Raw genomic sequence first — 86,149 nt, forward strand, 5'->3', positions numbered from 1 at the left:
CATCAATGCCTCCTTTTTCACGGGCAATGTACCCATCTTTTGATTTGTAAAAAGTAATATCCCCGATAGTACCTTTCAATTTAATTATGCCTTTTTGTTTTGCCATAATAGTTTAAAATTTAAGTTTAAGTTTAAAAATGATTGATCTACTCTTTCGTCCTGAATATTCGTTGCAACTAAATCGGGATTGATCTGGGCAAATATTTCATCATTTAAATCAAATTTCAAAAGGTAATGGTCAAAAACGGTAGTAAAAAGCCTATAATAACCTATTTAAGTTATTCAAAAGAGAAGTAATTTTCTTAAATTTGTTCCAGTTAGGGAAAGGGAGTCAAAGCCCTACCCTAAGTATGGATAATGTATTAAAAGTAAGAGTGTGATAGCAGCAAACATCAGGGTATGTATTTATCCAAAAGATGTACAACGTATTACTGGTAAAACATACAGACAGGCGAGGTTGTATTTAAACAAAATTAAAGACAACTTGAATAAAGAACCACATCAGTTAATTTCTATAGAGGAATTTTGTTCGTATTCAGGTCTTCAGCTGGAACATGTTTTGCGTTGTATAATCGGATAGAATTTCAAGAATTAAAAAGTCTATCACACCTCTATAATGTAGCTATACCAGTTCAAAAAGCTGACTAAATAATAGCGAAACTATTGCATAATTAACCCCTAAAAACTGCAATTAACATCCTAAATTTAATTATTAAGTGGGTTTTAAAGAGTACACTGTACTTGTCCTTCAGATTATCCACTGACCTCTCAAATACTAACAAACGATAGCACACAGAATGTTGAATAGGCGATAAAAAAGGGCCAATTCATTTAATCAATATAATTAACGTTCTGTAATATATAGAATAAAAAAATCCTTCGAAATTACTTTCCGAAGGATTCATCTAATCAGTCTAAACCAATTACTAAGAATTATAAAAATTAATACGATACATAATCTTTAATCTCCAAACCGTATCCTATCATACCAACACGTTTGGTTTGCTGTGTATTCGACAATAATCGAATTTTGGAAATGTCGATATCGTGCAATATTTGAGCACCAATACCAAAATCTTTATTGTCCATTTTTACTTGTGGCGCTTTAAATTCGCCTTTAGCCTGCAAAACCTTCAATTCCGAAATGCGGTTCAATAAATCTATCGATGCTACTTCTTGGTTGATGAACAAAACAGCCCCCTTTCCCTCTTGATTAATCAATTGGAACATATCATCCAGTTTCTTATTGGCATCATTGGTCAACGTCCCTAATATATCATTATTCACCGAAGTAGAATTGATACGGGTTAGAATTGGTTCACCGATGTTCCAAGTTCCCTTGGTCAAAGCAATATGTATTTGCTTGTTGGTTGTTTGTTGGTACGCTCTAAGTCTAAAAGTCCCAAAACGGGTTTCGATATCAAAATCTTCTTTCTTTACGATCAAACTATCGTGCTGCATTCTATAGGCAACCAATGCTTCGATAGAAACCAATTTTAAGTCAAATTTCTTGGCAACTTTCACTAATTGTGGAAGTCTGGCCATAGAACCATCTTCATTCATGATTTCGACAATTACTCCAGCCGATTTAAATCCTGCCAAACGGGCAAAATCAATAGCAGCTTCGGTATGTCCCGTTCTTCTCAAAACCCCTCCTTGTTTGGCAATCAATGGAAATATATGCCCAGGACGTGCTAAATCATGTGGTTTTGTATCTGAATTCACTAAGGAAAGTATTGTTTTTGCTCTATCTGATGCAGATATTCCTGTAGTTACTCCATTGCCTCTTAAATCCACCGAAACCGTAAAAGCAGTTTCCATAGGGTCGGTATTATTGGTAACCATAACGTGTAATCCTAGCTCTTTACAACGGCTTTCCGTTAATGGTGCACATATTAAACCGCGACCATGGGTAGCCATAAAGTTGATCATTTCTGGTGTTACTTTTTCGGCTGCGGCTAGAAAATCACCTTCATTTTCACGGTCTTCATCATCAACTACAATAATTACTTTGCCTTGACGAATATCTTCAATAGCCTCTTCTATTGTGTTGAGTTGTATTTTTGTGGTAGACATCTTATTCTTTATTTTGAGATGGAATTATTTTTTGAAACAATTTTTGAAATGCTTTTTGTATAGGTGTTAATAGTACATCCATATTAATCAAACCAATATCATTAGTAGCACGATAAGTCAATAAAACAGCCAACGGCGTCAGAATCATAGACGACATCCAAGCTCCAAGAAAAGGGGTTAAACCATCCTCTTGCGAGATTCTTTTCCCAAACGTATTGATAAAGTGGAAGGATATAAAAATTAAAACCGCAAATACAATGGGTAAACCAAGACCTCCTTTTCTAATAATCGCTCCTAATGGCGCTCCTATAAAAAACATTAAAAAGCAGGCATAAACAATGACAAATTTATCATTTAAGGATAAAATATGGCTGTTTATATTTTTCTTTTTACTGTCTAGTTCGCTTCTTGTGGCATCAATAGTATACAATGTACTTTGAGCATTACTAGTGGCGGCTTTTAAAATTTCAGCTTTTTGCTTGTTGTCATAGATTGACAACAAATTTTTAATCAAAGGCTTTTTCTTTGCAGGTTGAGGGGCTTTATTATCGGTTAGAGTACCTATTCTTGCTCCACTGTTTTCAGAGAATGAAACAATTTCAGTATTCCTGTTCTTAGTCAGGGAATCCAATGTGTATCGCAAATCACTTACATTCAACATCGAGTTGGTAGCAGATACTGTTTCGTCTTTAGTATCCACTTTATTCAATTGGGACAGATCTATATTGATTCGGTATTTCTTAAAGGAACTTTTAGCAAAAGGCAATTTATCGCGATCCTCATATTTTTTAGGTACAATATCCTGATAATAATTACCGTCATTCAAAACCAATTGCAAAATACTTGTTTTATCGCTACTGATCAATTCTCCGTCCGTTGCGCGAATTACCGTTTTGCTACCATCACCATTTTGGGATTTTTGATGAATGGTAATCCCTGTAAGATGATTTCCATTTTCTCCCGATTTTTTATTCACTTTTATATTATACATACCAACGTCGCTAAATTGACCTTCGGTAATAGCAAGTGCAGGTTTAGCTTGGGCGATGTTTTTTCTGAAATTGACAAACCTAAATTCGGCATACGGAATAACATTATTGGCAAATAAAAAGGCCACAATACTCAATATCGCAATAGCAATAGTCAAACTTCTCATGGCTCTTTGCAATGAGATACCCGAAGATTTCATTGCTGCAAATTCGTAATGCTCAGATAAATTCCCAAAAGACATTATCGAAGCCAATAAAATAGATAGAGGTAAAACCAAAGGCACAATTCGAGGCATCGAAAAAGCCAAAAACTTGATAACCATTACAAAATCCAAATCTTTACCGGCCAATTCGGCAATAAATAACCAGACCGTTTGCAGGATGAACACAAAAAAAAGGATAACAAATACCGTAGCAAATGTACCTAGAAATGTTTTTAATAAGTATCTGTCTAGAATCTTCACCTAAATAATTAGTCTAATTTATTGATGTAATAATTGGGATATTTGCTTGCAACAAAGGTAAACTGATTTTTCGGCAATGTCTGATTTGTTTTAAAAGAATTAACCGTCAATGTAGTTTTGGTGCCTTTTTTCGCAATTTCTATGACATTATAGATATTGTTGGTTTTGGAATCGATTCCTACCAAAATCTCTTTTCTTTGATCTTTGGCACTTGTAGGTGTCAATTTAACGTACTGTATTTTTTTACCACCTACATTTTGAACAATATCCATTGAGAATTTATATCCAGTATTAAAGAAAGTCAGCATTTTAGAAGGTGTGATAGCCGCATCGTCTTTCTCATCTACTTTCGAAATAGTGATTTCCTCATCCTCAGGAACAATAGTATAATTCTTTTTACCGTCAAAAATCTTGGTGATTCCCATAAAATTCAACACATACTGATTGCCTTTCATCACTACAGTTCCTTTACTGTCCTGATTGATGTTCTCCTTGGCATTATTCAAAGAATATTTAAAATCGATCGTAATATTATCGTAGCTTTTTACTTTGGCAGTTACTTTATCCAGTAAATCTTTTGCTTTTTTATCTTGTGCCTGAGTCGAAAATCCAATAAAAAAGGCAACCAAAAGTCCCATCACCATTTTCACTCCCATATTGTTTTGTAATCTCATTTGTTCTGTGTTTTGTTGTATGCTTATTAATGATTTTTTGTATGTAATTGAATATTATAATCACTTGGGCGTGACCCCGTTGAGAAAAGGGGCTTACTGATAGCACCGCTTACAAAGCCCCTTTCCTCAACGGCGTCGGGCTATCCGCGCTACTTCGGTAGCTAGCTATTATCCCTCACGCATTCGTGTAATATCATATTTGGTGCAAATGTAAAGACCTAAAAAATGAAAAGCATCTAAAAAAAAGCTAAATTTCTATTATTATGTGCTATTCTAAGTCTAAAAATCTAATAATCGAACTATCCAATAATCCAAAAGTCCAATAACCTAGCTTTCATTATTAAAAAACTGATCCAGTCCTGTCATATCTTGTATGTTCACACTTCTGGCTTTACTTCCTTCAAAAGGACCTACAATCCCGGCAGCTTCCAGTTGGTCAATCAATCGACCGGCTCTGTTGTAGCCCAGTTTCAGTTTGCGTTGCAATAACGAAGCAGATCCTTGTTGCGCATTTACAATTACTTCAGCAGCTTCTCTAAACAAAGTGTCTCTTTCAGAAATATCCATTTCCAAATTAATTCCACCATCTTCTCCTATGAATTCAGGAAGCAAATAAGCCGTAGCATACGCTTTTTGCGAACCAATGAAATCAGTGATTTTTTCAACTTCTGGTGTATCAATAAAGGCACATTGTACACGAACTACGTCATTTCCGTTGGTATACAACATATCCCCGCGTCCTATTAATTGGTCAGCTCCTGCAGTGTCTAAAATTGTTCTTGAATCTATTTTAGAGGTTACCCTAAAAGCGATTCTCGCAGGGAAGTTGGCTTTGATCAAACCTGTAATTACATTCACAGATGGTCTTTGTGTCGCAATAATCAAGTGAATACCGATAGCACGAGCCAATTGTGCCAAACGGGCAATCGGTACTTCAACCTCTTTACCGGCGGTCATAATTAAATCGGCAAACTCATCCACTACCAATACAATATAAGGCAAAAAGCGATGTCCATTCTCTGGATTCAATTTTCTGTTTTTGAATTTTTCGTTGTACTCTTTTATATTTCTTACCATCGCATCTTTCAATAGCGAATAACGGTTGTCCATTTCCGTACAAAGAGAATTCAATGTAGCAACTACCTTTGCATTATCGGTAATAATCGCATCTTCAGTATCAGGTAGTTTCGCTAGATAATGTCTTTCTATTTTATTGAAAAGCGTAAGTTCTACTTTTTTCGGATCCACCAATACAAATTTAACCTCAGCAGGGTGTTTCTTGTATAAAAGCGATGTCAAAACTGCATTCAATCCCACCGATTTTCCTTGCCCTGTAGCACCCGCCATTAATAAGTGGGGCATTTTGGCCAAATCGACCACAAAAGTTTCATTCGAAATAGTTTTTCCAAGGGCAATAGGTAATTCCATTTCCGCTTCTTGGAATTTAGCAGAACCAATCACACTTTTCATCGAAACCATTGTTGGATTCTTGTTCGGAACCTCTATACCGATTGTCCCTTTCCCTGGAATAGGCGCAATAATACGAATCCCTAATGCCGAAAGTGACAAAGCAATATCATCTTCCAAACTCTTAATCTTGGAAATACGAATTCCTGCTTCTGGTACAATTTCATATAAAGTTACCGATGGTCCAACAGTCGCCTTGATTTGCGCTATTTCTATCTTGTAATTACGAAGGGTGTCAACAATTTTATTCTTGTTCTCTTCCAGTTCTTCCTGGTTAATGGTAATTCCTCCTGTCGAATATTCTTTTAATAAATCGATGGTTGGGTATTTGTAATTGGATAAATCCAAAGTAGGATCAAACAAACCAAAATCAGATACTAAGCGTGAAGCCAAATTATCTTCAATAATATCTTCTTCGACTGCTTTTTCAATTACAAAAGCTTCTTCTTTAACAGGTTCTACCGTAGGTAAAATCTCCATCGGAAGCGGTTTGAGAGTAGGTTCCAAATTGATTTCGGAAGCATTTGAAATTGTTGGTTTCAAAGCTTCTTTGTTGATTTCAAATTGAGATCCTGTTGTTTTCAAATGGATATCATCCAATTCTTCTTCTTCAGCTTCTTCAACTGCAAATTCCTCAAGATTATAAGCACTTTCAGTAGAAGCCAATACAGGACCTGAAGCCAAGTCCTCTTTAATTTCTTTTTTGGTACTTTCAAAAAAGGATTGCACTTTTTCTGGTGATACCTGCAGTTTGAAGATCAAATAAATAATCAATCCAAAAACTAAAACCAAAAGTGTTCCTGTTTTGCCAATGTAATCTTGTGAAAATAAATTCAATTCATATCCAATTGTTCCGCCCAATTCAGGCATTGAAGTGGCAAAAAAACCAAATAAAACAGATAAAACAATAACAGCAAATAAATCCCAAAACCAAACTCCTTTTAGTTTTTTAATCGATAGACTCAAAACCAAATACATTCCGGTCAGGAAAAATAAACGCACAAATAAAAAGGAAGCAATACCAAAACCTCTGTATACAAACAAATCAGCCAGATAGGCTCCAAATTTACCAAGCCAGTTTTGAACTTCTTCTTTACGGTCTGTTAATTCGGAAACAGCGCTTTGGTCGATTTTTCCATAGATAAAAAAGGAAACAAATGCGACTAATAAAGCGATTGAAAATAATACCAAAAGAGATCCCAAAACAATTTTGTGCTGTTTGGTGAATTCCCATGATCTTATGCCTTTAGATTCCGATTCCTTTTTTGTATCTAAAGATTCTTTTTTTGTAGATTTTGCCATTCTTGAATTTAATTGAACCTATAAAAATTTTGGGATATAAATAATTAGACCAATTGCGATTGCTGTTAATGCAGCAAAAAATACTGCTCCAGCAGCAATATCTTTTATGAAACCAATTCTTTCATGATAATTTGGGTGGATAAAATCGGCTATTTTTTCGACAGCAGTATTCAACCCTTCAATGCTCATAACTAATCCAATAGCCAAAGTCTGAAAAAGCCATTCGGTACTAGAAATATGAAAATAAAAACCGGCAATACTCATTAAGATTCCAATTGAAAATTGAACCATAATACTGTGCTCGGTAGTAATTAATTTTACGGCGCCTAGAAAAGCGAATTTCACGCTTTTCAATCGGCCCGTAAGTAATGTATTGTCTTTTTGAAATTCCATTATAGACTATTAAAGTGCTGCTAAAGCGGCTTCGTAATTTGGTTCGTTTGCAATTTCACCTACTTGTTCCGTGTGAGTTACCACACCGTTCTCATCAACGACAATAATAACTCTTGAGTGCAATCCAGCCAAAGGCCCGTCAACAATGTCTAAACCATTATTTTTCCCAAAAGCACCTTCTTGAAAATCAGATAGATTTACTACATTTTCAAGACCTTCAGCACCACAAAAACGTTTTTGGGCAAAAGGTAAATCTCTTGAAATACATAAAACAGTAGTGTTTGCCAAGTTACTTGCACTTTCGTTGAATTTTCTAACTGATGTTGCACAAGTTCCTGTATCGATACTAGGAAAAATATTTAAAACTAATTTTTTACCTGCAAAAGTGCTTAAATCAGCAACAGATAAATCGTTTTTAACTAATTTAAAATCAGCTAGTTTTGAACCAACTTTTGGTAATTCACCTGAAGTGTGTATTGGGTTTCCTCCTAATGTTATAGACGCCATATTGTTTGTTTTTTTAATGAGGTTCAAAAGTAAGGATTAATATTTGAATCTAAAAGGATTTGTTTTTTGAGTTGTGGCTTGAACGTTATGAGATATTGTTACATTGTTTTGTGTCAAAATAATATTTTCTATTATAATAATTCTGTTTCGATTTCAATAGTACCGGACAGTATCTTATGAACAGGGCAAGCATTTGCTACTAAAATCAAACGCTTTTTCTGATCTTCATCAACTGTGGTCGCAAACTCAAGTTTTCTGGTAAAAAGAGTTTTACCTTCCATTTCGATTAGTTCTGTTTCTACTTTTATTTCAGGTATGTCCCAGCCTTTCTTATTAATATACATCCGCAGTGTTGCCGATGTACAGGCACTTAATGATGCCGTAAGTAATTCTTTGGGTGAAAACCCTGTGTCCTTCCCTCCTTTCTCTACAGGTTCGTCAGCAATAATGGTATTTCCTGTAGGAGACTTAATTTCGATTTGAAAAAGAACTTCTTTGATATGAGCGATCACTTTTGCCATGATAATTATCTGAATTTAGGTTGTGGTAAGGGTACAAACTCGGTTTCATTTGGTACTTTCGGAAACTTTTGATCAATCCAATCCTGCTTGGCTTTTTCAATTACCGCTTTATCGGAATGCACAAAATTCCAATAAATGAAATGCTCTTCCGGAAAAGGTTCGCCTCCAAAAATATAAACCGTACAATTTTCGCTCATCTCAAACTGGCAAAGACTACTTTCCTTGGCTACCAAAATTTGTTTTGAGGTGTAGGTATTACCATCATTTTTAACTTCACCTTCCAAAATATACAAAGCGCTTTCTCCGAAAAGGTCTTTGCCTATATCCAGAGTGGCTGTACTAGTACTTTTAATTTCGATTAAGTACAAAGGACTGTAAACAGGAACAGGAGATTCTTTTCCAAAAGCTTTTCCGGCAATAAGTTTTATGGTGACGTTATCTTGCTGCCATTCGGGTATGTCTTTGGCTTCTATATGAAAGAAAGAAGGTTCTATGTCTTCCATTTTTTTGGGTAAAGCCACCCAAATTTGCAAACCATGCAGACTTTTATCGGTAGCTCTCAAACGCTCTGGTGTTCGCTCCGAATGGACCACTCCTTTTCCGGCAGTCATCCAATTGACGGCACCAGGCGTTATTTCCATTTCGGTGCCAATACTGTCCCGATGCAGTATTGCACCCTCAAACAAATACGTGAGTGTCGATAATCCAATATGTGGATGGGGTCCAACATCTAAGTTTTGGTATTCTTTTAGTTTTGCCGGTCCCATATGATCCAAAAACACAAAGGGCCCTACGGCTCGCTTTTCGCGAAAGGGTAACAATCTACCCACAAGAAAGTTCCCTATATCGGCTGCTCTTTCTTCTATTATTAATCCAATGTTTGACATAACAGTACAGTTTGAGAATTTAAATCTTAAGAAATCAAAAGACAATCTAAATTAATTAAAAAAACAAAGTGATTGGGAATGAAACCAAAAATCTTGTTATGCAAACGGATTTGCATGAGGGATCGAAACGGCATCTCCCGATTTAGAAAAACAAGGCTTTTTTTGCCGTAGTTTTTGTTAATCGGGAATACAGTGTAGAGCCCGCCCTCGTTACCTAAATTGTTGTTATGAAATTCAAATTTTGTAACGAGGTCATGCCCAAATTGAAACGTTCCAAAGTCTTGCAACTCTTTTACAAAAACCTGTAACTTATTAGGAGATTATCTGCTGAACTTTGTATTGTAAACTTAAAACCATACAAAAATGGCAACTCCTATAAATAACACATTTTATATTCCGCTGGAAGATGTTGAGAGCGAACATTGTGCACTTATCGTTGATAATGGCCTCTCCAAAATAAAAAATATCGATTCTCATAAAGTGGAACTCAACAATAACAGAGCTGTGATTACGGCTTCAAAACCGGAAGCATTACCGGAAGCAATAAGTGTTATTCGGGATTTGGGTTATGGCGTGACCACCGTAAAGAAAAGCTTCCCTGTTCTGGATATGAGCTGTGCTTCATGCGCTGTCGGAGTGGAAACGGCCATACAAATACAACCTGGAATCGTTAACGCATCGGTTAATTTTGCAACAGCTACAGTAGCCCTAGAATATCTACCGAACATGATTACCCTTGGCGAAATCAAGAATGCTGTTCAAATAGCCGGTTATGATTTGCTCATCGATAAGGACAGTAAACAAACCGAAACGCTCGAAGAAATACACGGAAAAAAATTCAGTCAACTGAAATTGAAAACGCTTTGGGCTGGATTGCTTACACTACCAGTCGTTGTTATTGGGATGTTTTTTATGGATATTCCCTATGCCAACGAAATCATGTGGCTTTTATCGACTCCTGTAATCGTTTGGTTTGGCAAAAATTTCTACATCAATGCTTGGAAACAAGCCAAACATCGTTCAGCCAACATGGACACGCTGGTGGCATTGGGAACAGGAGTGGCGTATACTTTTAGTGTATTCAATACTTTATTTCCCCATTTTTGGCATGAGAGAGGTTTACACGCCCATGTCTATTTTGAAGCGGCAGCGGTAATCATCACTTTTATTTTACTGGGAAGATTACTGGAAGAAAAAGCCAAAGGAAATACTTCTTCGGCCATTAAAAAACTGATGGGATTACAGCCCAAAACCGTAACCATTATTACCAGTGACGAACAACAAACTATAATTCCAATCGACAAAGTAAACCACGGCAACATTATTCTTGTAAAACCAGGAGAGCAAATTGCAGTGGACGGAGTCGTGACCAAAGGAAATTCATACGTTGACGAAAGCATGCTGAGTGGCGAACCTGTTCCGCTCCTGAAAAAAGAAAACGAAAAGGTCTATGCCGGAACCATTAACCAAAAAGGAAGTTTCCAATTCCGAGCCGAGAAAATAGGCTCCGAAACGATGCTAGCCAATATCATCAAAATGGTACAGGAAGCACAAGGAAGCAAAGCCCCTGTCCAAAAGCTGGTGGACAAAATAGCGGGGATTTTTGTTCCCATAGTAATTCTAATTGCCTTTATTGCCTTTGCTTCTTGGGTCATTTTAGGAGGCGAAAATGGATTTTCACAAGGATTGATAGCTTTTGCTACCGTTTTGATCATTGCCTGTCCATGTGCCTTGGGCTTGGCCACTCCTACCGCGATTATGGTCGGAATAGGTAAAGGTGCCGAAAAAGGGATATTGATTAAAGATGCGATAAGTCTAGAACTATCCAAAAAAGTGAATGCAGTTGTTCTCGACAAAACAGGAACCATCACCGAAGGCAAACCCGTTGTAACCGATTCACATTGGATTGACGAAAGTGAAATTCTAAAACAAATCTTGGTCAGTATCGAAAAGCAATCCGAACATCCTTTGGCAGAAGCCGTAATCAAACATTTTGATGACAATAACAGTATTGCATTGGAGCATTTTGAAAGCATAACAGGAAAAGGAATTATGGCAACCGTGGCAGGCAAAATGTATTTTGTTGGAAACAAAAAACTGTTACTCGAAAAAAATCTAACTCTTTCGGAAACGCTTATTGAAAAAGCCAATCAATGGAGCACCGAATCAAAAACGGTAATTTGGTTTTCAGACGATAGCCAAGCGATAGCAGTAATTGCCATTGCAGATAAAATTAAAGAAACATCCATTGAGGCAATTCAGCAATTACAAGAATCCGGAATTGCCATTTATATGCTTACCGGTGACAATGAAGCTACGGCTGCGTCTATTGCCCAAAAAACCGGAATCACCAATTATAAAGCCGAAGTCTTACCCGAGCAAAAAGCGACTTTCATCAAACAACTGCAAAGCGAAGGAAAAATTGTGGCGATGGTTGGCGACGGAATTAATGACAGTACAGCTTTGGCGCAAGCCGATGTGAGCATTGCAATGGGAAAAGGAAGTGACATTGCTATGGATGTGGCAAAAATGACTATAATCTCGTCCGATCTTAACAAAATTCCAGAAGCCATAAAGCTATCCAAACAAACCGTTGCAACCATCAAACAAAACCTATTTTGGGCCTTGCTGTATAATGTCATCGGTATTCCGATAGCAGCGGGAGTTTTGTATCCTATCAACGGATTCCTTTTGAATCCCATGCTTGCCGGAGCGGCGATGGCTTTAAGTAGTGTAAGTGTAGTGAGTAATAGTCTTAGATTAAAATGGAAAAAATAATAAATAAATTAAACCAACAATGAACTCTAAATCAAACGAAAAAGAAACTTTTGTTTTTAAAACAAATATAAACTGTGGTGGCTGTGTAGCCAAAGTAACTCCTGTTCTTGATATTACCGATGGGATTGAAAAATGGGTTGTTGATACAACAAATAAAGATAAAATCCTGTCGGTTATAGCTAATGGAATTTCCAAAAGCGAAATTATCGAAACAGTTCAAAAAGCTGGATTTAAAATTGAAGTTTTTGATTAAATAACACTCTTTCTATTATCAAAAAAGTGAATTGGTTTTCTGCTCATTGGATTGAAAATGATGGCTTTTAGCACTTCATTTGTAGTGAATTCAATTTTGGGAGTTACGCGCAATTTAGCTCTAAAATGATCTTTTAATTCCTGCAGAAAAATTGGTGTTGGGTCTTTTACCGCAATCTTGATCAGAATCTCATCGGTTCCCAAATCATTGGTTGTAATTTCAATGATGTAACTTTCTATAGTATCAAAATCATTCAAAACATCATGCATTGCGGGTGGGTACAAAGTCGTTCCCTTGTATTTTATCATGTGCTGTTTTCTTCCGATAACAGGTCCTACCCGCAATGTATTTCGTCCACATTGGCAAGGATCAGTGTGAAGTTGAACAATATCACCCGTTTTAAAACGAACCAAAGGCATAGCTTCAATCCCCAAAGTGGTAAAGGTTAATTCCCCTGATTCTCCATTTTTTACGGGATTATTATTTTCATCCAATACTTCCACAATAATCAATTCTGGATGATGATGACCACCTACTCCATGTTCACATTCGGTAAAGGCTGTACTCATCTCAGTGGAAGCGTAAGTGGAGAACAACTTAATTTTCCATTTGTCCGATATTTTTTTGGACAGCGCATTCATCGTGAAATCCTGATTTCTAAGTGATTCGCCAATACAAATAGCTCCCTTTACACTGGAATTATTTAAATCAATATTATGCTTTTCGGCATATTCAATCATTTTCAGCAAAAAGGAAGGAACCGTGATTAAATAAGTTGGTTTGTATTTTAAAATAGAATCCCATTGCAATTCCGGAATTCCGGCACCAACACGAATGACTCCTACTTTCATTTTTCGAAGACCCAAAAAATAAGCCAATCCTGCCATAAAACGACGGTCAATTGTCGTCATCAACTGCACAATATCACCTTCTTTTATTCCTGCACAATCAAACGAAATAGCTTCATTATAAGCCAATCTGTCCAAATCACTGTCGGTTAACCCAAAAGTTACAGGATCTCCCAAAGTACCAGATGTAGTGGCATAATCAATGATTTTATTTGCTGGAACACATAAAAAATTGTCATTGTGCTTTTGCAGATCTTCTTTGGTGGTAACGGGCAACTGAGTCAGATCCTCAATTGTTTTTATATTCGAAATATCAATATTGTTTTTAGAAAAAAGCGAACTGTAAAAAGGAGAATTGGCGTTCACGTAGCTTAAAAGTTTTGCTAATTTTTGCTCTTGAAACGATTTTATTTCGGCTGTAGTTGCTATTTCTATCTTTGGAATCATTATCGTTTTCGTTTAATTTTCTTTAAATAATTGGCAATCTCGTCTTTTTCAGGCAAGGTGCTGATTTCTTTGGTCAATGCTCTTTCAAATTGCTCTTGAGCCAAAGCATATTTTTTATTTTGATAAAAGTACAATCCTACTTTATAATAAACAACCCAATAATCAGGATTTAAAGATTGATAATATCTAATAAAATCGGATGGAAAATCTTCTTTATTTTTTAAAAAGAGGTCCATTTTTTTATCCTCTACTCTAAACTGCTCATAGTTTTGATAGGCAACCGTTTCCAGAAATGGATCCTTGGCAATATTTCTAGTTTCATCTTCTAATGAAACTATACTGTCATTTACTTTTCTGTTTTTAAAAATGGCAGACAAATCATAACAGACAAATTCACCCAATTGATAGGGACTTGCCGATACCCAAACCAATCGTTTCGAGGGTTGAAACACAATTCCGTGATGTGCCAATAAGTGGTTTAATGCTTTATCGTTCCCGTATCCCAAAGGCTGATTATTTATCCCTTCTTTGTTTCGGAGTATGTCAACGGCAATTTGAGGAGTAATTTTTGGATTTTCATTCAATAATTGAGTCATTCGATCAAAACGGTATTGGGAATGGCTATTTTTTATTTGCTCAACATTTCGTTTGTTTCCTTTTAAAGCATCACTCTGAAAATGATTGGAACAAACCAACTGATTGCCATTCGAAACCTCAAAAACACCTAAATTATTTGGCGCAATTTCAATCAAAACGGCTTTATTATCATTGGCACTTCCCACCATAATCGATTCGGATACAAATACTTTTTTCTTTTTGGCAATTGCAATTGCTTCATCAATGGTTCTGGCATATTGCAATATTTCCCGTGTCACTATAGAAATGGGCGTTTTGGCACTCAAAGGAATTTTAGATTTTGCAGCATTGATTGTCAGTATCAATCCCTCTGCATTCATCCCCGAACAAACTCCTATCATCCCCGGCCAAGTTACCATCATAAATGGATATCCTTCTTTTGGATGAACAAAAGCAACTATTTTATCTTTTGCGAAAGCATCACCTGCGTAAAAATCGAAATTTCGACCGAGCAGTAAACTTCCGTCGTCCGTTTTGTCACCCCAAACGGCAAAAGAAGTACAACCTACGATACCCAAATCTTGAACGGCATGACCAATATCATGAGCACCATGCAAATACATATCCCTTAAAAAATTGGGAGCCACATAGTCTAAATCCTTTGGTGAATATCGGGAAAGTCCATAAATCTCTGTTTGATACTCATTCTCCACATTCAAATACAATTTCCGATTGTACCAATCTACAAAGTCCATCACTATACTTCTTTTAAAACGGGATGGAATCAAAATATTAACTCTATCAAAAAAAACATGCTCTTGTTTTTTTAATAAAGAATCTGTCAAACTACCTATTGCCAAACCTCGTTCCAATGGATCGCCTTCAACATAGAGTTCCCAAAGGTTTTGTTTATTTTTAAGTAAAAAATTATTTCCAGTGTAAAAAGTAGTGCTGGATTGTTTTGTGACTGCGGGAATGGTGTTGTTAAAACTTGTTATTTCTGGCGTATGGTGCATTGATTTTGAGGTGCCACAAGACGTGACTGCAAAAGCTAAAACGATGAAAGCAATATGGTCAATATATTTCTTCATACACCTCAATTTATCATCAATCCGTATTTTGATTAATTTTATTGACTAAATATTCTCTGCCTATAATCTCCGAGCAGGTTACAACCGCACCAATCGTTACTCCTAAAACACCATGCATATTAATACTTTGTCCTGTTAGATAAAGATTATCTAATTTAGTTTTCGAAGGAATAAAAGTTTTCATTGGGTTATTGGAATCTTTCTCATAACCATACATATTCCCGTTATGGCCACCAATATAATCCCTGTAAGACAATGGCGTAGAGGTATGCACAGATTTTATACATTTTTTGATTCCAGGGAACTTCTTCTCTATTGCTTCTAGAAAACGCTCGGTTTTACGCGTTTTGAAAGCTTCATAACTCTCGCCTCTTTCGTTCTCTTCAGCAATTGTGTTGAAGGTATTTTTCCAAACTTCCACATCCGAAAATTTCATGTAGGCAATAAAAGTCATTCCTTCGGCCCAACCATCATCCTTTTTAGGAGCATTAGCCGAAGCCAGAAACGCTTTTGGCCAAGTTTCGTCAGTATAATCCTGAGCAGTCCAAACATCACCACTATTCTTGAAGTGGTAATAATTTCGATTAAGGTATTTAAAAGTCTTTGGTTTAAAGACGATATACAAACTAAATGCCGAAACACCACCCTCTAAACTGGAAACTCTATTGATAAAAGCTTTTCTAAAATGATCTTCTCCTGCCATTTTCAAAGTGGTTTTTGGCTCAATATTCGATATGAAATATTGGGCAGAAACACTTAGACCGTCTTTCATTTTCGCTTTTGCGACAGCGTTATCTTCAACACTTAACTCAAAAACTTCTTTATATTTAAAAGCAACACCACCGTATTTTTTCAGCTCTTTAATTAACTGTTTTGTTATTTGACTACCTCCATTAACGCATCGCCAAGCACTTTGCATATACGTATTCACCGTCAATGCATGGACATAAAAAGGGGATTTGTCTCCCATTCCTGCATATAAAAAATTGCTGCCCGCAAAAACAGCCCGCAATATTTTATTTTCGGTCAATCCATCAATGAATTCTTTTGCATTTATTGCCAAAATATCATTGTCATATTTCCCTTCCGATCTTAAATTATAAAGCGGAAATCGATCACAAGTTTTTATTATTGCTTCGCAATATTTCTCAATTGCTTCTTTTTCTTCTGGAAAAAATTGAATCAATTGTTTTTTAAAATTATCATATCCCTGAGCATGTGGAAATTCTTGTTCATGATCCTCGAAAGAAATCATGTCATATCCATCCTCATCCATTTTTTTGAGATTCAAGCCATCCATAATTCCGATATACTTGAAATATTGATGTAGATTCTCGCCTTCAGCCAATCCTCCGATGTAATGAATTCCAGTATCAAAAATCGTTTTGTCGCGCACAAAGGTTTGCAGATTCCCTCCGTATTGATTGTTTTTTTCCAACACGCAAACACTATAGCCTTCTTTGGCCAATATGACAGCCGAAACAAGTCCGCCCAAACCGCTTCCTATTACAACTACGTCATAGCGTTTTTTCATTTTCATTGATGGGAAATTTATTTATCAGTAGTTATTATGTTATTACTTCTTTTCTATTTGTATCTGCTTTCGCAAATATCACTATACTGCAACTGATTTTGCGCATTTTTATTTGTTTAAATATCTTTCTTTAATAATATTCACATGATGTTTTGTATGTCCTAAAGAAATGTAACCTAATGCTCTTGCTGAAATTTTATGCTTAACTCCGTTCCCTAAGAATGCTACTTGTTCCTCTGTACAATTTTCAAATAAAAACCTAAATCCCCTTCTAACAATTTTAAATTCTTCAATCATACTTTCAATATCTCTATTTGTCACATTTACGTTTTTTGCGTAATGTTCATCATTCATTCCATATAATAACGTTTTATCGTCATTTCTTATACATACAATTGCTCCATAAGAAAATCCTCTTTCAGTATCAATAATATGCATAAACAAGTCCTTTATTGTCCACTTGTCTTCTGCATACCTATAATTTAATTTGTCTTTACTAATTGATTTGAATAATTCAACCGTTTCATTTGTGATACTGTCAAACTGTTCAAAAAAATTTCCATTGTCTATTAGGTCAATATATTTTTGGAAACTTGGCTTGTATTCTGATATTTCAGGGAATTCCATACTAATTATTTATTTTCAATGTCTTTAATATTCAAAAAAAAACTTACTGAACTTCTAAACTTAATGCTAATGATGATTTCATTATATATTCCTATTTAGAACAATCAAGTTTTCAATATCAATGGTAATTTCAAATCCAAAATTCAAAACTAACTCTTTTAAACCATTGCATTTCAACAAAATAACGATTGTAGCCAAATTACAAATTGTTTCCAGACTAACAAAAGCATTTTCATCAGAAATAAGGACAACATTATAATTCTTCGAAACAATCGGCTCCGTTGGATTCAAATACTGAATCTTTCTTTTCCTTACGATATAATTTGATTGGGCAACCGCTCTATTTTCATCCAAAATAATTATAGAATCAATTTTTCGTTGTGATTCCTGCAAAGCCATAAGCATATCCAATTGTCCATAATCATTGACAAAATGCAAGATTCTAGCTTTGGCATCAATCCATTTGTTCAAGCTGTAATATAACTCCAAATGTTGCTGTAAATCTTCTTTTATCGCCTGTATAACCTGTGGTTCCTTGAAAGCATAACTATTCATCAGCTTTGTTTTGAAGTAATTAGGCCCTTCAGAATCCAAACGTAACATTCTATATTGTTCTTTGAAGAAAGCGCTTATTTTTTTGGTACGCTCAGCCACATTATTCCCAAAACCCGGATTATTAGGTGAAATTCGGTCCAAAATAATCGTGGTGGTAATCCCTCCATTGAGAATAAAATCCCCTTTTGGACAAACCTCCGAATAGCCATGAATAACAATTGGAACAATATCCAAATGCAATTGCTCAGCCAAATAAAAAGCACCTTTATGAAAACGTTTTATCGAATTATCTTCAGATCGGGTTCCTTCAGGAAAAACCATAATAGAAAATCCTTCTACCACTTTGGTTCGCAAATGTTCTACTCCATTATCCATACCGCTGGAAACGGGATAAAAACCTGCCAAACGAACTACTTTTCCAAAAACAGGTGAATTATAAACCCAATCACTTACCAAAAAAATGATTTTGGGACTCAACAATCCTACTGCCAAAATATCCAGAAAAGAACTATGATTGGCTATAATTACGGCTGGTTTATCAAATTTTTCATTGGAGTTATTTATAATTTTTCTCCTTATCGATGGATAGCTCGTCAAAACCGATTTCATAAACTTAGATAAGATATAATGAAAAACTCTCAGTTTTGATTTTTTTGAAAAAGGCATGATTTTCATTAGAATCCCACTCACTAGCGAATATAAAAAGCCTCCCAAACCAAAATAGGCAAACGAAAAAGTTGAATGCAATAATCGTCTGATTCCGTATGGTGCTTTTCCTTTTTTTACCCGATTGGTAACAAAGAAGTGAAACACTAAAGGCTGCAAAATAAAGGTGATCAGCAGTGCCGAGAATATCCCAATAATCGCAATTAAAGCTATTGATTTCAAGGCTGGATGTTTCGCAAAAATAAGCACTCCAATTCCTAAAATTGTGGTTGCAACCGATAATAAAATGGAGGTTCTGTAACTTGGCAATTCGATTTTTCCAAAAGTATATTCCTTTTGCAATGCCGATGTCATAAAGATGCTGTAGTCCACTCCTATTCCAAAGATCAAAGTACAGACAATGATGTTAAATACATTAAATTGCAATCCAAACATTCCCATAAGACCAGTGGTAAAAATCCAACTTATGAGTATCGGGATAATGCTGATAATGGCCAATTCTATTTTTCTAAAAGCAAATAACAACACAAAAAATACGGCTATAAAAGAATAATTGACAAGATCTTCAAAACTTGTTTTTAGTGTTCCAAGAAAAGTTTCATTCGTTTGTTGCCTATCGATAACAACCAAATTGGGCTGTTTTTTGATTTGGTTTACGAAAGCATCCCTTTTTACTTTAGGTACCTTTACTAAGGTAGAAATGGTATAAAATCCGTCTTTTTGGGCGATAAACTCATCCAAGAAAAAGGATTTCACCTTGAGGAATTCCTGAATCGATATTGAACCAAAGTTTTTATCCAACAATTCATAAAAGCTATCAAAAGTAGTCGTTTTAAAACCATATTGATTTCCTTCACTGATTAAGGCTTGCGTCAGATTTGATTTTTTTTGGGAACTCCAAAATGTATTCCATTCCGCTATCTTTTGCTTTTGAACTTCTGTCGAAAAAACAATACCCCCAATCGAACTGAAATTCAAGATTTCTTTGTCGTTCTTGTCCTTTTGCAGTGTCTTGAAAAGTTGATTATTATTGGCAACAACTTCATCATAACTCTTCCCATAAGTGGCCAGATAAATAGATTTTGACGAATCACTATTAGCAATATGCTCCAACTGTTTCTCGGCCATTTTTAATTTGGGAGTCATGAAATTTAAATCCGAAAGATCATTATTGAAAGTAACCTTAGAATAGGTAAAAAGAGAAACAACCAACAATAATAACATTGACCCAACCAAAAATTTATTTTTATGATAGGAATAAGTGCCAAGCTTGTCAATAACATTAGGCTTTGGAACGAATAATTTACCATTTGACTTATACAAAACTGGTATTAAAACTAAAGAAAAAATGGATGTTGAAACCACGCTCAAACCCGCAAAAATTCCTAAATCCTGCAAAGCTTCAGATTTGATAAAAAACAGACACAAAAAAGTGATCGATGTTGTCACACCGCAAAGCAACAAGGGTTTGGTAATGTCTCTGTAGAGTAATTTCACATCTTTATTATTTCTCAAATGTGTTAAAACATAAATAGAATAATCAGTAGTTTCTCCCAACAAAATAGAACTAATACCCAAAGAAATAGCCGAAATACTCCCTTTACAGAAATACAAAACTGCTAAAGCAAAAAGAGCTCCAAACAAAGACGGAATAAAAATGATTATCGGGGTTGTGAGGTTTCTATAGAAAAAAGCCAAAATTAAAACCAACGTAACTCCCGCAAAAATAGAAGTATTTTTCACATCGGATTTGATTTGGGTCGCGTTGGCAACCGCAACTGGTGTCGCCCCAAAATAAGTCATTTCCACTTTTCCTTTGAACTGTACATTCAAATCTACTCTGATTTTCTCCAAATTATGAATAAAAGTGGTATTCTTGTCCGTTTCATTGGTTTGCAATTTAGGCGTCACAAAAAGCAATAAATTCTTCTTGTCTTTGCTTAATATGAATCCATTTTGAATCGCAAAATCATCTCCAACACTCAATTGTTGCAATTTCTTCAAGGCAATAAATGAAATTCCAAGCGGATCCCGAAGAATAAAATCTTTGGAAACCAATCCCGCAGGAGAAATTATGGATTTATAATCGGAGGCAACGCTATAGGCGATACTGTCTTTCTGTAATTTATTCTGAATTTGCTCATAATCCTTTTGATCCAAAAAAAGTGGCAGATTGGCATACACAAAATCAAAGGTCTCCTGAATATTTTCTTCTTCAATCTTGCCCTGTACTTTGGACACAAACGGTTTGCATTTAGCATCCAAACTATCGATAAAGGCATTGGCATATTCCGTCAGATTCTCTGGGGAACCATTGCCTTTGGTCGAAACAATGATGGTGATTTTATCGGCAAAATTAACCTGATCCAATACTTTTGAAGTCACTCCCGATTTATCATTGGAAGGAATCAATTGATTTATATTTTCCTGAAACGTTATTTTGGAAGCAAAGAAACCCAAAAACAAAGCCATAGCAATTACTATACCTGTCGAAAGGAATTTTCGTTTAGCCATGAAAGCATATAAATCGTACAGATAATTCTGCATAGGCTATTTTTTGTTTTTATAATTATCAACTAAAGATAATAGCAAATAACTCGTAAAACCAAATAGAACAGCCATAAAAGTTGCCAAAATAAAACTTCCGACAACATATTGAGCAATATTTTTCTGAATATCGGCAAGGGTCATATCCATATTCAGAATCAACGATTTATCACTTGTGATGAAATAACTGCCAATTTTTAGCGAACCATAAATAATAAACGGAATGAAAGGCGGAAAACTTACATTAGAAAAGGCAAAAGCAATGGCTTTATTCAGCTTTAGCAAAACCGCTAAAAACAGGACAAGAATAGTTTGAAACCCCCAAAAAGGAGAAATCCCAATGAAAACCCCCAATGCGATCGAAAAAGCTTTTCGCCCATTCGAATCATTGCTTTCTAATATATTTTCAAGGAAAAATTTCTTAAGTCCTTTTTTTTTTAGCTTTCGAAAAAAATCTCTCGGTTTTATATAAATCAGGGCAATGGTGACCAAAAAGGTATTGAGAATGCTAATTCTGGTAAAATCTTTGAATGGCCTAAAATGGGAAACCCTTTCCTGTGGATCATACAAAACTTGAACAGGAATGTTCCTGACCGGAATACCTTTCCAAGCCGACCGAACAATAACTTCAATTTCAAACTCAAATTTATTGGTAAAATAACGCCTCGGGATTTTTCTTAAAGGGTACATTCTAAAGCCCGACTGAGTGTCTTCTAACCTATTTCCGGTTTCAAACCAAAACCAAAAATTAGAAAATTTATTTCCGAAACTGCTTTTTTTAGGGATATTCTCCCCCGTCATATTTCGGCAACCGATTAGTAATTCATCAGAATTTGTTTCCAAAGTCTCAATAAAACTAGGAATATCCGAAGCAAAATGCTGCCCGTCTGAATCTATGGTAATTGCATAATTGTAATTTAAATCTAATGCCTTTTTGAAACCGTTGCGTATCGCCATTCCTTTTCCGCTGTTTTTGGAATGGTGAATTTGTACCAAATTGGGATAGGATTCCAAAATTTGGACGGTGGTGTCCGTAGAACCGTCATTGACCACAATTACATTGGAAGTATATTGCAAAACCGAATCCAAAACCCGCTTTAAAGTCTTGTGATTATTGTACGTAGGCACAATAACACAAACTTTATATTGTTCAAAACCTGTTATTTCGGGAAAACTAGTGTGCATTTACTCAATTCTTTTTAACTATTTGATTGACTGTTTTTCGGTTGCCGTAAAACTTTTTGATTGTGTAATAAAATCACCTATATAAGTCCTCAAAGTCCCAGTTTGCTCCTTATAATGTTCCAATAAAAACTTTTTGTCTTCTTTTTTGTTCCCTCTGTAATTAACAATTTTTGGAACATTTTCCTGAATACTCAACCGAATCATTCGTATTTCTATAGCGTTGGGTTCATTTGCGACAGCAAACTCAATTAAATTGGAACCTTCTTTAAATTTTTTAGACTTATCTGAACCTTTTTTTTCCAGTTTTGAAAGAATTGCCAGTGAAGCGCCTTTGTAGGCTACCAAAGTTTTATTATCCTCTTTGCTGACCTCATTCAATTTTGCAGCAAACTCTTTGGCATTATTTTCTGAGTTATTAGCAGTAGCATACAATTTCCTTATTTCAGTAATGGAAGGACTACTGAAAAGAAATAAAAAAAAAGCCAAAAAGATAGTTTTCATCTGACTAAAATTAAAAATTGATACATTAATTAATTTAAACTTTTCTATAAACACAGCTCAATTTTAAAGCGATAGTTTCATCAAAATAGCTTACATTTTTAACCTTAACCAAATTGTCCTCTGTTGTGGTAACATCCAACTCCAAAAGTAATTCTGGGGTTTGAAAAGGATTAATCAATGCCATAAATTTCACATTGGATAATGATTGCATAAACAAAGAACTGTCAGTAATTTGCTCAGTCAGCTCTTTTATGATTTGCATCATACAAACACCTGGCATTATTGGGTTTCCGGGAAAATGTCCTTTAAAAACATCGTGCTCCTCGTTTATTAGAATCATTACCTTATATTTGGAAACGGCAATATTTTCCAATGAAATTATTTTATAAAAATCTTTTAATAACATAGCTTTATTTTACATCAAAAGTATAAGTTCCTCCTATCGAAAATACGACGTTGGTATGGTTATCACTAAAATCGAACACCGGAATGATTCCTTTTTTTACTCTCCCCTCAATTCCGAAATTTGGTGTGAAATTGAAACCTAATCCCAAAACAAAAGCCATATCCACATTGGCATCCGTGTTGAAGTTTTTATTGGTTACAAAATCAAGTGTTGGTCCAAAATGAACATTAATTCTATCGGCAAAAGTAAATTTATTCAAAACTTCAAAAGACAAATAATCCACATCCAAGTCAGCACTATTGGTAGATGATCTATAATTTGAACCTTGACCCGAATAATCAATCTCAGGTTGAAGCGTATAAAATTTAGACAATTTTATTGCTCCATAAAAACCAATATAAAAATCCGTTTTGGATTCATAGTGAACATTTGGGAGGCTAGGATTGGGATCAAAAGGATCTGCATAATAACTATTCCCTTTAGTAAAATGACTGAAATTGGCACCTCCCCTAAATCCCGGTTTAAAACTCACCTGAGCAACTGCTTGTACAATTCCAAAAAAAACAAAAAATAAAATCAGTATTCCTTTAGTTATTTTATTAGTCCAGCTCATAATAGTTAATTGACTTGTTGGTTAAAATAATTCAGTTCTATTTTTAATTTTATGTTTTGATGCTGAATAACAATCTTTTCTGCAAAAATATCTTTTTCCGAAGTATAAAAGAGGTTTATTATTTCTTTTCTTTTTGAAGCATTTACAATTTTACTCAATTTATTTGTTGTTTTTGAAACGAATAGATAATTCATTTTGTTTTTATCTAATGCCTTATAAACATTATTCTCGTTATTCTTAAACTGTTCACTTATGGCATAATGACTTCGCAAAAGCAATCTAAAATCATTAGTCAATGTGTTAATCACTATTTTCCTGTCCAGTTCCTCCTGAATGAAATTGACTTTAAAATCAGTTTCAGAAATTTCAAAATCCATCAGTTTATTACCAAATTCAGTTGTAAAAACAACTCTATGTGTGGTATCATTTATTTTCTTAGCTATAAAAATACCCGTTAACTCATTTCCATAAACCGTAATATTTGCTTTGTAAACATAATCCATTGTGGGATTGGCAAAATAAGGCACTTCCAAAGACTTTTTTTCCAGAGGTACAGTTGTATAATCTTGCACCACTTTATTTGTTGAACAAGATGATAAAACAAGAACTAGAAAACAACTAATTCGTAAAAGAAGCTTCATCGACTTTGGCATTGATTACTTTGTTTTTGAATACAATTCGGGTAAAATCTGAAGATGATTCCAATAATTTGACCTGAACAACAGTAGCATCTTCTTTATCAAAAGTCAATTCAATTTGCTTAATGTATTTTTTTAGAGTTGCATCTTTTGGAATAAACTTAGTAATATTTTGATCTTTATTTTTAAAATAGAAAATAGAAAATTCCTTATCATCAAATAAATCGCCACTCACACTTCCAACAATCAGTTTATTGATTTTTCCAAATAATTTGCTGTTCCCAATATCTACAGCGCTTTTCTTTCCTTCGTCATTAATCAATATTTTTCCGTTTTTAAAAACTATTGAATAGTTATATGGCTTTTTGTATTGCCAAAGTAATAAATTGGGTTCCTTGAAAATCATTTTCCCAGAGGTTTCAATATCTTTTGACAGGAAATCAAGATGCTTGTATTGCACAAAATCAGTGCTCAGCGTTTTGATTTTTTTGGATACTACCGCAACAGATTGTTTGAAAACTGTACTTTCATTTTCGCTCATTTTTTGTTCTTGAGCAAAAGATTTGAAAACAGAAACATTCAAAAAGATCAGTAATAGAAAACTTTTAATTCTCATAAGCTTTTATATTTAGAAGTTCTTCTAAAGGAACAACAGTATAATTATTTTTTTTTAAAAACGATAGCAATTGATCTAATACGTTTACTGTTTCAATTGATGTATCGTGTAAAAGTACGATTCCTCCAGGTTTAATTCTTTTTATAATTCTATTAAAAAGAAAATTTTCCTTTTTAATAACACCATCCAAAGAACGAATATTCCAACCAATCGTTTTGTGTTTCGTTACTACTAATGCTTTTCGAATTGAAGGATTTGTAACCCCATAAGGAGGCCTAAACAAGCTTGTCTTTTTCCCTAAAACAGATTCAATCAAAGCATCTGTTTGTTTGATTTCGGCAATCACTTGATCTTTCCTGTAAAAATCAAAAAATGAAGAATGACTATATGAATGATTCCCAACTGTATGTCCTTCCGCTATTGTTCGTTTTAAAATATCAGGATGTGCTTCTATATTTTTTCCAATGCAAAAAAAAGTTGCTTTGGCATTGTATTTTCTCAAAACATCCAAAACCAAAACAGTCATTTCATGCGGTCCATCATCAAAAGTTATGGCGATTTTTTTTTCGGTTTCTAATGCATTATTACAATATGTTTTGACATGATAATTTGATGCAATAAACGTAGAGCCCAAAAATACAATCAACAACCAAAGAAAACCAACAAACACAAAATACTTGATTTCTATTACAGCAGAAAAGCTTAAGAAAGCCATCAGTATTAGAACTAAAATAAAAAAAACTGTTACGATTTTATGTTTCAACAGCTCGAAATTAAAGTGAAACTATGGTCAATTCCATTGCGTTGATTGTACAAAAGAATAGTTTTATAGGATTGTTTGTCCAACGCATTTAGCTTTACAATATCAGGAATATTTTGAGTTTGGATAATTTTGGTTCCAACCCATAATCCAAATGCCGAAGCAGTATCGTACTCCCCACTCAAATGCTTGTAATATACTTGTGGAGTGTTTGCAAAAGTAGTATTCGACAGATTTTTATAATATAAGTCAGAGTCAACATCACCGTTATATCCAAGCAATACAGCATCGACATCAGTGATTTCTAAACTATTGGAAGCCAGAAAAGAAAGGATTTTATTTTCAACTTCCGACACATTTAATTTATTAAGGATTTCTACATCCAAGACTTCAGCAATTGTATTTTCTTTAGTTTCGTTTTCTAAAACAAAAAAAGTAGCGCCTTCACCAAAAACTACTCCTTTTGTTGTTGATTCTAAAATCGAATACGGACCTTCATTCTCTTTCTTTATAAAACCCGCCAATCTAAACAGTGACATGGTATAATCGGCAGTTTCATCAATTCCGCCAACCAATATGCTTGAAGCATCCTCTTCTTCGATCATCATTTTGGCATCAAAAAGAGCCGATTCAAAAGAAACCGAGCCATTTACATATGTCAAATTATAAGCTTTACAATGCATTCCTAAAGCAATTTGGCCTCCAACCGTATTATGTGTCGATTGAATAAAAGAAGTAGGCGTCAAGAATTGCTCACCATTATCCAATATGTTTTTCAAAAACTTTTCAGAGTCTTCGATACATCCCATTCCCGTTCCTGTAATAATTGCATCAACGGTTTCTAATTGTGCTTCTCCCAAGGCAAGCGTTGAAGCCACAATTCCATTTTTAACTCCTTTTGCCATTCTTCTAATAGCTACAGGCGATATAAAATCTTTGTAAACGGGAGTTTTTAGTGGCAAAATAGTATCATTTTCGTTTAATTCTGCTTCTTCAAAAAAAACAGTGTCAAACGTTTTTTGAGCCGAAATACAACCTAATCCATTGATATATGTCTTTTTCATACGTTGTTCTTATTCGCTTTTAGAAAATATAAGAGTTGAACAATTTCCTCCAAATCCAAAAGAATTAGAAAGTACGTGTTCAATGTTTTTATGTTTTAAAGTAGTTTGTGGCAGAAGATTAAATTCTTCCATTGGTGTTTTAAAATTAAGATTCGGGAAAACCACATTATTCTGAATGGCCAATACACTGTAAACTGCTTCAATAGCAGCCGCAGCCGCCAAAGTATGCCCAGTAAACGGTTTGGTTGAACTAAAATCCGGAACTTTACTTTCTCCAAACAATCGGGCTATCGCTCTACCTTCGGACAAATCATTATTGGGAGTTGCTGTACCGTGAACATTGATATAATTGATTTGTTCTGGTTGTAATTGGGCTATTTTAAAAGCTTTTTCCATAGCCAAGAAAGCACCATCACCATTTTCTGAAGAGGCAGTCTGATGAAAAGCATCATTTGCATTTCCATAACCAGAAACTCGTGCTAATACTTTTTTATTTTCCTTTTTCACCAATTCCTCTGATTCCAAAACCAAATAAGCAGCGGCTTCACCAAGATTCAAACCGTTTCTGTCATTATCAAATGGCTTATTGTAACCATCAGACAAAATCATAAGCGTTTTAAAACCATTAATAGTAAATTTGGACAAAGCATCGGTTCCTCCTACAATAACGCGATCCAATTTACCTGATTTTATCAATCGTGCCCCTAACATAATAGCATTTGCAGCAGAAGAACAGGCCGTACTAATCGTAGTGACCATACCTTTTAGTCCTAATTCACTGGCGATTTTATCGGTATTATCACCCGCATTATGACTACTAATGTATTTTACAACTTCAGGATTATCAAAATATTCGTGGTAATAGCGTTCCGTCATATCCATCCCACCCACACTCGTAGCCGAAATTAAGCCAGTCCTGTACTCATTAATCGAAGTTATTCCTGCATTTTTCACAGCTTGTTTGGCTGCAATTGTTCCCAGCATAGCCGTTCTGGAAAAATTATTATCATTTCCTAATCGCAATTCTTCAACTAAATCTTGATTGGTTTTCTTTATTTCGCCAACCTTTATTACATCAACATGTACCGTCGCTATATTTTCGATACTTGTAATTCCTGCTTGACTATTCAACAATGCATTGTAATTCTCCTCAACCGAATTCCCGATTGAAGAAATAATACCCATTCCTGTTATGGCGATACCTTTATGCATTTTAAATTTCTTAGATTATTGGACTTTTGGACTATTAGATTACTCACTCTTCTTTTTTAGAAACCGATTAAAGTCTAAAAATCAAAGAAGTCTAAAACCTAAACTTACTTAACTCTATTTTCAGCGATATATCCAGCCATTGTTTCTATAGATTTAAAAATAGTTTTTCCCTCTTTCGGGTCAACTAATTTAATTCCATAATCTTTATCCAGCATTACAATAAGTTCCAATGCATCAATAGAATCAAGTCCCAATCCGTCGCCAAATAAGGCATCATCATCGTTTATATCTGCTATTGCTATATCTTCTAAGTTTAAAACTTCAATGATTTTACTTTTTAATTCTTGCTTTAATGCTTCCATAATTATTGATTGTATAGTTTTTTTAATATTTCTTGATTGTGTTCTATTTCGCCTTTCTTATCCACTAAATATAGAAAGGCTTTGTAATCTTCATTATAATATTCAACCCAGCCACATAATACTTTATCCGCTTTTTTGGTTTCTAAAAGTATGGCACTGTATTTCTCCATAAATTCAGGGTTGTAATCCACAAATATAAAGAAAGAATTTTCGCTTTTCAATTGATGCTTGATACTAATTTCTCCCAAACATATATTAGGCAAGGTATAAACAAAAACGGCTGGACTTGGATAATAATTTTCCGGATCTGAAATTGAATTTTGGTATTTTACATCAGTATCTAAACTTGATGACTTGTTAGCAAATACCAATGCCGTATTATTTTCTGTTGAGGAATCACCTTCAGTTTTCAGAAGTAATTCTGCCCCCAAAAAAGCCAATTTACTCAAATTATCCATTTTAAAAAACTTAGGATAATTCATTTCCAAATACTGATACGTTTTCTTTGAAAAATCAGAAAATGAGTTTGGTTCCCTGCTAAAAACAACTTCCCCATTCAGCAAAATTTGATTATTCTGAATGGTACAAAAAGATTTTATATAGGCTTTATTTGCTGTCATTAGTTTACTTTTTCGAATAAAACTGCCGTATTACAGCCACCAAATCCTGATGCTGTTTTTAGAAAATAACGAATATTTTTATCTTCATTTTTTTCTATGACATTAATTGGCTGACTCACTCCAATGGTATCAAATCCCAATGAAACAAACAATTTATTTTCTAGTACCGATTGAATTCCAATTACGGTCTCCAACAATCCTGAAGCCCCTAGTGTATGCCCATAAAACCCTTTAAGGCTATTCAGCGGAACATTCTCAAGTCCTAATCTATTCAATGCTATGGCTTCCATTTCGTCATTAAAAGGAGTTGCTGTACCGTGTGCCGAAATATAATCTATTTGATCACTGTTTATTTTGGCTTCCGCCAAAGCACTTTGAATGCTTCTATAAAGCCCTTCACCTGTTCTTGATGGTCCAGAAATATGATTTGCATCATTGATAGAACCATCTCCTAAAATCTTTATTTTGGCATTATCTTTATTTGAAGAAATCAAAACTGCAACAGCAGCTTCTCCCAATGTTACTCCTGCTCTATTTATTGAATACGGTTTGCATGGCAAATCACTCATCGCCTGAAACGAATTGAATCCTGACAAAACAAACTTCGAAACTTCATCGCCAGCCACCACAAATATGTTGTCATACATCTCGGCTTGAATCAATCTTTTGGCAACTGAAACAGCTAATATTCCAGAAACGCACGCATTTGAAACTACAATAGGTTCCGTTTTAAATTCGAAAAAATCAGCAACAGTTTTTGCTAATTGATCCAAATACGCAGGTTCTATATTTTGATTTTCTAATGCAGTAACATTCCCCTTTGTTGTAGAAAGTATAAATGCAGTTCGTTCATTCAAAACAACTTTTGATTTTTTGATGATTGGTTCCAAAGCCAAAATCATCATTTTCTCCAATCTGGAAAAATTCTTGTCCAAAGTCAGTTTGGCGAAAGCCAAATCCAAATCGGCATCATTAATTATGGAAGCATAAAATGGGACATTAAACAACTTAGGCTTCTCATGCAATTGAATACCTGAAACAGCATCCGCAATGTTTTTTGTATTGGAAGCCACATCAAACCCAATGGGTGTAATGCAATTTGTTTCGGTTATATATACTTCTTTTATCATTCTTTTATCAAACCCACTTTCCTTTTCCATTCTTCAAAAAATGGAGGATTCGTCAACATTAATTCGCCTTGATTATCCAAAAAAACCTGAATAGTTTCTCCTGTACAGGCAATTTCATTTTTGGCATCAAATATCTTGTATCTAAAAATCATTTTTGCCGCTGGCGAATCAACAATAGTGGTTTCTATACGAATCACGTCGCCATAACGCAGTGATAATTTATGTTCACAAGTCGATTTTACAATTGGAGTAGTATAACCCCTATCAGCAATATCCAAATAGGAAATCCCATGATGACGGCCAAAAGCTTCTCTTCCATCTTCAAAATAAGTAATATAGTAACCGTGCCACACTATTCCTAGCGGGTCAGTTTCGTTGAATCGTACCCGAATCTCTTCTGAAACGGTCAAATCGGTTGCCTCTTTATACAGCTCTTTTCTTCTTATCATACAGCAATGCTAATGTTGTGGTAACTACGAAAAATAAAAATAATAAAAATAATTCTGGAACCAAATCCCAAAGTGATGCGTTTCGCAAAAGTACATCATAAAATGCTTCAAGTCCCCAGTTCATCGGTGAGGATTGTGCAATGATTTGCATTATTTTAGGCATAGCAAATACAGGAACCCAAACTCCACCAATTGCCGCCAAAATAATCACAGAAGTAGCACCAAAAGGAGCCGATTGTTCTTGCGTTTTGGCAATTGTTCCCAATAAAATTCCAAAACCAATCGCAGCTAAACCTGAAAACAAAGCAACAACACTCATCAAAATAAGATGCCCTTCCACGTTAAGTGCCGGTAAACCTAAATGCGGAAATAAAAATATGGCAACAGCAACCATCATATAAAATTGAATCAAACAAATGATTAAATACATAACTGTTTTACCTGCCAAAACAATATAATTGGAAACTGGATTTGTTCGTAATCGAATAAAAGTCCCTTGTGTTTTTTCCTTTACCATGTTTATAGACAAAGGAATTACGATAAAAAATATAGCAAAAAGCGTCCAAGCGGGAACATTATGCTGAACCGAATTTGGAGTAATATCTTTATTATTGATTTTAGGGACAATCTCTTTGAAGGTAATAAAACTTTTTTGTTCAAATTTGGCATCTTCTTCCCCTAGTTGCTGTTGAAAAGTAGTATAGATTGATTTGGTCTCTATTTGAGAAATCATTTTGTCAATCCCATTCATTACGCCACTTTTAAAACTCAGCTGCACAGCAGGGTCAAAATAAAGTTTGACTTCTTTTTGATTAACTAATTTAGCCTTTGATTTTGTTGCCAAAGAATCAGCAAAGCCCAAACTACTAACAATTTTTTGGACATTCTGATCAATCTTAGCTTGCAAATCGGTACTTAAATGAGATGGTATAACAATAGCCAACTGGTATTTGCCCTTAAAAACGGCTTCTTTGGCGACAGCCTCCGTAATTGCTCTATTATCTATAGTTGTAACAACACTAAAAGCATTGCTTTTTTGTAAATTATCAAAAATCGTTTTTGAGACATTTCCTTTGTCATAATCAACCAAAAGGATTGGAATTTTGGCATCATTAACCATTTTAAAAGTACTATCCTGAATGAGCGTAACCGTTATGATTAATACCAACGGCATCAAAAAAAGAGTCACTACCCCACCCATATCCCGTTTCAACAACAAGAATTCTTTATAAACAGACATCCAAAGTTTATATAACATCTCTCAGCTCTTTTCCGGTTAATGAAATAAAAACATCTTCCAGATTTCTGGCATTTGCAGTAGCGGAAATTAAATCCTTTGGTGTTCCTTCAGCATGAATAATTCCTCCATCTATGATAGCAATATTGGTACAAAAATCCTGTGCCTCCGATAAATGATGCGAAGTATAAATAATGGTAGTTCCAGTTTTGTTGAGTTCCTTAAGATAACCAATAATAACATTTTTTGAATGCACATCTACACCTACGGTTGGTTCATCAAGGAAAAGAATTTTAGGATTATGCAGAATTCCTGCAATCAAATTCACACGTCGTTTCATACCTCCCGAAAAAGTCTCAATACGCTTGTCAGCAAATTTCAATAGTCCCAAAAAATCTAGACTATCAATAACTTTTTCTTTAAGGTCATTCCCTTTTAAACCATACATACTCCCAAAATACAGTAGATTTTCCCTAGCCGTCAAGGTTGGATACAAAGCGTATTCCTGAGGAACGACACCAATGATTTTTTTGATTTCATTTGCATTTTTAGCGTAAACCAAATTATCAATTGTAAAAGAACCTGAAGTAGGTTTTATCAACCCGCAAAGTATCGATATCAAAGTAGTTTTTCCGGCACCGTTTGGCCCGAGTAAACCAAAAATTTGTCCTTTTTTTATATCCAAAGAAAAATCATTCAAAGAATACATTTCGGCATCTTTGTATATTTTAGACAAATTTGATATTTGGATAATGGATTTCAAAATGGTAGTATTTTTTTTAACTTATTGCTTTTTTCAACTTCTTAAAAAACACTTCTTCTCTATCGGCAATAGCCAAAAGCTCATCAGAAAGTGTATTGTAAACATCTACTTTGGTACTTCTATTTTTATAAACACGAGAAGCTTCTACAGCAAAATCTCTCCATAAATCACCAATTTCGGTCATTTCCAATGATAAAGTTTGTAGTTCATCATTTCCTAGTATAACGGCTGCTTCCTGTAAAAATGCAGCATATATAAATCGGAAACCACCACCACCTGTACCAATTTCTTCTTGCATTCTAACTATTTGAGCCAAATAATGATTGGCTTTCTTAGTTCCTTCTTTTATAGGCCATTTCTTAATCAGCTTGGCTACAAGTCGTATTCCCCGAACACCGATAATTGGTATTGGAGCCAACATATTACTGCAAGTGTCTTTAATTCCCTTAATAATCGCTCCTTTCAAATCGACATGAGCAGGAACCTGAATTGGATAATATATTTGACCTCTTGGAGCAAAGGCACCTTTGGCAAAGCGCACTTTTCTCAACTCCTCATGTGTCAAGGTAGTCACGTTTTCCATAATAGGATCGCTGATTAAATAATCAGTATCCGTTTTTCCATAGACCACCAAATTGTGAGCGTTAAAATGAAAACGATACTCATCTGGAAAATACGTTAAATTGTATACTCCAACCTGTAATCCAGAAGGAATATTATTTTTTAAATTTTCGTCTAATGCTTTAATGGCATTAGCTTCGCTAGAAAATTTTTGTCTTTTTATTTTTAATCCCAAACGTTTGGCCGCCTTATTAAAAATAGATCCTGGCATGGGTCTATAACTAATCGCAGGCGCATAATTCACTCTCAAAATAGGCAAATAAACAAAGAACAGTCCTGAACCAATCCCGAAAACCATAGGTTCACTAATGTTCAATCCGTTATGTTTTAACAAATTGGAAGCAACTCCATTCTCACAATGGGCCGATTGATGATGTGCAAAATTTGTTTCCATTAATTTGTTTTAAAATTTTTCAATTCTTCGATAGTAATATTGAATGAGTCTGCATATTTTTTCAGAATGGAATCGCTTAATCTTTCAAAAACTCTAGGCTTAAAGTGTCTTTTAACACGCCATTGCCACATACCAACATAACTGGAAAGTACTCCAATATCCATTCTGCAGAATTCCATATAATAACAAATGGGACTCACCTCATTATTCTCTACCTGTGCTTTTGCAATAGCAATTCGTTCACTTATTTCTTCAATAGAATTTGATAATGCAATAGCTTTGGGCTCCCAACCTGTGCTCAATGTGGTCATATAATTTCCCTTTTCATCAGTAGCATAAACCAATTCCGTAAGTTTTCCTTTGTCCTGTGGTACTTCGTCTTTTTTCATAATATTACTATGATTTATTTTCTTGAATAAATAGTGTAATCTCACCTTCCAAGAGCAATTCATCGGCTCTAAAAGTTCGACATTTCATGGTACACAAACTATAGGATTCTGTAATAAATTTAGATGCTAACAAAGCTTTTGTATTAATAACATTCCCAACTTGTGGCAAGGCATGAATTTTTAACGTTTTGATGCCGCTAATAAAACCAACTACATTCACATCCTCCTTATCATTATAATTTTCATCAATAAAATAATCTTTGGCGACTACGGATGAACAGGTTTGAGCCATATTTTCAACTAATCCTGATTCTGTAAAAAAACCATTCTCCAGAAATATATTGTCTGTTTTAATTTCAAACACGGTCTCCACTTTTTCATCATCCATTTCCAAAATCAAATCCACCATCAACATCGGAGCTCTATGTGGCAGATACTTTTTAATATTAACTGGATCTGAAGTTTGTTTGTTTTTCACGCTGTCCTCAATTATTTAGCCAAAACAGTCTTCATTTGACCTTTTGCTATTTCAACATCGTTCAATTTGGTCACAACATCAACCAAAGTAATTCCTCCAAATTCCTGTAATATCGAAACTGTTGTTCTTATTTCGTCATGAAGTTGGGGCAATTTATTTATTACAATATCTTTTACGGAACCAATATAACCTGTAGGTGCTTGTTCGTTTCTTAAATAAAACTGATATCCTGTATGTAATGCTACTGATTGCGCCATATGTTCTATTATTCCTGACTCAAGAAAATTATTCTTTTCTAGAAAAATGGCGTCATTTTGAATTGTAAACCCCGAAACCAATGATGTTTCCGTATAATCATACATTTTGTCCACCATTACAAAAGGAAACTTTTGTGGCAATAATTTTTCTACAAAATCCTTCTCGAATATTTTACTAGACTCTTTCACAGTCTTTAACAAACTTTTAAATAGGCTAATGCATACGAAAATCTACCGCTTTCTGGAATAGCAAGCAAAATTGTATCACCTTTTTTCAAACGGCCTGAATTCATTAATTCTTCCACCATTAAAAAAGCAGAAGCAGCACCAACATTACCTACATCTTTCAAGTTTATAAACCATTTTTCTTTTGGTAAATCAATACCTATTTCTGTTAGTCTATTTAACAGTCTATCTTCAAAATAATAGGAAGAAATATGAGGCATCAAATAAGTAACCTCTTCCGGTTTAACATTATTCTTTTCTAATGCCATTTTTATACAATCAGCTCCCTTTACAATTATATTTACATCTAAAAGTTTAACATCTTGTTTTATTGAAAAAACAGATTGTTCTAACCATTCATCCGACTTATAATCACTCCAAGGTTTAATATCCCCATTTTCTAATTTATCTCCGCCAGCATACATGCAAGTTTCTAATTCGTGTGCAAAAGAATAAGCTTCCATCCACTCAATTTTTAATGGATTTTCTCCTTTTGGTTCATTTTCCAATAAAAAAGCAGATGCTCCATCAGACAACATAAAACGTAAAAAATCCTTTTTAAAAGCTAGTATAGGCTGCTCTTCTAGTGTTTTTAAATTGACTACCTCATATTCGAATCTGTCTGCAAGCAACATGGATGAAAATCGCTCTGAACCTGTGCAAACTGCATTTTTAGAATTTCCGGATCGTACCGACAAAAAACCAAACTTTAGGGCATTCATGCCGGCATTACAAACACCTGCAGACGAATTTAATTCTACCGATTTGTTTTTAAAAAATCCATGAACCATTGAGGCATGAGAAGGCAACAAGTAATCCGGTGATGAAGTTCCGCAAGACAACACTTCCATGTCGTCTTTTGTGAATTCATCGTCAAACAAAGCCTCAATTGCTTTGAATGTTAATTCTGCATTGGTGTGTGTCGCCTTTCCATTTTTATCTAAGGCATAATAGCGGGAAGTAATCTTGTTATTTCTTAGAATCAAATTTTTAACTTTTGATATGGTATTATTGATCAAGCCCAAATAAGATTCCATTTCATCATTAGAAATTACTTTATTAGGCAAAAACTTACTTGTCTTTGTTATATAAACATCAAACATATTTTAAAATTTAAATTACTATTCCTTTATAATACGACTTTTCTTTCTTTATTTTATTTACCATCAATGGATAAAAAATAAGGTAAAATATAAACACTATTGGCGAGATTACCCATATTGCAACAAATAAATATATTTTGAAAACCTTAAGCCATGTTTTTCTTGATGCTCCTTTTTTAATGATAAAATTGGACCACATAGTAAAAATCTTGTTCCCTGTTCTATCTACAGTAATTAGAAATGGTTTCACTTTCACGGCATCAAGTTCTACTAATTTAAATTGCAAATTCTCTAAATTATTGTCATTTAAACAAGAAAGAATAGCTTTTCCAAATATTGATGATTCTTTAATGTCTTTATCCGAAACTCCCGGCAATGGAAAAATTCCCAAGTATTTTCTTTTAATTCCTGAAAGCATCCAGTCAAATATTGTAACAACACTAATTAAATTTCCAGCTCGGTCAACTAAAGCAATATTTCCTTTGAGGTGGGCATTGTTATCCTTTAATAATTTTTTTATTTTTTCCTGGGCAATTATCCACATATTTCTGGATCCGCTGATGGTTATTACAGGGGTATTATTAAAAAGAGTTTTTGCTTCTGGACTTTTCAAAAAAGAATTTACAGGAATAGAAGGAGACAAATACCAAACCTGATAATTCAACAGAATTAAATCAAATTTTGTATTCAAAATCTCAGGAGAAATTGGCTTTAAAGGCGTTGGAATCTGCAAAAAAGATTCTGGAAAAGCATCAAAAAAAGCTTCGCTATTCCAAGGAAAAGGAAATGGTTTTTCCAACTTAATTTCATGAAATATAACATTAATCTCATCTGAATCCAAAAGGGGCTTTGCAATGTTTCTTGCAATAGATTCCAATTGTCCGCTTTGGGAATAATAGACAACAAGGATATTTTTCATTTTTTTGCAATTTATAAAAGCTAATCTAAATAAAAAATATAATTTATCCTAATGGTCGTTTATTTGTTTAAAACGAAATACAGTCTTGCAATTAGGCAAACTATTCCACACAAAAACCAAACCTTTAATAATAAGAATGTTAGATCCGTAACTTCAAAAAAAAATAAAAAAATAATTGCAATTCTTTTTTCTTAGTCAATTCGCTGTTAAAGAGACAAAAACTCATAACTACAAAAACATTTTGCCTTTGAAACTATGAAGCATGAGATAAAAACAGAATAACAGTTTAAATAATTGTTATTATTTATCGATTTTATTCCAAAAATCAAAATAATTAAACCATTGCAAAGGGTATTTTTTAACCATTGATTCAACACTTTGGGTATATTCTTTCAACAATCCTTTTTCGTCACGATGCTTTACTTTCGCTTCTCTGGTATAAAGATGATAATGTAAATTGGGTTCTTTCATTACATAAACAAAAACAACCGGAACTTTTAAGCGGGAAGATATGAGAAACGGTCCTGCCGGAAAAAGAGCTTCTTCGCCCAATAATTCTTCACTCAGCGATTTTACTCCTTCTAAATACCTATCCCCTGTAAAACAAACGAGTTCATTTCTTTCTAAAGCCGAATTGATCTCAAATATATGTGACAAATCGTCTCCTATCAATATGAAGTTTATGGTCGGTTTTTCGGTTACACTTTCAAGATATTTTTTGATGGCGGTATGTTCCAGATCGGTAGCGACAAGGTTTATTTGAAAATCAACATCAACTTCGCTAAAAAAATGTTTTGCAATTTCAAAATTTCCAATATGGGCACTAATGAGCACTCCTCCTTTTTTTTCCTTCAAAAGTTTAATAATGATTTCTCCCCCATCATGTTCATAGGTGAACTTATCTTTCATTCCGGCACCAATGGCAATTTTATCTATAATAGTCTGTCCAAAAGTATAATAACTTTTGAAAACCATTCTTTTTGATTTTAAATAGGAATACCCCAATCTTTTTCTAAAATAATAAAAGATTGAGGTATTACTTTTTTTTAGGAAAAGAAAATAATAAGTTGCTACAAAATAAAGGATAAGATAAGCCGCTTTAATTCCTACTTTTTTAATAAAAAAAACAAAAATTTTGTATCCTAAAACAGTCCCTTTAGATTTTCCATCCCATTGACTCATTTTAAATTATGGATTTAGATTGTAGATTTTAGAATGCTTGTTACATCTAAAAAATATAAATTACGCTTTACTTTTAAGCTTATTTTCTATTAAATCATAAAAATCTTGGAATGTGTCTATTCCCACAAAATCTGCTTCAACTAGTTTTACACCAAAGTTTGATTCAATAGAGACAACTAAATCTACATAGTCTAAACTATCTAATCCCAAAGTGACTTTCAAATTTGCATCTGCCTGAATATCATCTCCATCTACCTCAAATTCATCAATTAAAAAATCATTAATCTTCTCTATGATTGCTTCTTTATTCATTATTTTTTTTATACTTTTTAACTACTAATGCTGAATTCGTACCTCCAAAACCGAAGGAATTCGACAAAAATATGTCAAATTTTTTATTTAAAGTGGTTTTAACCAAATTTAATTTTGCAGCATCCTCATCTGGCGTTTCCAAATTAATGTTTGGCGCAATGAAATCGTTTTGCATCATTAATATCGAATAAATGACCTCGCTGGCACCAGCCATCCAGCATTCATGCCCGGTCATTGACTTTGTCGAACTCACATAAGGATTGCTTTCACCAAAGACTTTAAAAATTGCTTTTGCCTCATTGTCATCGCCCACTGGTGTTGATGTAGCATGGGCATTAATGTAATCCACTTCGCTTGCTTTTATTCCTGCTTCGTCCAACGCTCTTTGCATAGCTGTAGATGGTCCTTCCACATTTGGTGTCGAAATATGGCCGCCATTGGACGAAAAACCATAACCTACAACTTCTGCCAAAATAGGAGCGCCTCTTTTGATAGCTGATTCATAAGATTCTAAAACTAAAGTAGCTCCACCACCACTAGGAATTAAACCATCTCGATTGATATCAAAAGGCCTTGAGGCTTTCGTAGGTTCGTCTTCCCTTGGAGAAAAAACACCCAAACCGTCAAAACTGCACATGGCATATTTGTTAATTTCTTGTGCTCCACCACAAATAATTACGTCCTGAAAACCACTTTTTATTAAAAAATAGGCCAATCCAATAGAATGTGACCCGCTTGCACAGGCCGCACTGACCGTTAAATTAATTCCTCTCATTTTAAAAATAGTCGAAAGATTCATCGTAACCGTTGAATTCATCGATTTAAAAATAGCTCCTGAACCAATTAACGCAGAATCTTTTTTATCTCTAATAATGTCGGTTGCTTCGATAACAGATTTCGAAGCACTATCATTGCCATACATTATCCCAACTTCATTTTCATCAAAGAAAGCATCATCAATATTGGCATTTCTTAAGGCTTCAACTGTCGCCATATAAGCATATTCGGTTTCTTCCCCAAGACTTATTCTTTGCCTTCTAGTAAGCAAATTTTTCAAATCTGGTCTAGGAACCATTCCGGTTAAGGCTGATTGAAAACCAAATTCTTTTCGTTCTTGATCAAACGAAATACCAGATTTCCCTTGATATAATGAATCTTTTACCTCGTCTAACGATGTTCCGATACAGGAATAAATCCCCATTCCAGTAATGACAACTCTTTTATTCATTTTCTTTTGTATTATTTATGAATAAATTCCACCATTTATATTGATAACCTCACCAGTAATATAGCTTGATTTCTTTGAAACCAAAAAGCTAACTAGATCAGCAACTTCTTCGGCTTCGCCAAAACGATTCACTGGAATCATTTTAATTAATTCTTTTTCATCAAGATGGCTGGTCATATTTGTTCTTATAAAACCTGGAGCTACAGCATTCACAGTGATATTTCTTTTGGCAACTTCTTGTGCCAAAGCCTTAGTTGCTCCTACCAACGCACCTTTTGCCGCTGAATAATTTGTCTGCCCCGCCGTTCCTTTTACTCCCGAAAGTGAAACGATATTCACAATTCGGCCGTATTTATTTCGCAACATTTTTTGCATAAAAAAGTTAGTCACATTAAAAAAACCATTTAAACTGGTGTTGATAACACTTGACCAATCTTCCAAACTCATCCACATGAATAAACCGTCTTTAGTAATTCCTGCGTTATTTATAATTGCTTCTACAATTGCTTCTGGATTTGCCTCTTGCCATTGTGTCAATACTGATTGCACTTCATCAAAATTGGCAACATCAAATTTTAAAATTTCTCCTGTAGCCCCGTTTCCAATTACTTTTTCTAGTGTATTTTCCGCTTCTTCTTTATTGGAATAATAATTAATCAGAATATGATAACTGCTGTCTTGTGACAGTTTTTCACAAATAGCGTTACCAATTCCTCTAGAACCTCCTGTTACCAATGCACATTTCATATAAAGCTATTTCAATATTAGTTATTAATCAAATAATCTTTCACTTTTTGTACAAAAGGATACATTACCTGATCTTTTTCGAATCTTGGAATAATGACACGAATATCATCATATATTTTTCTGGTTACAGATGAAATTTGGTCTTTTTGTTCCAAATAATCAATTGCCTGAACAATGGTGATTAATTCGATAGCGAGTACTTCAAATGCATTTTCAATAACTTTTGATGTAATTACGGCAGCATTAGTTCCCATACTTACAATATCTTGATTGTCATTATTATTTGGAATACTATGAACATACATCGGATTCGACAACATCTGATTTTCGGCAGTTGTTGAAGTCGCCGTAAACTGTACTCCCTGCATACCAAAATTGAATCCCAAAGTCCCCAAATTCACAAATGGAGGAAGAATTTCGTTTATTTTTGAATTCAATAAATAATTCAATTGACGTTCTGCAAGCATCGTTAATTTGGTAATTACGATTTTCAATTTATCCATTTCTAACGAAATATAATCTCCATGGAAATTACCACCATGATATACATGCTGGTTTTTCACGTCTATAATTGGATTATCATTTGCTGAGTTAAATTCTTCTTCCAAAATAGAAGAAACATTACTTATAGTTTCAAGTATTGGCCCAAGAATTTGAGGAACACAACGTAAAGAATAATATTCCTGAACTTTTTCTTTGAAAACATCTTCAGTATTTTCTCCAGAATATAAATGATCTTCTCTTTTTCTGATTAAAGTACTATCCTCAAGATTTGTTCTCATTCTCGAAGCTACCTCTCTCTGTCCTTTATGACGCTTTGTACTGTTTAACTCTTCCGAAAAATGATCGTCGTATGCTTGTACAAGTTCATTGATAGCACAAGAAAATTTAATAGACCAATCCAATAATTTATTAGCATAATGAACGTTAACAACACCAATTCCAGTCATTACTGACGTTCCATTCATCAAAGCCAATCCTTCTCTAATTTCTACTTGGATAGGTTCCAGTTTTTCTATGACAAAAACCTCTTGTGTAGGTCTTCTTTCTCCTTTGTAAAAAACCTCTCCTTCACCAATAAGAACCAAAGCCAAATGTGCCAATTGCACTAAATCACCACTGGCTCCAACACCACCATGTTCAAAAATTAAAGGAGTAATATCTCTATTAATTAATTCTTTCATCAAATGAATCACTGAAGAATGAACTCCAGAATTCCCCAAGGAAAGTGTATTTAGCCTAGCCAAAATTGCTGCTTTAACACAGATTGCATTCAGCGGTTTTCCTGTACCAGAAGCATGACTTCGTATTAAATTATATTGCAATTGTATACGATCTTCATCTTTAATACGATATTGAGCCATTGGCCCAAATCCCGTATTTACACCGTAAATAATTTTATTAACTGAGAATTCTTTTAGAAAATCAAAACTTTCATTAACTCTATCTAAAACAACTTGGCTAATATTTATTTTGTCATTATTAAAGATTACAGACTCAAACTCTTCTAGACTTAAAAATTCCTTTATAGTATTCATTCAATTTGTATTATTTTTTCAACTAAATATATCAAAAATTAATTTTTATTTAGAATTTAATGTGGTTAATTTGGATAAACAAATGTAGCACAATATCGCTAAAATTAGTAAACCTATGTTTTTTTTGTTCTACAAATCAAAAAAACAAACATAACTAATATATTAACAAGCACTTACTATTCCATCATAAATAACAAAAAAGAATGAAAGATTTTGGTTCTGACAAAAAAAATGTTGTTCAAGCGAATTTAGACGCCCAAAAAATTGCTTTTGCCCCAATTATGTTTCAAGCAGCAAAATCACTTCGGAATTTGGGTATTTTAGAATACCTATTTAATAAAGACAAAGCAAGTATTGAAACCATAGCAGCGGACTTAAACTTATCTGTTTATGGTGTAAAAGTTTTACTCGAAGCAGGTTTAAGCTTGGAGATGGTTTATTTAAAAGACAATGAATTCATACTCACAAAAACTGGTTATTTCATATTAAGGGATAAAATGACCAATGTAAATATGGATTTCACCCAAGATGTAAATTATCTGGCGATAAACCATTTGGAAGAATCTATAGTAAATGGAAAACCGGAAGGACTGAAAGAATTGGGAAATTGGGACACTGTATATATCGGTTTATCTGAATTACCTGAAAAGATCAAAAAAAGCTGGTTTGACTTCGATCACTTTTATTCGGATTATACTTTTCCAGAAATTATGCCTATTTTATTTGACAATAATCCTAAATCATTTTTGGATGTTGGAGGTAATACCGGAAAATTTTCTTTGCAGTGTGCTAAATATGACCCAACGGTAAAAATCACTATTTTGGATTTACCAGGACAGGTAAAAGTGGCACAGAAAAATATAGCCGACGCAGGTTTTGAAGATCGAATTTCTACGATAGGCACCAACTTATTAGACAGCACAATTCCTTTCCCAAAAGGAGCCGACATTATCTGGATGAGCCAGTTTATTGATTGTTTCTCTTTGGAAGAAGTTTACAGTCTTTTCATACGAGCCCATGATGCCATGGCAGATGATGCTAGTTTTTATATTTTGGAAACATTTTGGGATTTGCAAAAATTTCAGGCATCAACTTACAGCCTACATGCCACTTCTTTATATTTTACGGCGGTTGCCAATGGAAACAGTCAAATGTTTCATTCAGAGGACATCTTGAAAATAATCGAAAAAGCTGGATTTGTTGTAGATCAAATGCATGAAATTATTGGGATGAGCCACACCTTGATTAAATGTAAAAAAAGAGCTTTATAACTCTATTAATCTTTAATTTTGCACCATAACGACGTATTTTCTAGTCGAAGCTATAAATCACGGCACGCTCTTTACAAAAACTTTAATTGCAATAAATAAATGTTACAAGAATTCGTAGATGTTTTAATCATTGGAGCAGGACCATCCGGATGTGTATCTGCTTCCTATCTTCATAAAAAAGGGATCAAAATTAAGGTTGTAGAAAAAACTAAATTTCCTCGAATAGTTGTAGGTGAAAGCCTTATTCCAAGAGTTATGGATCATTTTGCGGAAGCCGAATTATTTGAATGTTTGGATGCCATGAACTTTGAAAAAAAATTGGGAGCTCGATTTATACGTGGAGAAGAAGTCTGTGTTTTTGATTTTAGCAATAAATTTTCCGAAGGTTGGGATTGGACCTGGCAAGTACCCAGAGCCGATTTTGACAACACTATGGCTCAGGAAGTGATTCGAAAAGGCATTGATTTAGAATTTGAATCGGAAGTGGTTTCTGTTACTTTTGAAGGAAAAAATTCAACTACTGTTGTAAAAGATAAACTAGGTAATTTAAAAGAAATTCACGCTAAATTCATCATCGATTCTAGTGGTTATGGAAGAGTATTACCACGTCTTTTGGACTTGGATACACCTTCAAAATTAGATCCACATTCTTCAATTTTTACGCATGTTGTAGACATCAACCGTCCCGAAGGCGAAGAAGGTACACTGATTTCATTTGACATACTCGAAACCGAAGTTTGGTTATGGGTTATTCCTTTTTCAAACGGCAATACAAGTCTTGGCGTTGTGGGTCCAACGGATTTTATCAATTCACTTTCTGCTAATAAAGACAATGCCGAAGCGTTGAAAAATGCCATTCTACTTTCTGATTTTTATATCAAACGATTTAAAGGAGTTGATTTTATATTTGAACCTATCAAATTAGAAAATTACTCTCGATCAGTCAAAAAAATGTATGGAGATGGTTTTGCACTTACTGGAAACAGCTCAGAGTTCTTGGATCCCGTATTCTCGTCTGGTGTTGCATTTGCAACCGAGTCAGGTATGCTTGCCGCCAAACTATACCTCAAAGAATCACAGGGAATTACTGTAGATTGGGAAACTGAATTTACTGGATATATGAAAAGAGGTATTGCCGTTTTTACCACTTACGTAAAAGAGTGGTACACCGGAAATCTGCAAACCCTATTTTTTCACCAACCTGAAAACCCTGATGTAAAAAGAAAAATATGTGCCGTACTTGCCGGCTATGTTTGGGATGAAGAAAATCCATTTGTAAAAAAACACGACAATCTCATCAGAAATATGGCTCACATACTCCAAATGGAAAGTCCACAAAAAAAATCCTAGTTCATGAACTAGTTTTTTTTTGTCCTTAATTCAAGGACCACATTAAGATTATACTTCTCAAAAAACTGTTGGTTATTAAATAGTTAAAAATAAAAACCGCGAAAAAACTTAGCTTTTTTTATATCTTTATAATTCAAAAAAAACTTATCTTAAAATAAGCAATGATGAAAAAGAAACTATTGATCACAGCCGTTCTATTAGGAACCATTTCATTTGCCAATGCACAAAGCATGGGAGATATTACAAAAGCAACCAGCACAGCAAAAACTGCATCAGCCAGCAGTTTTGATGTTGCAAGCATATCCAATCAAGTTATGGGATTGTTATCTCCAAAATTAAAATTAACCGATGCTCAGAAACCAGCAGTAAATGCATTAGTAAACGAAACCTTGAACAAAAAGAAAAATATTTTGCCGACTATGGCAACCGACAAAGCTGGATATACATCCAAAATGACAACAAATAGAGAGTCATTTACAGCCAAAATGAAAAAATTGGTTAGTCCAACACAGTTTACAGCACTTACTGCTTTACTCCCAAAATCGGCTTCAGCGGTGACACCACTAGTACAAATGTTGTACTAAAGCAATTAGAAACAATTAGTTCAAACTTATAAAGGCAAAATTTTTTCGATTTTGCTTTTTTATTTTAAAACTATATCGTAATATTGCAATATAAATATATAACAATGGGAGCAACTAAAACAGAAAATTTTACAGACGCGCAAAACGAATTGGCTATTTTAACCAAAGCATTAGGACATCCCGCCCGAATAGCCATAATAGAATACTTGATTAAAGTCGAAAGTTGCATCTGTGGTGACATCGTAAACGAGTTACCTCTATCGCAGCCAACCATATCCCAACACCTAAAAGAACTAAAAAATGCAGGCTTGATAAAAGGAAATTTCGAAGGAAATGCCATTTGCTATTGCTTGAACGAAGTGGGGTTCGATAAAATAAAAGGCTTTTTTCAGCATGTCAACACTTACCTAGACAAGAGGAAAAATGGTTGTTGCTAATTTGAATATTAAGTGCAAAGACAAGAATAACAACCTATTGAACCGATTAAACTTTTAAACGATTAAACTTTTAAACTTTTTTCACCATGAAACTATCAGAAATTAAAAAACACTTAAGTACTGCAACAGGAGTGACTTTCCAGTTGCCTAACGGAACATTTGTACCTGAACATTTCCATGTAACAGAAATTGGAATGATTACCAAAAACTTCATTGATTGTGGTGGAACCGTTCGTAAAGAATCGGTTGTAAACTTTCAATTATGGGATGCCAATGATTTTGACCACCGATTGAAAGCTCAAAAATTGTTGAACATTATCGCTCTTTCCGAAAAAGTATTGGAACTAGAAGATCTTGAAATCGAAGTCGAATACCAAGACAACACTATAGGAAAATATGATTTGGGGTATAATGGCGAAACCTTTTTACTATTGAACAAACAAACTGCTTGCTTGGCATTAGATCAATGCTGCACTCCACAGGAAAAACAAAAAGTAAAACTTTCCGAAATAGAAAGCGAAGCTAACTGCTGCACTCCTGGTGCAGGTTGTTGCTAATAATTGAACATTTACTCCTGCAAGTTCTTTTCCAGACCTTGCAGGTTTTTAATTAAACATACCTATTTCAAAATGACACAAACCAAAAACACCATATTCACTTCCATTAAGAGCACTATCGATATACTTAATTTTGAAAGTATTTCGGCCGAACGTAAAATCATTTTGCAACCACTTATAGATTTCATTCAATCGAAAGTAATAGCAAACCAAGACATCCGCCTCAATTTCATTTGTACCCACAATTCCCGAAGAAGCCATTTGTCCCAAATATGGGCACAAACTGCAGCGGCGTATTTCAATATCAAAAACGTATTTAGCTATTCTGGCGGAACCGAAGCCACCGCTTTATTCCCAATGGTAGCTCAAACATTGTCTAAAACCGGTTTCCAAATCAAAACTATTTCCGAAGGAAACAATCCCGTTTATAGCGTAAAATACAATGAAAATGATCATCCGTTGATTTGCTTTTCCAAAACATATGATGACGCTTTCAACCCACAAAATGAGTTTGCAGCTATTCTGACTTGTTCCTCTGCCGATAACGGTTGTCCGTTTATTGCAGGTGCCGAAAAACGAATCCCAATTACTTTCGAAGATCCAAAAGCATTTGATAACACTCCTCAACAATCCGAAAAATATCAGGAACGTAGCATCCAAATTGCAACGGAACTATTTTACGTATTCTCCCAAATAAAAAATTAAAATATGTCTGCAAATAATTGTGCTCCTGCTTTGGAGCGAAAAAAATTAGGATTCCTCGACCGCAACCTGACCCTTTGGATATTTCTGGCCATGGTCATAGGCGTTTCAATAGGCTTTTTCATCCCGTCAAGCAGCGGATTTATCAACTCCTTTTCGAGCGGTACCACCAATATTCCGCTTGCCATTGGATTAATCTTAATGATGTATCCGCCACTGGCCAAAGTCAAGTACGAGCAAATGGGAGAAGTTTTCAAAAACACCAAAGTACTGGGCGCCTCCTTATTTCTCAACTGGGTCGTCGGTCCTATTTTAATGTTTGCCCTAGCTTTGTTGTTTCTGAATGGCTATCCCGAATACATGATTGGTGTTATTCTCATTGGGCTAGCGCGTTGCATCGCCATGGTTGTGGTTTGGAATGACCTTGCCGACGGAAATCGTGAATATGCAGCAGGATTAATAGCCCTCAACAGTATCTTTCAAGTGTTACTCTACAGCGTTTACGCCTATGTATTCATCACCATACTTCCACCCTATTTTGGGTACCACGGCTTTGAAGTCAACATCAGCATTGGACAAATAGCCGAAAGTGTGGGTATATATCTCGGCATTCCCTTTGCCCTTGGAATCATATCTCGTTATGCTTTGATTGCCACAAAAGGAGCCGAATGGTTCGAGACAAAATACGTTCCTTTTATCTCCCCAATCACCTTAATTTCGTTGCTGTTTACCATCATATTAATGTTCAGCCTCAAAGGGGAATTAATCATTCAAATCCCAATGGATGTGCTGCGTATTGCTCTGCCACTGGTGATTTATTTCGTTATTATGTTCGTCATGAGTTTCTTCATCGGCAAGTACTTTGGAGCCGATTATTCTAAATCGACTGCAATCGCCTTTACCGCCACTGGAAACAATTTTGAGTTAGCCATCGCCGTAGCCATTGGTGTTTTCGGTATCAACAGCGGTCAAGCCTTTGCGGGTGTCATAGGTCCATTGGTCGAAGTTCCCGCATTAATCGCATTGGTCAATGTCGCCTTTTGGTTCCGAAAAAAATATTATGACAATAAAGAGTAGTATCATTAGGAGCTAATTCCTGCTGTCCACTATATCTTTTATGCCGAACCCCGGCACAAAAGGATGCCGTTTCCATCAGGGCTAGGGCATCAGTTTTCATAAAAAGATTTGTTCTCTAAAATAACTTAAGCTGCAATACCAGAAAATTTTGGTACTGCAGCTTATTTATTTCTTAAAATTAGAACTCAAAAAATATTACACTTATAATTGTCTCGAGCTAACATATACAGACAGTTTCACCCCCTTTGACAATTCATTAAGATATACTTCCGAAATTCCGGATGCTTTGATAATTTCTTCATTAGAGTAATTATCCTTTTTAATTTCAGCAGCATATCTTATACCAAATAAACGTATCATTAGTGCTGCATCTTCTTTTGGAGAATTATTATACATATCACTCAATATTGTTCCTAATTCTGCTATAGTCATGATTTTATGTTTTATTAGTTATTAATTCCCATTAACCAATATCCATGCCAAACATCTACAAATAAATATATTACAACATTATATTAACAAAAAATGTATATTTTAAATTCACTACCACAAAGTTTACAACACTAGCTCCAGTATCTGTTCGTGCAGATAGTCATAGAAAATTAAACATAAGCACTAGCTCTAACCAACTGAGTAATAATAAAGCCATTATTTAAAATTAAAAATTCATTTCGTATCTTTGAAATTAGTGCTTAACAATAATGTTTTCAACTATTTAATCGATTTTAAAAAACTAATTTCTATAACCCAAAATATAACGACATGAACTTTTTCAAAATCAAAACTAGCTGGTCAAACCTCGAATTTATTCCATTAAAACTCTGTATAGCCTCAGCCTATATTTTCATTGGATCGTACTTCCATGATTTTTTTGATAACTATTATCTTCCTGTGCTTATTATCTTTGGTATCACAATGATTTGGTCCGTTTCCCTTTGGATAAATAAAATGAAAAACAGTAATCAAGATTAAAAACAAATTGATATTGTACAATTTACCATAAAATGTGCTGGATTGTCTCAAAAAACACCCCAAGAATAGCTTCAATTTAAAACAACAAAAAACAAACACAATAATCTGTTTTTCAATATATTAAATAAAATTTAATTGTATTATTTCTTAACTTTATACGAGTAAAACCATTTTGTTTAACTCCTAAATTTTGTACTCATGTATATAGTTCGCGAAATTTTTTATCTGCAATTTGGCCGTTATAAAGATGCCAAAGTTTTGATTGATGAAGCCACACAAGGCGGATTGTTCCCTCAGACAACCGGAAATCGGGTTTTAACCGATTTTACAGGAGAAAGCTACCGACTGATTTTTGAATCGTCTTATTCAGTACTTGCGGATTTCGAAAAAGAACTAGCGAAAGACATGGGTGCAGCAGATTGGAAAGGGTGGTATGAAAAATTCAAAGTCTTGGTTCGCCATTCCGAAAGAGAAATTCTTAAACAGATTTCCTGATTTATGTTGGGAATTCCCCATTAAACAATAAAAAACTTCGCTTCGCAATCCGAAAAATTTCCGATTGCGAAGCGAAGTTTTAAAAGGGTTCCTACAAAATATTGGGATATTAAACGCTTTCCTCCAAATAAGCTGGATCATATTCCATAGTATCCTGCACTTCCGTTTCTACAGGTCTGGAAGCTTTCAAGGCATTGAATCTTTCCAATTGTTCAGTCTCTCCTTCTTCCCCACTGAAATAAGGAAAAACATCCATGATTGGAGATTCCGAAATAGCAGGAATTGTATATTCTCCCATCGTGGTACTCATTACATGTGTAGTGTTATCGAAAGCTTCTTTTACATCATTGGCTTGTATTAACAAATACATATTTGATTTTCTTTCTTTACCACTTTCTTCGTCGTAAGCCATTAAGGAAACTCTTGATTTAAACCAACGGTCAGCATTTTCAAAAGGATGAATCTCGGCATAATTTGCCACTTTTATATTCGTGATTTTAAATTCCTCACTAATATAGGCAGACATCTCTTCATTGATTCTGCTTTCTGCTTCCGTATAGGACAAAGCATCAACCAAATAAGGTTCTGTTACAACTTTTTGTCCACCAGTTTCATCTGTTTTTCTATATTTTACTTTGCATTCGTACCAAATTGTGCTCATATATTTTTTTTAAGGATGCCAAAGATAGATTTTAAAGAAAATAAAAATCACAATTTAGAAAATAGATATTCACAATTTCAAATGGCTGTTGCTATTGTCATTTTTTGGATCATTTTTGTTATTTTAGCTATATCAAAACCACAAAAAAATGCCACAGAAGAATTTACGAACCTGTGAAAAAGGACATGATTATTACAAGAGCAGTGATTCTCCAACTTGTCCTATATGCGAAGCGGAACGCAAACCAAAAAATGGTTTCCTTTCCCTGCTTTCTGCTCCAGCGAGACGTGCACTAGAAAACGCAGATATAACAACTTTAGAAAAACTCTCCAAATACAGCGAAGCCGCTATTTTAAAATTACACGGAATCGGTAAAACGACCATTCCAAAACTACGGGAAGCCCTCGCAGCCGAAAACCTGACATTTGCAAAGCAAAACACATAGAAAATCGTCAATAAAAAAATACAATCGATTCTATTTCAATAAATTAATTATTTCTTTTTCTTAACTTCGTTAGGCCTAATCGAGAATAGACAGTGATAAAAAACGAAACCCAATAATGATAACAAAAACAACAGACATCGATTCCGAACCCGACTTGACAGCTGAACTGTTTGTTGCAAAATTATCTCAATTTAAATCTGAGGAAGAATTGGGGAAAGTTGAAAAATACTTCAAAGGGAATGACAATAAAACAAAAGCTTTTGGAGTAAAGTTTGGAGACATTTTTAAAATAGCTGAAGATTTTACCCAAATGCCTCTCGCCCAAATAGACATTTTACTCGACAGTGATTTTTACGAAATACGGATGGGTGCTGTCAGTATTATGGATTTTCAGGCCAAGCATAAAAAAACCACAGCAGATCGAAAGAAAGAATTATTTGAACTGTATTTAAGGCGACACGACCGACTCAACAATTGGGATTTAGTTGACAGAGGTGCGTATAATATCATCGGGGAATATTTATTGGACAAACCAAGAGAAATACTTTACCAATTGGCCAATTCGAAAAACATTTGGGAACGAAGAACCGCTATTGTCAGCACCTATGCTTTTATCAAGAAAGGACAAATTGAAGACACTTTCAAAATTGCCGAAATCCTTTTGAATGACAAAGAAGAACTGATTAATAAAGCCGTTGGAAGTTGGATAAGGGAAGCCGGGAAAAAAGACAAAACAAAGCTGATTGTTTTCTTAAACCAATTTGCTCCCACCATGCCGAGAGTGACATTGCGTTATGCTATTGAAAAACTAGACAAACAAGAAAAGAACTTTTACTTAAAATTAAAATAAAATGGCAAATCAAATTTATCCATGCTTGTGGTTTGACGGACAAGCCAAAGCAGCAGCAGAGCATTATTGCTCCATTTTTAAAAACTCAAAAATCACTTTCGAAAATCATTTTATAGTCAACTTTGAATTAAACGGAACTAAATTTATGGCCTTAAATGGCGGACCTATGTATAAATTATCGCCTGCCAATTCCTATGTCGTAGAATGCGAAACACAAGAAGAAATTGACCATTATTGGGACAAATTAGGCGAAGGCGGAATCTATAACAAATGCGGTTGGCTCGACGATAAATTTGGTGTTACGTGGCAAATTGTTCCAAGGATTTTGGGCGAACTTATGGCTGACCCTGAAAAAGCGCCAAGAGTGATGCAGGCATTTATGCAAATGACCAAGTTTGAGATACAAGGACTGCTTGATGCATAGGAAAATTTAAAAAAATATTTTAAAAGGGAGTTCTATTATTACAGCTTTTCCTTTTTGGGATGATGACAAAAAAGCAAAATACCTCTCTTTAGCCCCGATTACTTTACTATTCATTTATTTTCATTGGAGTTCAGTGAACTTCGTTTGAAGTGGAAATCCTTTTGTGTCTCGTCTTTTGGGGATGAGACACAAAAGATTGAAACGGAAAGCGGGACAATATTACCAAAAACACAAAATCTCTCTGCTCCAAATTAATAATCGAACTCCCGTTTTAAATTGTTCTATGTTTGACCTTTCACTTTGCACATATGAAAATCCTAGTTATCTTTGCTTACAAAAACATACAATAAATTAAAAACTCCATGGCTACATTTAGCAAACAACTATCCTTTCGCTGGTCTGATTTAGATCCAAATTTTCATTTACGTCATAGTGCTTATTATGATTTTGGGGCACAACATCGTGTTGAAATTTTGGCACAATTAGGATTAACATTAAGAGTCATGCAAAAGGAACATATTGGCCCTATATTATTTAGGGAAGAATGTGTCTTTAGAAGAGAAATCAATCTCTCGGACGAGATTATCATGCAAACCAAAATGGCAAAAATGAAAGCTGATGCTTCACGCTGGTCGATTGTTCATGAGTTTTACAAAGAAGATGTATTGTGTGCCGTTATTACTGTTGATGGTGCCTGGATGGATACCAAAATCCGTAAACTAGCCACTCCAACTCCACAGGTTGTTGTTGATGCCCTAAGTGTTTTTCCAAAAACAGCTGATTTTATTGCACTATAATTAATCAAAAAACAATCAAATATGTTTACAATCGCACAAATAAAAGAAGCGCATTCCAGAGTTAAATCAGGAGCCGATTTCCCAGCTTATATTCAAGACTTAATTATATTGGGCGTAAAAGGCTATGATACCTTTGTTAACGATGGCCATGTAGAATATTTTGGAGCCGATAATCATAGAGCTGTAGCTACTGAGACGTATGACAATATCACAATAGCTCCTTTTGCCAACAAAGAACGATTCATTGAATTCTTGGTTATACACCAAGAGGGGCAAACAGATTATCTCACTTTTTGCAATCATGCAGGACAATGTGGAATTGCAAAATGGAGTGTCGATATCATAGAAATGACCTGTACTTATTTTGACCAATTAAATGCAAAAATTTTAATTGAAAAAATTCCGAGTTAGGTTTATAATAAAAAAAGGTGGTCTGTAATCAGACCACCTTTTTAATAATATACAATTACAATTATTTAGTTCAAATCAAAGCGATCTAGATTCATTACCTTAGTCCAAGCGGCCACAAAATCCTTTACAAACTGATCTTGGGAATCCTCACATCCATAAACCTCAGCTAGAGCACGAAGCTCTGAATTCGAACCAAAGATTAAATCCACACGGGTTCCTGTCCACTTCAATGTACCTGTCTTGCGATCACGACCTTCAAATACCTCTTGAGAATCTGAGGAAGCTTTCCAAGTCGTACCAAAATCGAGTAAGTTCACGAAGAAATCATTAGTCAATGTCTCCGGACGGCTTGTGAATACGCCATGTCTAGACTGATCGAAGTTAGTATTAAGAACACGCAAACCACCAACCAACACTGTCAATTCAGGTGCAGTCAAAGTCAATAACTGTGCTTTATCAATCAACATTTCTTCTGCCGAAATAGTGTATTGGGTTTTCATATAGTTTCGGAATCCGTCAGCTTCTGGCTCAAGAACAGCAAATGATTCCACATCGGTTTGGTTTTGTGAAGCATCACCTCTTCCCGCCGTAAAAGGAACAGTAACATTTTGGGCAGCTTTCTCAATTCCGACACCACCGGCTAGAACGATTAAATCAGCAAGTGAAACCTGTTTTCCATCTGACTGTGCGCTATTGAATGCTGTCTTGATGCCTTCAAGAGTTTCTAACACTTTTGCCAATTGAGGAGGATTATTAACTATCCAGTTCTTTTGCGGAGCGAGACGAATACGTGCACCATTGGCACCACCTCTTTTATCAGAACCTCGGAATGTTGATGCCGAAGCCCAGGCTGTAGATACCAATTGGGAAACAGACAAACCGGAAGCTGAAATTTTGGCTTTCAAAGCAGCTATATCATTGGCATCAATAAGTTTGTGTGTTACTGCTGGGATTGGGTCTTGCCAAATAAGTTCTTCCTTAGGTACTTCTGGTCCCAAATAACGTACGATTGGTCCCATATCACGATGAGTCAACTTAAACCATGCTCGAGCGAATGCATCAGCAAATACATCAGGATTTTCATGGAAGCGTCTTGAAATTGACTCATAGATAGGATCTGCTCTCAAAGCTAAATCAGCGGTAAGCATAGTTGGAGCGTGACTCTTTGATGGGTTGTGGGCATCCGGCACTGTACCTGCCCCAGCCCCTCCTTTTGGTTTCCACTGATGTGCACCAGCCGGGCTTTTCGATAGTTCCCATTCGAATCCAAAAAGGTTTTCAAAATAATTATTACTCCACTTATTGGGCGTTGTAGTCCAGGCTCCCTCAAGACCACTACTAATGGTATATTCACCATTTCCAGTACCAAATGTGTTTTTCCACCCAAGTCCTTGCTCCTCAATACCCGCAGCTGCTGGTTCTGCACCAACATACTCGTTTGGATCGGCTGCGCCATGGGTTTTCCCAAAAGTGTGCCCCCCTGCAACAAGTGCAACGGTTTCCTCGTCATTCATAGCCATACGTGCAAAGGTTTCCCGAATATCACGCGCAGATGCAAGAGGATCCGGATTACCGTTAGGTCCTTCTGGATTCACGTAAATAAGCCCCATCTGAACTGCTGCCAGAGGGTTTTCCAATTCACGGTCACCCGTATAGCGTTTATCATCCAACCACTTCCCTTCAGACCCCCAATAGATATCTTCATTAGGTTCCCAAACATCGGCACGCCCACCACCAAAACCAAAAGTCTTAAAACCCATGGACTCAAGCGCACAATTTCCGGCGAGAATCATCAAGTCTGCCCATGAAATTTTTTTGCCGTATTTCTGTTTGATTGGCCATAACAGCAAACGTGCTTTATCTAAATTCACATTATCAGGCCAACTGTTCAGTGGAGCAAATCGTTGTGTACCGGCCCCACCACCACCACGACCGTCTGCGATACGGTACGTACCCGCGCTGTGCCACGCCATTCGAATGAAGAACGGTCCATAATGACCATAATCAGCCGGCCACCAATCTTGGGAATCGGTCATTAATGCGAAAAGGTCTTTCTTAACGGCTGCCAAATCAAGGCTCTTGAAAGCCTCGGCATAGTCGAACGCCTCCCCCATCGGATTGGACAGCGAGGAGTGCTGACGAAGAACATTTAATTTTAACTGATTGGGCCACCAATCACTGTTTCTTGTGCCTGATCCAGCACTTTGTTTTGAGCCAGCTCCAGAGAATGGACATTTCCCCTCGCCGTTAGAATTCTGATTTTCGTTATTTTCCATAATGTGATGATTTTTAAAAACTTACTCACGAATTTACCAAAATTATTTTTATCTAAATTATTTTTTCAATAGATAAAAATTATAGTTATAGTACAAAATCGCAGTTTAGAATAATTCTGAATTTAAACTAAATAACTTTTTTATTTGTAATTTAGATACATAAAAATTACAGTATCAAACCACAAACTTTAAAACAAGAATCATCAATATTAAGCGGGCTAACCGAAAACCAATTAGAGTAGGTATCAACAAATAAAACAATAAAATGCTACAATTAATCGTACTTTATCCGCAACCCGCCAATGTGCAACAATTTGAAGCAGATTATGCTAGTCATTTAGCATTACTTCATGAAAAAACAGGACTTCCTATAACTGTAGAATCTTATACGGTTACAAAGTTCCTACCCACTCCCGATGGCACGCAGCCTTATTACCAAATGTTTACAATGCCTTTTGAATCTCCTGAAGCATTTCAGTCGGAGATGGCAACAGCCGGTATGCAAGAAGTGGCAGCAGATGCCAATCGAATTTCCACAGGTGGATTGCCAACTATTTTAATTGGAAGTTGATAACTAAACAATGATAAACGATAAGCCATGAAAACCGATTTTAAATCTGTTGACGAATACATACAAAGCTTTCCAAAAGATATACAATCTCTTTTGGAAAAAGTTCGCATGACCATTCTTAAAAAAGCGCCCGAAGCTGTAGAAAGCATATCGTACGGAATGCCAGCTTACAAAACACACGGAAAACCATTGGTCTATTTTGCAGGTTATAAAAAACATATAGGCTTTTATGCAACACCAACGGGACACACCGAGTTTTCAAATGAGCTTTCCAATTACAAACAAGGAAAAGGCTCCGTTCAGTTCCCAGTTAGCCACCCAATTCCATACTGGTTGATTGAGCAAATCGTTGTATTTAGGGTAAAAGAAAACGAGCAAAAATTTAGTAAACAATAAATGGCTAAGATTTAAGATGACAATTTAAAAAGTTCCTTTTACTTAGTATCTTAGTACCCTAGAAACTTAGTATCTAAAAAAACATGAATCATAAAGCCAAATCAATCAGACCGTTTATCGGTTCCAAGAACTTTCAGACTTCCCGAAATTTTTATCATGACTTAGGTTTTAAGGAAATTATATTAGGACCTAATTTCTCTTATTTTGAAACCAAAGGAATCGGTTTTTATCTACAAGAGGCTTATGTCAAAGATTGGATAGACAACACTATGCTTTTTTTGGAAGTCGAAAATGTCAACCAATTTTGGATTGAACTTATGGAATTGAACTTGCCAGCTAAATATGAAAATATAAAATTAGTACCCATTCGGGAAATGGATTGGGGCAAAGAATGTTTTATACACGATCCGTCTGGGATTCTTTGGCATATTGGGGAGTTTAAGAAATAATCAAATTGATTAGAAGCTATTTCCTGCTATCCGCTACAATCTTGCGAGCCGAACCCCGGCTCACAAGGATTTTCACTGCTATCAGGGCTAGGACATCAGATGTTATAAGAGCAATTATCGAATATTTCCAATTGTGTATGCACTGTTGACACAATAAAGATCCACAGCCAAAGTCCTTGCGAGGTACGAAGCAATCTCACTATCAAAAGCAAACCCAACAAGTCATTGGAACGGATATACTGAATGAGATTGCTTCGTGCCTCGCAAAGACACGGATAAATATTGTTTTCTGCTCATTTACTTAAGAATCTCTCCTAATTACACCTAATCTTTATTATTGTTATTCTCCCTTTCTTTGAAATGATGATAAAAAAGCAAAATACCTTCCTTTAGCCCCAATGGAAGTGGAAATCCTTATAAGCCGGGGTTCGGCTTATAAGATTACCTCACTATACATTTATATTCATAGAAGTTCTGTGAACTTCGTTTGCAACGGATAGCGGGATTAATGCCGATAAAAAAACACAAAGCTCTCTGCTACAAAACATTATAAAAACTCCAATTCTAGAGTTAAGTCTTTCAAAAAATAAAAAAGTATAATTTAATCCGAATTATTTCATAATTTAATACCTGATAACCAAGCCATTTAAGTAGTATGACAATTTCCTTTTGTGAAGGAAAAAATCACTTCAAATAAAAATCTTTAAATTATGACTACAAAACAAGTTCACAAAAAATTAAACGAACTGCAGTCAACTGCAATCTGCGGAAACGACATTAGTTCTTCCTGTCTGTATGTTTCGGCCTTGACCATCGTATATGCTGGACAGTTCGCTTGGATTTCATTACTTGTCGTAGCAGTTGTTTTGTTTTTGTTTCGGAAAATTTATGATGAAGTTGTTGGTGCAATTCCACTGAATGGTGGTGCTTACAATGTTTTGCTAAACACCTCAACAAAACAGCTTGCCTCCATGGCGGCCACCTTAACAGTTCTTTCCTATATGGCTACAGCAGTGATTTCTTCACTGGAAGGAATGCATTATCTACATAAGATTTTCCCTTTTATCAACGTAACTATTGCCACGATAATTGTCCTTTTGATTTTTACTGGCTTGGCGATTATAGGAATTGGAGAATCAGCGATTGTGGCAGTGTTTATCTTTATTACCCACTTACTAACATTGAGTCTACTGGTTATTGCTTCTGTTTGGTTTATCCTAAATAATGGACTTGAAATCTTTACAGTCAATTGGGCTCTGCCTTTAAAATCTGGCAGCATTTTAACAGCATTATTTCTCGGATTTTCGGCAGCAATGCTTGGGATCTCAGGATTTGAAAGCTCGGCCAATTTTGTTGAAGAGCAAGAACAGGGAGTTTTTAGAAAAACACTTCGAAATATGTGGGCCATCGTTAGTTTTTTCAATCCTGTTTTGGCTTTACTGCTGATTTGCATCATTCCAATTGCCGAAGTTGGAGAACATAAAGAATCCCTTTTGGCTTATTTAGGCCAAACAACCGGAGGAAACTGGTTGGCAATTTTTATTTCAATTGATGCCGTTTTGGTATTATGCGGTGCGGTGCTAACCTCATTTGTTGGGGTTTCAGGATTATTAAACAGAATGACCCTGGACAGAATTTTGCCCAATTATTTTTTAAAACAAAACAAAAGAGGATCCAATTACAGAATCATCATCAGCTTTCTTATTTTATGCCTTTCTGTATTATTTGTAACCAAAGGGCATTTTGAGTCATTGGCAGGAGTCTATACTTTTTCATTTTTGGCGGTAATGGCATTATTCGGAATAGGGAATCTATTGCTCAAAATAAAAAGGAGCAAACTGCCTCGTCCTGCAAGAGCAAGCGGGATTTCAGTAGTTGTGGCAGTTGCCTTTATCATAATTGCTTTTCTTGGAAATATCCAACTCAATATTGACTCGTTTTATACTTTCATAAAATACTTAATTCCGGCTACGATATTCATATTAATAATGCTCAATCGTTCCATTTTAATTCAATTGTTGATTGCGTCTATAGAATATTTCTACAGTCCATTGCGAAAAGTAGTCATATTGAGCAATCGCTATCTTAATAAAATGCATCTTAAAATTAATTCTCAAGAGTTTGTGTTTTTTACCAAAGGTGATAATGTTGCTATTTTGAACAAAGTAATGCAGTATGTGCAAAACAATGAAACCACAAAAAAATTAAAGATTGTCAATATCAAAAAAACTGGGGAATCAAATGAATTACTGAAAAAAGATTTGGAAGTTTTGGATCGCGCCTATCCTGAAATCCATATCGAATTTATCGAACTGGAAGGTCTTTTTGGTCCAGAATTAATTGACGAATTATCCAAAAAATGGGGAATTCCAAAAAACTTTATGTTTATAGGTTCTCCAGGTGATCGTTTCTCTTACCGAGTTTCAGAGCTGGGAGGTGTTCGATTGATTATGTAAATAGTAATCCGTTAAAAGAAAATCAATACATCCATTTTATTTTAACATAATTTTTAATTATTTTTAATGAAATTTCCTAGATGTACTGACTTCTAAACTAAATATTCATGAAAAAAGTTATTGTTGTAATAATGGTATTAACATTTGGCATCACCAAAGCTCAGGATACTATCAAAACTCAAGAAGCTATCAAAATCCAGAAAATCATTAATGATCAGGTTTCAAAAGCAATTGCACATTATATGGACTCCGTAAACAAAGCAAAACCTGTTGAGATCAAAGAAACTGAGAAAAAACAGAAATGGTACGATGTGTTTTCTCTTCGCGGATATGCTCAAATAAGATATAATGGTCTATTCTCAACAAATGACAAGGTTTCCTGCGATCAGTGCGATAAGTCTTGGGGAACGACATCATCAGATCCTGATGCAAAATCAAACAACGGTTTTTTTATAAGAAGAGCTCGTCTTGTTTTTTCAGGTGACATACTACCCTACTTATATTTTTACATCCAACCTGACTTTGCTAGTTCTCCTTCTTCTGGAGTGAATAATTTTGTGCAATTAAGAGATCTCTATTTTGATTTCTCTTTTGACCCAAAAAAGGAATATAGAATTAGAGTTGGACAAAGTAAAGTGCCATATGGGTTTGAAAATTTGCAATCAAGCCAAAACAGATTGACATTAGACCGTAATGATGGTCTGAATAGTGCTGTTGCCAATGAACGTGACTTGGGGATTTTCTTTATGTGGGCTCCACATGAAATCAGAGAACGTTTTGCTATGCTGGTGAAAGATGGTTACAAAGGCTCTGGGGATTATGGCGTTTTTGCATTTGGGGCTTATAATGGACAAACACCAAACAAATCGGAGGCCAATAGAAATTTATACGTAGTGGCTAGATTAACCTATCCTTTTGTGATTGGTAACCAGATCATTGAACCCGGTATTCAAGGATATACAGGCAAATGGGCTTTTACGAGTGAAATTTCTTCGGGTGTGACTACACCTTTAGACCCAGATTATGTTACTGACCAACGTGTAGCAGCAACTTTTGTTCTCTATCCAAAACCTTTTGGTATCCAAACGGAATATAATTTTGGTAAAGGGCCACGTTATGACAAAACGACCAATAGCGTGCAATCAGATAATTTGCAAGGTGGATATATCACTTTGAATTATAAATGGGATTTGAATTTACCGAAACAAAAATATCTTTACCCATTTGCAAAATTTCAATATTATGACGGAGGAAAGAAATTTGAAAAAGATGCGAGAAGTTATATTGTAAGAGATTATGAATTTGGACTAGAATGGCAACCCTATAAGTTTTTTGAATTAGTTGCCGAATGGGTTGTTTCCGACAGAACTTTTGAGGACAGTGCTAAAATGGATAACCGACAACAAGGAAATTTACTAAGATTACAAGCTCAATTTAATTTTTAAAGTTAAAATAGAAATATAAAAACAATACTAATATACCCAAATATTAAATTATTAGGGACGAAAACCTAACAAAATGAAAACATATTTTGTAGACTCTTTTACAAACGAAAAATTTAAAGGAAACCCTGCTGCAGTTTGTTTTCCTGAAGAGAATTTGGACTTTGATACCATGCAAAAAATTGCAACAGAAATTGGTTTTTCTGAAACTGCATTCGTAAAACAAATCACGGACAACACCTACAGCATTCGGTTTTTTACACCAAAGATTGAAATTCCATTATGTGGTCACGCCACATTGGCTTCCTCAAAAATTATATTCGACACAACTTCATTTGATAGCATAACATTTATCAATTGTGAAAATATTGAATTGTTTATTGAGAAAACTGGAAATAAAATCAAAATGCAATTCCCTATTTACGATACAGAAGAAACAGAAGTACCTCAAAAAACATTAGATGCCCTTGGAATTTCTGAAGTTCTAAATAAAAGATACAGTCCTAAAAATAAAATTATCCTAATCGAGATCAAAAGTGCACTTGAATTGTCAAATTTAAAGCCTGATTTTACGGCCTTGCTAAATTCACATACTGGAATAAATGGCGTTTTGGTGACTGCAATTTCAGACAACGAAAATTTTGATTTCCATTATAGATATTTTTGGCCTTGGGCTGGAACTAATGAAGATCCTGTAACTGGTGCCATTCAAACTTTTTTGACAAAATATTGGGCTACAAAATTGAATAAAACAAAATTGAATGCTTTTCAATCTTCACTAAGAACTGGAGAAATGAGTACCGAAATCATACAGGACAAAGTTTTCATTTTAGGTGAAGCCGTAACAGTATTAGAAGGACAATTTAATTTATAATGTTCCAAGACTAATACAAAAAGTATAGCTTCACTACTCTACTTAGTTTTCTATAAGTATTCCATACTATTTTAATTCCAAAATCTCCTTATATGCAGGAATCGCGTGAAGGATGGAAGTGGCATCTCCCGATTTAGAAAAACAAGGCTTTTTTGCCGTAGTTTTTTTTAATCAGGAATACAGCGGACAGCCTGACCCCGCCGGAGCAGCAATATCCTTGGTTATCAAAATGTTCTAGAGCGGGGGCACGCCCAAATCAAACTACGCATTTATTCAGAATTCAAACAACTGCAATTAAAAATGATTCTATTTTAGAAAAAAAATAAAAAATAAGTATCAAAATTAAGTATTTATACGTATGTTTGCGTAGTAATACTTAATTAACAGATTATGATTAATGTGATAGTAGTCGGAAACGGCATGGTAGGTTATAAATTTTGCGAGAAATTCATTTCGAAATCTGGGCAAGAAAATTATCAAATTACAGTATTTGGAGAAGAGCCAAGACGCGCCTATGACAGAGTTCACTTGAGTGAATACTTTGCAGGGAAGAGCGCTGATGATTTATCTTTATCAACGACATCATGGTATAAAGAGAATAATATCATATTAAACACTTCGGAGTTAATTACAGATATCAACAGAGAGAAAAAAACAATACATACTCACTTAGAAAAAACATATGAGTATGATTACTTAGTTTTAGCTACAGGATCAGCTGCTTTTGTACCTCCAATAGATGGGGTTGAAAAAGAAGGGGTATTCGTTTATCGAACCATCGAGGATCTTGATGCTATTATGACCTACGCAAAAAAAATAAAAGCCAACGGCGCTACTGAAGCCGCTGTTCTTGGAGGCGGTTTACTAGGTCTTGAAGCTGCCAAAGCAGTACGTGATCTAGAGTTAAATGCTCATGTAGTGGAATTTGCGCCACGCTTGATGCCAAGACAGTTAGACCAAGCAGCAAGTGACATGCTGCAATCCAAAATTGAAGAGCTTAATATAGGAATCCATCTTAATAAAGCAACCCAATATATAGATGGAGAAGAAAGCATAAAGGGGATGATGTTTGCCAATGATGAATTGTTAAAGGTTGATATGTTGGTTATATCGGCAGGAATTAAACCTCGTGACGAACTAGGAAGAATTTCCGGACTTGAAGTAGGCGTTAGAGGCGGAATCGTGGTAAATAATAAAATGCAAACATCAGATCCTAACATCTTCGCTATTGGTGAGGTTGCCTTATACAATCAAATGATTTATGGTCTTGTAGCTCCAGGCTACGAAATGGCCGATGTTGCTGCCGAACAAATCCTAAAAGGGGATAAAACGATGAGAGACACCATCGATATGTCTACTCAATTGAAATTAATTGGAGTTGAAGTTGCGAGTTTTGGTGATCCTTTTATTGAAAATGAAGATGTTACTGCAATTGTTTATGAAAACAAATTCAGTGGTATTTACAAAAGAATCAATGTCACCAAAGACGGAAAAACATTATTGGGAGGAATTCTTGTAGGAGATTCATCAGACTATAACGGATTATTTCAAATTTATGCCAACGCAATGGCATTACCGCCAAATCCGGAAGATTTAATCCTAGGCTCTCGCGGTGGAGAGGGATCTACGCTTGGAAGTGCATCCGATTTGCCAGACACTGCCGTAATCTGTTCTTGTGAGAACGTTACCAAAGGCGCTATATGTTGTTCGATTCTTGACGGAACTGCAAATACATTTGGCGATGTCGTAAAATTAACCAAAGCAACTTCAGGTTGTGGAGGATGTAAACCAATGGTCGCTGACTTAGTAAAAGCAGCTCAAAAATCTATTGGTAAAGAAGTAAAAGAAAACATTTGCGAGCACTTTAATTATACTAGACAAGAATTATTCGATCTTGTAAAAATCAATAAATACACTAACTATTACGAAGTAATCGACCATCACGGAAATGGAGACGGCTGTGAAGTTTGTAAACCAGTTGTAGCTTCTATTTTCTCCAGTATTTATAATGACACTGCCAACAAACACGTAACTACTCAAGATACAAATGACAGATATTTGGCTAATATTCAAAGAAACGGAACCTATTCTGTTGTGCCAAGAATTGCGGGTGGAGAAATCACTCCTGAAAAATTAATTGTCATTGGAGAAGTAGCTAAACAATTTGATTTATATACCAAAATAACTGGTGCACAACGTGTCGATTTATTCGGTGCTCAATTAGATGACTTGCCAAAAATATGGAAAGTATTAATAGATAATGGTTTTGAAAGCGGACATGCTTATGGAAAATCTTTAAGAGCTGTAAAAAGCTGTGTTGGTAATACTTGGTGCCGTTATGGAATGGATGATAGTACAACTTTTGCAATCGAATTAGAAAACCGTTACAGAGGAATTCGTTCTCCGCATAAATTAAAAGGAGGAGTTTCTGCCTGTATTAGAGAATGTGCCGAAGCTAGAGGAAAAGATTTTGGAGTAATTGCTGTTGAAGGTGGCTGGAATCTTTACATCTGCGGTAATGGTGGAGCCAATCCAAAACACGCTGTCCTTTTAGCAGAGCAAATAGACAAAGCGACTGTTTTCAAATATATGGATCGTTTCCTTATGTATTATATCCGCACAGCAGGACCATTGGTTCGAACTTCTACTTGGTTGGAAAAACTTGATGGAGGATTGGATTATCTAAAAGAAGTAATCATCCATGACCGTATAGGAATTTGCGAAACATTAGAAGCAGAAATGGAATCCCTTGTTGGAACATTCGAATGTGAATGGAAACAAGTACTTGAAAAACCAAGATTGATGAAACGTTTCAGTCACTTTGTCAATACAGATGAGAAAGACGACAACATAGAATACGTGCCGTTAAGAGACCAAAAAATGCCTAGAGCTTGGTAATCCAAGCTGAATCTTAAATTATAAAATATAAATAACATTTCTAATCTTGGCTCCGCTACTCCTCATAAGGTGGGGCTGGGATCAGAAAACAAAACTAAATCACATGGAAGGACTATTAAGCCAATACGAAACCGTAAATTTAAGTGAAGTAAAAATTTGGTTCAAAGCTGGAGATATCAAAGATTTTCCTAGCAATAGAGGTGGTTGCATTAAATACAAAAACAAGCAAATTGCAATTTTCAACTTCGAAAGAAGAAACGAATGGTACGCTTGCCAAAATGCCTGTCCTCACAAAATGGAAATGGTTTTATCAAGAGGAATGACAGGTTCTACTGATGGAATTCCAAAAATTGCCTGTCCAATGCACAAAAAAACTTTTTCACTAGTAGATGGATCTAATTTAAATGGTGATGATTTTAAAATAGCTACCTACCCTGTAAAAATTGAAGGGAATGAAGTATTCGTTGGGTTTTTAGAATAATGTATGTATCTTTGAATATATACTATTCCAAATGAAAACTATCCCCTTTTTAAACGCCAGTGCGTGGATTGATGCCGAAAACGAAGCCGATCCAAATAATGAAATATACCAGGACGTAACCTACCCAAAAGAGTTATTATATTCCGACAGAATGTACGAAAGGCTGATGTCTTTTCAGCCCAAAGCTTCAGAAGCCGTTCAAATAGCAGCCAAAGCACAACACATTTGCCGTTGGAAAATAGCAAGAGAATCGTATCCCATGGATCGTGTGGGATATCTGAAATGGCGAGAGGATCTAAAAAAATTTCACGCTAAAATGACTTCCGAAATCTTAAAGAAAGCAGGATATGAAGATGACTTCATTGATCGTGTTTCTTTTTTGATCGAGAAAAAATTACTTAAAAAAGACGAAGAAACCCAACTATTGGAAGACGTTATTTGTTTAGTGTTTTTAGAATTTTATCTAGACCCATTCGTCCACAAACACGATACAGAAAAACTAAAAAACATTATTCTGAAAACTTGGAATAAAATGTCGGATAAAGGACATCAAGAAGCATTGAAAATCAATTATACCCCAGAAAATCTTCAGTTAATAAAAGACTCATTAGGATTGTAGATTACTCTTTAAAATTGGTGAATAAAAAACTGAAACTCAAGTTAAAAAAACAGTTACGGTCTTCTATATGAAAAAAAAATCCAAAGTATCTTTTGATAAAATTTCATTTATAAAATTAAGGCGAATGTATCTATTCGCCTTAGTTACTATAGCCGTAACAGTACTTTTAAGTCAACTCCTCATACAATACAACTTAAACAGCCAACTCAGCGATTCCAGAATAATAAACATTTCGGGAAAGCAAAGAATGCTCAGTCAAAAATTGACGAAAGAAGTTTTGATTCTTAATTTTATTACTGATTCTTTACAAAAAAAGAAACAAATCGATAAAGTTTCGAAAATCATATCCGAATGGAAATTTAACCATTATTCCTTGGTAAACGGGAATGACAGCTTAGGTTTTCCAAAAGAAAAAAATCCCATCCTGGTTAAATATTTTAAAAATCTAAAGCCTAATTTCGATACCTTACTTAAGGCCAGCAGTACTTTTTTGGACAATATAAAGCAAAATAAAGACGAGCAGGGAAACCAAAAACTGATTCAAACCATACTCGACAATGAAGCAGTTTTTCTTTCGAAAATGAACCAGATTGTAGGCGAATACGATAATGAAGCCCTAGAAAAAGTAACACTCCAAAGTAAAACCGAATATGCTATTCTCGCTTTTACCCTATTGGTCTTATTACTGGAATTTATATTCATTTTCAAACCTACCAACAAAAAAGTAGAGTCGTTAATTTCCAATCTCCTTTCTTCAGAAAGAAAAGCAATAAAACTTGCCCAGGACACGGAAATCATCAGCGAAGCAAAAGAAAACTCCGTCAAAGAATTGAAATCGCTGAATTATGCAATGGAGAACACCCTACTCTACTGCCGAATTGCCACCGATGGAACAATTATTCACATTGGTGAAAAATTCTCCAAACTAATACAGTACAACCCTTTTCTTTCGGATAAAAAATTCGGACAAGTACTGACTCCAGTTGAAAAAGAACAACTCATCATCGACCGTATTGTTCTCGAGAACCACCGCAGAGGTTGGCAAGGAGAATTAAACATCACCACACGAAATGAACAATCGCTTTGGTTGGATTTATCAATGGTGCCTGTTACTATAAAAAAAGACGAATCGGAATTATTGATTATTTGTTTTGATATTACCGAACGAAAAAAAGCGGTGCAGGAAGTAGAACGCCTGAATGCAGCCAATGTTGCCGACAAGCTAAGCCAACAAAAAGTGATTTCAAGCAAGATTGTCGAAAACCAGGAAAACGAACAAAACCGAATCGCAAGAGAAATTCACGATGGAATTGGGCAAATGCTGACGGGATTAAAATTCAGCCTCGAAAGCATCAATCTGGACGACAAGGAAAAATCCACCGTAAAAATAGACTACTTAAAAAAACTGACCCTCGACATCATCAAAGGAGTTCGCACAGCCACTTTCAATTTGATGCCCCCGGAATTGAGTGACCACGGAATCAATTCAGCTCTTGCAAAACTCACTTTGGAACTTTCTAAACTTACAGGCAAGAACATTCTCTTTTACAACAAAACTGATTTCAACAGCCGATTGGATTCTTTAATCGAAATCAACATTTATCGATTGACACAGGAAGCCATCAACAATGCCATCAAATATGCCGATTCCACGCATATTATAGTACAGCTTTCACATAGTGCAACATTATTGAGCATCACAGTTGACGATAACGGAAAAGGATTTGATATTAATGCCGTCGAAAAAAAGAGAAACAGTGAATCCGGAATGGGCATGCTCTTTATGAAAGAAAGAATACAATATATTAACGGCCGTGTTTTCTTTAATTCTATTCCTAATGAAGGAACAAGAATCACGTTTAATGTTCCCATTTAAAAATTCAATGGCAATGGCAATGGCAATGAAAAATAATAAAAAGGAATTTAAGTACAACTATTTGCAATACAATTCTACAAAGTTACTACCGTAATATGCCATCCTATCCAGCTAAACTTTAGAGCAACACTCTTTCTATCAGAATCAATAAAAACATTTAATCAATTTTTGAAATTTAAGTTTTGCTATTGAAATTGTCTTTGAAATTGAAAATTACGTATCTTAGCATCTTAAATTAGATGAATCTACGTAAAAAGTAGGATTGAACAATAAGTATATTATGAATAATACAATTCGAGTAATTCTTGCAGACGACCACGTATTTGTGAGAGATGGCATAAAATCTTTATTAGAAAACGAAGCAAACATCACTGTTGTAGGCGAAGCTACAGACGGTCTGGAAGCCTTAGCCTTAATAGACAGTGTCCAACCCGATTTACTTATTCTTGATATTCGGATGCCAAATATGACCGGTATTGAAGTTGTAGAGCAACTGAGAAGTAAAAACAATTTGGTAAAAATTGTAATGCTTTCTATGCATGAATCTGAAGAATACGTATTGAAATCAATTCAAGCCGGTGCAGACGGATACTTACTCAAAGGATCCAGTAAAGAAGAATTTTTAAAAGCACTACATACTGTTGCCAATGGTGGAAAATATTTCAGTGGTGACATTTCATCTATATTAATTGGACAGTTAACCAATCCTGTACTTACTGCCGAACCAAAACAATCTTTGGGAGAAGACCAAGTAATTACCAAAAGAGAGAAAGAAATTCTAAAACTTTTATTGACAGGTAAAGGAAATAAAGAAATCGCAGAAGCCTTGGACATCAGCAAAAGAACAGCCGAAGTACACCGATTCAATCTAATGAAAAAATTAAAAGTAAAAAACCTGATGGAACTTTCCAATAAGGCAGCAGAGTATTCGCTTCTTTAGAGATGCTAAGAATCTGAGATACTAAGATTCTAAGATTATTATTTTTTAAGTTTAAAGGTTTAAAAAATATAGACGCCAGATCAGTACTTAGTGATTTGGCGTTTTCTATTTTAAAAACTTAGCAACTTAGTTAGTTAAAATAAAACATACGTATAAATACTTAATTATTTTTCAAAAACTGCGAAAACGCAGTTTTTTTTTAGAACATACTACTTAGTTTTGTATAAAAATATAAGTATTATGTCAACAACAAACTCCCTCTCACAATCGCACCGTATTTTATTTTTAAACACATTAGCATTTACGGTGTGCTTCGCCTGTTGGACTCTCAATGGGGTTCTTGTCACTTTTTTGGTAGATAATGGAATCTTCAAATGGGATGTAGTCCAAGTAGGATGGCTTTTAGGAATTCCAATTTTAACGGGATCTGTAATGCGTTTACCAATAGGTATGCTAACTGATAAATTTGGTGGTAAATACGTATTCTCTTTATTACTTCTGCTTTGTTCTATTCCTTTGTTTCTATTGCCTTTTGCAGATAGCTTTTTCATGTTTGCATTACTAAGTTTTTTCTTTGGCATGGTTGGAACCAGTTTTGCAGTTGGTATAGGCTTCACTTCTATTTGGTATCCGAAAGAATGGCAAGGAAGAGCCTTGGGGATTTTTGGAATGGGTAATGCCGGTGCTGCTATCACCACGTTTTTGGCTCCTTCTTTACTAAATGAATTCTCTATATCCGATCCTCAAAATGGATGGAAACTACTTCCTGTTATATATGGAACAGCATTAGTTATAATTGGTATCATCTTTTTGCTTTTTACCAAAAACAAGAAAAATGAAAACCAAACCAAAACAGTACCTCAAATGTTACAATCTTTAAAAAACACTAGAGTTTGGAGATTTGGAGCCTATTATTTCTTGGTATTTGGTTGTTTCGTTGCATACTCTCAATGGTTATTACCAAACTTTATGAATGTATATCAAACTAGTTTAGTAATGGGTGGAATGTTTGCAACCATGTTTAGCTTACCGTCAGGGGTGATTCGTGCTTTTGGTGGCTTTTTATCCGATAAATTCGGAGCCAGAAAAGTTATGTATTGGGTATTGAGTTCATCTGTAATTTTAAGTGCCTTATTAATGATTCCAAAAATGGACATTACCACATCTGGGCCTGGAGTTATGGCAACCAAAAAAGGAATCATCACGGCAGTTTCGAATACTCTTGTAAAAGTGGGCGAAAAAGAATTCCCTATCAATTTGAAAGTAAATAAACCATTAGAAAACACCATATTCCCAACACGCAATTCTTGGCAACAAGTTGTAGTAAGTGAAAATCAAGAAGTAAAGAAAAAAGAACTTATCGCCAAAGGAGTAACAGCCATCCATTTTAGTGCCAATATGTGGGTATATCTCATATTAGTAATCCTTATCGGAATTTCATGGGGAATTGGTAAAGCTGCCGTTTACAAACATATCCCAGAATATTTCCCTACCGAAGTAGGTGTTGTAGGCGGTATGGTTGGAATGATTGGTGGACTGGGCGGTTTCTTTGGTCCAATCATCTTTGGCTATTTATTGACCGCTACCGGAATTTGGTCAAGCTCTTGGATTTTTATATTACTGTTATCTGCGGCATGCTTGATATGGATGCACATGACTGTAACCAAAATCATGAACGAAAAACAACCCATCTTATCAAAAGAAATGGATAGAAAATAATAATCCCCCATTTTAATTACTTGTGTATAGCTGCTTCCAAAAAAATGCCATTTTGGAAGCAGCTTTTTTATAAATAAAGAAAAAGTCTAGGGAAAATTTTTAGAAAACTAAAAAGCATTATTTCCGATAAAAAACCATAATTACCTATTAATCAACTCTATTTTTAAAAATTATCAAACTTTAGATTACTAAAAGCACATCTAAAAATAATGATTTTCATTTTTTAAAAACCCTTTTTTAAGATTTAAATATAAAGAACACTCCATAATTATAATTTCCATAAAAATCACCAACTACGTAATTTAAATTTTACAAAATAAGTACTATTACGTATATTTACTAAAGTATTAACAGCCAAACCAATAACCATGAAAAAACTATCCTTACAATTAACAGCAATACTATTAATAGCATTTACTGTTACTAGCTTTAAAAGTGAAATACCTGGCAATCCCATTTTGAAAAAAAGAAGTATCGGCCCACCGAAAACCAAAAAACTACAATTGGAAAAACCAAACGTAACTATTGGATTCATAAAACTAACCGATATGGCACCTCTTGCCATTGCAAAGTTTTTAGGTTATTTTGACGATGAAGGACTTGCTGTAACCTTAGAAGCTCAAGCCAACTGGAGAGATATATTAGACAAAGTGATTGACAATCAACTAGACGGAGCCCAGATGCTAGCTGGGCAACCTATAGCGGCAGCCGTGGGATGTGGAAGACAAGCTCAATTGGTTACCACCTACTCCATGGATTTGAACGGAAATGCGATAACAGTATCCAATTCCATCTGGTCCAAAATGAAAGATAGTATACCCGAAGAATATGGTAGACCCGTGCATCCTATTCCATCATATGCTTTGAAACCGGCTCTAAATTTTTACAAAAAAATGAACAAACCTTTTACTTTTGGAATTGTTGCGGCTTATTCAACTCATAATTACCAGTTGCGATATTGGCTGGCGGCTGGCGGCATAAATCCTGGTTTTTACAACAATAACAACATCCAAGGTAGCAAAGGAAATATGGACGCTGATGTATTGCTGAATGTTACGGCGCCACCACAAATGCCTCAAACATTAAAATCAGGAACGATTGATGGCTATTGCGTAGGAGAGCCATGGAATCAACAGGCGGTTGAAGAAACCATTGGTGTTCCTATAGTTACAAGCAGAGAGATTTGGAAAAATCATCCTGAAAAAGTATTTGTACTAACCAAGGAGTTTGTTTCAAAATATCCGAACACTGCAATTGCCATTACAAAGGCATTAATCAAAGCGGGAAAATGGTTGGATAATCCCGAAAACCGAAAAGAAGCCACACGTATCTTGTCAAAATCAGCTTATGTGGACGGAGACAAACACGTAATCGACAATTCGATGCTTGGAACTTTTGAATTTGAAAAAGGAGATGTGCGTTCCATACCTGATTTTAATGTTTTCTTCAAATACAATGCTACATATCCATATTATTCTGATGGAATTTGGTTCATGACTCAAATGAAACGTTGGGGACAAATAACTGAAGCAAAGCCTAATGACTGGTATCTCAGTAAAATTAAAGAAGTATACAAACCAGATATTTGGATTCGAGCAGCCAATTTATTGCTGGAAGAAGGATTTATCACCGAAACAGACATCCCTTACACTGATGGATTCAAGCCGGCAACAACCGATTTTATTGACAATATGTCCTATGATGGAAAAAAACCTGTCGAGTATATCAATGGATTTAAGATTGGTTTAAAAAATTAATTGCACAAACTCAGATTATATGCAAATTAACCAATTCAATCTAAGTAAATCCGTCAAATCTGTATGAAAAAATTGCACGCAGATTTGACGGATTTACGCAGATTTTTTAAAACTTCCCTAAAAAAAGCAATCCCCTTTCTACCCTAATACTAAGTCTATTAATACTATAAAAAAAATCTTTATTCATTAAAACTTGATGTGTCTTCCAAATACATCAAGTTTTTTTTTAGTTAAATAATAAAATATTCTTACAAATCTCCTGAATATGTTATTAGGTTGCGTGAGTGATGGCAGTGGAGCTCTTTTTTCTTTATCAGTTGCCACGGGTTTAAACCCGTGGCAATTGAAAAGAAAAAAAGCGGGAACGTACAGCACGACCCGAAGTTTTTACTCAGGGGCACGCCCTAAATCAGATTGCAGATTTTAGATTGCAGACTTCAGGTTGCAGATTGCAATTTTCTATCCGATGCTTTCTGCCTTCTGTTTTTCTGTTTTCTCGCCACCAAACTTGCAAAAACACAATTATTAATCTGCTATAACACCCAATACTTTTAATAATTCAAAAAAGACAACTGATTTTTACCATTCTAATTTTATTTGCGCTGAGATCAAAATAAAATTAGTTTTATACGTATTAATACTTATTTATTACTTATTTTTGTTTGTGTAATATCATCTATATTGATTCTTACAAAGCTACTTTATAAACGAAGACATACATAATGCAAAATACAGAAATCAAAACTACGTGTTCCTATTGTGGAGTAGGATGCGGAATTATTGTAAAAAATGATTCTAAAAATGGAGTGACGGTTACAGGCGACAAAGACCATCCCGTAAATAGAGGAATGCTTTGTTCCAAAGGAATGAACTTACATTATGTAGTCAATGACACTTCGGACAGGATATTGTATCCCGAAATGAGATGGAGCAAATCGCACCCAAAAGAAAGAGTAAGCTGGGATGCCGCTCTTGACCGTGCAGCAGCTGTTTTTTCTTCAATTATAAAAAAACACGGACCGGACAGTGTTGGGTTTTATATTTCTGGACAATGTCTGACCGAAGAATATTACTTGGTTAACAAACTAGTAAAAGGTTTTCTAAAAACCAATAATATAGACACCAATTCAAGACTTTGCATGAGCTCGGCAGTGGCGGGTTACAAAAAAACTTTTGGTGAAGACTCCGTTCCTATCGCTTATGCCGACATAGAACTTGCCGACACTTTCTTGATAACAGGAGCCAATCCCGCTTTTTGTCACCCAATTCTGTTCAGACGAATCGAACAACACAAGGAGAAAAACCCAAAGACAAAAATTATTGTTGTCGATCCAAGACGCACCGACTCGGCTATCGCAGCAGATTTGCACTTGCAGATACTTCCTGGGACTGATATTGTTTTGTACCACGCCATCGGGAGACGATTAATTGAAAAAGCATACGTTGATTTTGATTTTATACGAAATCATACCGAAAACTTTAAGGCTTACAAAGACATGGTAATGGGCAGTTCCTATGAAAAAGCATCCAAATTATGTGGAGTTTCTGTAAGTGACATTCACCTCGCAGCCGATATTATTGGCAAAGCCAAAGGATTTATATCCATGTGGGCTATGGGATTGAACCAAAGCGCCATTGGGGTTGATAAAAACACAGCTTTACTTAATCTTTCATTGATAACCGGGCAGGTTGGAAAACCGGGTTCCGGACCTTTCTCATTGACCGGACAACCCAATGCTATGGGAGGCCGTGAAGTGGGCGGAATGGCCAATTTACTGGCGGTTCACAAAGAATTAAACAATCCTGAACACCGCAAGGAAGTAGCCGATTTTTGGGGAGTGGAATCCATTTCTGAAAAACCAGGATTAACAGCAACCGAAATGTTTGACGCCTTGGAATCGGGCAAAATGAAAGCCATTTGGATTATTTGCACCAATCCAATGGTGAGTTTGCCAGATGCAAGAAGAGTTGAAAAAGCATTGCAAAACGCAAAATTTGTTGTCGTTCAAGACATCTCCCATAATGCCGATACCGCCAAGTTTGCCGATTTATTGTTGCCTGCCGCAGGATGGCTGGAAAAAGAGGGAACAATGACCAACTCTGAGCGTCGTATTTCGTATTTACCAAAAGGAATTAATGCCCCAGGTGAAGCTTTATCGGATGTGGAAATCTTGCTGAACTTTGCCAAAAAAATGAAGTTCTCTGGTTTCAACTTCAACAATACCGAAGCTGTTTACAAAGAATACTGCCTAATGACCAAAGGCACCAATATTGATATTTCCTATTTAAATTATTCCCGACTAAAAAACGAAGGCACTTTCCAATGGCCTGTTCCGGATTACGGACACCCAGGAACTCCTCGCCTATTCGCCGATAAAAAGTTCTTTACGCCTTCGCAAAAAGCGATTTTCAATATTCCAACGAGTATCGAAAACACATCTCCACTTCCTTCAGCTCAATATCCTTTTATATTGACAACGGGACGAATTCGTGATCAATGGCACACAATGACCAAAACCGGTAAAGTGTCCCGATTGATGACGCACACTCCTAGCCCAGTTCTCGAAATCAACCCAATAGATGCCTACAAGTCTGAAATAAAAAATGGTGACATTGTTGTTGTGAGCAGTAAAAATGGTGAAGTTCGGGTGAAAGCAAAAGTAACCGACACTATCAAAGAAGGTGTTCTATTTTTGCCTATGCATTGGGGAAAACAATTGGACAACGACTTGAACAGAACCAACAATCTGACTAACACGATTGTAGATCCAATATCCAAAGAGCCTGATTTTAAATACACCACGGTAGCGGTAACAAAATACGTGAAACCATTTCAAAAAATTGCCGTTGTAGGTGCTGGAGCTGCTGCTTTCCGCTTTATTCAAAATTACAGAGAAATAAATACTACCGATGAAATTATTGTTTTTTCGAATGAGGAAAACCCATTCTACAACCGCGTTCTGTTGCCAGAATATGTGACTGGAGAATTTACTTGGGAAAGCCTTTTGAAAATAAAAAGCGATGGCATGAGCCAATTGAATATCACGATGAAATCGGGTGTTGCAATTGAAAATGTAAGTACTGCAGACAAAACCATAACCGACTGCCGAGGCACCGTTCATCAATTTGATATGTTGATAATGGCAACTGGAAGCCGCCCTTTTATACCTGAAAATGCCCAATTACATCTTCCGGGGCGTTTTACCATCAGAAAGAAAACAGATGCCGACAAACTAAAAGATTATCTGGATGGCACCAATTTACCTGCCGAAGAACAACACGTAGTGATTGTAGGTGGTGGATTACTGGGACTGGAACTGGCTGCAGCCCTTAAACACAAAAAAGTTAAAATAACTATTATACAAAGAGCGTCCCGATTGATGGAACGTCAATTGGATAGAATCTCCAGTAAATTATTGGCCGAAGAAGTACAGCAAAGAGACATTCAAATTTATTTTGATAATGAAGTCAGTACCGTATTTGAAACCGATAATGCAAACGAATTGGAAATCGCTCTGAAAAGTGGTCGAATCATTACTGCCAATGCCATTGTTTACACCATTGGAACGATACCAAACATAGAATTAGCCAAGGAAACAGGACTGGCTTGTGGACGTGGCGTAAAAGTCAACCAGTACTTGCAAACCTCCCATCCTGATGTATTTGCGATAGGTGAAATTGCCGAATTCAACAATCAGTTATTCGGAATCACCTCTGCTGCCGAAGAACAGGCCGATGTTTTAGCCAACTTTATAGCCGGTGACATCAGCAGTTTTTACAAAGGATCGGTATTGATGAATATCCTAAAACTGGAAGACATCAATCTTTGTTCAATAGGTGAAATCGAAGTACCCGAAAACGATGATTCCTATGAAGAAATTGTTTTTGCCGACTTAGGGAAACGCTATTATAAAAAATGTATCGTCAAGAACGATTTGCTCATTGGAGCCATCCTAATGGGTGACAAAAATGAGTTTGCCGAATTCAAGACAATGATTGAAAGCAAAATCGAATTGGCCGACAAACGAAACACCTTATTAAGAGGAAGCGGCTCCGAGGCCAAACCCGTAATTGGGAAACTAGTTTGCTCTTGTAGTCAGGTAGGAAGCGGAAATATTGAAGAATGCATCAAAAGTGGCGTTACCAATTTTACCGAACTTTGTAAAACCACGGGAGCGGGACTAGGTTGTGGCAGTTGCAAAACTGAAGTGAAGGAGATATTGGCGAAAGCTAAATAGGGTTTGAAAAGGTTTAATGGTTTAAAAGTTTAAAATTGTTTAATACTCTAAATCGTGCTAAAAAGCATCTTCAAAACCACAAACCTTAAACAACCTTAAACAATTAAACAATTTTAAACCTAAAGAGTTTAAACCTTTAAACAACCAACAATAAAAACTAAAAAAAATGGAATTAACAAGACTCATAGTAAAAGGCGGGGTTATATCTCCGGGGGAATTACGAGAAATTGTAAATATGGCATTGGAGCAAGGTCTTGAAGCCATCTCTTTTGGTTCCAGGCAAGACATTATATTCCCAAAAGGATTCAAAAATAACACTCCCGAAAAAATTGGGAAACATCATTTTGTTTTGCCCAACGAAAAAAGTGGCAATAACATCGTTTCCTCTTATGTATCGACCGATATTTTCAGGAATACGACTTGGCTTACCGGAAACAAATTCCTTTACATATTGGAACAATTCAAGGAACAGCCCAAATTAAAGGTCAATGTAACCGACCCTAAACAACAGCTCGTTCCACTATTCACGGGACACATCAACTTTGTGGCTTCGCACCACGAAGATTATTGGTTCCTGTATGTGCGTTTGCCAAAATGGGACAAAATGGAACTTTTCCCTGTATTGATCTACAGCTGGGACATAGGGAAAATATATTACGAAATAGAAAAAATACTTCAGGAAGAACCCGATACTGTTGATATGATTTTCCAACTCATTAGCGATTTGGACACCAACAACAGAACCATCGACCAGCCATTAAATATTCCGTTTTACCCCTTCCCTTATTACGAAGGAATGAACAGACTTGGTATCGACCAATACTGGTTAGGACTTTACTGGCGCAACAACCTCTACGATCTGGAATTCTTGAAAGAAATGTGTGATTTATGTTTCGACTGCAAAATCGGAAAAATATGTATCACCCCTTGGAAATCMTTCATCGTGAAAGGAATCCCCAAAGACCGCAAACTCGATTGGGAAAAATTCTTGGGCAAAAAAGGAATCAATGTTCGCCACTCCCTTTTGGAACTCAACTGGCACTTACCCGTAGCTACGGAATGGGCCTTGAACCTCAAAACTTTTCTGGTGCGCACCCTCGACCAGTTCGACATCAGCACCTACGGACTTACCTTCGGACTGTCCGACTATAATCGAGACGGTCATTATTTCACCTCGGTGGTTATCGAAAAAAACGAATCGCCAAAGGATCTCGAATCGATCAAAATCCGAGATACTTTCAATATTTTGTATGCCAAAAATTTTGATCCCAACACCAAGGAATACATCGTACACGCGCAAGATGTCGACAAACTCGAATTGCCCAATATCTTAATAGAATTGAGTAAAAAATACTTTGAAGAACTAGGCAACAGTGTACTCGAATTCAAAAATACCAGCGCCAAAAAGGAAACCAAAGCACAGGACATTCACCAATGTCCAGAATGCTTAACTGTTTATAATTCAGACTACGGCGATGTCATTCAGGGCATCGAAAAAGGCACACTCTTTCAGGATCTTCCCGAAGATTATTGCTGTTCGTTATGTGAAGCCCCAAAAAGCAGCTTCATTCCTTTGACAGAAACCACGGTTTAATCAAAATTATTGGGGCGAGCCACCATCCCGAAAAAAGGGCAATTCACTTTGCGAGTATACGCCCTTTTATCGGGATGCTGTCAGGCTGTTACTTTGGTAGTGAGCTACAAATAAAATTCACTGAACTCATATGGATCACCATTTTACAAGTAATTATTGCGGTCTTTATGACCTATTTTAAGCATAATTTGAAAAAGTTAGCACTAAAAAACTAATGATTTGAGATGGTTCATTGATTTTTAAAGACTAGTACCACTTTTCATACATTATCCATACACTATCTATGCTTTATCTATGGCTTTGCCCGTCCCAAAAAAAAAGAGTGTCCTGTCCTGAATAATGGGTTTAATTTAGCCCCAAACCCGATGGTTACCAAAACGTTATTACAAACCCACTCCCCAAAAAAAAGAGACTAGAAAGTCTCTTTGTGGAATTAATATGTCTTTTATAAATGATTATTTTATATTTTCGAAATATGAATAAGAATTTTTCCGAATTATTTATTGATTAATTTTTCAAGCCTTGCCATCATTTCATCTTTCTCCTTCAACATTCGTTCGTACAAAGCAATTTTTTCTTCGTGAAGTTGGATCAATTTGTCGATTGGATTATTATTGAAAGTTGGGCTATAATTTATCAAACCTTGAGTGTCATGAAAAGTATTCGAAATAATATTTATTGCTTGCTCTTCATCAAAATTCTGAAAAGCTTCAACAGGAATTTTTAATACTGCTGAGATTTGTTTAAGCAGGTTATCTTCAATTACATCTTTTTGCTCCAGCATAGAAATTTTCTTCTGATTCCAGTCCTCTCCCAGATCATAAGCTAATGCCTCCTGCTTTATGTTAAGCATTTCTCTGAAACGTTTTACGTTTCTTCCCTGATGTATTTTTTGTTCCATAATGAGTATCAATTTTCTGAAGGTTCAAAGATAAAGCCCTTTGGATTAAAAAGTCTGAGTTTCAAAGATAAAAAAATATCCTATTAAATATCCATTTTATAAGATATTATATCTGTATTCCGAATAGATCATCCTCTTTTAAGAACGGAACTTCGCTGGTTAATATTAAATCTTCTCCCTATGAAAAAGAATAAAAAATTCTTTGGGACTACTTTTTGGTCGGTGTATGAGACAGCAAATCCATTCGTGGTTGTTGAGGCATTTTTCGACTTTGCGGATCTTGATTACTATAACTAGATTTTAAGTGAAGCGGTAATTTACTGCCATAAGGGGAAAATCTACAAACAGGATAAACCTATCGAAATTTCTGTTTTTTTTATACTGCAGTCTGCTCTTTTCTCAAAGTCTGTTACTGCTTGAAAGTGAAAAATGGAAGGTGAAAAGCAAAAGGGTTTGCTGATTATATGCCACTATTTCACCTTGCTTCCCTCACTGAGGAAGAATATGGGAATCCTTTTCTTGTATTTCAAGAAGCATTTGCTGAGAGAACTCTTGAAGAATTTGAATTTGTCTTTTGTGAAATCGTAGCGCTTTAATTGTCTCCCTGCACAGGAGAATCTGAAATTCATTAACCATTTTTTTTGAACGTTTAGAAAAAGGAAAAGGTTGGTTTGAATAACTAAAAAATGCTATAATGAAAAAATTAGAATCTAAAATGGCTTCCCGCCAACAGCTATATCGTCAGGCGCAGCATTAAATAAGAGAGAAAACGAATAACATACTATTTTATACTGGAATAGTTTTCTTTTTTGGATAATGGCAAAAAACCAAAACACCTCCCTTTAGCCCAATTTCATTAAGTTAAGGAATTGCTGTTTTTATTTTCACGCAGATTTCGCAGATTTACGCAGCAAAAAAAGCAAAAATCTCCTGAATCTGAGTGCTTTTTTTTTAATCTTCCCTTAACTTAATGGCATTGCCCTTTAGCCCCGATTGCTTCACCAGTTCGCTTCGCTCGTGTAAAGTGGAAATCCTTTTCTTTTTTTCTTTAAAAAAGAAAAGATTACTTCACTATATTTTTACTTTCATAGGAGTTCAGTGAGCTTCGTTTGCAACGGAAAGCGGGACGATATCTCCAAAAAGACCTAATGTTTCTGCTCCATATCAATAATCAAACTACGTTTTAAAACAACAATCAATCAGCACTCCTAATTACTTTGATTCTGGAATAGTATTGCGGAGATCATTCCTCACCTTTCACAACTCACTATTCAATAAAATCCAAAAATCTGCAATCTTTTCCTTATCTTTATCATTCAACTAAACGCCTTTTACTTTAACTATTCGCCTTATGAACTGGACAGCCAAACTCATCAAACGCGGTGGCGAAAGCCGCATAGCCATTTATTTCGAAAAAAATCAAGATTGGATTGATCGCATTAAGCTACAAGAGGGATCAAGATGGAGTCAAACATTAGGCGTTTGGCATTTGCCTGATACCTTTGAAAACCGAATGTTATTTCGAATTATCGAGACACCAATCAAACTTCCTTCGGCTGAGGGAATCGCCCAAATAGAAAAATTCAAACACTGGCTGTTGTCCCGACGTTACAGCAACAGTACCATAACTACCTATACCGAAGCTTTAAAAACCTTTCTGACCTTTTACAACGACAAAATGGTAGCCGAAATTAACAATGATGATGTTATTCGGTACAATAACGAATACATTTTGAACAATAATTTGTCGGCTTCGTATCAAAACCAAATCGTCAATGCTGTCAAATTGTTTTTCTCCACCATACGAGAAACTAAAATCGAAATCGAGAAAATTCACCGTCCGAAACGAGAAAAAATACTCCCCAATGTTTTGAGTAAAGAGGAAGTAAAACTGATTTTGAATGCTCATAGTAACCTCAAACACAAAACGATGCTGAGTTTAATTTATAGTTGCGGATTACGTTGTGGTGAGTTGCTGGCGCTACAACCCGTTCATATCGATTCCAAAAGAAATCTGGTGCTCTTGAAAAGCGCAAAAGGAAAGAAAGACAGAATAACACCGTTAAGTCCGAAGATATTGGAAATGTTGCGAGATTATTACAAAGTTTTCAAACCCACCACATATCTATTTGAGGGACAAATTTCCGGTTCTCCCTACGACTCCAGAAGTTTGCAACTTGTATTAAAACAAGCTTTAAAAAAAGTTGGGATTCAAAAACCAGTTACATTGCATTGGCTTCGCCATAGCTTTGCCACCCATTTATTGGAAAGCGGTACCGATTTGCGCTACATACAAGAATTATTGGGGCATAACAGCAGCAGAACTACCGAAATCTACACTCATGTAAGTACGAAAAGTATCCGACAAATAAAAAGTCCTTTTGACGATTTGTAATCATTTTTTGCTATTTTTGAAAAACAAAAAAGCGAAATAAAACTTCGTATATACACCTACCAGTTTGGTAGATAGGCGAAAGTTTGTTTCGCATATATACTAGTTAGTAGCCATTACCCCGAAAAAAACGTAAATTCAAATGATTAAACAAATCTACTTTCTATTAATAATAAGCTTAATGTTTGCTTGTCAAAAACAAGAAAAAATTGACACTAAAATAATCACTATTAAACTTCCTAAACGGGATAAAAATAATATCATTGGATTTGCTTGCTTCTATGCAGGAACTAAATCTGAACCTGTCAAAAAGATATCTGAAATTCTGAAAAACAAAAACTATACAACTCTTAAAGCTAAACTTTACGACGTAAATCCTGCCGAGAAATACCTAGCGACTGTTGCTTGTGAAAAATTAGAAACCAAAAAATTAATAAAACTTACCGAACAGGAGTTTGCTCAAATAAAAATAAACAAGGAAAGTGATGAAAAGGTAACTCTTTGCGGAGGTTGCACGAATGAAGAAGAGCTAACTCTGAAAGAGATGTTTACTTCCAAAGAGAATTTTTTAGCAGACTCAGTTGAGAAATGGATAAACGAAATGATAAAGTAACGGCTACTAACAGCCACTACAACGGATTTGGGCATTGGGCTTAATGGAAAGATGGTTTTGTATTTGGGATGATTTGGCAAATCCGAAAATAGGGCTTAATTTAGTCCCAAACCCGCTGTAGTGCCAAGACGTTAGGCGACATTCGCGCAAAAAATAAAAAAATATGACTTCATATATAGACTACATGGCAGACATTTCTGGATCGGAATTATACGACGGATTGGTTGGTCATGGATTATTCGCTAGTAAAATCCCAAACTTTTTAACAAGTGAAAACTTTTTAGAATACTCTAAAAGACCGAGTTTTCCAAATCAAAATACAGAAAGAGACTACATTCGATATTCTAATATTAGAAATATTAATGTTCCTAGACCTTTAGCAATACCAGACCCATTTGCATATGCAAATTTATGCCATTTTATATCAACAATATGGACAGAAATAATAGATCATTTTAAAAATAAAACAAGTCTTGAAACTTACAAAGTTAGCAGAATTCATATTCGTAAGTTCTTTCAAAAAGATGGGCTTTTTGAAATGAATTACAAAAATTTCTTTATGGACGGTGAACCTTATCAAGATATCGTAATAAAGGCAAAGTATGTTGCTCATGCAGATATAGCAAATTGTTTTCCTAGTATTTATAGCCATTCAATTTCATGGGCATTAGTAACCAAGCAGTATGCAAAAGCTAATAAAGGTCAAGGATTATGGTTTAATAAAATTGATGGGGTAACAAGAAATCTAAAATTTGGGGAAACAAATGGGCTTTTAATTGGCCCACACGTTTCTAATCTAATTTCAGAAATTATTTTGACCTCCGTAGATTATGAATTAATAAATAAAGGATTTAAATATATTAGAAATATTGATGATTACACTTGTTATGCAGAAAGTTATGAGGAAGCGGAAAGATTCATTCTTACTTTGTCTGATGAACTCAAAAAATATGAATTAACATTAAATTCAAAAAAAACTAAAATTATTTCTCTTCCAAAAGCTGAAGTTAAAAATTGGGTAACAAAACTTAATCATTTTAATTTTACAAATACCTATACTGCTCCTAATGGAAAAGAAGGCATTAGAGTAAAAGAACTCAAAGGATTTTTTGATTTTTCGATTGAACTAATGCTTGAAGAGGGAAGTGATGTATCAGTCATTAATTATGCTATCCAGATTGTATCAGGAAAATATTTAGGTATTAGTGCCAAAAATTATTTCATAAAACAAGTGCACCATTTAGTTCTTTTATATCCATATTTAATAAATCTTCTTGATGAATATGTTTTTGATCCTCACGAAATTGACATTCCTATTATCACACAGATATCTAAAGATATTTATGATTATGGTGTAAGGAGTAAAATTTATGAAGCGTGTTCTTATTCTATTTATTATGCACTAAAATACAATTTTGATTTACAAATTTCAACTCTTAAATCTGATTCAATTACTTCAAATGATTGTATTTTTATGCTTTTAGCTTTTAGAATTGATATGAAATATCAAAAAAAACCTTATCTAAAAGAGTATAAAGACAATGCAAAAACACTTAAACTTACTGATTTTTACCAATATTGGCTATACATTTTTGAAGTCTTACCTTTAACGGATCTTGCAGATGAATATAAACACATGAAACGTCAAAAAATTACTTTCATAAAAAATGGATATTGATATGAAATATTATAGATTTGGTTCAAATAATTCTTTAGATGAAGATTATTTAGTTGATCATCCAAATGCAACAGGAACAGAAAATGACACACAATTAATTACGCAATTAAAACTTCAATTTCCTGAAATGCTTAATTGGCATATAAATATAATTAAAATTATAGATGGTAAAATTGTTCATTCAATTCCATCAAAAGGTAGTCCAGATTCTGTTCATAATAGCCTACTATCAACATATAATTTACATGAACAATCATTTGCATGCCCTATATTTAAAGCTGTCGAAAGAGATATTACAAAAGCAATCAATAAATGTATTTTACACATATTGACTTTTTATAAAAAAACTGATAAAGAATTTTATAAAAAAATTGCTAGAGTAGCTTTAAAATCACAATCTCTTGATGAACAAATAAAAGTTTTGGGAATCATTGATTTTGACAAATTAACACTATCAAAAAACGAAACTGAAAAATTAGATAGTTTGAAGAAAATTTCTTTTCGCATAGCTCAAACAATATCGCTCATAAATAATATTGAGATTTATACTAAAAATGATTTAATTGAAAAATATCCTGAACTTACAGATATTATTAATAGAAAACCTCTTAATTCATATAATATTTTGAATATAAAAATTAAAGAACTACAAAAGCATATAATTTTAATCAATAAAAAGAACGTCGCCTAACACTTGCTACAAGAGATTTGAGCAATTGGCTTAATTTAAAAATGGTCTTGTATTTGGAATATTTAGGCAAATCCGAAAATAAGGCTTAATTTAATCCCAAACCTCTTGTAGCAAGGGAACGTTGTGCGACAGTTTGCGAAAGAAGAAACCGAATAAATATCAACAAATGAATTACAAGTTATTAAAAAACATTTTCTTACTATTTGGTTTGACTTTCTTGTTCATAAGTTGTTGTTATAATGGATTATATTCAAAAAGTGGTTCTTGTAGAAAAAAAATAAATGATTACAAACTTAAAAACGAAAAAATTGACAACATCGATACTTTAGCCGTTTATAAAGAAAAAATAAACTTTGCAATAAATACCATTACAAAAGAATACGTTTTCTTTGAAAAAAATGATGACAATAGTTATCCATATGTAAGCTATTTAAAATTTTATTCTAAGAATAAAATTGGAATATTCAGAATTGCAAAATCTGACACTTTGAAATTGACTAGAGAACATTTTGACCCAAGCAAGGCTACAATGGGGTATTATTTTATAGAGGAAAACAAATTGAAAATAAAATTTTCAATCGTTTTTCAATGTAGTCATCAAATATTAAGAGAAAGAGGTACTATAAATAAAGATTCAATAACAACCCTCGAATCAGGACATTCAGGAACAATTTATGTAAAACGTAATATTCCTAAAGAATATTTAGAAAATTGGAAGCCTGATTGGTAAATAAGAAAAACCGATCGCACAACAGCCACTACAACGGATTTGGGCAATAGGCTTAATAGAAAGTTGGTTTTGTATCTGGATGATTTGGCAAATCCGAAGAATGGGCTTAATTTAGTCCCAAACCCGCTGTAGTGCCAGAACGTTAGTGGCAAGCAACCAGAAATAGAGAGAAAATTTAATAGCTAAAATAAGCGTGAAAAAAATAATAAAATATGTGCTCAATTTTTCTGCATTAAGTTTTATGATTTCTTATACTTATGTTTCATATGCAATGATAGTTAGAGTTCCAAATATTGAAAGACTTATGAATTTAATTCATAGTCAAGTAGAAAAGCTCGCACTAATTTCAATTGAATTTATTGTAATTATAACTTTTATAAATTATGTTTTTGAAAGAAAAATTGAGAAAAGAAAAACGTCATATGTATTTCTTTGGCTGTTGCTAGTACACTTTATCACTTTAACTTTGGCCATTGCTTATTGCTCAAATGATTTTTATATCGATTTCATACAACATCCAGAATATTTTTAAAACTGAATCCAGCCACTAAAAAAACTTAAATGATAAAAAACAATTTACTTTTTATTTTAATATTCATTACTCAATTTTCATACTCTCAAGAAACTAAAGTCACAAAAGAGGAATTATTAAATACTTTCAAAGAAACAATAGTTCAAAACAAAAAGGGAATAATTGAAACCGATTCTAATCCTTGGTTTACAGATAACACAAACGATATTTACTTTAAAAATGACACGATTGTCTTAAAAAATGCAAAAAGTTTTAAACGAGATTATTGCAAAATAATTAATTGGAATTTTTATAAGAACAATGCCTTTATAATTGGAGAAGCTGACTATTGTAATGAACCACCAACGAGAAAAGTAACTAAACCTAAAGATTATATTGATCTGAATATTTATAATTTAGGAAATGACTTAACCATTGAGTTGTTGAATCAAAATAAGTTAATTGAAAAATTTAAAGTTATATCACTTCAGAAAAAAGAGTCTGAATACGAGAAAAGCAAATTTGACTTTATCATAAAACTGATGCGAATATCGAAATGACAAGCCAGCCACTAACAGCCACTACAACGGATTTGGACATTTGGCTAAATGGAAAAATGGTCTTGTATTTGGAATGATTTGGCAAATCCGAAGAATGGGCTTAATTTAGTCCCAAACCCGCTGTAGTGCCGGAACGTTGGTGGCAATTTAACCGCAAAATGGACGAAAACAAGAATCTATGAAAATTTTAAAAGTCTTTCTATTAATTACTATTTGCTTTTTGTTTTCTTGCAATAAAAAACACGAACAAAATGATATTGAAAAATCAAATGATTCAATTTATGTTTACAACCAAAATCATAC

81 protein-coding genes are annotated in these 86,149 nt (G+C 34.9%); 38 read left to right on the forward strand and 43 right to left on the reverse strand.

What is annotated here, in order from left to right; genetic code table 11:
- Window positions 1-376 precede the first annotated feature (376 nt).
- Window positions 377-580, forward strand: a complete 204-nt coding sequence (locus tag AC1DY0_RS15390; RefSeq protein ID WP_477189467.1) for a hypothetical protein — start codon at window positions 377-379, stop codon at window positions 578-580.
- A gap of 362 nt (window positions 581-942) precedes the next feature.
- Here the strand turns inward: AC1DY0_RS15390 and ribB are convergent, their stop codons facing one another.
- From ribB to AC1DY0_RS15430, 8 genes are all read right to left on the reverse strand, one after another.
- Window positions 943-2,076 (reverse strand): 3,4-dihydroxy-2-butanone-4-phosphate synthase, encoded by a 1,134-nt coding sequence (gene ribB, locus AC1DY0_RS15395; protein ID WP_477189468.1) that lies wholly within the window; start codon window positions 2,074-2,076, stop codon window positions 943-945.
- A gap of 1 nt (window position 2,077) precedes the next feature.
- Complete coding sequence (locus AC1DY0_RS15400) at window positions 2,078-3,529, reverse strand: LptF/LptG family permease (RefSeq protein WP_477189469.1); 1,452 nt, start codon at window positions 3,527-3,529, stop codon at window positions 2,078-2,080.
- Between the two features lie 8 nt (window positions 3,530-3,537).
- The gene (lolA1, locus tag AC1DY0_RS15405; RefSeq protein WP_477189470.1) at window positions 3,538-4,203 is read right to left on the reverse strand and encodes an outer membrane lipoprotein periplasmic chaperone LolA1; all 666 of its coding nucleotides are present in this window, start codon (window positions 4,201-4,203) and stop codon (window positions 3,538-3,540) included.
- 327 nt (window positions 4,204-4,530) lie between these two features.
- Complete coding sequence (locus AC1DY0_RS15410; protein WP_477189471.1) at window positions 4,531-6,972, reverse strand: DNA translocase FtsK; 2,442 nt, start codon at window positions 6,970-6,972, stop codon at window positions 4,531-4,533.
- Between the two features lie 18 nt (window positions 6,973-6,990).
- On the reverse strand, window positions 6,991-7,365 hold the full coding sequence (locus AC1DY0_RS15415; RefSeq protein ID WP_477189472.1) for a diacylglycerol kinase family protein: 375 nt from the start codon (window positions 7,363-7,365) through the stop codon (window positions 6,991-6,993).
- 9 nt (window positions 7,366-7,374) lie between these two features.
- Window positions 7,375-7,872, reverse strand: coding sequence for a thiol peroxidase (gene tpx, locus AC1DY0_RS15420; RefSeq protein ID WP_477189473.1), 498 nt, complete (start codon window positions 7,870-7,872; stop codon window positions 7,375-7,377).
- Window positions 7,873-8,003: 131 nt separating this feature from the next.
- The gene (locus tag AC1DY0_RS15425) at window positions 8,004-8,393 is read right to left on the reverse strand and encodes an OsmC family protein (RefSeq protein ID WP_477189474.1); all 390 of its coding nucleotides are present in this window, start codon (window positions 8,391-8,393) and stop codon (window positions 8,004-8,006) included.
- Window positions 8,394-8,398: 5 nt separating this feature from the next.
- Complete coding sequence (locus AC1DY0_RS15430) at window positions 8,399-9,280, reverse strand: pirin family protein (protein WP_477189475.1); 882 nt, start codon at window positions 9,278-9,280, stop codon at window positions 8,399-8,401.
- A gap of 363 nt (window positions 9,281-9,643) precedes the next feature.
- Between AC1DY0_RS15430 and AC1DY0_RS15435 the strand changes: the two genes are divergently transcribed.
- Window positions 9,644-12,058 (forward strand): heavy metal translocating P-type ATPase, encoded by a 2,415-nt coding sequence (locus AC1DY0_RS15435; RefSeq protein WP_477189476.1) that lies wholly within the window; start codon window positions 9,644-9,646, stop codon window positions 12,056-12,058.
- Between the two features lie 19 nt (window positions 12,059-12,077).
- Window positions 12,078-12,311, forward strand: a complete 234-nt coding sequence (locus AC1DY0_RS15440) for a heavy-metal-associated domain-containing protein (protein WP_477189477.1) — start codon at window positions 12,078-12,080, stop codon at window positions 12,309-12,311.
- Here the strand turns inward: AC1DY0_RS15440 and flxY are convergent.
- The 31 genes from flxY to flxA form a co-directional block, all read right to left on the reverse strand.
- Window positions 12,308-13,606: a flexirubin biosynthesis putative acyl-CoA ligase FlxY gene (flxY, locus tag AC1DY0_RS15445; RefSeq protein ID WP_477189478.1), complete on the reverse strand. Its 1,299-nt coding sequence runs from the start codon at window positions 13,604-13,606 to the stop codon at window positions 12,308-12,310. The two genes, AC1DY0_RS15440 and flxY, sit on opposite strands and share 4 nt — an antisense overlap.
- The gene (locus AC1DY0_RS15450) at window positions 13,606-15,273 is read right to left on the reverse strand and encodes a C45 family autoproteolytic acyltransferase/hydolase (RefSeq protein WP_477189479.1); all 1,668 of its coding nucleotides are present in this window, start codon (window positions 15,271-15,273) and stop codon (window positions 13,606-13,608) included. The genes flxY and AC1DY0_RS15450 overlap by 1 nt, the downstream gene beginning before the upstream one ends.
- A gap of 16 nt (window positions 15,274-15,289) precedes the next feature.
- Window positions 15,290-16,807: a phytoene desaturase family protein gene (locus AC1DY0_RS15455; RefSeq protein WP_477189545.1), complete on the reverse strand. Its 1,518-nt coding sequence runs from the start codon at window positions 16,805-16,807 to the stop codon at window positions 15,290-15,292.
- A gap of 108 nt (window positions 16,808-16,915) precedes the next feature.
- Window positions 16,916-17,434, reverse strand: a complete 519-nt coding sequence (locus AC1DY0_RS15460; protein ID WP_477189480.1) for a DinB family protein — start codon at window positions 17,432-17,434, stop codon at window positions 16,916-16,918.
- Window positions 17,435-17,515: 81 nt separating this feature from the next.
- The gene (locus AC1DY0_RS15465) at window positions 17,516-21,202 is read right to left on the reverse strand and encodes an MMPL family transporter (RefSeq protein ID WP_477189481.1); all 3,687 of its coding nucleotides are present in this window, start codon (window positions 21,200-21,202) and stop codon (window positions 17,516-17,518) included.
- Window positions 21,203-21,205: 3 nt separating this feature from the next.
- The gene (locus AC1DY0_RS15470) at window positions 21,206-22,387 is read right to left on the reverse strand and encodes a DUF2062 domain-containing protein (RefSeq protein ID WP_477189482.1); all 1,182 of its coding nucleotides are present in this window, start codon (window positions 22,385-22,387) and stop codon (window positions 21,206-21,208) included.
- 18 nt (window positions 22,388-22,405) lie between these two features.
- Window positions 22,406-22,888, reverse strand: coding sequence for a hypothetical protein (locus tag AC1DY0_RS15475; RefSeq protein ID WP_477189483.1), 483 nt, complete (start codon window positions 22,886-22,888; stop codon window positions 22,406-22,408).
- Between the two features lie 34 nt (window positions 22,889-22,922).
- The gene (locus AC1DY0_RS15480) at window positions 22,923-23,294 is read right to left on the reverse strand and encodes an ApeI family dehydratase (RefSeq protein ID WP_477189484.1); all 372 of its coding nucleotides are present in this window, start codon (window positions 23,292-23,294) and stop codon (window positions 22,923-22,925) included.
- Window positions 23,295-23,298: 4 nt separating this feature from the next.
- On the reverse strand, window positions 23,299-23,907 hold the full coding sequence (locus AC1DY0_RS15485; RefSeq protein ID WP_477189485.1) for an outer membrane beta-barrel protein: 609 nt from the start codon (window positions 23,905-23,907) through the stop codon (window positions 23,299-23,301).
- A 5-nt stretch (window positions 23,908-23,912) separates the two neighbouring features.
- Window positions 23,913-24,560, reverse strand: a complete 648-nt coding sequence (lolB2, locus tag AC1DY0_RS15490; RefSeq protein WP_477189486.1) for a flexirubin biosynthesis protein LolB2 — start codon at window positions 24,558-24,560, stop codon at window positions 23,913-23,915.
- A complete protein-coding gene (gene lolA2, locus AC1DY0_RS15495; protein ID WP_477189487.1) occupies window positions 24,526-25,161 on the reverse strand; it encodes a flexirubin biosynthesis/transport protein LolA2 in 636 nt (211 codons plus the stop codon). The genes lolB2 and lolA2 overlap by 35 nt, the downstream gene beginning before the upstream one ends.
- A complete protein-coding gene (locus AC1DY0_RS15500; RefSeq protein ID WP_477189488.1) occupies window positions 25,151-25,876 on the reverse strand; it encodes a polysaccharide deacetylase family protein in 726 nt (241 codons plus the stop codon). Before AC1DY0_RS15500 ends, lolA2 begins: the two co-directional genes overlap by 11 nt.
- 44 nt (window positions 25,877-25,920) lie before the next feature.
- The gene (locus AC1DY0_RS15505) at window positions 25,921-26,985 is read right to left on the reverse strand and encodes a beta-ketoacyl synthase chain length factor (protein ID WP_477189489.1); all 1,065 of its coding nucleotides are present in this window, start codon (window positions 26,983-26,985) and stop codon (window positions 25,921-25,923) included.
- A 9-nt stretch (window positions 26,986-26,994) separates the two neighbouring features.
- Window positions 26,995-28,197, reverse strand: a complete 1,203-nt coding sequence (locus tag AC1DY0_RS15510) for a beta-ketoacyl-[acyl-carrier-protein] synthase family protein (RefSeq protein WP_477189490.1) — start codon at window positions 28,195-28,197, stop codon at window positions 26,995-26,997.
- Between the two features lie 104 nt (window positions 28,198-28,301).
- A complete protein-coding gene (locus AC1DY0_RS15515) occupies window positions 28,302-28,559 on the reverse strand; it encodes a phosphopantetheine-binding protein (RefSeq protein ID WP_111411481.1) in 258 nt (85 codons plus the stop codon).
- Window positions 28,560-28,561: 2 nt separating this feature from the next.
- Window positions 28,562-29,179 carry a 3-oxoacyl-ACP synthase gene (locus tag AC1DY0_RS15520; RefSeq protein ID WP_477189491.1) on the reverse strand — a complete coding sequence of 206 codons (618 nt, stop codon included), beginning with the start codon at window positions 29,177-29,179 and terminating at the stop codon, window positions 28,562-28,564.
- A complete protein-coding gene (locus AC1DY0_RS15525; protein ID WP_477189492.1) occupies window positions 29,179-30,309 on the reverse strand; it encodes a beta-ketoacyl-[acyl-carrier-protein] synthase family protein in 1,131 nt (376 codons plus the stop codon). The genes AC1DY0_RS15520 and AC1DY0_RS15525 overlap by 1 nt, the downstream gene beginning before the upstream one ends.
- Entirely contained in the window at window positions 30,306-30,758 is a 453-nt protein-coding gene (locus AC1DY0_RS15530) for an acyl-CoA thioesterase (protein ID WP_477189493.1), read from the reverse strand. The genes AC1DY0_RS15525 and AC1DY0_RS15530 overlap by 4 nt, the downstream gene beginning before the upstream one ends.
- Window positions 30,733-32,016 carry an ABC transporter permease gene (locus tag AC1DY0_RS15535; protein ID WP_477189494.1) on the reverse strand — a complete coding sequence of 428 codons (1,284 nt, stop codon included), beginning with the start codon at window positions 32,014-32,016 and terminating at the stop codon, window positions 30,733-30,735. The genes AC1DY0_RS15530 and AC1DY0_RS15535 overlap by 26 nt, the downstream gene beginning before the upstream one ends.
- On the reverse strand, window positions 32,006-32,704 hold the full coding sequence (locus AC1DY0_RS15540) for an ABC transporter ATP-binding protein (protein WP_477189546.1): 699 nt from the start codon (window positions 32,702-32,704) through the stop codon (window positions 32,006-32,008). The genes AC1DY0_RS15535 and AC1DY0_RS15540 overlap by 11 nt, the downstream gene beginning before the upstream one ends.
- Before the next feature lie 70 nt (window positions 32,705-32,774).
- Window positions 32,775-33,773, reverse strand: a complete 999-nt coding sequence (gene darH, locus AC1DY0_RS15545; RefSeq protein ID WP_477189495.1) for a BtrH-related acyltransferase DarH — start codon at window positions 33,771-33,773, stop codon at window positions 32,775-32,777.
- On the reverse strand, window positions 33,773-34,162 hold the full coding sequence (gene DarG, locus AC1DY0_RS15550) for a flexirubin biosynthesis protein DarG (RefSeq protein WP_477189496.1): 390 nt from the start codon (window positions 34,160-34,162) through the stop codon (window positions 33,773-33,775). Before DarG ends, darH begins: the two co-directional genes overlap by 1 nt.
- Window positions 34,163-34,169: 7 nt before the next feature.
- A complete protein-coding gene (locus tag AC1DY0_RS15555) occupies window positions 34,170-34,640 on the reverse strand; it encodes a hotdog family protein (RefSeq protein ID WP_477189497.1) in 471 nt (156 codons plus the stop codon).
- 11 nt (window positions 34,641-34,651) lie between these two features.
- Window positions 34,652-35,086: a hotdog family protein gene (locus AC1DY0_RS15560; RefSeq protein WP_477189498.1), complete on the reverse strand. Its 435-nt coding sequence runs from the start codon at window positions 35,084-35,086 to the stop codon at window positions 34,652-34,654.
- 5 nt (window positions 35,087-35,091) lie between these two features.
- On the reverse strand, window positions 35,092-36,225 hold the full coding sequence (darB, locus tag AC1DY0_RS15565; protein WP_477189499.1) for a dialkylresorcinol biosynthesis protein DarB: 1,134 nt from the start codon (window positions 36,223-36,225) through the stop codon (window positions 35,092-35,094).
- 10 nt (window positions 36,226-36,235) lie between these two features.
- On the reverse strand, window positions 36,236-37,144 hold the full coding sequence (locus AC1DY0_RS15570; RefSeq protein WP_477189500.1) for an NADPH-dependent FMN reductase family protein: 909 nt from the start codon (window positions 37,142-37,144) through the stop codon (window positions 36,236-36,238).
- A 300-nt stretch (window positions 37,145-37,444) separates the two neighbouring features.
- Window positions 37,445-38,326: an LpxL/LpxP family acyltransferase gene (locus AC1DY0_RS15575; RefSeq protein ID WP_477189501.1), complete on the reverse strand. Its 882-nt coding sequence runs from the start codon at window positions 38,324-38,326 to the stop codon at window positions 37,445-37,447.
- Between the two features lie 60 nt (window positions 38,327-38,386).
- Window positions 38,387-38,638 carry an acyl carrier protein gene (locus AC1DY0_RS15580; RefSeq protein WP_477189502.1) on the reverse strand — a complete coding sequence of 84 codons (252 nt, stop codon included), beginning with the start codon at window positions 38,636-38,638 and terminating at the stop codon, window positions 38,387-38,389.
- Window positions 38,631-39,866: a beta-ketoacyl-[acyl-carrier-protein] synthase family protein gene (locus AC1DY0_RS15585; RefSeq protein WP_477189503.1), complete on the reverse strand. Its 1,236-nt coding sequence runs from the start codon at window positions 39,864-39,866 to the stop codon at window positions 38,631-38,633. Before AC1DY0_RS15585 ends, AC1DY0_RS15580 begins: the two co-directional genes overlap by 8 nt.
- Window positions 39,867-39,881: 15 nt before the next feature.
- Window positions 39,882-40,613: a flexirubin biosynthesis SDR family reductase FlxB gene (gene flxB / locus AC1DY0_RS15590; protein ID WP_477189504.1), complete on the reverse strand. Its 732-nt coding sequence runs from the start codon at window positions 40,611-40,613 to the stop codon at window positions 39,882-39,884.
- A 17-nt stretch (window positions 40,614-40,630) separates the two neighbouring features.
- Window positions 40,631-42,151, reverse strand: coding sequence for a flexirubin biosynthesis tyrosine ammonia-lyase FlxA (gene flxA, locus AC1DY0_RS15595; protein ID WP_477189505.1), 1,521 nt, complete (start codon window positions 42,149-42,151; stop codon window positions 40,631-40,633).
- A 203-nt stretch (window positions 42,152-42,354) separates the two neighbouring features.
- Between flxA and AC1DY0_RS15600 the strand changes: the two genes are divergently transcribed.
- From AC1DY0_RS15600 to arsB, 7 genes are all read left to right on the forward strand, one after another.
- Window positions 42,355-43,422 (forward strand): methyltransferase, encoded by a 1,068-nt coding sequence (locus AC1DY0_RS15600; RefSeq protein ID WP_477189506.1) that lies wholly within the window; start codon window positions 42,355-42,357, stop codon window positions 43,420-43,422.
- A 99-nt stretch (window positions 43,423-43,521) separates the two neighbouring features.
- The gene (locus AC1DY0_RS15605; RefSeq protein WP_477189507.1) at window positions 43,522-44,772 is read left to right on the forward strand and encodes an NAD(P)/FAD-dependent oxidoreductase; all 1,251 of its coding nucleotides are present in this window, start codon (window positions 43,522-43,524) and stop codon (window positions 44,770-44,772) included.
- 164 nt (window positions 44,773-44,936) lie between these two features.
- Complete coding sequence (locus AC1DY0_RS15610; RefSeq protein ID WP_477189508.1) at window positions 44,937-45,356, forward strand: hypothetical protein; 420 nt, start codon at window positions 44,937-44,939, stop codon at window positions 45,354-45,356.
- Window positions 45,357-45,460: 104 nt separating this feature from the next.
- Window positions 45,461-45,793, forward strand: coding sequence for an ArsR/SmtB family transcription factor (locus AC1DY0_RS15615; RefSeq protein ID WP_477189509.1), 333 nt, complete (start codon window positions 45,461-45,463; stop codon window positions 45,791-45,793).
- Between the two features lie 86 nt (window positions 45,794-45,879).
- On the forward strand, window positions 45,880-46,350 hold the full coding sequence (locus AC1DY0_RS15620; protein WP_477189510.1) for a DUF6428 family protein: 471 nt from the start codon (window positions 45,880-45,882) through the stop codon (window positions 46,348-46,350).
- Window positions 46,351-46,422: 72 nt separating this feature from the next.
- The gene (locus AC1DY0_RS15625) at window positions 46,423-47,055 is read left to right on the forward strand and encodes an arsenate-mycothiol transferase ArsC (protein WP_477189511.1); all 633 of its coding nucleotides are present in this window, start codon (window positions 46,423-46,425) and stop codon (window positions 47,053-47,055) included.
- Between the two features lie 3 nt (window positions 47,056-47,058).
- The gene (gene arsB, locus AC1DY0_RS15630) at window positions 47,059-48,129 is read left to right on the forward strand and encodes an ACR3 family arsenite efflux transporter (protein WP_477189512.1); all 1,071 of its coding nucleotides are present in this window, start codon (window positions 47,059-47,061) and stop codon (window positions 48,127-48,129) included.
- 201 nt (window positions 48,130-48,330) lie between these two features.
- On the opposite strand, the gene AC1DY0_RS15635 is transcribed toward arsB, so the two are convergent.
- A complete protein-coding gene (locus tag AC1DY0_RS15635; protein ID WP_477189513.1) occupies window positions 48,331-48,561 on the reverse strand; it encodes an HTH-like domain-containing protein in 231 nt (76 codons plus the stop codon).
- Between the two features lie 738 nt (window positions 48,562-49,299).
- Here AC1DY0_RS15635 and AC1DY0_RS15640 point away from each other — a divergent pair.
- Window positions 49,300-49,596, forward strand: coding sequence for a hypothetical protein (locus AC1DY0_RS15640; RefSeq protein WP_477189514.1), 297 nt, complete (start codon window positions 49,300-49,302; stop codon window positions 49,594-49,596).
- Window positions 49,597-49,705: 109 nt separating this feature from the next.
- Here the strand turns inward: AC1DY0_RS15640 and AC1DY0_RS15645 are convergent, their stop codons facing one another.
- Complete coding sequence (locus tag AC1DY0_RS15645; RefSeq protein ID WP_477189515.1) at window positions 49,706-50,257, reverse strand: DUF4494 domain-containing protein; 552 nt, start codon at window positions 50,255-50,257, stop codon at window positions 49,706-49,708.
- Window positions 50,258-50,405: 148 nt separating this feature from the next.
- Here AC1DY0_RS15645 and AC1DY0_RS15650 point away from each other — a divergent pair, with 148 nt between their 5' ends.
- From AC1DY0_RS15650 to AC1DY0_RS15670, 5 genes are all read left to right on the forward strand, one after another.
- Complete coding sequence (locus tag AC1DY0_RS15650; protein WP_477189516.1) at window positions 50,406-50,702, forward strand: RNA polymerase alpha subunit C-terminal domain-containing protein; 297 nt, start codon at window positions 50,406-50,408, stop codon at window positions 50,700-50,702.
- 115 nt (window positions 50,703-50,817) lie between these two features.
- Window positions 50,818-51,552 carry a DNA alkylation repair protein gene (locus AC1DY0_RS15655; protein WP_477189517.1) on the forward strand — a complete coding sequence of 245 codons (735 nt, stop codon included), beginning with the start codon at window positions 50,818-50,820 and terminating at the stop codon, window positions 51,550-51,552.
- Window position 51,553: 1 nt separating this feature from the next.
- Window positions 51,554-51,976 carry a VOC family protein gene (locus tag AC1DY0_RS15660; protein ID WP_477189518.1) on the forward strand — a complete coding sequence of 141 codons (423 nt, stop codon included), beginning with the start codon at window positions 51,554-51,556 and terminating at the stop codon, window positions 51,974-51,976.
- A gap of 362 nt (window positions 51,977-52,338) precedes the next feature.
- Window positions 52,339-52,773, forward strand: a complete 435-nt coding sequence (locus tag AC1DY0_RS15665; RefSeq protein WP_477189519.1) for an acyl-CoA thioesterase — start codon at window positions 52,339-52,341, stop codon at window positions 52,771-52,773.
- 21 nt (window positions 52,774-52,794) lie between these two features.
- Window positions 52,795-53,184, forward strand: a complete 390-nt coding sequence (locus AC1DY0_RS15670; RefSeq protein ID WP_477189520.1) for a DUF1398 domain-containing protein — start codon at window positions 52,795-52,797, stop codon at window positions 53,182-53,184.
- A 65-nt stretch (window positions 53,185-53,249) separates the two neighbouring features.
- On the opposite strand, the gene katG is transcribed toward AC1DY0_RS15670, so the two are convergent.
- The gene (gene katG, locus AC1DY0_RS15675; protein WP_477189521.1) at window positions 53,250-55,460 is read right to left on the reverse strand and encodes a catalase/peroxidase HPI; all 2,211 of its coding nucleotides are present in this window, start codon (window positions 55,458-55,460) and stop codon (window positions 53,250-53,252) included.
- Between the two features lie 265 nt (window positions 55,461-55,725).
- On the opposite strand from katG, the gene AC1DY0_RS15680 reads away from it, so the two are divergent.
- The 15 genes from AC1DY0_RS15680 (at window position 55,726) to AC1DY0_RS15750 (ending at window position 77,770) form a co-directional block, all read left to right on the forward strand.
- Window positions 55,726-56,031 (forward strand): EthD family reductase, encoded by a 306-nt coding sequence (locus AC1DY0_RS15680; protein WP_477189522.1) that lies wholly within the window; start codon window positions 55,726-55,728, stop codon window positions 56,029-56,031.
- 27 nt (window positions 56,032-56,058) lie between these two features.
- Window positions 56,059-56,427, forward strand: a complete 369-nt coding sequence (locus tag AC1DY0_RS15685; protein WP_477189523.1) for an iron chaperone — start codon at window positions 56,059-56,061, stop codon at window positions 56,425-56,427.
- A gap of 83 nt (window positions 56,428-56,510) precedes the next feature.
- Window positions 56,511-56,876, forward strand: coding sequence for a VOC family protein (locus tag AC1DY0_RS15690; protein WP_477189524.1), 366 nt, complete (start codon window positions 56,511-56,513; stop codon window positions 56,874-56,876).
- 710 nt (window positions 56,877-57,586) lie between these two features.
- Window positions 57,587-59,332: an APC family permease gene (locus AC1DY0_RS15695; RefSeq protein WP_477189525.1), complete on the forward strand. Its 1,746-nt coding sequence runs from the start codon at window positions 57,587-57,589 to the stop codon at window positions 59,330-59,332.
- 107 nt (window positions 59,333-59,439) lie between these two features.
- Entirely contained in the window at window positions 59,440-60,777 is a 1,338-nt protein-coding gene (locus AC1DY0_RS15700) for a porin (RefSeq protein ID WP_477189526.1), read from the forward strand.
- Window positions 60,778-60,850: 73 nt separating this feature from the next.
- Window positions 60,851-61,648 carry a PhzF family phenazine biosynthesis protein gene (locus tag AC1DY0_RS15705; protein ID WP_477189527.1) on the forward strand — a complete coding sequence of 266 codons (798 nt, stop codon included), beginning with the start codon at window positions 60,851-60,853 and terminating at the stop codon, window positions 61,646-61,648.
- 390 nt (window positions 61,649-62,038) lie between these two features.
- Window positions 62,039-64,546, forward strand: coding sequence for a nitrite reductase large subunit NirB (nirB, locus tag AC1DY0_RS15710; protein ID WP_477189528.1), 2,508 nt, complete (start codon window positions 62,039-62,041; stop codon window positions 64,544-64,546).
- Between the two features lie 103 nt (window positions 64,547-64,649).
- Window positions 64,650-65,027: a nitrite reductase small subunit NirD gene (nirD, locus tag AC1DY0_RS15715; protein ID WP_477189529.1), complete on the forward strand. Its 378-nt coding sequence runs from the start codon at window positions 64,650-64,652 to the stop codon at window positions 65,025-65,027.
- Between the two features lie 31 nt (window positions 65,028-65,058).
- Window positions 65,059-65,646: a DUF4202 domain-containing protein gene (locus AC1DY0_RS15720; RefSeq protein ID WP_477189530.1), complete on the forward strand. Its 588-nt coding sequence runs from the start codon at window positions 65,059-65,061 to the stop codon at window positions 65,644-65,646.
- 124 nt (window positions 65,647-65,770) lie between these two features.
- Window positions 65,771-67,522, forward strand: a complete 1,752-nt coding sequence (locus AC1DY0_RS15725) for a sensor histidine kinase (protein WP_477189531.1) — start codon at window positions 65,771-65,773, stop codon at window positions 67,520-67,522.
- Window positions 67,523-67,802: 280 nt separating this feature from the next.
- Window positions 67,803-68,462: a response regulator gene (locus AC1DY0_RS15730; protein WP_477189532.1), complete on the forward strand. Its 660-nt coding sequence runs from the start codon at window positions 67,803-67,805 to the stop codon at window positions 68,460-68,462.
- 240 nt (window positions 68,463-68,702) lie between these two features.
- On the forward strand, window positions 68,703-70,181 hold the full coding sequence (locus tag AC1DY0_RS15735) for an MFS transporter (RefSeq protein ID WP_477189533.1): 1,479 nt from the start codon (window positions 68,703-68,705) through the stop codon (window positions 70,179-70,181).
- Between the two features lie 368 nt (window positions 70,182-70,549).
- A complete protein-coding gene (locus tag AC1DY0_RS15740) occupies window positions 70,550-71,938 on the forward strand; it encodes a CmpA/NrtA family ABC transporter substrate-binding protein (protein ID WP_477189534.1) in 1,389 nt (462 codons plus the stop codon).
- 722 nt (window positions 71,939-72,660) lie between these two features.
- On the forward strand, window positions 72,661-76,176 hold the full coding sequence (locus AC1DY0_RS15745; protein WP_477189535.1) for a molybdopterin-dependent oxidoreductase: 3,516 nt from the start codon (window positions 72,661-72,663) through the stop codon (window positions 76,174-76,176).
- Between the two features lie 166 nt (window positions 76,177-76,342).
- Window positions 76,343-77,770, forward strand: coding sequence for a rubredoxin (locus AC1DY0_RS15750; protein WP_477189536.1), 1,428 nt, complete (start codon window positions 76,343-76,345; stop codon window positions 77,768-77,770).
- 496 nt (window positions 77,771-78,266) lie between these two features.
- Here AC1DY0_RS15750 and AC1DY0_RS15755 read toward each other — a convergent pair whose 3' ends face one another.
- Window positions 78,267-78,671: a helix-turn-helix domain-containing protein gene (locus tag AC1DY0_RS15755; RefSeq protein WP_477189537.1), complete on the reverse strand. Its 405-nt coding sequence runs from the start codon at window positions 78,669-78,671 to the stop codon at window positions 78,267-78,269.
- A gap of 464 nt (window positions 78,672-79,135) precedes the next feature.
- Here AC1DY0_RS15755 and AC1DY0_RS15760 point away from each other — a divergent pair, with 464 nt between their 5' ends.
- The 7 genes from AC1DY0_RS15760 (at window position 79,136) to AC1DY0_RS15790 (ending at window position 85,846) form a co-directional block, all read left to right on the forward strand.
- Window positions 79,136-79,267, forward strand: a complete 132-nt coding sequence (locus AC1DY0_RS15760; protein WP_477189538.1) for a hypothetical protein — start codon at window positions 79,136-79,138, stop codon at window positions 79,265-79,267.
- A 755-nt stretch (window positions 79,268-80,022) separates the two neighbouring features.
- The gene (locus tag AC1DY0_RS15765; protein ID WP_477189539.1) at window positions 80,023-81,066 is read left to right on the forward strand and encodes a tyrosine-type recombinase/integrase; all 1,044 of its coding nucleotides are present in this window, start codon (window positions 80,023-80,025) and stop codon (window positions 81,064-81,066) included.
- 139 nt (window positions 81,067-81,205) lie between these two features.
- Window positions 81,206-81,676, forward strand: a complete 471-nt coding sequence (locus tag AC1DY0_RS15770; RefSeq protein WP_477189540.1) for a hypothetical protein — start codon at window positions 81,206-81,208, stop codon at window positions 81,674-81,676.
- A gap of 163 nt (window positions 81,677-81,839) precedes the next feature.
- A complete protein-coding gene (locus AC1DY0_RS15775) occupies window positions 81,840-83,354 on the forward strand; it encodes an RNA-directed DNA polymerase (protein WP_477189541.1) in 1,515 nt (504 codons plus the stop codon).
- Window positions 83,344-84,045 carry a hypothetical protein gene (locus AC1DY0_RS15780; RefSeq protein ID WP_477189542.1) on the forward strand — a complete coding sequence of 234 codons (702 nt, stop codon included), beginning with the start codon at window positions 83,344-83,346 and terminating at the stop codon, window positions 84,043-84,045. The genes AC1DY0_RS15775 and AC1DY0_RS15780 overlap by 11 nt, the downstream gene beginning before the upstream one ends.
- A gap of 166 nt (window positions 84,046-84,211) precedes the next feature.
- The gene (locus AC1DY0_RS15785; RefSeq protein WP_477189543.1) at window positions 84,212-84,775 is read left to right on the forward strand and encodes a hypothetical protein; all 564 of its coding nucleotides are present in this window, start codon (window positions 84,212-84,214) and stop codon (window positions 84,773-84,775) included.
- A 561-nt stretch (window positions 84,776-85,336) separates the two neighbouring features.
- A complete protein-coding gene (locus AC1DY0_RS15790; RefSeq protein WP_477189544.1) occupies window positions 85,337-85,846 on the forward strand; it encodes a hypothetical protein in 510 nt (169 codons plus the stop codon).
- Window positions 85,847-86,149: the final 303 nt, after the last annotated feature.

This window comes from Flavobacterium sp. P1_E4 (assembly GCF_056405915.1).

What these genes read in the sequence shown, in the direction of transcription:
- AC1DY0_RS15775 (WP_477189541.1), top strand. Translation starts at nt 81,840, where the DNA reads ATGACTTCATATATAGACTACATGGCAGACATTTCTGGATCGGAATTA.
- tpx (WP_477189473.1), bottom strand. Translation starts at nt 7,872, where the DNA reads ATGGCGTCTATAACATTAGGAGGAAACCCAATACACACTTCAGGTGAA.
- AC1DY0_RS15785 (WP_477189543.1), top strand. Translation starts at nt 84,212, where the DNA reads ATGAATTACAAGTTATTAAAAAACATTTTCTTACTATTTGGTTTGACT.
- AC1DY0_RS15465 (WP_477189481.1), bottom strand. Translation starts at nt 21,202, where the DNA reads ATGCAGAATTATCTGTACGATTTATATGCTTTCATGGCTAAACGAAAA.
- katG (WP_477189521.1), bottom strand. Translation starts at nt 55,460, where the DNA reads ATGGAAAATAACGAAAATCAGAATTCTAACGGCGAGGGGAAATGTCCA.
- AC1DY0_RS15500 (WP_477189488.1), bottom strand. Translation starts at nt 25,876, where the DNA reads ATGGCTTTCTTAAGCTTTTCTGCTGTAATAGAAATCAAGTATTTTGTG.
- AC1DY0_RS15430 (WP_477189475.1), bottom strand. Translation starts at nt 9,280, where the DNA reads ATGTCAAACATTGGATTAATAATAGAAGAAAGAGCAGCCGATATAGGG.
- AC1DY0_RS15700 (WP_477189526.1), top strand. Translation starts at nt 59,440, where the DNA reads ATGAAAAAAGTTATTGTTGTAATAATGGTATTAACATTTGGCATCACC.
- AC1DY0_RS15535 (WP_477189494.1), bottom strand. Translation starts at nt 32,016, where the DNA reads ATGTTATATAAACTTTGGATGTCTGTTTATAAAGAATTCTTGTTGTTG.
- AC1DY0_RS15625 (WP_477189511.1), top strand. Translation starts at nt 46,423, where the DNA reads ATGACACAAACCAAAAACACCATATTCACTTCCATTAAGAGCACTATC.
- AC1DY0_RS15520 (WP_477189491.1), bottom strand. Translation starts at nt 29,179, where the DNA reads ATGACAGCAAATAAAGCCTATATAAAATCTTTTTGTACCATTCAGAAT.
- AC1DY0_RS15780 (WP_477189542.1), top strand. Translation starts at nt 83,344, where the DNA reads ATGGATATTGATATGAAATATTATAGATTTGGTTCAAATAATTCTTTA.
- AC1DY0_RS15755 (WP_477189537.1), bottom strand. Translation starts at nt 78,671, where the DNA reads ATGGAACAAAAAATACATCAGGGAAGAAACGTAAAACGTTTCAGAGAA.
- AC1DY0_RS15640 (WP_477189514.1), top strand. Translation starts at nt 49,300, where the DNA reads ATGTATATAGTTCGCGAAATTTTTTATCTGCAATTTGGCCGTTATAAA.
- AC1DY0_RS15695 (WP_477189525.1), top strand. Translation starts at nt 57,587, where the DNA reads ATGACTACAAAACAAGTTCACAAAAAATTAAACGAACTGCAGTCAACT.
- AC1DY0_RS15435 (WP_477189476.1), top strand. Translation starts at nt 9,644, where the DNA reads ATGGCAACTCCTATAAATAACACATTTTATATTCCGCTGGAAGATGTT.
- lolA1 (WP_477189470.1), bottom strand. Translation starts at nt 4,203, where the DNA reads ATGAGATTACAAAACAATATGGGAGTGAAAATGGTGATGGGACTTTTG.
- AC1DY0_RS15475 (WP_477189483.1), bottom strand. Translation starts at nt 22,888, where the DNA reads ATGAAAACTATCTTTTTGGCTTTTTTTTTATTTCTTTTCAGTAGTCCT.
- AC1DY0_RS15505 (WP_477189489.1), bottom strand. Translation starts at nt 26,985, where the DNA reads ATGAAAAAGACATATATCAATGGATTAGGTTGTATTTCGGCTCAAAAA.
- AC1DY0_RS15440 (WP_477189477.1), top strand. Translation starts at nt 12,078, where the DNA reads ATGAACTCTAAATCAAACGAAAAAGAAACTTTTGTTTTTAAAACAAAT.
- lolB2 (WP_477189486.1), bottom strand. Translation starts at nt 24,560, where the DNA reads ATGCCAAAGTCGATGAAGCTTCTTTTACGAATTAGTTGTTTTCTAGTT.
- AC1DY0_RS15720 (WP_477189530.1), top strand. Translation starts at nt 65,059, where the DNA reads ATGAAAACTATCCCCTTTTTAAACGCCAGTGCGTGGATTGATGCCGAA.
- AC1DY0_RS15485 (WP_477189485.1), bottom strand. Translation starts at nt 23,907, where the DNA reads ATGAGCTGGACTAATAAAATAACTAAAGGAATACTGATTTTATTTTTT.
- darB (WP_477189499.1), bottom strand. Translation starts at nt 36,225, where the DNA reads ATGTTTGATGTTTATATAACAAAGACAAGTAAGTTTTTGCCTAATAAA.
- AC1DY0_RS15570 (WP_477189500.1), bottom strand. Translation starts at nt 37,144, where the DNA reads ATGAAAAATATCCTTGTTGTCTATTATTCCCAAAGCGGACAATTGGAA.
- AC1DY0_RS15725 (WP_477189531.1), top strand. Translation starts at nt 65,771, where the DNA reads ATGTATCTATTCGCCTTAGTTACTATAGCCGTAACAGTACTTTTAAGT.
- AC1DY0_RS15655 (WP_477189517.1), top strand. Translation starts at nt 50,818, where the DNA reads ATGATAACAAAAACAACAGACATCGATTCCGAACCCGACTTGACAGCT.
- DarG (WP_477189496.1), bottom strand. Translation starts at nt 34,162, where the DNA reads ATGAAAAAAGACGAAGTACCACAGGACAAAGGAAAACTTACGGAATTG.
- AC1DY0_RS15670 (WP_477189520.1), top strand. Translation starts at nt 52,795, where the DNA reads ATGTTTACAATCGCACAAATAAAAGAAGCGCATTCCAGAGTTAAATCA.
- ribB (WP_477189468.1), bottom strand. Translation starts at nt 2,076, where the DNA reads ATGTCTACCACAAAAATACAACTCAACACAATAGAAGAGGCTATTGAA.
- AC1DY0_RS15415 (WP_477189472.1), bottom strand. Translation starts at nt 7,365, where the DNA reads ATGGAATTTCAAAAAGACAATACATTACTTACGGGCCGATTGAAAAGC.
- AC1DY0_RS15770 (WP_477189540.1), top strand. Translation starts at nt 81,206, where the DNA reads ATGATTAAACAAATCTACTTTCTATTAATAATAAGCTTAATGTTTGCT.
- nirB (WP_477189528.1), top strand. Translation starts at nt 62,039, where the DNA reads ATGATTAATGTGATAGTAGTCGGAAACGGCATGGTAGGTTATAAATTT.
- AC1DY0_RS15735 (WP_477189533.1), top strand. Translation starts at nt 68,703, where the DNA reads ATGTCAACAACAAACTCCCTCTCACAATCGCACCGTATTTTATTTTTA.
- AC1DY0_RS15450 (WP_477189479.1), bottom strand. Translation starts at nt 15,273, where the DNA reads ATGAAGAAATATATTGACCATATTGCTTTCATCGTTTTAGCTTTTGCA.
- AC1DY0_RS15760 (WP_477189538.1), top strand. Translation starts at nt 79,136, where the DNA reads ATGCCACTATTTCACCTTGCTTCCCTCACTGAGGAAGAATATGGGAAT.
- AC1DY0_RS15530 (WP_477189493.1), bottom strand. Translation starts at nt 30,758, where the DNA reads ATGATAAGAAGAAAAGAGCTGTATAAAGAGGCAACCGATTTGACCGTT.
- AC1DY0_RS15610 (WP_477189508.1), top strand. Translation starts at nt 44,937, where the DNA reads ATGAAAAAGAAACTATTGATCACAGCCGTTCTATTAGGAACCATTTCA.
- AC1DY0_RS15585 (WP_477189503.1), bottom strand. Translation starts at nt 39,866, where the DNA reads ATGAATAAAAGAGTTGTCATTACTGGAATGGGGATTTATTCCTGTATC.
- AC1DY0_RS15635 (WP_477189513.1), bottom strand. Translation starts at nt 48,561, where the DNA reads ATGACTATAGCAGAATTAGGAACAATATTGAGTGATATGTATAATAAT.
- AC1DY0_RS15645 (WP_477189515.1), bottom strand. Translation starts at nt 50,257, where the DNA reads ATGAGCACAATTTGGTACGAATGCAAAGTAAAATATAGAAAAACAGAT.
- AC1DY0_RS15650 (WP_477189516.1), top strand. Translation starts at nt 50,406, where the DNA reads ATGCCACAGAAGAATTTACGAACCTGTGAAAAAGGACATGATTATTAC.
- AC1DY0_RS15730 (WP_477189532.1), top strand. Translation starts at nt 67,803, where the DNA reads ATGAATAATACAATTCGAGTAATTCTTGCAGACGACCACGTATTTGTG.
- AC1DY0_RS15525 (WP_477189492.1), bottom strand. Translation starts at nt 30,309, where the DNA reads ATGATAAAAGAAGTATATATAACCGAAACAAATTGCATTACACCCATT.
- AC1DY0_RS15615 (WP_477189509.1), top strand. Translation starts at nt 45,461, where the DNA reads ATGGGAGCAACTAAAACAGAAAATTTTACAGACGCGCAAAACGAATTG.
- AC1DY0_RS15470 (WP_477189482.1), bottom strand. Translation starts at nt 22,387, where the DNA reads ATGCACACTAGTTTTCCCGAAATAACAGGTTTTGAACAATATAAAGTT.
- AC1DY0_RS15580 (WP_477189502.1), bottom strand. Translation starts at nt 38,638, where the DNA reads ATGAATAAAGAAGCAATCATAGAGAAGATTAATGATTTTTTAATTGAT.
- AC1DY0_RS15680 (WP_477189522.1), top strand. Translation starts at nt 55,726, where the DNA reads ATGCTACAATTAATCGTACTTTATCCGCAACCCGCCAATGTGCAACAA.
- AC1DY0_RS15605 (WP_477189507.1), top strand. Translation starts at nt 43,522, where the DNA reads ATGTTACAAGAATTCGTAGATGTTTTAATCATTGGAGCAGGACCATCC.
- AC1DY0_RS15410 (WP_477189471.1), bottom strand. Translation starts at nt 6,972, where the DNA reads ATGGCAAAATCTACAAAAAAAGAATCTTTAGATACAAAAAAGGAATCG.
- AC1DY0_RS15665 (WP_477189519.1), top strand. Translation starts at nt 52,339, where the DNA reads ATGGCTACATTTAGCAAACAACTATCCTTTCGCTGGTCTGATTTAGAT.
- AC1DY0_RS15765 (WP_477189539.1), top strand. Translation starts at nt 80,023, where the DNA reads ATGAACTGGACAGCCAAACTCATCAAACGCGGTGGCGAAAGCCGCATA.
- AC1DY0_RS15690 (WP_477189524.1), top strand. Translation starts at nt 56,511, where the DNA reads ATGAATCATAAAGCCAAATCAATCAGACCGTTTATCGGTTCCAAGAAC.
- AC1DY0_RS15575 (WP_477189501.1), bottom strand. Translation starts at nt 38,326, where the DNA reads ATGAGTCAATGGGATGGAAAATCTAAAGGGACTGTTTTAGGATACAAA.
- AC1DY0_RS15540 (WP_477189546.1), bottom strand. Translation starts at nt 32,704, where the DNA reads ATGTATTCTTTGAATGATTTTTCTTTGGATATAAAAAAAGGACAAATT.
- AC1DY0_RS15745 (WP_477189535.1), top strand. Translation starts at nt 72,661, where the DNA reads ATGCAAAATACAGAAATCAAAACTACGTGTTCCTATTGTGGAGTAGGA.
- arsB (WP_477189512.1), top strand. Translation starts at nt 47,059, where the DNA reads ATGTCTGCAAATAATTGTGCTCCTGCTTTGGAGCGAAAAAAATTAGGA.
- AC1DY0_RS15480 (WP_477189484.1), bottom strand. Translation starts at nt 23,294, where the DNA reads ATGTTATTAAAAGATTTTTATAAAATAATTTCATTGGAAAATATTGCC.
- flxA (WP_477189505.1), bottom strand. Translation starts at nt 42,151, where the DNA reads ATGAATACTATAAAGGAATTTTTAAGTCTAGAAGAGTTTGAGTCTGTA.
- AC1DY0_RS15685 (WP_477189523.1), top strand. Translation starts at nt 56,059, where the DNA reads ATGAAAACCGATTTTAAATCTGTTGACGAATACATACAAAGCTTTCCA.
- AC1DY0_RS15510 (WP_477189490.1), bottom strand. Translation starts at nt 28,197, where the DNA reads ATGCATAAAGGTATCGCCATAACAGGAATGGGTATTATTTCTTCAATC.
- AC1DY0_RS15620 (WP_477189510.1), top strand. Translation starts at nt 45,880, where the DNA reads ATGAAACTATCAGAAATTAAAAAACACTTAAGTACTGCAACAGGAGTG.
- darH (WP_477189495.1), bottom strand. Translation starts at nt 33,773, where the DNA reads ATGGAAACAAATTTTGCACATCATCAATCGGCCCATTGTGAGAATGGA.
- AC1DY0_RS15740 (WP_477189534.1), top strand. Translation starts at nt 70,550, where the DNA reads ATGAAAAAACTATCCTTACAATTAACAGCAATACTATTAATAGCATTT.
- AC1DY0_RS15600 (WP_477189506.1), top strand. Translation starts at nt 42,355, where the DNA reads ATGAAAGATTTTGGTTCTGACAAAAAAAATGTTGTTCAAGCGAATTTA.
- AC1DY0_RS15425 (WP_477189474.1), bottom strand. Translation starts at nt 8,393, where the DNA reads ATGGCAAAAGTGATCGCTCATATCAAAGAAGTTCTTTTTCAAATCGAA.
- AC1DY0_RS15455 (WP_477189545.1), bottom strand. Translation starts at nt 16,807, where the DNA reads ATGAAAAAACGCTATGACGTAGTTGTAATAGGAAGCGGTTTGGGCGGA.
- AC1DY0_RS15460 (WP_477189480.1), bottom strand. Translation starts at nt 17,434, where the DNA reads ATGGAATTCCCTGAAATATCAGAATACAAGCCAAGTTTCCAAAAATAT.
- flxY (WP_477189478.1), bottom strand. Translation starts at nt 13,606, where the DNA reads ATGATTCCAAAGATAGAAATAGCAACTACAGCCGAAATAAAATCGTTT.
- AC1DY0_RS15790 (WP_477189544.1), top strand. Translation starts at nt 85,337, where the DNA reads ATGATAAAAAACAATTTACTTTTTATTTTAATATTCATTACTCAATTT.
- AC1DY0_RS15705 (WP_477189527.1), top strand. Translation starts at nt 60,851, where the DNA reads ATGAAAACATATTTTGTAGACTCTTTTACAAACGAAAAATTTAAAGGA.
- nirD (WP_477189529.1), top strand. Translation starts at nt 64,650, where the DNA reads ATGGAAGGACTATTAAGCCAATACGAAACCGTAAATTTAAGTGAAGTA.
- lolA2 (WP_477189487.1), bottom strand. Translation starts at nt 25,161, where the DNA reads ATGAGAATTAAAAGTTTTCTATTACTGATCTTTTTGAATGTTTCTGTT.
- AC1DY0_RS15660 (WP_477189518.1), top strand. Translation starts at nt 51,554, where the DNA reads ATGGCAAATCAAATTTATCCATGCTTGTGGTTTGACGGACAAGCCAAA.
- AC1DY0_RS15515 (WP_111411481.1), bottom strand. Translation starts at nt 28,559, where the DNA reads ATGGAAGCATTAAAGCAAGAATTAAAAAGTAAAATCATTGAAGTTTTA.
- flxB (WP_477189504.1), bottom strand. Translation starts at nt 40,613, where the DNA reads ATGAAATGTGCATTGGTAACAGGAGGTTCTAGAGGAATTGGTAACGCT.